Source organism: Arthrobacter sp. SlRoot2-15 (genome assembly GCF_059739345.1).
In genome coordinates, this window is record NZ_AP046058.1 from 111,153 (window position 1) to 225,710 (window position 114,558).

General features: G+C 69.2%; 100 protein-coding genes and 3 pseudogenes (2 of these 103 running past the window's edge). 51 read left to right on the forward strand and 52 right to left on the reverse strand.

Annotated elements, in window-relative coordinates; translation table 11 throughout:
- The 3 genes in view from sufD to AC6I9V_RS00550 are tightly spaced (each overlapping or abutting the next) and all read right to left on the reverse strand, a layout consistent with a single transcriptional unit that may run on beyond the window.
- Nucleotides 1-163: the 5' portion of a Fe-S cluster assembly protein SufD gene (gene sufD / locus AC6I9V_RS00540; RefSeq protein ID WP_497897949.1), read on the reverse strand. 1,124 nt of this gene lie to the left of the window's left edge; the window shows 163 of its 1,287 coding nt (coding positions 1-163); the start codon lies at nucleotides 161-163; the stop codon falls past the left edge of the window.
- Entirely contained in the window at nucleotides 163-1,626 is a 1,464-nt protein-coding gene (gene sufB / locus AC6I9V_RS00545) for a Fe-S cluster assembly protein SufB (RefSeq protein ID WP_146337630.1), read from the reverse strand. The genes sufD and sufB overlap by 1 nt, the downstream gene beginning before the upstream one ends.
- Nucleotides 1,626-2,465, reverse strand: coding sequence for a helix-turn-helix transcriptional regulator (locus tag AC6I9V_RS00550; protein WP_497897950.1), 840 nt, complete (start codon nucleotides 2,463-2,465; stop codon nucleotides 1,626-1,628). The genes sufB and AC6I9V_RS00550 overlap by 1 nt, the downstream gene beginning before the upstream one ends.
- A 105-nt stretch (nucleotides 2,466-2,570) precedes the next feature.
- On the opposite strand from AC6I9V_RS00550, the gene AC6I9V_RS00555 reads away from it, so the two are divergent.
- The 4 genes from AC6I9V_RS00555 to AC6I9V_RS00570 all read left to right on the forward strand — a co-directional run bounded on the left by AC6I9V_RS00555 (nucleotide 2,571) and on the right by AC6I9V_RS00570 (nucleotide 6,049).
- Entirely contained in the window at nucleotides 2,571-3,536 is a 966-nt protein-coding gene (locus AC6I9V_RS00555; protein ID WP_497897951.1) for an ABC transporter ATP-binding protein, read from the forward strand.
- Nucleotides 3,533-4,318: an ABC transporter permease gene (locus AC6I9V_RS00560; RefSeq protein WP_497897952.1), complete on the forward strand. Its 786-nt coding sequence runs from the start codon at nucleotides 3,533-3,535 to the stop codon at nucleotides 4,316-4,318. The genes AC6I9V_RS00555 and AC6I9V_RS00560 overlap by 4 nt, the downstream gene beginning before the upstream one ends.
- A gap of 7 nt (nucleotides 4,319-4,325) precedes the next feature.
- Nucleotides 4,326-5,270: a COX15/CtaA family protein gene (locus AC6I9V_RS00565; RefSeq protein ID WP_497897953.1), complete on the forward strand. Its 945-nt coding sequence runs from the start codon at nucleotides 4,326-4,328 to the stop codon at nucleotides 5,268-5,270.
- A gap of 119 nt (nucleotides 5,271-5,389) precedes the next feature.
- Entirely contained in the window at nucleotides 5,390-6,049 is a 660-nt protein-coding gene (locus AC6I9V_RS00570) for a DedA family protein (RefSeq protein ID WP_497897954.1), read from the forward strand.
- 14 nt (nucleotides 6,050-6,063) lie between these two features.
- Here the strand turns inward: AC6I9V_RS00570 and AC6I9V_RS00575 are convergent, their stop codons facing one another.
- A complete protein-coding gene (locus AC6I9V_RS00575; protein WP_497897955.1) occupies nucleotides 6,064-7,023 on the reverse strand; it encodes a heme o synthase in 960 nt (319 codons plus the stop codon).
- Nucleotides 7,024-7,543: 520 nt separating this feature from the next.
- On the opposite strand from AC6I9V_RS00575, the gene tkt reads away from it, so the two are divergent.
- The 6 genes from tkt (at nucleotide 7,544) to pgl (ending at nucleotide 15,826) form a co-directional block, all read left to right on the forward strand.
- Nucleotides 7,544-9,661 (forward strand): transketolase, encoded by a 2,118-nt coding sequence (gene tkt / locus AC6I9V_RS00580; RefSeq protein ID WP_497897956.1) that lies wholly within the window; start codon nucleotides 7,544-7,546, stop codon nucleotides 9,659-9,661.
- Between the two features lie 66 nt (nucleotides 9,662-9,727).
- Nucleotides 9,728-10,846: a transaldolase gene (gene tal, locus AC6I9V_RS00585; RefSeq protein WP_497897957.1), complete on the forward strand. Its 1,119-nt coding sequence runs from the start codon at nucleotides 9,728-9,730 to the stop codon at nucleotides 10,844-10,846.
- Between the two features lie 6 nt (nucleotides 10,847-10,852).
- A complete protein-coding gene (locus AC6I9V_RS00590; protein WP_497897958.1) occupies nucleotides 10,853-12,502 on the forward strand; it encodes a phosphoglucose isomerase-related protein in 1,650 nt (549 codons plus the stop codon).
- Between the two features lie 15 nt (nucleotides 12,503-12,517).
- Entirely contained in the window at nucleotides 12,518-14,080 is a 1,563-nt protein-coding gene (zwf, locus tag AC6I9V_RS00595) for a glucose-6-phosphate dehydrogenase (RefSeq protein ID WP_497897959.1), read from the forward strand.
- The gene (locus tag AC6I9V_RS00600; protein WP_349414203.1) at nucleotides 14,077-15,018 is read left to right on the forward strand and encodes a glucose-6-phosphate dehydrogenase assembly protein OpcA; all 942 of its coding nucleotides are present in this window, start codon (nucleotides 14,077-14,079) and stop codon (nucleotides 15,016-15,018) included. Before zwf ends, AC6I9V_RS00600 begins: the two co-directional genes overlap by 4 nt.
- Complete coding sequence (gene pgl, locus AC6I9V_RS00605; RefSeq protein ID WP_497897960.1) at nucleotides 15,008-15,826, forward strand: 6-phosphogluconolactonase; 819 nt, start codon at nucleotides 15,008-15,010, stop codon at nucleotides 15,824-15,826. Before AC6I9V_RS00600 ends, pgl begins: the two co-directional genes overlap by 11 nt.
- On the opposite strand, the gene AC6I9V_RS00610 is transcribed toward pgl, so the two are convergent.
- The 19 genes from AC6I9V_RS00610 to AC6I9V_RS00700 all read right to left on the reverse strand — a co-directional run bounded on the left by AC6I9V_RS00610 (nucleotide 15,779) and on the right by AC6I9V_RS00700 (nucleotide 36,780).
- On the reverse strand, nucleotides 15,779-16,174 hold the full coding sequence (locus tag AC6I9V_RS00610) for an RNA polymerase-binding protein RbpA (RefSeq protein WP_497897961.1): 396 nt from the start codon (nucleotides 16,172-16,174) through the stop codon (nucleotides 15,779-15,781). The genes pgl and AC6I9V_RS00610 overlap by 48 nt on opposite strands.
- Nucleotides 16,175-16,287: 113 nt before the next feature.
- Nucleotides 16,288-16,545, reverse strand: a complete 258-nt coding sequence (gene secG, locus AC6I9V_RS00615; RefSeq protein WP_349414207.1) for a preprotein translocase subunit SecG — start codon at nucleotides 16,543-16,545, stop codon at nucleotides 16,288-16,290.
- Between the two features lie 49 nt (nucleotides 16,546-16,594).
- Nucleotides 16,595-17,410, reverse strand: a complete 816-nt coding sequence (gene tpiA, locus AC6I9V_RS00620) for a triose-phosphate isomerase (protein WP_497897962.1) — start codon at nucleotides 17,408-17,410, stop codon at nucleotides 16,595-16,597.
- Between the two features lie 82 nt (nucleotides 17,411-17,492).
- Nucleotides 17,493-18,719, reverse strand: coding sequence for a phosphoglycerate kinase (locus AC6I9V_RS00625; protein ID WP_497897963.1), 1,227 nt, complete (start codon nucleotides 18,717-18,719; stop codon nucleotides 17,493-17,495).
- 10 nt (nucleotides 18,720-18,729) lie between these two features.
- Entirely contained in the window at nucleotides 18,730-19,740 is a 1,011-nt protein-coding gene (gene gap / locus AC6I9V_RS00630; RefSeq protein WP_497897964.1) for a type I glyceraldehyde-3-phosphate dehydrogenase, read from the reverse strand.
- A gap of 265 nt (nucleotides 19,741-20,005) precedes the next feature.
- On the reverse strand, nucleotides 20,006-20,629 hold the full coding sequence (locus AC6I9V_RS00635) for a superoxide dismutase (RefSeq protein WP_146337647.1): 624 nt from the start codon (nucleotides 20,627-20,629) through the stop codon (nucleotides 20,006-20,008).
- Between the two features lie 175 nt (nucleotides 20,630-20,804).
- Nucleotides 20,805-21,785 (reverse strand): DNA-binding protein WhiA, encoded by a 981-nt coding sequence (gene whiA / locus AC6I9V_RS00640; protein ID WP_066438143.1) that lies wholly within the window; start codon nucleotides 21,783-21,785, stop codon nucleotides 20,805-20,807.
- A gap of 11 nt (nucleotides 21,786-21,796) precedes the next feature.
- Nucleotides 21,797-22,816: a gluconeogenesis factor YvcK family protein gene (locus AC6I9V_RS00645; RefSeq protein WP_349414212.1), complete on the reverse strand. Its 1,020-nt coding sequence runs from the start codon at nucleotides 22,814-22,816 to the stop codon at nucleotides 21,797-21,799.
- Nucleotides 22,816-23,739: an RNase adapter RapZ gene (rapZ, locus tag AC6I9V_RS00650; protein ID WP_349414213.1), complete on the reverse strand. Its 924-nt coding sequence runs from the start codon at nucleotides 23,737-23,739 to the stop codon at nucleotides 22,816-22,818. The genes AC6I9V_RS00645 and rapZ overlap by 1 nt, the downstream gene beginning before the upstream one ends.
- Nucleotides 23,740-23,853: 114 nt before the next feature.
- On the reverse strand, nucleotides 23,854-25,863 hold the full coding sequence (uvrC, locus tag AC6I9V_RS00655; RefSeq protein WP_497897965.1) for an excinuclease ABC subunit UvrC: 2,010 nt from the start codon (nucleotides 25,861-25,863) through the stop codon (nucleotides 23,854-23,856).
- A gap of 74 nt (nucleotides 25,864-25,937) precedes the next feature.
- On the reverse strand, nucleotides 25,938-26,606 hold the full coding sequence (locus AC6I9V_RS00660) for a lysophospholipid acyltransferase family protein (RefSeq protein ID WP_146337651.1): 669 nt from the start codon (nucleotides 26,604-26,606) through the stop codon (nucleotides 25,938-25,940).
- Nucleotides 26,593-27,330, reverse strand: coding sequence for an HAD hydrolase-like protein (locus tag AC6I9V_RS00665; protein WP_497897966.1), 738 nt, complete (start codon nucleotides 27,328-27,330; stop codon nucleotides 26,593-26,595). The genes AC6I9V_RS00660 and AC6I9V_RS00665 overlap by 14 nt, the downstream gene beginning before the upstream one ends.
- A gap of 90 nt (nucleotides 27,331-27,420) precedes the next feature.
- Nucleotides 27,421-30,309: an excinuclease ABC subunit UvrA gene (uvrA, locus tag AC6I9V_RS00670; RefSeq protein ID WP_497900216.1), complete on the reverse strand. Its 2,889-nt coding sequence runs from the start codon at nucleotides 30,307-30,309 to the stop codon at nucleotides 27,421-27,423.
- 138 nt (nucleotides 30,310-30,447) lie between these two features.
- Nucleotides 30,448-30,840 (reverse strand): GntR family transcriptional regulator, encoded by a 393-nt coding sequence (locus AC6I9V_RS00675; RefSeq protein WP_349414216.1) that lies wholly within the window; start codon nucleotides 30,838-30,840, stop codon nucleotides 30,448-30,450.
- A complete protein-coding gene (locus AC6I9V_RS00680) occupies nucleotides 30,837-32,597 on the reverse strand; it encodes an ABC transporter ATP-binding protein (RefSeq protein WP_497900217.1) in 1,761 nt (586 codons plus the stop codon). The genes AC6I9V_RS00675 and AC6I9V_RS00680 overlap by 4 nt, the downstream gene beginning before the upstream one ends.
- 89 nt (nucleotides 32,598-32,686) lie before the next feature.
- A complete protein-coding gene (locus AC6I9V_RS00685; RefSeq protein WP_497897967.1) occupies nucleotides 32,687-34,450 on the reverse strand; it encodes an ABC transporter ATP-binding protein in 1,764 nt (587 codons plus the stop codon).
- A gap of 186 nt (nucleotides 34,451-34,636) precedes the next feature.
- On the reverse strand, nucleotides 34,637-35,416 hold the full coding sequence (locus AC6I9V_RS00690) for a trans-aconitate 2-methyltransferase (protein WP_497897968.1): 780 nt from the start codon (nucleotides 35,414-35,416) through the stop codon (nucleotides 34,637-34,639).
- Nucleotides 35,417-35,505: 89 nt separating this feature from the next.
- The gene (locus tag AC6I9V_RS00695) at nucleotides 35,506-36,138 is read right to left on the reverse strand and encodes an alpha/beta hydrolase (RefSeq protein ID WP_497897969.1); all 633 of its coding nucleotides are present in this window, start codon (nucleotides 36,136-36,138) and stop codon (nucleotides 35,506-35,508) included.
- On the reverse strand, nucleotides 36,139-36,780 hold the full coding sequence (locus AC6I9V_RS00700) for an NADPH-dependent F420 reductase (protein WP_497897970.1): 642 nt from the start codon (nucleotides 36,778-36,780) through the stop codon (nucleotides 36,139-36,141). It lies immediately after the preceding gene.
- Between the two features lie 182 nt (nucleotides 36,781-36,962).
- Here AC6I9V_RS00700 and AC6I9V_RS00705 point away from each other — a divergent pair, with 182 nt between their 5' ends.
- The 3 genes from AC6I9V_RS00705 to AC6I9V_RS00715 all read left to right on the forward strand — a co-directional run bounded on the left by AC6I9V_RS00705 (nucleotide 36,963) and on the right by AC6I9V_RS00715 (nucleotide 41,381).
- Nucleotides 36,963-39,509, forward strand: a complete 2,547-nt coding sequence (locus AC6I9V_RS00705; RefSeq protein ID WP_497897971.1) for a DEAD/DEAH box helicase — start codon at nucleotides 36,963-36,965, stop codon at nucleotides 39,507-39,509.
- Between the two features lie 20 nt (nucleotides 39,510-39,529).
- Nucleotides 39,530-40,030 (forward strand): GNAT family N-acetyltransferase, encoded by a 501-nt coding sequence (locus AC6I9V_RS00710; protein WP_497897972.1) that lies wholly within the window; start codon nucleotides 39,530-39,532, stop codon nucleotides 40,028-40,030.
- An 85-nt stretch (nucleotides 40,031-40,115) separates the two neighbouring features.
- Nucleotides 40,116-41,381 carry an alpha/beta fold hydrolase gene (locus tag AC6I9V_RS00715; protein WP_497900218.1) on the forward strand — a complete coding sequence of 422 codons (1,266 nt, stop codon included), beginning with the start codon at nucleotides 40,116-40,118 and terminating at the stop codon, nucleotides 41,379-41,381.
- Between the two features lie 51 nt (nucleotides 41,382-41,432).
- Here AC6I9V_RS00715 and AC6I9V_RS00720 read toward each other — a convergent pair whose 3' ends face one another.
- The 4 genes from AC6I9V_RS00720 to coaE form a co-directional block, all read right to left on the reverse strand.
- Nucleotides 41,433-42,791, reverse strand: coding sequence for an MFS transporter (locus tag AC6I9V_RS00720; protein ID WP_497897973.1), 1,359 nt, complete (start codon nucleotides 42,789-42,791; stop codon nucleotides 41,433-41,435).
- A gap of 73 nt (nucleotides 42,792-42,864) precedes the next feature.
- Nucleotides 42,865-43,893 (reverse strand): TerC family protein, encoded by a 1,029-nt coding sequence (locus AC6I9V_RS00725; RefSeq protein WP_349411616.1) that lies wholly within the window; start codon nucleotides 43,891-43,893, stop codon nucleotides 42,865-42,867.
- 180 nt (nucleotides 43,894-44,073) lie between these two features.
- Nucleotides 44,074-46,155 (reverse strand): excinuclease ABC subunit UvrB, encoded by a 2,082-nt coding sequence (uvrB, locus tag AC6I9V_RS00730; RefSeq protein WP_349411617.1) that lies wholly within the window; start codon nucleotides 46,153-46,155, stop codon nucleotides 44,074-44,076.
- A 40-nt stretch (nucleotides 46,156-46,195) separates the two neighbouring features.
- Nucleotides 46,196-47,434, reverse strand: a complete 1,239-nt coding sequence (gene coaE / locus AC6I9V_RS00735) for a dephospho-CoA kinase (protein WP_349411618.1) — start codon at nucleotides 47,432-47,434, stop codon at nucleotides 46,196-46,198.
- 22 nt (nucleotides 47,435-47,456) lie between these two features.
- Here coaE and AC6I9V_RS00740 point away from each other — a divergent pair, with 22 nt between their 5' ends.
- The 3 genes and pseudogenes from AC6I9V_RS00740 to AC6I9V_RS00750 all read left to right on the forward strand — a co-directional run bounded on the left by AC6I9V_RS00740 (nucleotide 47,457) and on the right by AC6I9V_RS00750 (nucleotide 49,597).
- Nucleotides 47,457-48,158 (forward strand): IMPACT family protein, encoded by a 702-nt coding sequence (locus tag AC6I9V_RS00740; RefSeq protein WP_349411619.1) that lies wholly within the window; start codon nucleotides 47,457-47,459, stop codon nucleotides 48,156-48,158.
- Entirely contained in the window at nucleotides 48,142-48,678 is a 537-nt protein-coding gene (locus AC6I9V_RS00745; protein WP_349411620.1) for a GNAT family N-acetyltransferase, read from the forward strand. Before AC6I9V_RS00740 ends, AC6I9V_RS00745 begins: the two co-directional genes overlap by 17 nt.
- Before the next feature lie 455 nt (nucleotides 48,679-49,133).
- Nucleotides 49,134-49,597, forward strand: a pseudogene (locus tag AC6I9V_RS00750) (DUF1810 domain-containing protein).
- 300 nt (nucleotides 49,598-49,897) lie between these two features.
- On the opposite strand, the gene rpsA reads toward AC6I9V_RS00750, so the two are convergent.
- From rpsA to polA, 3 genes are all read right to left on the reverse strand, one after another.
- On the reverse strand, nucleotides 49,898-51,376 hold the full coding sequence (rpsA, locus tag AC6I9V_RS00755) for a 30S ribosomal protein S1 (RefSeq protein ID WP_349411623.1): 1,479 nt from the start codon (nucleotides 51,374-51,376) through the stop codon (nucleotides 49,898-49,900).
- 235 nt (nucleotides 51,377-51,611) lie between these two features.
- Nucleotides 51,612-52,898 (reverse strand): GNAT family N-acetyltransferase, encoded by a 1,287-nt coding sequence (locus AC6I9V_RS00760; protein ID WP_497897974.1) that lies wholly within the window; start codon nucleotides 52,896-52,898, stop codon nucleotides 51,612-51,614.
- A 69-nt stretch (nucleotides 52,899-52,967) separates the two neighbouring features.
- Entirely contained in the window at nucleotides 52,968-55,607 is a 2,640-nt protein-coding gene (gene polA, locus AC6I9V_RS00765) for a DNA polymerase I (RefSeq protein ID WP_497900219.1), read from the reverse strand.
- A gap of 211 nt (nucleotides 55,608-55,818) precedes the next feature.
- On the opposite strand from polA, the gene AC6I9V_RS00770 reads away from it, so the two are divergent.
- Nucleotides 55,819-56,283, forward strand: a complete 465-nt coding sequence (locus tag AC6I9V_RS00770; protein ID WP_497897975.1) for a hotdog fold thioesterase — start codon at nucleotides 55,819-55,821, stop codon at nucleotides 56,281-56,283.
- Between the two features lie 92 nt (nucleotides 56,284-56,375).
- On the opposite strand, the gene AC6I9V_RS00775 is transcribed toward AC6I9V_RS00770, so the two are convergent.
- From AC6I9V_RS00775 to AC6I9V_RS00795, 5 genes and pseudogenes are all read right to left on the reverse strand, one after another.
- Complete coding sequence (locus AC6I9V_RS00775; RefSeq protein ID WP_497897976.1) at nucleotides 56,376-56,924, reverse strand: dihydrofolate reductase family protein; 549 nt, start codon at nucleotides 56,922-56,924, stop codon at nucleotides 56,376-56,378.
- A 69-nt stretch (nucleotides 56,925-56,993) separates the two neighbouring features.
- Complete coding sequence (locus AC6I9V_RS00780) at nucleotides 56,994-57,215, reverse strand: hypothetical protein (protein WP_349411627.1); 222 nt, start codon at nucleotides 57,213-57,215, stop codon at nucleotides 56,994-56,996.
- Nucleotides 57,212-58,423 carry an inorganic phosphate transporter gene (locus tag AC6I9V_RS00785; RefSeq protein WP_497897977.1) on the reverse strand — a complete coding sequence of 404 codons (1,212 nt, stop codon included), beginning with the start codon at nucleotides 58,421-58,423 and terminating at the stop codon, nucleotides 57,212-57,214. Before AC6I9V_RS00785 ends, AC6I9V_RS00780 begins: the two co-directional genes overlap by 4 nt.
- 198 nt (nucleotides 58,424-58,621) lie before the next feature.
- Nucleotides 58,622-59,304: pseudogene (locus AC6I9V_RS00790) on the reverse strand (hypothetical protein).
- A gap of 83 nt (nucleotides 59,305-59,387) precedes the next feature.
- Entirely contained in the window at nucleotides 59,388-60,257 is an 870-nt protein-coding gene (locus AC6I9V_RS00795; RefSeq protein WP_349411630.1) for a universal stress protein, read from the reverse strand.
- 304 nt (nucleotides 60,258-60,561) lie between these two features.
- Between AC6I9V_RS00795 and AC6I9V_RS00800 the strand changes: the two genes are divergently transcribed.
- On the forward strand, nucleotides 60,562-61,287 hold the full coding sequence (locus AC6I9V_RS00800) for a hypothetical protein (protein WP_497897978.1): 726 nt from the start codon (nucleotides 60,562-60,564) through the stop codon (nucleotides 61,285-61,287).
- Here AC6I9V_RS00800 and AC6I9V_RS00805 read toward each other — a convergent pair.
- On the reverse strand, nucleotides 61,284-62,600 hold the full coding sequence (locus AC6I9V_RS00805) for an erythromycin esterase family protein (RefSeq protein ID WP_497897979.1): 1,317 nt from the start codon (nucleotides 62,598-62,600) through the stop codon (nucleotides 61,284-61,286). The two genes, AC6I9V_RS00800 and AC6I9V_RS00805, sit on opposite strands and share 4 nt — an antisense overlap.
- Entirely contained in the window at nucleotides 62,597-63,979 is a 1,383-nt protein-coding gene (locus tag AC6I9V_RS00810; protein WP_497897980.1) for an MBL fold metallo-hydrolase RNA specificity domain-containing protein, read from the reverse strand. The genes AC6I9V_RS00805 and AC6I9V_RS00810 overlap by 4 nt, the downstream gene beginning before the upstream one ends.
- Nucleotides 63,980-64,190: 211 nt before the next feature.
- Between AC6I9V_RS00810 and AC6I9V_RS00815 the strand changes: the two genes are divergently transcribed.
- Together AC6I9V_RS00815 and AC6I9V_RS00820 are read left to right on the forward strand one after the other, a co-directional pair.
- Nucleotides 64,191-65,957: a long-chain-fatty-acid--CoA ligase gene (locus AC6I9V_RS00815; RefSeq protein WP_497897981.1), complete on the forward strand. Its 1,767-nt coding sequence runs from the start codon at nucleotides 64,191-64,193 to the stop codon at nucleotides 65,955-65,957.
- A gap of 344 nt (nucleotides 65,958-66,301) precedes the next feature.
- The gene (locus tag AC6I9V_RS00820) at nucleotides 66,302-68,659 is read left to right on the forward strand and encodes an FdhF/YdeP family oxidoreductase (RefSeq protein ID WP_497897982.1); all 2,358 of its coding nucleotides are present in this window, start codon (nucleotides 66,302-66,304) and stop codon (nucleotides 68,657-68,659) included.
- A gap of 523 nt (nucleotides 68,660-69,182) precedes the next feature.
- Here AC6I9V_RS00820 and AC6I9V_RS00825 read toward each other — a convergent pair.
- Together AC6I9V_RS00825 and AC6I9V_RS00830 are read right to left on the reverse strand one after the other, a co-directional pair.
- Nucleotides 69,183-69,500, reverse strand: coding sequence for a DUF6457 domain-containing protein (locus AC6I9V_RS00825; RefSeq protein WP_497897983.1), 318 nt, complete (start codon nucleotides 69,498-69,500; stop codon nucleotides 69,183-69,185).
- A gap of 114 nt (nucleotides 69,501-69,614) precedes the next feature.
- A complete protein-coding gene (locus AC6I9V_RS00830; RefSeq protein WP_497900220.1) occupies nucleotides 69,615-70,595 on the reverse strand; it encodes a LysR family transcriptional regulator in 981 nt (326 codons plus the stop codon).
- A 119-nt stretch (nucleotides 70,596-70,714) separates the two neighbouring features.
- Between AC6I9V_RS00830 and AC6I9V_RS00835 the strand changes: the two genes are divergently transcribed.
- The 11 genes from AC6I9V_RS00835 (at nucleotide 70,715) to AC6I9V_RS00885 (ending at nucleotide 81,558) form a co-directional block, all read left to right on the forward strand.
- On the forward strand, nucleotides 70,715-71,605 hold the full coding sequence (locus tag AC6I9V_RS00835; RefSeq protein WP_497897984.1) for an FAD binding domain-containing protein: 891 nt from the start codon (nucleotides 70,715-70,717) through the stop codon (nucleotides 71,603-71,605).
- A 5-nt stretch (nucleotides 71,606-71,610) separates the two neighbouring features.
- Nucleotides 71,611-72,171, forward strand: coding sequence for a (2Fe-2S)-binding protein (locus AC6I9V_RS00840; protein ID WP_497897985.1), 561 nt, complete (start codon nucleotides 71,611-71,613; stop codon nucleotides 72,169-72,171).
- A complete protein-coding gene (locus AC6I9V_RS00845) occupies nucleotides 72,168-74,561 on the forward strand; it encodes an aerobic carbon-monoxide dehydrogenase large subunit (protein ID WP_497897986.1) in 2,394 nt (797 codons plus the stop codon). The genes AC6I9V_RS00840 and AC6I9V_RS00845 overlap by 4 nt, the downstream gene beginning before the upstream one ends.
- A 1-nt stretch (nucleotide 74,562) precedes the next feature.
- The gene (locus AC6I9V_RS00850) at nucleotides 74,563-75,489 is read left to right on the forward strand and encodes an XdhC family protein (protein WP_497897987.1); all 927 of its coding nucleotides are present in this window, start codon (nucleotides 74,563-74,565) and stop codon (nucleotides 75,487-75,489) included.
- The gene (locus AC6I9V_RS00855; protein WP_497897988.1) at nucleotides 75,473-76,117 is read left to right on the forward strand and encodes a nucleotidyltransferase family protein; all 645 of its coding nucleotides are present in this window, start codon (nucleotides 75,473-75,475) and stop codon (nucleotides 76,115-76,117) included. Before AC6I9V_RS00850 ends, AC6I9V_RS00855 begins: the two co-directional genes overlap by 17 nt.
- Complete coding sequence (locus AC6I9V_RS00860; RefSeq protein WP_497897989.1) at nucleotides 76,114-77,037, forward strand: AAA family ATPase; 924 nt, start codon at nucleotides 76,114-76,116, stop codon at nucleotides 77,035-77,037. The genes AC6I9V_RS00855 and AC6I9V_RS00860 overlap by 4 nt, the downstream gene beginning before the upstream one ends.
- Complete coding sequence (locus AC6I9V_RS00865; protein WP_497897990.1) at nucleotides 77,030-78,355, forward strand: vWA domain-containing protein; 1,326 nt, start codon at nucleotides 77,030-77,032, stop codon at nucleotides 78,353-78,355. Before AC6I9V_RS00860 ends, AC6I9V_RS00865 begins: the two co-directional genes overlap by 8 nt.
- Entirely contained in the window at nucleotides 78,345-79,133 is a 789-nt protein-coding gene (locus AC6I9V_RS00870) for an SRPBCC family protein (protein ID WP_497897991.1), read from the forward strand. The genes AC6I9V_RS00865 and AC6I9V_RS00870 overlap by 11 nt, the downstream gene beginning before the upstream one ends.
- Nucleotides 79,134-79,141: 8 nt before the next feature.
- The gene (locus AC6I9V_RS00875; protein ID WP_497897992.1) at nucleotides 79,142-80,287 is read left to right on the forward strand and encodes an XdhC family protein; all 1,146 of its coding nucleotides are present in this window, start codon (nucleotides 79,142-79,144) and stop codon (nucleotides 80,285-80,287) included.
- 70 nt (nucleotides 80,288-80,357) lie between these two features.
- Complete coding sequence (locus AC6I9V_RS00880) at nucleotides 80,358-80,978, forward strand: L-threonylcarbamoyladenylate synthase (protein WP_146337688.1); 621 nt, start codon at nucleotides 80,358-80,360, stop codon at nucleotides 80,976-80,978.
- A gap of 46 nt (nucleotides 80,979-81,024) precedes the next feature.
- On the forward strand, nucleotides 81,025-81,558 hold the full coding sequence (locus AC6I9V_RS00885; RefSeq protein WP_497897993.1) for a GNAT family N-acetyltransferase: 534 nt from the start codon (nucleotides 81,025-81,027) through the stop codon (nucleotides 81,556-81,558).
- 201 nt (nucleotides 81,559-81,759) lie between these two features.
- On the opposite strand, the pseudogene AC6I9V_RS00890 reads toward AC6I9V_RS00885, so the two are convergent.
- Nucleotides 81,760-82,296: pseudogene (locus AC6I9V_RS00890) on the reverse strand (SDR family NAD(P)-dependent oxidoreductase); the annotation flags it as partial.
- 42 nt (nucleotides 82,297-82,338) lie between these two features.
- On the reverse strand, nucleotides 82,339-83,043 hold the full coding sequence (locus tag AC6I9V_RS00895; RefSeq protein WP_497897994.1) for a class I SAM-dependent methyltransferase: 705 nt from the start codon (nucleotides 83,041-83,043) through the stop codon (nucleotides 82,339-82,341).
- Nucleotides 83,044-83,197: 154 nt separating this feature from the next.
- On the opposite strand from AC6I9V_RS00895, the gene AC6I9V_RS00900 reads away from it, so the two are divergent.
- Both AC6I9V_RS00900 and AC6I9V_RS00905 read left to right on the forward strand, forming a co-directional pair.
- Nucleotides 83,198-83,629, forward strand: coding sequence for a LexA family protein (locus AC6I9V_RS00900; RefSeq protein WP_497897995.1), 432 nt, complete (start codon nucleotides 83,198-83,200; stop codon nucleotides 83,627-83,629).
- 17 nt (nucleotides 83,630-83,646) lie between these two features.
- Entirely contained in the window at nucleotides 83,647-84,939 is a 1,293-nt protein-coding gene (locus AC6I9V_RS00905; RefSeq protein WP_497897996.1) for a Y-family DNA polymerase, read from the forward strand.
- Between the two features lie 66 nt (nucleotides 84,940-85,005).
- Here AC6I9V_RS00905 and AC6I9V_RS00910 read toward each other — a convergent pair whose 3' ends face one another.
- Nucleotides 85,006-85,884, reverse strand: coding sequence for an AfsR/SARP family transcriptional regulator (locus AC6I9V_RS00910; protein ID WP_349411652.1), 879 nt, complete (start codon nucleotides 85,882-85,884; stop codon nucleotides 85,006-85,008).
- 426 nt (nucleotides 85,885-86,310) lie between these two features.
- Entirely contained in the window at nucleotides 86,311-86,985 is a 675-nt protein-coding gene (locus AC6I9V_RS00915; protein WP_497897997.1) for a DedA family protein, read from the reverse strand.
- Between the two features lie 240 nt (nucleotides 86,986-87,225).
- Here AC6I9V_RS00915 and AC6I9V_RS00920 point away from each other — a divergent pair, with 240 nt between their 5' ends.
- From AC6I9V_RS00920 to AC6I9V_RS00935, 4 genes are all read left to right on the forward strand, one after another.
- On the forward strand, nucleotides 87,226-87,615 hold the full coding sequence (locus AC6I9V_RS00920; RefSeq protein WP_497897998.1) for a cupredoxin domain-containing protein: 390 nt from the start codon (nucleotides 87,226-87,228) through the stop codon (nucleotides 87,613-87,615).
- On the forward strand, nucleotides 87,612-88,061 hold the full coding sequence (locus AC6I9V_RS00925; RefSeq protein WP_497897999.1) for a hypothetical protein: 450 nt from the start codon (nucleotides 87,612-87,614) through the stop codon (nucleotides 88,059-88,061). Before AC6I9V_RS00920 ends, AC6I9V_RS00925 begins: the two co-directional genes overlap by 4 nt.
- A gap of 66 nt (nucleotides 88,062-88,127) precedes the next feature.
- Nucleotides 88,128-88,877 (forward strand): CDP-alcohol phosphatidyltransferase family protein, encoded by a 750-nt coding sequence (locus AC6I9V_RS00930; RefSeq protein WP_497898000.1) that lies wholly within the window; start codon nucleotides 88,128-88,130, stop codon nucleotides 88,875-88,877.
- Between the two features lie 212 nt (nucleotides 88,878-89,089).
- Nucleotides 89,090-90,589: a sensor histidine kinase gene (locus tag AC6I9V_RS00935; RefSeq protein ID WP_497898001.1), complete on the forward strand. Its 1,500-nt coding sequence runs from the start codon at nucleotides 89,090-89,092 to the stop codon at nucleotides 90,587-90,589.
- On the opposite strand, the gene AC6I9V_RS00940 is transcribed toward AC6I9V_RS00935, so the two are convergent.
- The 4 genes from AC6I9V_RS00940 to AC6I9V_RS00955 are packed head-to-tail and all read right to left on the reverse strand — an operon-like array spanning nucleotide 90,537 to nucleotide 96,160.
- Entirely contained in the window at nucleotides 90,537-91,247 is a 711-nt protein-coding gene (locus tag AC6I9V_RS00940) for a response regulator transcription factor (RefSeq protein WP_497898002.1), read from the reverse strand. The two genes, AC6I9V_RS00935 and AC6I9V_RS00940, sit on opposite strands and share 53 nt — an antisense overlap.
- Nucleotides 91,244-92,278 carry a non-homologous end-joining DNA ligase gene (ligD, locus tag AC6I9V_RS00945; RefSeq protein WP_497898003.1) on the reverse strand — a complete coding sequence of 345 codons (1,035 nt, stop codon included), beginning with the start codon at nucleotides 92,276-92,278 and terminating at the stop codon, nucleotides 91,244-91,246. The genes AC6I9V_RS00940 and ligD overlap by 4 nt, the downstream gene beginning before the upstream one ends.
- A 49-nt stretch (nucleotides 92,279-92,327) precedes the next feature.
- The gene (locus tag AC6I9V_RS00950; protein WP_497898004.1) at nucleotides 92,328-94,877 is read right to left on the reverse strand and encodes a cation-translocating P-type ATPase; all 2,550 of its coding nucleotides are present in this window, start codon (nucleotides 94,875-94,877) and stop codon (nucleotides 92,328-92,330) included.
- Nucleotides 94,877-96,160: a class I SAM-dependent methyltransferase gene (locus tag AC6I9V_RS00955; RefSeq protein ID WP_497898005.1), complete on the reverse strand. Its 1,284-nt coding sequence runs from the start codon at nucleotides 96,158-96,160 to the stop codon at nucleotides 94,877-94,879. The genes AC6I9V_RS00950 and AC6I9V_RS00955 overlap by 1 nt, the downstream gene beginning before the upstream one ends.
- A gap of 164 nt (nucleotides 96,161-96,324) precedes the next feature.
- On the opposite strand from AC6I9V_RS00955, the gene AC6I9V_RS00960 reads away from it, so the two are divergent.
- The 4 genes from AC6I9V_RS00960 to AC6I9V_RS00975 are packed head-to-tail and all read left to right on the forward strand — an operon-like array spanning nucleotide 96,325 to nucleotide 98,030.
- Entirely contained in the window at nucleotides 96,325-96,660 is a 336-nt protein-coding gene (locus AC6I9V_RS00960) for a hypothetical protein (RefSeq protein ID WP_497898006.1), read from the forward strand.
- On the forward strand, nucleotides 96,647-97,315 hold the full coding sequence (locus AC6I9V_RS00965; protein WP_497898007.1) for an alpha/beta hydrolase family protein: 669 nt from the start codon (nucleotides 96,647-96,649) through the stop codon (nucleotides 97,313-97,315). Before AC6I9V_RS00960 ends, AC6I9V_RS00965 begins: the two co-directional genes overlap by 14 nt.
- A 50-nt stretch (nucleotides 97,316-97,365) precedes the next feature.
- The gene (locus tag AC6I9V_RS00970; RefSeq protein WP_497898008.1) at nucleotides 97,366-97,587 is read left to right on the forward strand and encodes a hypothetical protein; all 222 of its coding nucleotides are present in this window, start codon (nucleotides 97,366-97,368) and stop codon (nucleotides 97,585-97,587) included.
- A 47-nt stretch (nucleotides 97,588-97,634) separates the two neighbouring features.
- The gene (locus AC6I9V_RS00975) at nucleotides 97,635-98,030 is read left to right on the forward strand and encodes a VOC family protein (protein WP_497898009.1); all 396 of its coding nucleotides are present in this window, start codon (nucleotides 97,635-97,637) and stop codon (nucleotides 98,028-98,030) included.
- A 28-nt stretch (nucleotides 98,031-98,058) separates the two neighbouring features.
- Here the strand turns inward: AC6I9V_RS00975 and hrpB are convergent, their stop codons facing one another.
- Nucleotides 98,059-100,698, reverse strand: a complete 2,640-nt coding sequence (gene hrpB, locus AC6I9V_RS00980; protein WP_497898010.1) for an ATP-dependent helicase HrpB — start codon at nucleotides 100,696-100,698, stop codon at nucleotides 98,059-98,061.
- Between the two features lie 133 nt (nucleotides 100,699-100,831).
- Between hrpB and AC6I9V_RS00985 the strand changes: the two genes are divergently transcribed.
- From AC6I9V_RS00985 to AC6I9V_RS01000, 4 genes are all read left to right on the forward strand, one after another.
- A complete protein-coding gene (locus AC6I9V_RS00985; protein WP_497898011.1) occupies nucleotides 100,832-101,098 on the forward strand; it encodes a hypothetical protein in 267 nt (88 codons plus the stop codon).
- 215 nt (nucleotides 101,099-101,313) lie between these two features.
- Nucleotides 101,314-102,357, forward strand: coding sequence for an NAD(P)-dependent alcohol dehydrogenase (locus tag AC6I9V_RS00990; RefSeq protein WP_497898012.1), 1,044 nt, complete (start codon nucleotides 101,314-101,316; stop codon nucleotides 102,355-102,357).
- Between the two features lie 350 nt (nucleotides 102,358-102,707).
- On the forward strand, nucleotides 102,708-103,211 hold the full coding sequence (locus AC6I9V_RS00995; protein WP_497898013.1) for a GNAT family N-acetyltransferase: 504 nt from the start codon (nucleotides 102,708-102,710) through the stop codon (nucleotides 103,209-103,211).
- Nucleotides 103,212-103,312: 101 nt separating this feature from the next.
- Nucleotides 103,313-104,248, forward strand: a complete 936-nt coding sequence (locus AC6I9V_RS01000; protein ID WP_497898014.1) for a prenyltransferase/squalene oxidase repeat-containing protein — start codon at nucleotides 103,313-103,315, stop codon at nucleotides 104,246-104,248.
- 265 nt (nucleotides 104,249-104,513) lie between these two features.
- On the opposite strand, the gene AC6I9V_RS01005 is transcribed toward AC6I9V_RS01000, so the two are convergent.
- Nucleotides 104,514-104,885 (reverse strand): winged helix-turn-helix transcriptional regulator, encoded by a 372-nt coding sequence (locus AC6I9V_RS01005; protein ID WP_497898015.1) that lies wholly within the window; start codon nucleotides 104,883-104,885, stop codon nucleotides 104,514-104,516.
- A 102-nt stretch (nucleotides 104,886-104,987) separates the two neighbouring features.
- Between AC6I9V_RS01005 and AC6I9V_RS01010 the strand changes: the two genes are divergently transcribed.
- The 3 genes from AC6I9V_RS01010 (at nucleotide 104,988) to ggt (ending at nucleotide 108,408) form a co-directional block, all read left to right on the forward strand.
- On the forward strand, nucleotides 104,988-105,851 hold the full coding sequence (locus AC6I9V_RS01010; RefSeq protein WP_497898016.1) for an SDR family oxidoreductase: 864 nt from the start codon (nucleotides 104,988-104,990) through the stop codon (nucleotides 105,849-105,851).
- Between the two features lie 139 nt (nucleotides 105,852-105,990).
- Complete coding sequence (locus tag AC6I9V_RS01015; RefSeq protein ID WP_497898017.1) at nucleotides 105,991-106,464, forward strand: NUDIX hydrolase; 474 nt, start codon at nucleotides 105,991-105,993, stop codon at nucleotides 106,462-106,464.
- Between the two features lie 117 nt (nucleotides 106,465-106,581).
- Entirely contained in the window at nucleotides 106,582-108,408 is a 1,827-nt protein-coding gene (gene ggt / locus AC6I9V_RS01020) for a gamma-glutamyltransferase (RefSeq protein WP_497898018.1), read from the forward strand.
- A gap of 37 nt (nucleotides 108,409-108,445) precedes the next feature.
- Here ggt and AC6I9V_RS01025 read toward each other — a convergent pair whose 3' ends face one another.
- From AC6I9V_RS01025 to AC6I9V_RS01035, 3 genes are all read right to left on the reverse strand, one after another.
- The gene (locus AC6I9V_RS01025) at nucleotides 108,446-108,952 is read right to left on the reverse strand and encodes a mycothiol transferase (RefSeq protein ID WP_497898019.1); all 507 of its coding nucleotides are present in this window, start codon (nucleotides 108,950-108,952) and stop codon (nucleotides 108,446-108,448) included.
- 118 nt (nucleotides 108,953-109,070) lie between these two features.
- Nucleotides 109,071-110,363: an FAD-dependent oxidoreductase gene (locus tag AC6I9V_RS01030; protein WP_497898020.1), complete on the reverse strand. Its 1,293-nt coding sequence runs from the start codon at nucleotides 110,361-110,363 to the stop codon at nucleotides 109,071-109,073.
- On the reverse strand, nucleotides 110,356-111,714 hold the full coding sequence (locus AC6I9V_RS01035; RefSeq protein WP_349411679.1) for an MFS transporter: 1,359 nt from the start codon (nucleotides 111,712-111,714) through the stop codon (nucleotides 110,356-110,358). Before AC6I9V_RS01035 ends, AC6I9V_RS01030 begins: the two co-directional genes overlap by 8 nt.
- Before the next feature lie 49 nt (nucleotides 111,715-111,763).
- On the opposite strand from AC6I9V_RS01035, the gene AC6I9V_RS01040 reads away from it, so the two are divergent.
- From AC6I9V_RS01040 to AC6I9V_RS01050, 3 genes are all read left to right on the forward strand, one after another.
- Entirely contained in the window at nucleotides 111,764-112,585 is an 822-nt protein-coding gene (locus AC6I9V_RS01040) for an IclR family transcriptional regulator (protein WP_349411680.1), read from the forward strand.
- A 174-nt stretch (nucleotides 112,586-112,759) separates the two neighbouring features.
- A complete protein-coding gene (locus AC6I9V_RS01045; RefSeq protein WP_349411681.1) occupies nucleotides 112,760-113,905 on the forward strand; it encodes a cupin domain-containing protein in 1,146 nt (381 codons plus the stop codon).
- Nucleotides 113,902-114,558, forward strand: partial view of a fumarylacetoacetate hydrolase family protein gene (locus tag AC6I9V_RS01050; protein WP_349411682.1) — the 5' portion only. 168 nt of this gene lie beyond the right edge of the window; 657 of the gene's 825 nt are visible here — the first part of the coding sequence; its start codon is at nucleotides 113,902-113,904; its stop codon lies off the right edge, out of view. Before AC6I9V_RS01045 ends, AC6I9V_RS01050 begins: the two co-directional genes overlap by 4 nt.

Below are 114,558 nucleotides of genomic sequence, written 5' to 3' on the forward strand. Positions count from 1 at the left end.
CGCCGCCGTGCGAGTGGCGCTTGACGGCCTCGCCGGCCAGCGGTGACTTGGACTCAGCGGCGTTCAGCGGTGAGAGGCTTTCGCCTTCCTCGGTGAAACCGTTGATGAACGGCTGGGCTGAGGGCGCGCCGATGCGAGCCTTTTCGGTAGTGATGTCAGTCATTAACCGACCGATCCTTCCATCTGCAGTTCAATCAGGCGGTTGAGCTCGAGCGCGTATTCCATCGGCAGTTCGCGGGCGATGGGCTCGATGAAGCCGCGCACGATCATCGCCATGGCCTCGTCTTCGCGCATGCCGCGGGACATCAGGTAGAACAACTGCTCTTCGCTAACGCGCGAGACCGTGGCCTCGTGGCCCATGGTGACGTCGTCCTCGCGGATGTCGATGTACGGGTAGGTGTCCGAGCGGCTGATGGTGTCCACCAGCAGCGCGTCACAGCGGACCGTGTTGGCCGAGTGCTTGGCGCCTTCGCGGACCTGGACCAGGCCGCGGTAGGCGGCGCGGCCGCCACCGCGGGCCACGGACTTGGAGATGATCGAACTCTTGGTGTTGGGCGCGATGTGGACCATCTTGGAGCCGGTGTCCTGATGCTGGCCTTCGCCGGCGAACGCGATCGAGAGGGTCTCGCCCTTGGCGCCCTCACCGACGAGGTAGACCGCCGGGTACTTCATTGTGACCTTGGAACCGATGTTGCCGTCGATCCATTCCATCGTGGCGCCCTCTTCGCAGATGGCGCGCTTGGTGACCAGGTTGTACACGTTGGTGGACCAGTTCTGGATGGTCGTGTAGCGGACGCGGGCGCCCTTCTTCACGACGATCTCCACGACGGCGGAGTGCAGCGAGTCCGAGGTGTAGATCGGCGCGGTGCAGCCCTCGATGTAGTGGACGTAGGAGTCCTCGTCCGCGATGATCAGGGTGCGCTCAAACTGGCCCATGTTTTCCGTGTTGATGCGGAAGTAGGCCTGCAGCGGGATGTCCACGTGGACGCCCTTGGGCACGTACACGAAGGACCCGCCGGACCACACGGCCGTGTTCAGCGACGCGAACTTGTTGTCACCCACCGGGATGATGGTGCCGAAGTATTCCTGGAAGATCTCCGGGTGCTCCCGTAGGGCGGTGTCCGTGTCCAGGAAGATGACGCCCTGGGCTTCCAGGTCCTCGCGGATCTGGTGGTACACAACCTCGGACTCATACTGGGCGGCGACGCCGGACACGAGGCGGCTGCGCTCGGCTTCCGGGATGCCCAGCTTCTCGTAGGTGTTCCGGATGTCCTCGGGCAGGTCCTCCCAGGTGGCGGCCTGCTTCTCCGTGGAGCGCACAAAGTACTTGATGTTGTCGAAGTCGATGCCGGAGAGGTCCGCGCCCCAGGTGGGCATGGGCTTGCGGTCGAAGTACTTCAGGCCCTTCAGGCGCAGGTCCAGCATCCATTCCGGCTCGTTCTTCTTGGCCGAGATGTCACGCACGACGTCCTCATCGATACCACGGCGGGCGTTCGCGCCGACGTCGTTCTTGTCGGCCCAGCCGTACTCGTAGGTGCCGATTCCGTGGAGCTCGGGATTCTTCTCCAGAATCTCCGAGATCACAGTGGATTCAGCAACCTTCTTCTCTGATAGTTGGTCCGTCATCACGGCCTTTCTTGCAGATGGTTGGATTCTTCGTCCGGGTTGCCCGCGCCGGCGGGGCTGGAGGCCCCGCCGGCGGCCGGACGGCCCGTAGGTATGTGGGTCGTGCAGACGTGCCCGCCGCGCGCCAGGGTGGAGAGCCGCCGCACGTCGACGCCGACCAGCCGGGAGAACAGTTCGGTCTCCACGTCGCAGAACACGGGGAACTGCGCGGCGAGCTGCTGGATGGGGCAGTGTCCCTGGCACAGCTGGACGCTGGAAAGCGCTGCCGGAAGCGGTGCCTTGGCCTCGATCGACTGCGCGGAGGCTACGAAGCCGTCACGGCTCAGGGCCGCGGAAAGGGCCCGGGCGCGCGCCGTGATGTCGCTGCCCGCCCGTTCGATTTCCGGTGCGTAGCGGCGCTCCATTTCGGCGAACCGTTCGACGGCGAACGCGCGCACGGCCTCAGAGCCCGCCATTTCGCCGAGCCGCCGCAGGGCGGAGCTGGCGATGTCGAGGTAGTCGTTGCCCAGCGTGGACTGGCCCTGCGAGCTGAGCACGTAGCGGCGGGCAGGCCGGCCCGCGCCGGCGCCCGCGCGGGCCACCCGCTTGACCTCGATCACGCCGTGGCGCGAGAGGTGGTCCAGGTGGCGGCGCACTGCCGCGGGGGTGAAGCCCAGCAGCTCGCCCAGTTCGGCGGCGCTGATGGGCCCGTGCTCCAGCACGGCGGCCAGCACGCGGTCCCGGGTGCGGTCCTCGGCCTCGGCGGCGTGCGCCGCGGGTACGGCAGCACCCTCTGCGGGCTCGCGCGACTGCGCGCGCACAGCAGGCACGGCAGACGTACTTGGGCTCATGGAATACACAACACAATCATGTCGTAATTTACTCCCCCGATCCAGTAAGGCATGGCTTTCCTGCGCCAGGCTCCGGATCGGGCCGGGCCCTACTACATCGCGTAGAATGCTTTGGTGCGATCTCCCGAATCCCCCGCCCTGACAATCAGCGGGCTCATCAAGGATGTTGGTCCGCTGCCCAGCCTTGACGGCAAGATGCTGCGGGTGGTCAGCGGCCTGTCCCTCGTCGCCGAACGCGGGCAGGTCACCGCCCTGCTGGGCGCCAACGGGGCCGGCAAAACCACCACCATCGAATGCGCCCAGGGGCTCCAGAAGCGCACCGGCGGCAGCATCAGCCTGCTGGGCCAGGACCCGGACACCGCCGGCGCGGATCTCCGCGCCCGCGTGGGCGTCATGCTCCAGGACGGGGGCCTGCCGCCGTCGGCCCGCCCCATCCCCCTGCTGCGACACATCGCGGGCCTGTACCAGGACCCGTGGCCGGTGGACGAGCTCGTCGCGCGCCTGGGCATTAACACCTTCAGCCGCACCACGGTGCGGCGCCTTTCCGGCGGCCAGAAGCAGCGGCTGGCCCTCGCCGCCGCGCTCGTGGGCCGCCCCGAGGTGCTGTTCCTCGACGAACCGAGCGCCGGCCTGGACCCGCAGTCCCGGCAGCTCGTCTTTGAACTCATTGCCGAACTGCGGGACCGCGGGATGGGCATCATCCTCACGACCCACCTGATGGACGACGCGCAGCGCCTGGCCGACTACGTCTACATCATCGACGCCGGCCGGAACGTCGCGGAGGGCACCGTCGCCCAGCTCCTGCGGCATGAGCTGACGTCCGGGGCGGACCAGCACATCCGCACGCTGCTCTTCGAAGCCGAACCCGGCCTGGACCTGGCCGGTGTGCTGCCGGCCGCCGTCGAGGTCCGCGAAACGCGCGCCGGCAGTTACAGCGCCACCGGGGCGCTGACCCCGGCCGACCTAGCCGCCGTGACGGCCTGGTGGGCCGAGCGCGGCATTATGCCCGCCTCGATGAGCCTCGCAGCCCGCAGCCTCGAGGACGTCTTCCTCGACATCTCCGGAAGGGAAACCCGATGAGCTCCGCCCCTGCAGGCACTGCGGCCGGTATGCCGCTGGGCAGTGCCCCCGCTCCCCTGCTGCGGCGGATCCTGCAGCAGGGACGGTATGAGACCGTCACCATGCTCCGCAACGGCGAGCAGCTGATCCTGGCGGTCATCCTGCCGCTGCTGGCCCTGGTGGGCCTGGCCGTCACGCCCCTGCTGGACGGCCTCGGCTCCAGCCGGGTCAACATCGCCGTGCCCGGCATCCTCGCGTTGTGCGCGATGTCCACCGCCTTCACCGGCCAGGGCATCGCCACCGGCTTCGACCGCCGCTACGGAGTGCTGCGCTTCCTGTCCACCACCCCGCTGGGCCGTACCGGGCTGATCCTCGGCAAGGTGATCGCGGTGCTCGTGGTGCTGCTGCTGCAGGTGCTGGTGGTCACCGCCGTCGCGCTCCCGCTGGGCTGGCAGCCGGCGCCCGCGGGGCTGCTGCCCGGGTTCGCTCTGCTGGTTCTCGGCGCGGCGGCGTTCACCGCCCTCGGCCTGCTCGTGGCCGGCACGGTCCGGCCGGAGGCGACCCTGGCGATCAACAATCTGCTCTGGATCCTGCTCGGCGCCTTGGGCGGCATCGTTATTCCGGCCGAGCGACTTCCCGCCCTCGCCCAGGCGGTGGTGCACTTCCTTCCCTCCGGCGCGCTGGGCCAGGCGCTGCGGGATGCCTTCCTGCACGGCAGCGCCAATGCTGCGTCCGTGATTGTCCTGCTGCTCTGGACGGCGACCGCCGGCTTCGCAGCAACCCGTTGGTTCAAGTGGAATTGAGAAAACTGTGAGTACGGCGTCCCGCCCTTCCCGGATCGTGTCCCGGATTTCCTCCCGGCTGCCCGTCACCGTCGACAAGACGGTCCGGCGGCTGGCCGTGCTGTCCCTGATCGGCCAGACCGTACTGGTGGTGACCGGCGGCGCCGTCCGTCTCACCGCCTCCGGCCTGGGCTGCCCCACCTGGCCGCGCTGCACCGACAACTCGCTCGTGAACACCCCGGAAATGGGCATCCACGGCTTCATCGAGTTCGGCAACCGGCTCCTGACCTTCGCGCTGGCCGCCGTCGCCGTCGCGATGCTGGTGTACCTGTGGAACCTGCGTAAGGAACGCCGGGACCTCTTCCTGCTGGCCCTCGGCCTGCTGGCCAGCATCCCGGCCCAGGCCGTCATCGGCGGGATCACCGTGCTCACCCAGCTGAACCCGTGGGTGGTCGGCCTGCACTTCCTCGTCTCGATGGCCCTCGTGGTAGTCGCCACGCTGCTGGTCAACCGCGCCTACGACCGGACCGGCAAAGCCCGCACCCGGGAATTGCCCGCCCTGCCGGGGGCCGCCCGTCCGGTGCTGGCCGCCGTCGCACTGTTCTCCGCCGTCGCCGTGTGCCTCGGTGTGGTGGTGACCGGTGCGGGCCCGCACGCTGGTGACGCGGACGCGCCGCGCAACAACCTGGACTGGGACCTGTTCTCGCACATCCACGCCGTCCCGGCCTACCTCGTGACCGCCGGCGCCTTGTTCGGTGTGTTCCTTGTGCTCCGCGACCGGATCACGGGCCCGTTCCGCACCGCTGTTTTCATGCTGCTGGGCGTCACCGTGCTGCAGGCCGTCATCGGCTTCACGCAGTACTACAACGGCATCCCCGCGCTGCTCGTGGGAGCGCACATGCTCGGCGCGGCCCTGCTGATGAGCGCATCCACCAACGCCGCCGACCTCGCCCGCAACAGCCCGGTCAAGTAAGCCACACACAACATCGCGGGGTCAGATACGGTCCATTCCGGGCGTCCGGATGGACCGTAGCTGACCCCGCGTTTCTTTGTCGGCGGGTAGCCTGACTTTGTCGAGAGAAAGGCAGCGCCGTGAACGCGATCGTCGACAGCCTTCTGAATATGAGCCCCGCGCTGGCCTTCACCCTCGTGGCGTGCCTGGTGTTCGCCGAAGACGCGGTCTTCATCGGCTTCGTGATTCCGGGTGAGACGGCCGCAGTCCTGGGCGGCGTGATTGCGAGCCGCGGCGAAGTCCCGCTGTGGGGCATGGCCGCCGTCGTGGTCACCGCGGCCATCGCCGGCGACACCGTGGGCTACGAAATCGGCAAGCACGTGGGTCCCCGGCTGCTGGACTTCAGGCTGATGAAACGGCGTCGGCGCGGCCTGGCCAAGGCCCAGGCCTTTCTGCGCCAACGAGGCGGCTCGGCCGTTTTCCTGGGCCGCTTCGTGGCGTTCTTCCGGGCCGTCATGCCGGCCCTGGCCGGCGCCTCCCGAATGCACTACCCGAAGTTCCTGGCCTTCAATGCCGCCGGCGGATTGGTCTGGGGCACCGGCTTCGTGCTGCTGGGCTTCTTCGCCGGGAACTCCTACGACGCCGTAGCCAAGGTGGCCGGCCGGGACATCACGGCGGTGATAGCTGTGCTCGGTGTCCTGGGACTCCTCATCTGGCACCTGCGGCGCGGGCGCCGGGCCCGGCGGGATCTCCCGGAAGCGGCTGACCGCCGCAACCCGCCCGGCCCCGAAAAGTCCTGACTCCCCGTGCCGGACTAGCCGACGATCGCGGAGCCGATGAACGGGTCCACGGCAAGGGCGATGAAGAGCAGGGTGAGATAGCTAATGGAGCCGTGGAAGACCTTCATGGCGCCCTTGTTGGAGACCTCCCCGCCCTGAGCCCGGTTGTAGAGGGCGTGCGACTCGTACAGGAACCAGGCTCCCGCGGCGACGGCGGTGACGGTGTAGACCCAGCCGGCACCGCCGACCGGGATCAGCAGCAGCGAGCAGGCGACCATCGCCCATGCGTACAGGACCACCTGCACGGACACGACCTTGGCGCCGGCGATCGCGCCGAGCATCGGCACATTGGCGTTGCGGTAGTCCTCGCCGTAGCGCATGGACAGCGGCCAGTAATGCGGCGGGGTCCAGAGGAAGATCACCATAAAGAGGACGACGGCGGGCCACTCCACGGTGTTGGTCACGGCGGCCCAGGCGATCAGCACCGGGAAGCAGCCGGCGGCCCCGCCCCAAACGATGTTCTGCGCGGTGCGGCGCTTGAGGATCATCGTGTAGATGACGACGTAGAACACGATCGCGCCGAGCCCCAGCCAGGCCGAGAGCGGGTTGGCGCCGAACCAGAGGATCGCGATCGCGGCCGCGCCGAGCAGCCATGAGAAGACCAGGGCTTCACGCGGGGTGACCTCTCCGGTGACCAGCGGGCGGTTTTCCGTCCGGTGCATCAGCTTGTCGATATCCCGGTCGATGTAGCAGTTGAAGGAGCCCGCGCTGCCGGCGGCAAACGCGCCGCCAACGAGAGTCGCCAGGATCAAGCCGAGGGAGGGGAAGCCGCGCTCGGCGTAGATCATGGTTGGCAGGGTGCTGACCAGCAGGAGTTCGATCACTCGCGGTTTGGTGAGCGCCAGGTAGGCCTTGGCCTTACGGGCGAAGCCGATCCGGCCCGGGGCCTGGGAGGCGTTAAGCGGCGTATCTGTTGTGCTCACGGTGGCAGTCACTCTGTTCTGTCTGGCTGGTCAGTCCGGCTGGTCGTCGCAGCGCGCTGAGTCCGGCGCGTTGCATTCGGAGGGGTTCACGCGCAGCGCACAGGCGTGTCCTCGCCCCCGTTGGTAGCCAGGCTCCATCATACCGTGGCGGCACCGCCGCCCGGGCCCGAAGCCCCCGCAGAAGTCCGGGTGGTTAACGCGGCCTCACCGCCGCCGCGGGACGCGGTGATTCATATAAGCCCCAAAACCGGTCCAATTCCTGAGATGCACCCTGACCGGCAGGTGGAATGGGGCTAAGCTGTCTGACAGATCAGCACGCACGGACGGGCGCCGAACGGCGCTCCCGGCCCTGTGCATGCGGCGCAATGATAGATCAACGTTTCGATGGTGAACGGCTGGTACGAACCGCGGCGGGCACCGAACTGTGCCCCGGCGGTAAGCCCCCCAAAGGAAATCCCCCAGCGGGAAAACTCGGAGGGAAAACGTACCGCCGGCCGTCAGCACAGAGAGGGGCCCGGTTTTCGTGCCACATTTGGAAGAGCAAGAACTGTCATGGACTCAGCTTGATGCCCGTGCCGTGGACACCGTCCGGGTACTGGCGGCGGATGCGGTGGAGAAGGTCGGTAACGGCCACCCGGGTACCGCGATGAGCCTGGCTCCGGCCGCCTACCTGCTCTTCCAGAAGCTGATGCGCCACGATCCGGCGAACCCGGAGTGGCTGGGCCGGGACCGGTTCGTCCTGTCTCCCGGCCATACGTCGCTGACACTGTACATCCAGCTCTTCCTCTCGGGCTACGGCCTGGAGCTGAAGGACCTCGAGGCGCTGCGGACCTGGGGTTCGCTGACCCCGGGGCACCCGGAATACAAGCACACCGCCGGGGTGGAAATCACCACCGGGCCGCTGGGCCAGGGCCTGGCCTCGGCGGTCGGGTTCGCGTACTCCCAGCGCCGGATGCGCGGTTTGTTCGACGCCGACGCTCCCGCCGGCACCAGCCCGTTTGACCACACCGTCTGGGTGATCGCCTCCGACGGGGACCTGCAGGAGGGCGTCACCTCCGAGGCGTCCTCGCTCGCCGGGCACCAGGAACTGGGCAACCTCGTGGTGATCTACGACGAGAACCACATCAGCATCGAAGACGACACGGACGTCGCGTTCACCGAGGACGTCCTGGCCCGCTACAAGGCCTACGGCTGGCACACCCAGCGGGTCGACTGGACCCGCACCGGCGACTACCAGGAGGACGTGGCCGAACTGCACGCCGCCCTGCTCGCGGCGAAGGCCGAGACGTCCAGGCCGTCCATCATCTCGCTGCGGACCATCATCGGCTGGCCCGCGCCGAAGAAGCAGAACACCGGCAAGATCCACGGCTCCGCGCTCGGCGCCGAGGAAGTCGCCGGCCTGAAGGACGTCCTCGGCTTCGACCCCGGGCTCTCCTTCCAGGTCGAGGACGAGGTCCTGGCCCACACCCGCGAGGCGCAGGACCGCGGCGCCGCGGCCCGCGCCGAGTGGCAGGAGCGCTTCGAGGCCTGGCAGTCCGCCAACCCCGAGGCCGCGGCCCTGCTCGAACGCGTCGAGGCCCGCAAGCTCCCGGCCGAGTTCGACGCCGCGCTGCCGGTCTTCGAAGCCGGCAAGGACGTCTCCACCCGCGCCGCGTCCGGGAAGGTCCTGAACGCGATCGGCCCGGTCATGCCCGAACTCTGGGGCGGCTCCGCCGACCTCGCCGAGTCGAACAACACCACCATCGAGGGCTCGCCCTCGTTCATCCCCGCTTCCCGGCAGACCGAGGCGTGGAAGGGCAACCCGTACGGCCGGGTGCTGCACTTCGGCATCCGCGAACACGCCGCCGCGTCGATCGTGAACGGCATCAGCCTGGCCGGGGCGACCCGCGCGTTCTCCGGGACCTTCCTGATCTTCTCCGACTACCAGCGCCCGGCCATCCGGCTCGGCGCCCTGATGGGCGTCCCCTCGCTCTACGTCTGGACGCACGACTCGATCGGCCTCGGCGAAGACGGACCCACCCACCAGCCGGTCGAGCAGCTCGCCTCCCTGCGCGCCATTCCGGGCCTGGACGTCGTCCGCCCGGGAGATGCGAACGAGGTCGCCGCGGCCTGGCAGGCCATGCTGGAAAACCACGCCAACCCCGCCGGGATCGTGCTGACCCGGCAGAACATCCCCACCTGGGAGCGCGGCACCGGCGACGCCGACGGGGACACGTTCGCCTCCACCGCCGGGGTCGCCAAGGGCGGCTACGTCCTCGCCGAGGCCTCCGCCGCCGGCAAGACCGTGGAGGCGAAGGTCATCCTGATCGGCACCGGCTCCGAGGTCCAGCTCGCCGTCGCCGCCCGCGAAGCCCTGCAGGCCGAGGGCATCCCCACCCGGGTCGTGTCCATGCCCTGCGTGGAATGGTTCAACAAACAGGACCCCGCCTACCGCGAGGCCGTGCTCCCCGCCAACGTCAAGGCACGCGTCTCGGTCGAAGCCGGCCTCGCCCTGGGCTGGCGCGAATTCGTCGGCGACGCCGGCCGCTCCATCTCCCTCGAGCACTTCGGCGCCTCCGCCGACTACAAACGGCTCTTCCAGGAATTCGGCATCACCACCGAAGCCGTCACCGCCGCCGCCAAGGAATCCCTCGCCGGCCTCCCGGCCTGACCCCAACTTCACGTATTCCGGGCCGCCGCCCCTGCCGGCGGCGGCCCCAGACTTCAGGAGTGAACCATGAACACCACCCCCACCCAGCAGCTGTCCGACGCCGGCGTTTCCATCTGGCTCGATGACCTCTCCCGCGGCCGCCTCGAAACCGGGACGCTGCGCAAGCTGATCGAAGAGAAGAACGTCGTCGGCGTCACCACGAACCCGAGCATCTTCCACGCCGCGATCACCACCGGCACCGACTACGATGCCAAGATCCGGGAAATGGCGGCCGCCGGCGCCAGCGTCGACGAAACGGTCTTCGCGATCACCACCGCCGACGTCGCCGATGCCTGCGACCTGTTCGCCCCGGTGTACGCCGCCTCGAACGGCGTCGACGGCCGCGTTTCCATCGAGGTGGACCCCCGCCTCGCCTGGGACACTGCCGGTACCATCACCGAGGCCAAGGAACTCCACGGCCAGGTCAACAAGGACAACGTCCTGATCAAGATCCCCGCCACGCTTGAGGGCCTCGAGGCCATCACCGCCACCCTGGCGGCCGGCATCAGCGTCAACGTGACCCTGATTTTCTCGCTCGAACGCTACCGCGCCGTGATCAACGCTTTCCAGAGCGGTCTGGAGCAGGCAAAGGAAAACGGCCACGATCTCTCCAAGATCCACTCGGTCGCCTCGTTCTTCGTCTCCCGCGTGGACACCGAAATCGACAAGCGCCTCGACGCGATCGGCACCGACGAGGCCAAGGCCCTCAAGGGCAAGGCCGGCGTCGCCAACGCACGCCTCGCCTACCAGGTCTACGAGGAGCTCTTCGCCACCGAGCGCTGGGCCCTGCTGGCCGACGCCGGCGCGCGCCCGCAGCGCCCGCTCTGGGCGTCCACCGGCGTCAAGGATCCGGCCTACCCGGATACCCTCTACGTCACCGAGCTCGTAGCCCCCGGCGTTGTGAACACCATGCCGGAGAAGACCCTGGACGCCACCTTCGACCACGGCGCCATCACCGGCAACACCATCACCCGCGGCTACGACGACGCCAACGCGACCCTCAACGCCCTCGATGCGCTCGGCATCTCGTACAACGAGGTCGTCGCCGTGCTCGAGTCCGAAGGCCTCGACAAGTTTGTGGCAAGCTGGAAGGAACTGCTGGCCGACGTCGAGGGCGCCCTCGCCGCTGCACGGAAGGACGCATAGTCCCCCATGACCACTCTCAGCTACGACGCCACGGGCGCCGCCCGCCAGGCCCACGAACAGCACCTGCCCGCCCTCCTGGAAGACCGGGTCGCCACCCGGATCTTCGCCAAGGACGCCACCCTGTGGGGTCCCGACGCCGAGGCCGAGTCCGCGGTCCGCCTCGGCTGGGTCGAGGCCGCCACCGTCTCCCAGCCGCTCGTGCCGCAGATTCTGGCGCTCCGCGATGCGCTCCGCACCGAGGGCGTGACCCGGATTGTCTTGTGCGGCATGGGCGGTTCCTCCCTGGCCCCCGAGGTCATCGCCGGAACCGCGGGCGTCGAGCTGACCGTGCTGGACAGCACCGACCCCGAACAGGTGGCCGCCGCCCTGGCGGACCGTCTCGCGGAGACCGCCATCGTGGTGTCCTCGAAGTCGGGTTCAACCCTGGAAACCGACTCGCAGCGCCGGGTCTTCGAGCACGCCTTCACCGAGGCCGGGCTCGATGCCAAGAGCCGGATCATCATTGTGACCGACCCGGGTTCCCCGCTGGACAAGGCTTCCCGCGAAGCCGGCTACCGCGCCGTCTTCAACGCCGACCCCAACGTCGGCGGCCGCTATTCGGCGCTCACCGCGTTCGGCCTGGTGCCGTGCGGCCTGGCCGGCGTGGACATCCAGGCTTTCCTTGACGAGGCCGAAGAGACCGCTGAGATCCTCAACGACGACAGCGAGGAGAACATCGGGCTCGCCCTCGGCGCCGCGCTGGGCGGCACCAACCCGCTCCGGGACAAGATCGTCATCGCCGAGGACGGCTCCGGGATCGTGGGCTTCGCCGACTGGGCGGAACAGCTCATCGCCGAATCCACCGGCAAGCTCGGCACCGGTGTACTTCCGGTCGTCGCCGGACCAAACGCCCCAGAGGTCACAAGCGGCGCCGCGGACGTGCTGGTGGTCCGGCTGGTCGGCGCCGACGCCGACGTCAACCTTGGCGCCAACGAGGCGGCGATCGCCGGCGGCCTCGCCGCGCAGATGATGACCTGGGAGTTCGCCACCGCCGTCGCGGGCCGGCTGCTGGGCATCAACCCCTTCGACCAGCCCGACGTCGAGGCCGCCAAGGTGGCCGCGCGGGGGCTGCTGGACGCGCAGCCGGAGGCCACGGCGGCTGACTTCACCGACGGTGCCATCGAGGTGCGCGGCGGCGACTGGCTGGGCGGGGCCACCACCGCGGCCAAGGCGGTCAGCGCGCTGCTCGGCCAGCTCGGCACCGACGGCTACCTCAGCGTCCAGGCCTACTTCGACCGGCTCAGCTACGCGCCACTGGAAGGCATCCGCGACGAGCTGGCGGCGCTCAGTGGCCGCCCCGTCACCTTCGGCTGGGGTCCAAGGTTCCTGCACTCGACCGGCCAGTTCCACAAGGGCGGCCCGGCGATCGGTGTTTTCCTGCAGGTCACGGCGGCGTCCGCGGCGGACCTCGCCATCCCGGACCGGCCGTTTACGTTCGGCGAGCTGATTTCTGCCCAGGCGGCGGGCGACGCGCAGGTCCTCACTGAACACGGCCGGCCTGTGCTCCGGCTTCACCTCACGGACCGTGCCGCCGGCGTCCGCCAGCTGCAGCAGCTCGTCTCCGCGCTGGCCGGCACCTCAACCGCGGGCAGCTCCGCCTCCACCAACGAAAGCTAAGGCACTACAGCAACCATGCCACTCTCGCAAAACGGCGGCCGCACGTCCGCGGGCCGGGGGCGTAATCCGCTCCGGGACCCGCGGGACCGGCGGCTGAACCGCATCGCCGGCCCGTCCTCCCTGGTGCTCTTCGGCGTCACCGGTGACCTCGCCCGCAAGAAACTCATGCCGGCCGTCTACGACCTGGCCAACCGCGGGCTGCTGCCCCCCAGCTTCGCCCTGGTCGGGTTCGCCCGGCGGCAGTGGGAGAACGAGGACTTCGCCGCGGAGGTGAAGGAAGCGGTCAAAAGCTACGCCCGGACCCCGTTCGATGAGACGGTCTGGAAGCAGCTCTCGGAGGGCATCCGTTTTGTGCAGGGCGAGTTCGACGACGACGACGCCTTCGAGCGGCTCAGCGAGACGATCGACGAACTCGACGAGCAGCGCGGCACCCGCGGCAACCACGCCTTCTACCTGTCGATCCCGCCGAAGGCGTTCGAACTGGTCTGCCGGCAGCTCTCCAAGCACGGGCTCGCCCAGGCCGAGGGCGACAAGTGGCGCCGCGTGGTGATCGAGAAGCCGTTCGGGCATGACCTCGAGTCGGCCCGCCAGCTCAACGACATTGTGGAGTCGGTGTTCCCGCCGGACGCGGTCTTCCGGATCGACCACTACCTCGGCAAGGAGACGGTCCAGAACATCCTGGCCCTGCGCTTCGCCAACCAGCTGTTCGAACCGCTGTGGAACGCGAACTACGTCGACCACGTCCAGATCACCATGGCGGAGGACATCGGCACGGGCGGCCGCGCCGGATACTACGACGGCGTGGGCGCGGCCCGCGACGTCATCCAGAACCACCTGCTGCAGCTGCTCGCCCTGACCGCCATGGAGGAGCCGATCTCCTTCAACGCGGACGACCTCCGCGCCGAGAAGGAAAAAGTGCTGGCGGCCGTTCGGCTGCCGGAGGACCTCTCCACGCACTCGGCGCGCGGGCAGTTCGCCGGCGGCTGGCAGGGCGGCGAGCAGGTCCTGGGCTACCTGGAGGAGGAGGGCATTCCCGCCGACTCCACCACCGAGACGTTCGCCGCGATCCGGGTGGACATCAACACCCGGCGCTGGAGCGGCGTGCCGTTCTACCTGCGGGCCGGCAAGCGGCTGGGCCGCCGGGTGACGGAAATCGCCGTCGTCTTCAAGCGCGCGCCCAACCTGCTCTTCCGTGACCACGGCGAGGACGACTTCGGCCAGAACGCCGTCGTGATCCGGGTCCAGCCCGATGAGGGCGCCACGATCCGCTTCGGCTCCAAGGTCCCCGGCACGCAGATGGAAGTCCGCGACGTGACCATGGACTTCGGCTACGGCCACTCGTTCACCGAGTCCAGCCCCGAGGCTTATGAGCGGCTCATCCTGGACGTGCTCCTCGGCGAGCCGCCGCTGTTCCCCCGCCATGCCGAAGTTGAGCTGTCCTGGAAGATCCTGGACCCGTTCGAGGACTACTGGGCGTCCCTGGCCGAACAGCCGGAACCGTACGCCCCCGGAAGCTGGGGCCCGGCCTCCGCCGACGAATTGCTCGCCCGCGACGGACGCACCTGGAGAAGGCCATGATCGTAGATCTTCCCGACACAACAACCTCCAAGATCTCCAAGAAGATCATGGCGCTGCGCGAACAGGGCGGCGTAATCGCCCTGGGCCGGGTGCTGACCCTGGTGGTGGTGACCAAGTCAGGGCTCGAAGAGGAGGCGATCGAGGCCGCCAACGAGGCGAGCCGCGAGCACCCCTGCCGGATCATCGTGCTTGCCGACGCCGGCGCCTCCAAGCCCACCCGGTTGGACGCCCAGATCCGCGTGGGCGGCGACGCCGGCGCGTCCGAGGTCATCCTGCTGCGCGGCTACGGCGAACTCGCCGAGGAAAGTGAATCCCTCGTGGCGGCGCTGCTGCTTCCGGACGCCCCGATCGTGGCCTGGTGGCCGCACGGCGCGCCCAGGAACGCCTGCGAAACGTCGATCGGGCGGATCGCCCACCGCCGCATCACGGACTCCGCGAACGAGGCGGACCCGCAGGCGGCGCTGGACAACATTCGGAGCACCTACAAAGCCGGCGACACCGACCTGGCCTGGACCCGCCTGACCAACTGGCGGATCCAGCTGGCCGCCGTCCTGGACCAGGTGGACGCGTCGCCGGTCACCGCCGTCGCCGTCGAGGGCGCCTCCGACTCCCCCAGCACCCTGCTGCTCGCGGCCTGGCTGACGCTGGCGCTGGACGCGCCCGTGACCATCGTGGCCGATCCGGCCGGCACCGGGATCCGGCGGGTGCGGCTGTCCCGCACCGGCGGCGACGTGCAGCTGTTCCGGCCCGGGCTGACCGTGGCCGAGCTGACCCAGCCCGGGCAGCCCGCCCAGCGCATCTCGCTGCCGCGGCGCAGCCTCAAGGACTGCCTGGCGGAGGAGCTCCGGCGCCTGGACCCGGACGAAGTTTTCGGCGAAGTGATTACTATTGGACTGCCGCGTACCAACCTAAGGAGTGTCCGTCCCAGTGAGCGCTGACCCCAGAGTAAGCATCCACCCTGACTCGACGGTCCTGATGGCCGCGATCGCGGCGCGCCTGATCACCAAGCTCGTGGACATCCAGGACAAGCACGGCGAAGCGACCGTGGTGCTGACCGGCGGCACCATGGGCATCGGCTCCCTCAAGGCGGTCGCCGAGTCGCCGGCCGCCCCCGCAGTCGACTGGTCCAAGGTGAACTTCTGGTGGGGCGACGAACGATTTGTGGGCCACGACGACGCCGACCGGAACGCCCGCCAGGCCTACCAGGCGCTCCTCGACCACATCAACGTGGACCCGGCGCGGGTCCATGTTCCCGGCTCCACCGAGGACTTCGAAACCCCCGAGGACGCCGCGGCCGACTACGCCCGGCGGCTCGCCGAGGCGGCCGCCGCCGAACACGCTGCCGACATGTCCGATGACCGGCCGGAGGAGCCCGGCCGCCTGCCGCGGCTGGACATTGTGCTGCTGGGCGTCGGCCCCGACGCGCACGTAGCGTCGCTCTTCCCGGAGCAGGCCGGCATCCGGGAGAAGGCCCTGACCGTCGTCGGCGTCCGCAACTCCCCCAAGCCGCCGCCGGCCCGCGTTTCACTGACCCTGCCGACGATCAACACGGCCAACGAGGTGTGGATGGTGGTGGCCGGCGACGACAAGGCCGGTGCCGTAGGCCTCGCCCTGGCCGGGGCTAACCCGGTGCAGGTGCCGGCGGCGGGACCGCGCGGGCGCTTCCAGACCCTGTGGCTGATCGACGAGGACGCGGCCTCACGCGTCCCCGAGCAGCTCGTCCGGAAGGGCGCGTCGGGCGCGTAGCTTCTCCAGCGCTCCGGCCAGCACGTCTTCGGCGTCCTGGCTGGAGCGCCGCTCTTTAACGTATTCGAGGTGGCTCTTGTAGCCCTCCGCGGGCTCGTCCTCCAGGGCGAACCGGGATTCGTCCCGGGTGGCGGTCCCCCCGCAGCGCCGACAGTCCCAGACGCCCGGGATCTGCTCTTCCGGGAGTTTGGCGAACACGAGGGACATTTCGTGGCCCTTGGCGCACCGGTATGTGACGGCGATCCGCGGTTGCCCGGCGCCGCCGCCGTCGAGGGGCTCGTGGCGGGCCGGGGCGCCGGCGACGGCACCAACGCGGATGCCCCTGAATCCGGAAGCAGAATGCAGCATCGGGAACTCCTGGCTACTGGGCTGGTGATGTTTTGCCAGCGACAGTGTAATCCGGGAGTCCCCGATGCGGGGAGGGCCGCAAGGCCCTTATGAAGTTGTGGGGCGGGGCGCTGTCAGGAGTCGCCGCCTCCGCTGAAGCGCATCAGCAGGCCTAGTCCGATGATAACGACGCCCCAGGTGACGCCGAGGATGATCGTGAAGCGGTTCAGGTTCCGCTCGGCAACGCCCGAGGAGCTCAGCCCGGAGCTCATGCCGCCGCCGAACATGTCGGACAGACCGCCGCCGCGTCCCTTATGGAGCAGGATGAGCAAGGTCAACAGGAGGCTGGTGATGCCCAGCAGCACCTGCAGGATGACATGAAGAACGTCCACGACGGCCTTTCAGAAGAGGGGATTGCGGGGGCCACGAGCTGCGTCCGGACTAGTCCGTCACAAGGTGACTCTCGAACCTGACAATATTAGCAAACTCGGCAGCGTCCAGGCTGGCACCGCCGACCAGCAATCCGTCCACGTCGCGTTCCTTGAGGATCGACGCCGCGTTGTTGGCCTTCACCGAGCCGCCGTAGAGCAGGCGCGTTTTGGCGGCCACCGAGGCGTCGAAGAGGCTCGCCAGCTCGGCCCGGATGGCGGCACACATTTCCTGCGCGTCCTCCGGCCCGGCGACCTCGCCGGTGCCGATGGCCCAGACGGGTTCGTAGGCGACGACCAGCTCGGCGGCCTGCTCCGCGGTGAGGCCGTCGACGCCGGCACGCAGCTGGGCGAGAGTGTGCTCGACGTGGGTGCCCGCCTGGCGGACCTCGAGACCTTCGCCGACGCAGAGCACCGGGGTGATGCCGTGCCGGAAGGCCGCCTTGGTCTTGGCGTTGAGGACCTCGTCGGACTCGTGGTGGATGGTGCGGCGTTCGCTGTGGCCCACCAGGACGTAGCGGCAGCCAAGCTTGGCGAGGAACGCACCGGAGATGTCCCCGGTGTAGGCGCCGGAATCGAACTGCGAGAGGTCCTGGCCGCCGTAGGCGACGTCCAGCTCGTCGCCCTGGACGAGGGTCTGCACACCGCGCAGGTCGGTGAACGGCGGGAACACGGCGACCTCCACCCGGCTGTAATCGTGCTTGGCGTCGGACAGGGTCCAGGCCAGCTTCTGCAGCAGGGTGATGCCCTGGACGTGGTCCATGTTCATCTTCCAGTTGCCCGCGATGAAGGGCTTGCGGTCGAACTTGCCGTTGGTTGACGTTGTCACGTGATCTCCAAAAGGTTCGTAGCAGTGAAAGAGCCGGCAGGGCGCCCGCCGAGCGGGACGGACACCCTGCCGGCTGGAGGTCCTAGCGGTCCAGCACGCTCAGGCCGGGGAGTTCCTTGCCTTCAAGGTATTCCAGACTGGCGCCGCCACCGGTGGAGATGTGCCCGAACGCCTCGTCTGCGAAGCCGAGGGTACGGACAGCGGCAGCGGAGTCGCCGCCGCCCACGACGGTGAAGGCGGAGGTCTCGGTCAGGGCCTGGGCGACGGCCCGGGTGCCGCCGGCGAAGGCGGGGAACTCGAAGACGCCCATCGGGCCGTTCCAGAACACCGTCTTGGCGCCCTTGATCCGTTCCGCGAAGGCTGCCGCCGAGTCAAGACCGATGTCCAGGCCGATGCCGGTGGCGCCGAAGCTGCTGGACTCGATCGATTCGGCCGCGACCGTCTCGTGCTCGGCGTCGGCGGCGAACTTGGCGGCCACCACCACGTCGGTGGGGATGACGAACCCGGTGCCGGCGTCCGCGGCCCGCTTCAGGTAGTCCTGCACAACGGGGATCTGGTCCTCTTCGAGCAGGCTGCCGGCGACCTTGTGGCCGGCGGCGGCGAGGAACGTGAACAGCATGCCGCCGCCCACCAGGATCGTGTCCGCCTTACCGATGAGGTTGTCGATCACGGCGAGTTTGTCGGAGACCTTCGAGCCGCCGAGCACCACGACGTAGGGTCGCTGGGTGTCGGTGGTGAGCTTGCGCAGCACCTCGACCTCGGTGCGGACCAGGTCGCCCTGGTAGGACGGCAGCCGGGTGGCGACGTCGTACACGGAGGCGTGCTTGCGGTGCACTGCGCCGAAGGCGTCGTCCACGAAGGCGCCGTTGTCACCGGTGAGGGCCACCAGCTCGTCCGCGAAGGCGCCGCGTTCGGCGTCGTCCTTGGACGTTTCGCGGGCGTCGAAGCGCACGTTTTCAAGGACCAGGGCTTCTCCGTCCTGCAACGCCGCGGCGAGCTCCTTGGCGGAGCCGCCGACAGTGTCGCCGGCCAGGGTGACCTTGAACGGGGCGAGCCCGGCCAGGCGGTCGGCGGCCGGCTTGAGCGAGTATTTCGCGTCCGGGGCGCCCTTGGGGCGGCCCAGGTGTGCCGTGACCAGCACACGGGCACCGGCGTCCGTGAGCTTCGCCAGCACCGGCAGGGAGGCCTTGATCCGGCCGTCGTCAGTCACTGTAGAGCCGTCGAGCGGCACGTTCAGGTCACTTCTGACCAGAACATACCGCCCGCGGACACCTTCAGCGATCAATTCGTCGAGGGTGTGGAATGTCATGAGTCTTACCCTAGCTCAGCTTCGACGCGACGAGCTCCGTGAGGTCGACGAGGCGGTTGGAGTAGCCCCATTCGTTGTCATACCAGGAAACAACCTTGACCTGGTTGCCGATCACCTTGGTCAGGCCGGAGTCGAAGATCGACGACGCCGGGTCACCCACGATGTCCGAGGAGACGATCGGCTCGTCGGTGTAGGTCAGCAGTCCCTTGAGCTCTTCGGACTCGGAAGCCGCCTTGAGCGCGGCGTTGACCTCTTCGACAGTGGTCTCGCGGGAGACGGTGACGGTGAGGTCGGTGGCGGAGCCGGTGGGGACGGGGACGCGGATGGCGTAGCCGTCCAGCTTGCCCTTGAGTTCGGGGAGGACCAGGCCGATGGCCTTGGCTGCGCCCGTGGAGGTGGGGACCATGTTGATGGCGGCGGCGCGGGCGCGGCGGAGGTCCTTGTGCGGGCCGTCCTGCAGGTTCTGGTCCGCGGTGTAGGCGTGGATCGTGGTCATCAGGCCCCGCTCGATGCCGAACGCGTCGTTGACAACCTTGGCGAGCGGGCCGAGGCAGTTGGTGGTGCAGGAGGCGTTGGAGATGATGTTGTGCGCGGCCGCGTCGTACAGGCCGTCGTTGACGCCCATCACGATGGTGATGTCCTCGTCCGAGGCGGGGGCGGAGATCAGGACCTTCTTGGCGCCGGCATCTATGTGCTTCTGCGCGTCGGCGGCCTTGGTGAAGAAGCCGGTGGACTCGATCACGATGTCGACACCCAGCTCGCCCCACGGCAGCTTGGCCGGGTCGCGCTCTGCGAGGACCTTGACGGTCTTCCCGTCGACGACGATGTTGCCGTCCTTGACCTCGATGGATTCGGCCAGGCGGCCTCCGACGGAGTCGTACTTGAAGAGGTGGGCGAGGGCCTCCGGGCTGGTGAGGTCGTTGACGGCAACGATCTCGAGGTCTGCTCCCTGGGCGAGTGCGGCGCGGAAGTAGTTGCGACCGATGCGGCCGAAGCCGTTGATACCAATACGTGTCGTCACGTTTTCAGTCTCCTTGGTGCTCTCTCAAGCACGACTAGTTGAGTAGGCGTTCAAGCCAACTAACAGATCCCGCACGCCATTGGGCAGAGATGATTACCAGATCGGAGGGCGACCAGCCACGTTGCTGAAGGCTAACCGCCTTCCGTGATCCATCTTACGTTTAACAGGACCCGCCCCCGCAAGTGCGGGGGCGGGTCTTCCACGTTCCGGGCCGAACGGCACGAATTGTGAGCTTTGTTACAGCGATATTTCGGCTTGCCGTCCCTTAGAGGGTGATCAGGCCGGTGGCGTTCTTGCGCGCGGCGTCGAAACGCTTGGCGACGTCGGCCCAGTTCACGATGTTCCAGAACGCCTTGACGTAGTCGGCCTTGACGTTGACGTAGTCCAGATAGAAGGCGTGCTCCCACATGTCGAGCATCAGCAGCGGGGTGGTGCCGAGTGCCACGTTGCCCTGCTGGTCGTAGAGCTGCTCGATGACGAGGTTGCCACCGATCGGCTCGTAGGCCAGGAAGCCCCACCCGGAGCCCTGCAGGCCCAGGGCTGCCGCGCTGAACTGGGCGCGGAACGCGTCGAAGGAGCCGAACGCGTCGTCAATGGCGGCAGCGAGCTCGCCTTCGGGCTTGTCGCCGCCGTCCGGGGAGAGGTTCTTCCAGAACACGGAGTGGTTGATGTGGCCGCCGGTGTGGAACGCGAGGTCCTTGGAGAGGCGGTTGATGTTGGCGAAGTCGCCCTGCTCGCGGGCTTCGGCCAGCTGCTTCAGGGCGTTGTTGGCGCCGGCGACGTAGGCCGCGTGGTGCTTGCTGTGGTGCAGCTCCATGATCTTCGCGGAGATGTGCGGCTCCAGCGCGGCGTAGTCGTAGTCGAGTTCTGGCAGTACGTATTCGGTCACAAAATCCTCCAATGTCGTGGACGGCTCGTCCGGTTTTGCTAACTCTCGGATTGTGCATCCGGATGGTTCAACACCCGGAAGTTTCGTGGATGGGGATCCAGTGGTCATAGCCTCCGTCCGCGCCGCGGTATTCCCGGGCGCTGGATCCGATTCTGTCCCTGATCCCCGGCGGTGGCTACTCGTCCAGCATTTCCGGCGTCACGTTGGCTTCGGTCCCCGGGATGCCGAGGTCCTGCGCCCGCTTGTCCGCCATGGCGAGCAGCCGGCGGATCCGGCCGGCGATGGCGTCCTTGGTCATGACCGGGTCGGCGAGCCGGCCGAGCTCGTCCAGGCTGGCTTGCTTATGCGCGACCCGCAGTTCGCCGGCGTATTTGAGGTGGTCCGGAACGTCGTCGCCGAGGATCTCCAGGGCCCGGTCCACGCGGGCCCCGGCGGCGACGGCGGCCTGGGCCGAGCGGCGCAGGTTGGCGTCGTCGAAGTTGGCGAGCCGGTTCGCGGTGGCGCGGACTTCCTTGCGCATCCGCCGCTCTTCCCAGACCATCAGCGCGTCGTGCGCGCCCATCCGGGTCAGCAGCGCGGCGATCGTGTCGCCGTCGCGGATTACCACGCGGTCCACCCCCCTGACTTCGCGGGCCTTGGCCTGGATGCCGAGGCGGCGGGCGGCGCCGACGAGGGCCAGGGCGGACTCCGGGCCGGGGCAGGTAACCTCCATCGCGGAGGACCGGCCGGGCTCGGTGAGCGAGCCGTGGGCCAGGAACGCGCCGCGCCAGACCGCTTCGGCGTCGGCGGCGGAGCCGTTCACGACGACCGAGGGGAGCCCGCGGACGGGCCGGCCGCGGGCGTCCAGCAGGCCGGTCTGGCGGGCGAGGGCCTCGCCGTCGCGGACCACCCGGACAACGTAGCGGCTGCCGCGGCGCAGGCCGCCGCCGGAGACGACGATGATCTCGCTCTGGTGCCCGTAGACTTCCGCGATGGCGGCGCGGAGCCGGCGCGCGGTCGAGGCGAGGTCAACCTCGGCCTCGATCACGATCCGGCCGGAGATGATGTGCAGTCCCCCCGCGAACCGGAGCATCGCGGACACCTCGGCCTTGCGGACCGAGGACTTCTTGATATCCAGCCGGGAAAGTTCTTCCTTGACTGATGCTGTCAGTGCCATGGCACCTTTCCCTACCTGTTCCCGAAAATGTCGTGGTACGCCGTTGCCAGACGCAGCGGGTCGTGGATCGGCCGGCGGCTCGACGCCCCTACTTTACCCAAGACCACCTCCGCGCCGAGCATTCCGGCGGCCCGTTCGAAGTCCGGGAGGTCCGGCACCGAGGCGGGGTCGGCCAGCACGACGTCGACGGTGAACTCCGGCGCGTACTCCCGCAGCACCCGCAGGTGGTCGGCGGCGGACATCCCGCGGGTCTCCCGGGTGTCGGTGGCAAGGTTCATCGTGAGGCAGCGCCGCGCCTCGGTGCTGCACAGCGCGTCGCGCATCTCCGGCAGCAGCAGGTGCGGCAGGACGGAGGTGTACCAGGAGCCGGGGCCCAGGACCACCCAGTCCGCGAGCTCGATCGCGGTCAGCGCCTCGATGCAGGCGGGGGCCGCCTCGGGCAGCAGCCGGACGGACTCGAGCCTGCCGGCGACGGCGCACCGGGCCTGCCCGGTCAGCGTTTCCAGCACGGAGCTGCCGTCGGGCAGCTCGACCCGTGCTTCGCCCTCGATGGTGAGCGGAGTGGTGGACATCGGCAGGACCTGGCCACGGGCGCCGAGGAGCGCCCCGGCCCACTGCAGGCCGGCAACGGTGTCCCCCAGCAGTTCCCACAGCGTGACGATCAGCAGGTTGCCCATGGCGTGCTCGTCGAGGGAACCGCCCCGGCCCTTTCCGGGTTCGAAGCGGTGCTGCATAACGTCGCGCCAGGTCCGGCCCCAGTCGGTGTCGTCGCACAGCGCGGACAGCGCCATCCGCAGATCCCCCGGCGGCAGGACGCCGTATTCCTCACGCAGCCGGCCGGAGGATCCGCCGTCGTCCGCGACCGTGACGATGGCCGTCAGTTCCGAACTGAGCAGGCGCAGTGCCGACAGGGAGGCGGAGAGGCCGTGGCCGCCGCCCAGGGCGACCACGGAGGGGCCTTTGTCCTGCTGGCCGGCGAAGGCCGCGCTGGCGGCCGGTACCAGGGGCAGCGGCCCGGTCAGAAGTGCCATTACTCGCGGCCCAGATCCCGGTGGGTGGTGGTGACGGTGACCCTGGGGTACTGCGCCAGCCGGCGCGAGAGTTCAACGGCCACGGCAACCGAACGGTGCTTCCCGCCGGTGCAGCCGACGGCGATGGTCGCGTAGTGCTTGTTTTCGCGCCGGTAGCCGTCCAGGACCGGTTCGAGTGCCAGCACATAGCGTTCCACGAAGTTACTGACGCCCTCCGCTTCGAGCACGTAGTCGCTGACGTCCTTGTCCAGCCCCGTGTGCGGGCGCAGCTGCGGCACCCAGTGCGGGTTCGGGATGAAGCGGGCGTCGGCCACGAAGTTGGCGTCCACCGGCAGCCCGTACTTGAAGCCGAAGCTCATGACGTTCAGGCGCAGCGCGACCGGGCCGGTTTCGCTGAACAGTTCGGTGATGGCGGTCGCGAGGCCGTGGACGTTGAGCGGAGAGGTGTCCAGGACGATGTCCGCGGATTCGCGCAGCTCGTGCAGCAGCTCGCGTTCCGCGGCAATGCCGTCCAGGATCCGGCCGCCGCCCTGCAGCGGGTGCGGCCGCCGGCCCTGTTCGAAGCGGCGCACCAGCACGTCGTCGCTGGCATCCAGGAACAGCACCCGGAAGGTGACGCCGCTGGCCTCGAGGTTGCGCAGGGCGGTGCGGATGTCGGCGAACAGGTCCTTGCTGCGGACGTCGACCACGACGGCGAGCTTGGAGATGGAGCGCGGGGCGTGCGAGACGAGCTCAGCGAGCGTTCCCAGCATCTGCGGCGGCAGGTTTTCCACGACGTACCAGCCATGGTCCTCGAGGGCGTCCGAGGCGGTGCTGCGGCCCGCACCCGACATCCCGGTCACCACGAGCAGCTCCGCCTCTGCCGGCTTGACGGGGGTCAATCCGTCCGCCTCCACGCCGGATCCTGCCGTTGACTCTGCCATCAGTGCTGCCCCATCTCTGCTGTTTGCTCTGCCATGAGGCCGCCGCGCGGGGCAGCTGGCTGCCGGCCGCGTCGTACCTCAGCTCCTTACCCTAGCCAAGATTGCCGGCGCTAGCTAAGTTTCGAGGATTTCGCCGGTCGTCATGTTGATGGCGGGCGCAACCGGCCCGTCCGCGCCGGAATCCTCGCTAAAGTGCCGCACGATCGCGCCGGCCAGGGCAGGGCCGATCCCCTTGGCGGCGGTCAGCTCCTCGATGCTGGCGGCCCGGATGCTCTTGACCGAGCCGAACTGGTTCAGCAGCGCCTTGCGCTTGGAGTCGCCCAGGCCGGGGACGCCGTCGAGCGCGGAGACGGTCATGGCCTTGCCGCGCTTCTGCCGGTGGAAGGTGATGGCGAAGCGGTGCGCCTCGTCGCGGATGCGCTGCAGCAGGTACAGGCCGGCCGAGGCGCGCGGCAGGATGACCGGGAAGTCGCTGTCCGGCAGCCAGACCTCCTCGAGCCGTTTGGCGAGTCCGACGACGTAGACGTCCTCGATGCCGAGCTCGGCCAGGGCACGGGCCGCGGCGTTGACCTGGGGCTTGCCGCCGTCGACGACGACGAGGTTGGGCGGGTAGGCGAACTTCGTCCGGGGGGCCGGCGTTGTGGTGTCCTCGACCGGTGTGTCGGCCACCGCGGCGGCCTGGGCGGCAGCCAGGGGCGCGGCGCCGGGGCCTGCTTTGTCGGATTGTTCCTGCAGGTAGTTCCGGAACCGGCGGGTCAGGACGTCGTGCATCGCGGCGGTGTCGTCGTTTGCGGCCTCCCCGGTGACCGAGAACTTCCGGTAGTCGGACTTCTTGGGCAGGCCGTCCTCGACCACCACCATCGATCCGACGACGTTGGTGCCCTGCACGTGCGAGATGTCGAAGCATTCGATCCGCAGCAGCGCCACCGGCAGATCCAGCGCCTCCTGGAGTTCCTGAAGCGCCTGGGAACGCATGGTCAGGTCGCCGGCGCGGCGGGACTTGTGCAGCTTGAGCGCGTGTTCGGCGTTGTCCCGCACGGTGGAGAGCAGGGCGGCCTTGTCCCCGCGCTGCGGCACGCGGATGTCCACCCGGGCGCCGCGCAGCCCGCCCAGCCACTGGGCGAGCTCGGCGGCATTGCTCGGCTCGGCCGGGACCAGCACCTCGCGGGGCAGCCGGCCCTGGCTGGCGGCTTCGTCGCCGTAGACCTGCTGCAGCAGGTGTTCCACGAGGTCCGGGGTGGTGGAATCCTCGACCTTCTCCACCACCCAGCCGCGCTGGCCGCGGATCCGCCCGCCCCGCACGTGGAAGACCTGGACCGCCGCCTCGAGTTCGTCCTCGTACAGCGCGAACACGTCCGCGTCGGTGTCCTCGGCGAGGACCACGGCATTGCGTTCAAAGACCTTCTTCAGCGCGACGATGTCGTCCCGGACCCGGGCTGCGCGTTCATAGTCCAGTTCGGCGACGGCGGCGGCCATGTCCTTCTCCAGCCGGGACACGAACCGTTTGGCTTCGCCGCCCATAAAGGCGCAGAAATCCTCCGCCAGGGCACGGTGGTCCTCCGCCGAGATGCGGCCCACGCAGGGTGCCGCGCATTTGTCGATGTAGCCGAGCAGGCAGGGCCGTCCGCTCGCTTCGGCTCGTTTGAGCACCCCGGGGCTGCAGCTGCGGACCGGGAAGACGCGCAGCAGGGTGTCCATGGTGTCGCGGATGGCACCGGCCGTGTACGGGCCGAAATACCGGGTCCCCTTGCGCCGTTCGCCGCGCAGCACCTGCACCCGGGGGTACTTCTCCCCCATCGTGACGGCCAGGTAGGGGTAGGACTTGTCGTCGCGGAACATCACGTTGAACCGCGGCTTGAATTCCTTGATCCAGGTGTACTCGAGCTGCAGCGATTCCAGCTCGCTGCCCACCACGGTCCACTCCACGCTGCTGGCGGTGTGGACCATCGCGTGGGTCTTGGGCAGCAGGCCGGCGGGGTTGGCGAAGTAGGAGTTCAGCCGGGAGCGGAGGTTCTTGGCCTTGCCCACGTAAATGACCCGGCCGTGCGGGTCGCGGAAGCGGTACACACCCGGGTTGGTCGGGATCTCCCCGGTCTGGGGCCGGTAACTAGCTGGATTTGCCACTGGTCTATTCTACTGAGCCGGCCGGACCGGGGCGGAGGCACGGCCCGGGCGTGGCCCGGCTCCGGATGCGCTGATCAGTCGACGCTCTTGCTCTGGTTGTAGGTGGTGGCCCGCTGCTGCCCGCTCAGTTCCGCGATCGCATCCATAATGCGGTCCGTAACCTGGCGCCGCGCCGGGAGGGAGTGGTCCGGCCCGGTCTTGTCGAAGTAGAGCGGCTCGCCCACCTTCATGGTGAAGTGCTGCGGCTTGACCTTGTTGCTGTCCGCAGGCTGCAGGTTCTCGGTGCCGATCAGGCCGACCGGGATCACCGGCGCGCCGGTGGTGAGGGCGAGCCAGCCGACGCCGGTGCGGCCGCGGTAGAGGATGCCGTCGCGGGAGCGGGTGCCCTCCGGGTAGATGCCGACGCCCTTGCCGGCGTCGAGGATGTCCAGGAGGGTCTTCAGGGCCTGGACGCTGGCTGCCTGTTCGCCGCGTTCCACCGGGATGGAGCCCACGGCCTCGAAGAAGGACTTCATCATCCGGCCCTTGGCGCCGCCCGTGGTGAAGTATTCCGCTTTGGCGAAGAACGCCACCGGCCGCGGCATCAGGGCCTGCACGATCACGCTGTCCAGGAAGGAGAGATGGTTCGGCGCCACGATGAAGGGGCCCTCCTTGGGCACATTCTCGAGGCCGATCACAGTGGGACGGCAGGTCGAGGAAATGAGCCCGCGGGTGGTCCAGCGGATCGCGTCAAACATTGCCAATGGTGTGCACCTCATTCAGGGCTTCGGTCCCCGGGCATTCGGAGAGTCTGGTGATCGTGGCGTGGAGCGCCAGCGTGGTGTGGACGACCTCGACGGCGCCGGCCGCGTGCAGTTCGCCGTCGGGCGCAAAACCCCAGCCTACGCCGATGCAGGCGAGTCCGTTGGCAGCCGCCCCGGCGACGTCCTGGTACCGGTCCCCCACCATCACGGCGCGCCGGGCGTCGTCGCCGTACCGGGCGGTGAGGTCAGCCAGCGCCGCGGCCACAATGGACGCCTTCCCGGACTGGGTGCCGGGCGCAGCCGTCTCGTCGGCGGCAGAGCCGCGGATGGTGTGGAACAGTCCGGCGATCCCGTGCTGCTCGAGGACGGTGCGGGCGATGCCTTCGGGCTTCTGGGTGGCGACGGCGACGGGCCGGCCGGCCCCCACCAGGGCCTCAAGCAGCGCCCGGATTCCCGGGTAGAGCCTGCTCCGGGCGATGCCTGTGGCCAGGTAGTGCCGGCGGTAGATGCGGATGGCGTCGTCGAGTTGTTCGGGCGGGACCCCGGCGATCTCCCGCAGGGAATGGCCCAGTTTCGGCCCGATCATGGCGTCCAGCCGGTCCTTGGCCGGAACCGGCAGGCCGAGTTCGGTCAGGGCTGCCGCGATCCCGTCCGTGATCCCCCCGGCCGGATCGACAAGAGTGCCGTCGAGGTCAAAGATCACAGGCACGGTTGTAGGCGTCACCGGAGTAGTTTCTCACGCCGGCGCGGATGGCAGAAACTTTCATGCCCCGTCAGGAATAGATCAGGGAATGCGTCCGCCATCCGCTCCGCGTCAGCCCAGGATGTCGGCGAGGAACGCTGCGGTGTGGCTGTCCTTGGACTTCGCCACCTGCTCCGGCGTGCCCGAGGCGACGATCCGGCCGCCGCCGGAACCGCCGTCGGGCCCGAGGTCCACGATCCAGTCGGCGCTCTTGATGACGTCGAGGTTGTGCTCGATCGTGATCACGGTGTTGCCCTTTTCGACCAGGCCCTGCAGGACCATGAGCAGCTTGCGGATGTCCTCGAAGTGCAGGCCGGTGGTCGGCTCGTCGAGGACGTAGACGCTGCGGCCGTTGGAGCGCTTCTGCAGCTCCGCGGCCAGTTTCACGCGCTGGGCCTCGCCGCCGGAGAGCGTGGTGGCGGGCTGGCCCAGCCGCACGTAGCCGAGGCCGACGTCGACGAGCGTCTTGAGGTGCCGGGCGATCGGCGAGAAGGCGGCGAAGAACTCGGCGCCCTCCTCGATCGGCATGTTCAGCACGTCGGCGATGGTCTTGCCCTTGTAGTGCACCTCGAGCGTTTCGCGGTTGTACCGGGCGCCGTGGCAGACCTCGCAGGGCACGTACACGTCCGGCAGGAAGTTCATCTCGATCTTCAGCGTGCCGTCGCCGGAGCAGGCCTCGCAGCGGCCGCCCTTGACGTTGAAGGAGAAGCGGCCGGGCATGTAGCCGCGAACCTTCGCCTCGGTGGTCTCGGCGAAGAGTTTGCGGATGTGGTCGAACACGCCCGTGTAGGTGGCGGGGTTGGAGCGCGGGGTGCGGCCGATGGGGCTCTGGTCCACGTGCACCACCTTGTCCAGGTGTTCGAGGCCCTGCACGGCCTTGTGCCGCCCGGCGACCTGCTTGGCGCCGTTGAGCTTGGTGGCGAGCACCTTGTAGAGGATCTCGTTGACCAGGGTGGACTTGCCGGAGCCGCTCACGCCGGTCACGGCCGTGAACAGGCCCAGCGGGAAGGCGGCGTCGACGTTGAGCAGGTTGTTTTCCTTGGCGCCGACGACCTTCAGTTCGCGCTTCTTGTCGTATTTGCGCCGCTTCTTCGGCACCTCGATGGACTTCCGTCCGGAGAGGTAGTCCCCGGTCAGGGATTCGGTGTTCTTCAGCAGGTCCTGGTAGGACCCGGAGTGCACCACCTTGCCGCCGTGCTCGCCGGCGCCGGGTCCGATGTCCACCACCCAGTCCGCCTCGTGGATGGTGTCCTCGTCGTGCTCGACCACGATCAGGGTGTTGCCGAGGTCCCTGAGCCGGGTGAGGGTTTCAATCAGGCGCCGGTTGTCGCGCTGGTGCAGGCCGATCGAGGGCTCATCGAGGACGTAGAGCACACCGACGAGGCCGGAGCCGATCTGGGTGGCCAGGCGGATGCGCTGCGCCTCCCCGCCGGACAGGGTGCCGGAGGGCCGTTCCAGGTTCAGGTATTCCAGGCCGACGTCGAGCAGGAAGGTCAGCCGCGCCTGGATTTCCTTGAGCACCTGGTGGGCGATCTGCGCCTCGCGGCCGGTGAGGACCAGGCTGTCCAGGAAGTGCGCGCACTCGCGCATCGGCAGCGCGGCGACCTCGGCAATGGACTTGCCGTTGATCAGGACCGACAGCGACGCCGGGTTCAGCCGGGCGCCGTTGCAGGCCGGGCACGGGACCTGCCGCATGTACTCCTCGTAGCGGTCCCTCGCCGAGTCGGAGTCCGTTTCGGTGTGCTTGCGGTGCACGTACTGGACCACGCCTTCGAAGCCGGTGCTGTATTTGCGTTCCCGGCCGAAGCGGTTGCGGTACTGCACCACCACCTTGTGGTCCTTGCCGTGCAGCACGGTCTGCCGTGCCTCGGCGGAGAGCTTCTCCCACGGAGTGGTCATCTTGAAGCCGAGTTCCTTGGCCAGGCCGCCGAGGAGCCGGTTCCAGTATTCGGTGGTGGCGGTGCCGAGCGACCAGGGTGCGATGGCGCCTTCGGCGAGGGAGAGCTCGGGGTTGGGGATGAGGAGTTCCTCGTCGACCTCGAGTTTGGTGCCGATGCCGCTGCACGCGGAACAGGCGCCGAACGGGTTGTTGAAGGAGAACGAGCGGGGTTCGATCTCGTCGATCGCGAGGGGGTGCTCGTTGGGGCAGGCGAGGTGCTCGGAGAAGGCCCGGATCCGTTCCGGGTCGTCCGCCTCGAGGTCGACGAATTCGGCCAGGACACGGCCCTCGGCCAGGCCCAGGGCGGTCTCCACCGAGTCGGTGAGGCGCTGGCTGATGCCGTCCTTCACGACCAGGCGGTCCACCACCACCTCGATGGTGTGTTTGAACTGCTTGCCCAGCTTGGGCGGCTCGCTCAGTTGGACCAGTTTGTCGTCCACCCGGGCCCGCGAGTAGCCCTTGGCGGTGAGCTCCTTGAACAGTTCGACGAATTCGCCCTTGCGGCCGCGGACCACCGGGGCCAGCACCTGGAACCGGGTGCCCTCGGGCAGTTCGAGCAACTGGTCGACGATTTGCTGCGGCGTCTGCTTGGTGACGGGTTCGCCGCAGACCGGGCAGTGCGGGCGCCCTACCCGGGCCCAGAGCAGGCGCATGTAGTCGTAGATCTCGGTGATCGTGCCCACGGTGGAGCGCGGGTTCTTGCTGGTGGACTTCTGGTCGATCGACACGGCGGGCGAGAGGCCCTCGATGAAATCGACGTCGGGCTTGTCCACCTGGCCAAGGAACTGGCGGGCGTAGGCGGAGAGTGATTCCACGTAGCGCCGCTGCCCCTCGGCAAAGATCGTGTCGAAGGCCAGCGAGGACTTGCCGGAGCCGGAAAGTCCCGTGAAGACGATCATCGCATCGCGGGGCAGGTCGAGATCGACGTTGCGCAGGTTGTGTTCGCGCGCGCCCTTCACCACGAGCCGGGACAGGTCGGGACGGACAATCTCGGCGCCCGACGACGCCGAACGGGAGGACAGGGGGCCGGGCGCTTTTCCGGACTTCACCGGAGCGGCGGCAGGCTGGACTTCGACGGCTGGTTCTTCAGCTACGGCTTTAGGCACGCTTCCAATGCTAATCGAAAACTTCTTCGAATATCCATTCGGGCGGCTGGTGTGCTACTGGCGGTCGTAGGCCGCCGCCAGCAGCTGGACGGCCTCCGCGAAGCTGGCGCCCTGGGCTTTGGCGGCGGCCGCAAATTTCGCGGCGGCGGCGCTGAGTGAGCCCCACGCCTCGTCGCGGGCGCACACGACGGTGCCGTTCCGGCCACGGGTCGCGACGACGCCGGCAGCTTCGAGTTCCTTGTAGGCGCGCGCCACGGTGTGCGGCGCCACGCCGAGGTCGGCGGCCAGGCTGCGGACGGCGGGCAGCCGGGTGCCGGGCGCGAGCGTCCCGTCGTCGGCCCGCTCGATGATGTTCAGCCGGAGCTGTTCGAACAGCGGCACGGAACTGCCGGTGTTGGGTTTCCAGCTGCCGGGAAACCGGGCCAGGCCGGACTCCGCCGGGGTCACAGCTCGGGCTCCAGCACGCCGTCGAATTGTTCGCGGCCGGCGAACTGGGCGCGGTAGAGGCCGGTGTACAGGCCCTCCCCCGCCATCAGTTCCTGGTGGTTCCCTTGTTCTACAATCCGTCCCTGGTCCATGACCAGAATTAGATCAGCGTCGCGGACGGTGGACAAGCGGTGGGCGATCACGAAGCTGGTCCTGCCCTGCCGCAGCCTGGCCATCGCCTGCCGGATCTGCACTTCCGTGCGGCTGTCCACTGAGCTGGTGGCCTCGTCGAGGATCAGGATGCTGCGGCCGGCCAATTGCGCCCTGGCGATCGAGATGAGCTGGCGCTGGCCGCGGCTGAGCGAGTCGCCGTCGTTGCCGAGCATGGTGGCGTAGCCGGCCGGCAGGGCCCGGACAAACTGGTCTACGTGGCTCGCCTGTGCCGCCGCGGTGATGTCCGCGTCGGGGGCGCCCGGCCGCCCGTATTCGATGTTTTCCCGGATGCTCCCGGTGAACAGCCAGGCGTCCTGCATTACGGTGCCGATGGCCGCCCGCAGCCCGTCGCGCGGCAGTTCCGCGATGTCCACGCCGTCCACCGTGATCCGCCCGGCGTCCAGTTCGTAGAAGCGCAGCAGGAGGTTGGCCACGGTGGTTTTGCCGGCGCCGGTGTGGCCCACGATCGCCACTGTCTGGCCCGGTTCAGCGCTGAAGGTGAGGTCCTGCACCACGGGGACGCCCGGGGTGTAGCCGAAGGTGGCGCCCTCGAACGTGACCCGGCCCGCGGGTGCGGCGGCAGGCTCGCCCGCGGCGGCCCGCGCGGCGGCCGCCCGCGCGCCGCCGGCCGCGGCGGCGTCGGCGGGGATTTCCGGTGCATCCAGCAGCGCGAAGACCCGTTCGGCGGAGGCGGCGCAGGACTGCATCAGGGTGAGCATGCCGCCGATCTGGCCCATCGGCTGGCTGAAAAGCCGGCTGAACTGGATAAACGCCTGGACGCCGCCGATCGTCATGGTGCCGGTGGCGACCTGGAGGGCGCCGATCACCGCGACCGCGATGTAGTTGAGGTTGGAGACGAAGATCATCAGCGGCTGCACGACGCCGGACAGGTACTGGGCGCCGGAGGCCGCGCGGAAGAGCCGGTCGTTGCCCTCCCGGAAGGTGGCCGCGGCAGCCTCCTGCCGGCCGAACGCCTTGATTACCTCATGCCCGGTGAAGAACTCCTCCAGGTGTGAGTGCAGGTCGCCGGTGCTGGCCCACTGCTCGGTGAAATGCGCCTGCGACTTGCGGGCCACGAGCACGGTGATCACGGTGGAGACCGGGACCGAGGCGAGGGCGACGAGGGCCAGCAGCGGGGACAGCCAGAACATCATGGCCAGGGCGCCGGAGAGCATCAGGACCGACATGATGAGCTGGTTGAGCAGCTGGTTCAACGCCTGCGAGACGTTGTCGACGTCGTTGGTGGCACGACTGAGCACGTCGCCGCGGTGCTGGTCGTCGAAATGGCTCGAGGGGAGCAGGTGGAGCTTGTGTTCCACGGAGGCGCGGAGTCCGTAGCTGAGCCGCTGCACCGCCGTCGCGGTCAGTGCGCCCTGGATCCAGCTGAACAGCGAGGCGCCGAGGTACATGAGTGCCACAGCGAGCAGCAGCCGTCCGAGTTTCGACTCGTCAAAGGCGCCGCGCACCACACTTTCCACCACGACGTCGGTGGCGTCACCGAGGTATTTGGGCGCGGCCACGTTCAGCGCGGCGAAGCCGCAGGTCGCGGCGATGACGCCGGCCATCCGGAGGCGCACCGGGCGCAGCAGCCCCAGCAGCCTTCCGGCGGCCCGCCATTTGGCGGCGGCCCCGGCGGGAGCGGGGAACGCGGCGCTCACGCGGTTTCCTCCAGGACCAGCTGGGAGGCCGCGATTTCCTGGTAGGTCGGCGACGTCGCCATCAGCTCCTTGTGGGTGCCCTGCGCCACCAGCCGGCCGTCCTCCAACACCAGGATCAGCCCCGCGTCCACGATCGTGGAAACGCGTTCGGCCACGACCAGCACCGTGGCGCTCCGCAGCAGCAGTTCCAGGGCGGCCCGGAGCCTCTCGTCGGTGCCGTAGTCGAGGGCGGAGAAGCTGTCGTCGAAGACGTAGATGGGGGCGGGCCGGAGCAGGGCCCGGGCGATGCACAGGCGCTGGCGCTGGCCGCCGGAGAAGTTGGTGCCGCCCTGGCTGACCGGGGCGTCGAGTCCGCCCGCCAGGTCACGGACAAAGTCCGCGGCCTGGGCGGTTTCCAGTGCCCGCCACAGGTCCTCGTCGCCGGCCTCCGGCCGGCCCATCCGCAGGTTGTCCGCGAGAGTGCCGGAGAACAGGTAGGAGTGCTGGGGCACCATGGCAATCCGGCCGCGCAGCGACGCCAGCGGCAGCGCGCGGGTTTCGCGGCCGCCGATGCTGATGGTTCCTTCGGTCGGGTCGATGAAACGCGGCAGCAGGTTCAGCAGTGTGCTCTTGCCGCTCCCGGTGGCGCCGACGATCGCCGTGGTGGTGCCGGGGCGCGCGGTGAATGTGACCCCGGCCAGGACCGGCGCTTCGGCCCCGGGGTAGGCGAAGGCCACGTCGCGGAATTCCACGGTGCCTTGCGGCACGGGCCCGTCCGGCGCTGCTCCATCCGGGCCCCCGGACCCAGGCCCGGCGGTCGGGCCGTCGATGGACGGCTCGGTGTCCAGGACCGCCTGGATCCGCTCGGCGCAGGCCGCCGCCCGCGGAGCCGTGGTGAAAACGTACATCGCCATCATGATGGCGATCAGGATCTGCAGGATGTACGCGATGAACGCGGTCAGGGCCCCGAGCCGCATCTCGCCGGACTGGATCCGGTGGCCGCCGAACCAGACCACCGCGACCGAGGACAGGTTCACCACCACCATGATCAACGGATTCATCCGGGCCACCAGCAGCGCGGAGTCGAGATTGTTGCGGGTGAGGTCCTTGTTGGCGGCGTCGAAGCGGTGGATCTCGTGGTCCTGCCGGACGAATCCGCGGATGACGTTGGCGCCGATGATCTGTTCGCGGAGGACCCGGCTGATTCGGTCGATGAGTGTCTGGCCCTGCCGGTAGAGCGGAATCAGGCGGCGGACGATCAGGAACATGATCACGGCGAGGACCGGGATGACGGCCACAACAATCCCTGTCAGGGCAAGGTCCTGGTGCAGGGCGAGGGCGATGCCGCCGATGAAGCTGGCCGGCGCCGCGACGAGCATGGTGAAGGCGAGGACCGTGAGGTTCTGGATCTGGGTGACGTCGTTGGTGGCCCGGGTGACGAGGCTGGGGGCCCCGAACACCCCGACCTCCTGCGACGAGAGCGTCTGGACCTTGGCAAACAGCTCCTCGCGCAGTTCCCTGCCCACGCGCATGGCGACCACCGCGCCAATGTAGCCGGCTGCGATCGCTGCGCCCACCTGGAGCGCCGCGACGCCGGCCATCGCGCCGCCCAGCCGCAGGATCACGGGCGTGTTGCCGGCGACGATGCCATCGTCGATGATGGCCGCGTTCAGGGTGGGAAGCATCAGGTTCGCCGTGGTCTGCACAAGTTGCAGGCAGATGATGGCCAGGACGGTCATCCTGTGGGCGGCGAGCAGCCGCCCGATCAGGTTAAAGAGCACCGAACCTCCATCATCAGAACAGGGCTCGGATCCGGAAATGACGGCGGCCGCCCCCAGACCGCTGTGTCATTGTATGCCCACTACACACCAGTTGTTGTCACACGGCGTGTCACATCCGTCAAAACGGCAGGATCCCGGGGAACTTCCGGAGTCGCGGCGCCCCGAAGCGGTGCCGGCGGCGGGGGTTTAGCCACGCTTTTGGGCAACGGCGAAGATCCGCCGGAACGGGAACACCGTTCCATGCGGGCCGGGCGGATAGGCCGCGCGGAGCGCCCGCGCGTACTCCGATTCGAACCTCGCGGCCTCCGCGGGCGTGAGCGCGGCCAGCACCGGGCGCAGCCCGGTCCCCCGCACCCAGTCGAGCACCGGGTCGGTTCCCGGCAGGAGCTGCAGGTAGGTCGTCTCCCAGGCATCGGCGTCGCAGCCGGCGTCGAGCATCAGTTCAAGGTAGTCGGCGGGCCCGGCCACCACGTCCTCGTGGCGCAGCACGCCGGCAAGGCGGGGTGACCATTCGTCCGTGCCGGCCAGGGCGCGCATCAGGGTGTGCGACGGTGCATGGAAGTTGCCCGGCACCTGGAGGGCGAACCAGGCGCCGGGCCGCAGCGCTGCAAGCCAGCGGCGCAGCAGCTCACGGTGCCCGGGGACCCACTGAAGGGCGGCGTTTGTGACGACGACGTCCGTCTCCGGCGCCGGCATCCACCCGGCGATGTCCGCCAGGGCGAAGGTCAGGTTTGCGGTGCCGGCGGAAAAGGCGCCGGACTGCGCGAGCATCTCGGCGGAGGAATCCAGCCCCTCCACCGCCGCCCCGGGCCAGCGTGCGGCCAGGGTGGCGGTGAGGTTGCCCGGCCCGCAGCCGAGGTCGACGACGTGCCGCGGCGCCTCCGCGCGGATACGTGCAGTCAGGTCGAAGAACGGCCTGTCCCGGTAGTCGCCGAACTGTACGTACCTGGCCGGATCCCACTTCACGCATTTCCTCCGTTTCACCCTGGAGCTCCCAGGCGAAGCCTAACCCCGCGGCGCCGGCCGGACGGTGCCGCCGGTGCCGCGGGCGGGGGTCACGCCGCGGCCAGCCCGCGGATCCAGGCATCCAGCTCGGCCAGGGTCTGGCCGGTGATGCCGTGGCCGCCGGGGTCGCGGCGGGAGTGCGCGGCGGCGCCGGATTCGGTCACCAGATACTGCCAGGTGCGCGCCAGCAGCTCCGGCGGAATCACCCGGTCCTGCTCGCCGTGGGCGACGAAGACCGGGACGCCGGCCAGCTGCCCGGCGGTGACGGGTACGCCGGCGTCAAACGGCAGCGTGCCGTACAGGATGGCCGCACCGGCAAATCGTACCGGGTCCGCGAGCAGGAGGCCACCGGCAAAGGCCGCGCCGCCGCTGAAGCCGACCAGCACGACCGGCCGGCCGGCCGGCGCCACCGCGTCGAGCCAGGTCCGGAACCAGGACATGGTGCTGTCGAGCGATTCGGCGACGGGACGGCCGATGCCGCGGTTGGCGAACCAGGCATAGCCTCCGCCCTCGACAATCGGCGCCCGGACAGCGGCGTAGGCCGGGCCGGAAGGCAACCGCTCCGCCAGGCCAAGGATCTCCGTTTCGTTGGAGCCCCGGCCGTGCAGCAGCACCACCAGCGGCGCCGCGGGGTCGGCCGACCCGGCGGTGGCCACTACGGGGTCCGTGAAGGTGGTTTCCATTTAGTTGGTGACCTTCAGCCCGGTGTCCCAGTTGAAGTCGGAGAACTCGGGGTTGGCCTGGAGGGTCATCAGGACGAACTGGAAGCCCTCGAGCTCCCTCGCCCGTTTGAGCGGGCCGACGACGAGCGGGCGCAGCCCGGCGGCCTCGACGAAGCTGCTGACCGCCCCGGTGGCCGCGGCGTCGTCGCCGGCAATAAAGACATCCAGCGGCTGGCCGCCGGACTGGCCCGCAAGCAGGGTTCCGGCGAAGGTCGTGTTGAAGGCCTTGACCACGTGGGCGCCGGCGGGGGCCAGCCGGGCGATTTCCTCGGCGGCGGAGGTGTCCGGACCGACGACCAGGGAGTCGAAGGTCTCGAAGTTCACCGGGTTGGTGATGTCCACGAGGGTCTTTCCGGCCAGGGCCTCGCCGTAGTTGCTGACCACGGACGCGGCGGCGGCGAACGGGACGGCCAGGACGACGATGCCGCCACGCGGCGCGTCGGCGGTGCTGCCGAAGGTGACGCCGGCGCCGAGCTCGGCCGCCAGGGCCTGGGCCTTGGCCGCGTCCTGGCCAAGGATTTCGACGTTCCGGCCGGCGGCCAGGGCGGTGGTCGCGAGGCCGCGGGCCATGTTGCCGTTGCCGATGATGGTGATGTCAGTCATGGGGGTCTTCTTTCCAAAGATGCGGGCCAGGAGGTTTTTCATCAGAGTCTGTTCTGCCGGGTGGTGAATATTTAGTTGAAGCTACAACTAACATACGCCCGGAAAGTTGAAAGGTCAAGCAATGCGCCGGGTTCGCCGGTGACCGCTGCCGGCCGCCCGGCGGCCCACTAAGCTGGAAGGCAATGAAACTCGTAGATCAGCTCCCCGCCCCGGCCGCCCGCGTCCCCGGCAGGACCGGCCTCGACCCGGATGAGCTCTACACCCGGTTTGTCGAGTGGACGGAGGGCCGCGGACTGGCCCTGTACACCGCGCAGGACGAGGCCGTGATGGAGCTCGCGGCTGGCTCCAACGTCATTCTGGCGACGCCGACCGGGTCGGGTAAGTCGCTGGTGGCCATCGCGGCGCACTTCCAGGCCATGGCCCGCGGCGCCCGGAGCTACTACACCGCCCCGATCAAGGCCCTGGTCTCGGAGAAGTTCTTCGCCCTGTGCGAGATTTTCGGGGCCGAAAACGTCGGCATGATCACCGGCGATTCCGGCGTCAACCAGGACGCACCGATCATCTGCTGCACCGCCGAGATCCTGGCGAACGTTGCCCTGCGCGAGGGCCCGGCCGCGGACCTCGGCACGGTGATCATGGACGAGTTCCACTTCTACTCCGACCCGCAGCGCGGCTGGGCCTGGCAGGTGCCGCTGCTGGAGCTGCCGCAGGCCCAGTTCCTGCTGATGTCCGCCACCCTCGGCGACGTCAGCCGGTTCGAGGAGGGCATCAGCGAGCTCACCGGGCGCCCGACGACGACCGTCAGTTCGGCCGAGCGGCCCATCCCGCTGCACTTCTACTACCAGCAGACCCCCGTGCACGAGACGCTCGAGGAACTGCTGTCCACCAAGCAGGTGCCCGTCTACGTGGTCCACTTCAGCCAGCTTGAGGCGATCGACCGGGCCCAGAACCTGATGAGCATCAACGTCTGCACCCGGGAGGAAAAGGACAAGATCGCCGAGCTGATCGCCGGGTTCCGCTTCGCCGCCGGGTTTGGCAAGACCCTGAACCGGCTGGTCCGGCACGGCATCGGCGTGCACCACGCCGGGATGCTGCCCAAGTACCGCCGGCTCGTCGAGCAGCTGGCCCAGGCCGGCCTGCTCAAGGTCATCTGCGGCACCGACACGCTCGGCGTCGGCATCAACGTCCCCATCCGCACCGTGCTGCTGACGGCGCTCAGCAAGTACGACGGCGTCCGCACCCGCCCGCTGAACTCCCGCGAGTTCCACCAGATCGCGGGCCGGGCTGGCCGGGCGGGCTACGACACCGCCGGGACCGTGGTGGTCCAGGCCCCGGAGCACGTGATCGAGAACGTCAAGGCGATGGCCAAGGCGACGGCGAAGTTCGGCGACGACCAGAAGAAGCTGCGCCAGGTGGTCAAGAAGAAGCCGCCGGAGGGCTTTGTCTCCTGGGGCGAGCCGACCTATAAGCGGCTGGTGGAATCCGTCCCGGACCCGCTGGTCTCCAGCTTCACCGTGACGCACGCGATGCTGATGAACCTGATGGAGCGGCCCGGTGACCCGTTCAAGGCCGCGCGCCGGCTGCTGACCGAGAACCACGAGCCCCGCGCCGCGCAGCTGCGGCTGATGAAAAGGGCCCTGGGCATCTACCGCGAACTGCTCGCCGCCGGCGTCGTCGAACGCATCCCGCCCGCGGAGCAGGGCCCGGACGGCCGCAGCGTCCGGCTCACCGTCCACCTGCAGGCGAACTTCGCCCTGAACCAGCCGCTCTCCCCCTTCGCCCTGGCTGCCCTGGAACTGCTGGATCCGGAGTCGCCGTCGTACGCCCTCGACGTCGTCTCGGTGATCGAGTCGACGCTGGAGAAGCCGCGGCAGATCCTCTCCGCCCAGCAGAAGAAGGCCCGCGGGGAAGCGATCGCCGCGATGAAGGCCGACGGCATCGAGTACGACCAGCGGATGGCCATGCTTGAGGAAGTCAGCTACCCGCAGCCGCTCGCGGAGATCCTCGGCGAGGCATTCGAGGTGTACCGCAGGGCTGCCCCGTGGATCGGCGACTTCGAACTCGCCCCCAAGTCCGTGATCCGGGACATGTACGAACGCGCGATGAACTTCGGCGAATTCGTCCAGTTCTACGGCCTGGCCCGGTCCGAGGGGATTGTGCTGCGCTACCTGGCCGACGGCTTCAAGGCACTCCGCCAGACCGTGCCGCAGGATGCGCTGCGTGAGGACCTTGAGGACCTCATCGCGTGGCTCGGCGAGTTGGTCCGCCAGGTCGACTCGAGCCTGCTGGACGAGTGGGAGGAACTTAGCTCCGGTGCCGCCCCGACCCCGCATGATGCCCCGCCGCCCCCGCCGCCGTCGCTGACCTCCAATATCCGCGCCTTCCGGGTCATGGTCCGCAACGAGATGTTCCGGCGGGTGGAGCTGTTCGCCGACGAGGCCGCCGCCGCCCTGGGCGAACTCGACGGCGGCTCCGGCTGGGACGCGGAGCGCTGGGAGGGCGCGCTGGACGACTACTTCGAAGAGCACCAGGACATCGGCACCGGCCCGGATGCCCGCGGGCCCGGGCTCCTGATCATCACCGAGGAGCCGGGCACCTGGAAGGTCCGGCAGATCTTCGACGACCCGGCCGGCAACCACGACTGGGGCATCTCCGCCGAGGTGGACCTGGCCGCCTCCGACGAAACCGGCACCGCCGTCGTGCGCGTGACCGACGTGAACCGCCTGTAGCCGCTAGTAAACTGGCGACCATGAGTGTAATCCGCCCGGCCACGCCCCACGACGTCCCCGCCATCCTGCAGATGATCCACGACCTGGCCATCTACGAGAAGGAACCGGACGCCGTCCGCAACACCCCGGAGATGCTCACGGAGGTGCTGTTCGGCGAGAACCCCCGGGTGTACGCGACCATGGCCGGGAACGAGGCCGGGGACGTGCAGGGCTTCGCGCTGTGGTTCCTGAACTACTCCACCTGGGAGGGCGTGCACGGGATCTACCTCGAGGACCTGTACGTGATGCCGGAGGCCCGCGGGGCCGGGCACGGCAAGGCGCTGCTGCAGCACCTGGCCGCGACCGCCGTCGACCGCGGCTACGCCCGGGTGGAATGGAGCGTGCTCGACTGGAACGAACCCTCGATCGCCTTCTACCGGAACCTTGGCGCCGCACCGATGCACGAATGGTCCACATTCCGGCTCACCGGCGAGGCCCTGGCGGCGTTCGGCGGCGACCGGACGACGGCAGCCCGTGGCTGACACCGCGGCTGACACCGTGGCGACCGAGACGGCCGAGACGGCCCGGGTGCCGCACATCGTCAAAGCCAGGCACGACTACCGCGGCATGCGCACCGCGGAGCACTACTTCGAGGTGCCCCTGGACCACTTCGGCGGAGGCGGGGAATCCATCACGGTCTTCGCCCGGGAGTACGTTTCCGCGGACCACAGCGAGGAGGCCGCCGCGGAACTGCCGTGGCTGCTCTACCTGCAGGGCGGCCCGGGCGGCCGCGGGAACCGTTTCCCGGCCCTGGGCGGCTGGAGCAAGGCCGCGGCAAAGGACTTCCGGATCCTGATGCTGGACCAGCGCGGCACCGGCCTCTCCTCCCCCATCGACCGCCGCACCCTGCCCCTGCGCGGCAGCGAACTGGACCAGGCGCAGTACCTGGAGCACTTCCGGGCCGACTCGATCGTGGCCGACGCCGAAGCGATCCGACAGGCCCTCGGGGCCGGGCCCTGGACCATCTACGGGCAGAGCTACGGCGGCTTTTGCGCCCTGAGCTACCTGTCCTTCGCCCCCGAGGGCCTGCGCGAGGCCCTGATCACCGGGGGCCTGCCGCCCCTGGCCGGCCCCGCCGACCGGGTCTACCAGGCCACGTTCGCGCGGGTGGCGGCCCGCAACGCCGAATACTTCGGCTGGTATCCGCAGGACCGGGAGCAGGTCAACCGGATCGCCCGGCATCTGCGCGAGGCGGAGGAACTCCTGCCCGACGGCAGCCGGCTCACCGTCGAACGGTTCCAGATGGTGGGCTCGTACCTCGGCGGCAACACCCGCGTGGACGGGCTGCACCACCTGCTTGAGGACGCGTTTGTCAGCACGCCCGATGGCGAACGCCTCTCCGACGCGTTCCTGGAGCAGGTCCGCGGCCTCGTCTCGCGCGCCGCAAATCCGCTGTACGCGCTGATGCACGAATCGATTTACGGCCAGGGCGAGGCCACGGACTGGGCGGCGCTCCGGGTGCTCCAGGACTTCCCGGAGTTCCGCCCGGACAACGCCGCTCCCCTGCTGACCGGCGAGATGGTGTACCCGTGGTACTTCGAACAGGACCCGGCGCTGCGCCCCCTCCGCGCCGTGGCCCAGCTGCTGGCAGAGAAGGACGACTGGAAGCCGCTCTACGACCCCGAACGGCTCGCACTGAACACCGTTCCGGTGGCGGCGGCCGTGTACAGCGACGATATTTACGTGGACCGGGACCTCTCGCTGGAAACTGCCGCTGCCGTGCGCGGCCTGCAGGTGTGGGAAACGGATGAGTTCCACCACGACGGCATCGCGGACGACGGCGATGCCATCTTCGGCCGGCTGCTCGGCATGGCGCGCGCCGCCCGGGGCTGACCGGCCCGGGGTTCCCGACTTCGGGCCCGTAGCCGGCGGCCGGGTGCGCCCTTAGCCGGCGGCCGGCTCCGGGCTGCGGCGTGACCGGACGGCCGCCGGCAGCGCGACGCCGAATACGGCGGCCGCCACGGCGGCCGCAAGCAGGTTCAGCCCCTGGTAGCCGATCCCGCTCATCACCAGGCCGGCGAAGCCGGATCCCACGGCCCCGGCCACGCCCATCAGGGTGTCGGACACGCCCTGGACCAGGACCCGGTCCCCGGCAGCGACGCTCTCCGCGAGCAGCGTCGAGCCGGCGATGGTGGCCGCGGACCAGCCAAGTCCCAGCAGCACCAGCCCGGTCGTGACCAGCGCCGGCTGCCCCTGGCCGAAGCCGGCGACGCAGACGGCCAGCAGGATCAGCCCGTGGCCCAGCAGGATCACCGGCAGTCGGCCGACCCGGTCGGTGAGCCAGCCCATCACGGGTGAGAGGGCGTACATCCCGGCGATGTGCAGCGAAATCGTGAAGCCGATCAGCACAAACACGTCAGTGCTGGCGGCGTGCGCGTGCCCGGCGGAGTGCCCGGCCAGCGGGCCCTCGGTGAGCAGCTGCAGGTGCAGCGGCGTCATGGACATCACGGCGGCCATGCAGCCGTGCGCGGCGACGACGGCGAGCAGCGCCAGCCGGGCCCGGGGTGCTGCCCGGACCGCGCGCAGGCCGTTCCGCAGCGCGTGCCTTCCCCGGGTTCCCGTGGTCCCTTTCGCGGGTTCCTCGGCTGCGCCGCGGAGCCGTGCGGCCAGCAGCAGCGGATCGGGGCGGAGCCCGATCAGCAGCAGCAGCGCGGCGAGGGCCAGTCCCGCCGTGGAGAACACGAAGGGCCCGGAGATCGGCGGGAGGCCCAGTGCCTGCCCCACGAGTGCACCGGGCTGGATCAGGTTGGGCCCGGCGACGGCCCCGACCGTCACGGCCCAGACCACGATCGCGAGCGAGCGTCCGCGGTGCTCCGGGTCGGCGAGGTCGACGGCGGCGAAGCGTGCCTGCAGGTTGGCCGCCGTGCCGAGGCCCAGCAGGGCGGCGCCCAGCAGCAGGACCGGGAAGGCGCCGGTCACGGTGGCCAGGATGACCAGCAGGGCGCCGGTCATTGCGGCGAGCAGCCCGGTGACCAGGGCAGCCCGGCGCCCGCGCCGGCCGGCCAGCCCGGCCAGCGGCAGTGCCGTCAGCGCTGCCGCCAGCGTCATGGTGGTGGTGACCGAACCGGCCCAGGCGTTGGAGCCGGCGAGCTGGACGGCCAGCAGCGAGCCGACGGACAGGCTGGCCCCGTTGCCCACCCCGCTGAGGAGCTGGGCGGCGCTGAGCACAACAACGGTACGGCGCTGCACCCGTTGCGGGTGCAGCGCCGTACCGGCCGCTGTTGCGGCATCAAAGATTTTCACGCTCCGAGCTTAGCCGGTGGCCGGGCCGCGGGGTGGCCGGTGCGGGGCTGCCGCTGCCGGACCGGGCCGCCGGCTACTCGGCGTCGGTGAGGCTCTTGCGGGAGTCCTCTTCGAGCCGGGCGTCCAGCTTCGCCTTGGAGGCCTTGGAGCTGACCAGGCTCGCGACGACCGCGATGATGATGGTGCCGATGATCACGCCGAGTGAGACGTAGGTGGGGATCTCCGGGGCCCATTCGATGTGCTTGCCGCCGTTGATGAAGGGCAGTTCGTTGACGTGCATGGCGTGCAGCACCAGCTTGACGCCGATGAACGCGAGGATGACGGAGAGCGCGTGCTTGAGGTAGATCAGCCGGTTCATCAGGCCGCCGAGCAGGAAGTACAGCTGGCGCAGGCCCATCAGCGCGAAAATGTTCGCTGTGAAGACGATGAACGCGCTCTGCGTCAGGCCGAAGATCGCGGGAATGGAGTCTACCGCGAAGAGCAGGTCGGTCATGCCGATGGTCACGAAGACGATCAGCATGGGGGTGAAGACCTTCTTGCCGTCGACCTCGGTGCGGAGCTTGCCGCCGTCGAACTTCTCCGACATCGGCAGGATCTTACGGATCCGGGCGATCAGCGGGTTTTCCTTGTCTTCCTCGTCCTCGCCCTCGTCCTGGGCCTGCTTCCAGGCGGTCCAGAGCAGGAACGCGCCGAAGATGTAGAAGACCCAGCTGAACTGTTCGATCACGATCGCGCCGAGCAGGATGAAGATGCCGCGCAGCACCAGGGCGATGATGATGCCCACCATCAGCACTTCCTGCTGGTACTTACGGGGTACCGAGAAGCGGGCCATGATGATGATGAAAACGAACAGGTTGTCGATGCTGAGGCTGTACTCCGTCACCCAGCCGGCGAGGAACTGGCCGCCGTATTCCGGGCCGGTGAACATGAACATGGCACCGGCGAAGACGAGCGCCAGCGCGATGTAGAAGGAGACCCAGAGGCCGGCTTCCTTCATCGAGGGCTCATGCGGCCGCTTCAGCACCAGCAGCAGGTCGATGGCGAGGATGATGCCGAGAACGACGAAGGAGCCGATCTCGAACCAGAGGGGAAGTTCGGGCACGTAGATACCTTTCGCAGGGTACAACTAAGCGGTGTAAGTCTCTCCGGCCAAGCCGCCGCTCCCCGGGCCATAAACCTCGGGTGCTGCTTCGGTGCCCGCTACGCCCGGCATGGCATCTGTGCCCTGCGTGTTGACGATCGTAGCGCTTGGGATACTCCCCTACGTTGGATCTACTTTACCTTAGGCGTGCCCGGCCGACTGCATCTGCCGCAGTTCCTTCTTGAGCTCGCCGACCTCGTCGCGGAGCCGGGCCGCCAGCTCGAACTGCAGTTCGCCGGCGGCGGCGTGCATCTGCTCGGTTAGTTGCTCGATCAGGCCAACGAGGTCCTCGGCCGGTGCCGCGGCGAGGCCGTCGGCCCGGACCTTGGAGCCGCCCTTGCCCTTCCCGCGGGTCTTGCCGGCGCTGGCCAGCAGCTCGCGGGTGTCGGCGTCTTCCTTGGCGAGCTGGTCGGTGATGTCCGCGATTTTCTTTCGCAGCGGCTGGGGGTCGATCCCCTTCTCCGTGTTGTAGGCCACCTGGATGGCGCGGCGCCGGTTCGTTTCGTCGATGGCATGGGCCATCGAGTCGGTGATTTTGTCCGCGTACATGTGCACCTGGCCGGACACGTTTCGGGCGGCACGGCCGATCGTCTGGATCAGCGAGGTCGAGGAGCGCAGGAAGCCTTCCTTGTCCGCGTCCAGGATGCTCACGAGGGACACCTCCGGCAGGTCGAGGCCTTCGCGGAGCAGGTTGATGCCGACCAGCACGTCGAAGACGCCCATCCGCAGTTCGCGGAGCAGTTCCACACGGCGCAGGGTGTCGACGTCGGAGTGCAGGTATTCGACCTTCACGCCGTGCCCCAGCAGGTAGTCGGTGAGGTCTTCGGCCATCCGCTTGGTCAGCGTGGTGACGAGGACACGCTCGTTCTTCGCGGTGCGCGTGCGGATTTCGCCCAGCAGGTCATCGATCTGGCCCTTGGTGGGCTTGACGATCACCTCGGGGTCGATCAGGCCGGTGGGCCGGATGATCTGCTGCACAAAGCCGTCGGCCTTGCCGAGCTCGAACTTGCCGGGGGTCGCGGACAGGTAGACGGTCTGGCCCACGCGCTCCTGGAATTCGTCCCACTTGAGCGGGCGGTTGTCCATCGCCGAGGGCAGCCGGAAGCCGTGGTCCACGAGGTTCCGCTTGCGGGACATGTCGCCCTCATACATGGCGCCAATCTGCGGCACGGTGACGTGGGATTCGTCGATCACCAGCAGGAAGTCGTCCGGGAAGTAGTCGATCAGGCAGTGCGGGGCGGTCCCCCGGGCGCGGCCGTCGATGTGCGAGGAGTAGTTCTCGATGCCGTTGCAGAATCCCATCTGCTGCATCATTTCCAGGTCGTAGGTGGTGCGCATCCGCAGCCGCTGCGCCTCCACGAGTTTATTCTGGCTCTCCAGGACCTTGAGGCGGTCGGCCAGCTCGTCCTCGATCCGCTTGATCGCGCGGGCCATCCGCTCCGGGCCCGCCACGTAGTGCGAGGCCGGGAAGACGTACATTTCGTTCTCTTCCCGGAGCACCTCGCCGGTCAACGGGTGCAGGGTGTAGATGTTCTCAATCTCGTCGCCGAAGAACTCGATCCGGATGGCGAGTTCCTCGTACATCGGAATGATTTCCACGGTGTCGCCGCGGACCCGGAACGTGCCGCGGTGGAAGTCCATGTCGTTGCGGGCGTACTGCATGGAGACGAACTTCCGGAGCAGGTCGTCGCGGTTCATTTCGGCGCCCTTGCGCAGCGTCACCATGCCGGCGATGTATTCCTCCGGCGTGCCGAGGCCGTAGATGCAGGAGACGGTGGCCACCACAATCACGTCGCGCCTGGTCAGCAGCGCGTTGGTGGCGGAATGCCGGAGCCGTTCGACCTCCTCGTTGACCGAGGAGTCCTTCTCGATGAAGGTGTCCGTCTGGGCAACGTAGGCCTCCGGCTGGTAGTAGTCGTAGTAGGAGACGAAGTATTCCACCGCGTTGTTGGGCAGCAGCTCACGGAATTCGTTGGCGAGCTGGGCGGCGAGCGTCTTGTTCTGCACCATCACCAGGGTGGGCCGCTGGACCTGCTCGATCAGCCACGCCGTCGTCGCGCTCTTACCGGTGCCGGTGGCACCGAGCAGCACCACGTCCTTCTCGCCGTTCTTGATGCGCTCGGTCAGTTCCGCGATCGCGGCCGGCTGGTCTCCCGCGGGCTGGAACTCGCTGATGACCTCGAAGGGCGCCACAACACGGTTGATTTCCTGGGCAAGGCTCATGTACCTAATCTACCGCCGCCCTCCGACAGCGTGCCCGGATTCAGCTTTGGGCGGTACCCGGGTCCCCGGCGGCGTACGACGGCGGCAGCCAGCCGGTGCGGCGGGCCCAGTCCTCCATCCGCGGAGCGGCGTAGTGCGTGAACCAGTCCTCCTTGTCCGCGGCGTAGCCGGCGGTGGACTTGTCCACGCCGTGCCGCCGGGCCGCACGCCGCTTTTCCGCGACGTAGTCCGCGCGGGCGGCCGCGTCGTCGCGCAGCCAGTCCCGGAAGCACAGCGCATAACGCCAGCCCGGCGAGCCGGCGGCCCGGACGTGGAGGTTGACGGGCCGGCCGGGGTCCGCGTTGCCGTGCACCCGTTTGTCCCAGGCTGACGGGTCGGGGTGTGCCGGCTTGGGGTTGTCAGCCCCGATGCCCGGCCAGCGCGGGAACCCCGCCGCGGCCAGCAGGGGCTCAAGACGGTCCGCCGTCGCCAGGTCCGGGACGGTGAGCTGGAGGTCCAGCACGTCCTTCGCATCCAGCCCCGGGACGGCCGTGGACCCGATGTGGTCCACGGCCAGGATGTCCTCCGGCGCCACCGCCCGCAGCCGGCCGATCAGCCGGGAGGCCTGCGCCGGCCAGTCCGGGTTGGCGGGGCTGAGCACGGGACCGCCGGTGCGCGCGGCCATCCGGCCGCGGGCCAGGTTCTCCGCGAAAGGCTCCAGCCGGTGCCGCCACAGCCGGTCCACCGCGTCGCGCAGTTCGTCCTTGGTCCCGGAATTGTCCAGCACGACGTCGGCGGCCGCCAGCCGGTCCTCCCGCGTGGCTTGGGCCGCCATCCGGGAGCGGGCGTCCTCGACGGTCATTTTCCGGTGCTCCACCATCCGCCGCACCCGGACATCATCCGGGGCGTCCACCACCAGCACAAGGTGGAAGTTGGCGCCCTGTCCTGTCTCGACCAGGAGGGGGATGTCCTGGACCAGGACGGCGCCTTTCGGGGCGGCGGCCGCGAGGGCGGCGGCACGCTCCCGGACGAGGGGGTGGATGATGCCGTTCAGCACGGCGAGGCGCTCTGGGTCGCCGAAGACGAGGGCACCCAGGCGCGGGCGGTCGAGGGCCCCATCCGGACCCAGGACGGAGGCGCTGAAGGCGTCCACCACCCGGGCCAGTCCGGGCGTGCCCGGCTCCACCACTTCGCGGGCCAGCGCGTCGGCGTCGACCAGTACCGCGCCGAGCTCGCGCAGCCGCGAGGCGACCACTGACTTCCCTGAGGCGATGCCGCCCGTCAAACCGATCTTCAGCACCCCACCAGACTAAACTGAAGCGGTGCCAGATGACGCGGTTTCTCCCAGGGGCGGGGCCACGGCGTACACCACTCTGGCGGCCGGCGACGGGTTCCGGCACGAGCTGGAGATCAAACGCTCCCGGTTCATCACCGTGCTCCGGCGCACCGCCGACGAGGAGGGCGCCCGTGCACTGCTCGGGTCGTTGCGCCGGGAGTTCCACGACGCCCGCCACCACTGCTCGGCCTTTGTGCTCGGCCCGGACCGCTCGGTGCAGCGTTCCAGCGACGACGGCGAACCTTCCGGCACGGCCGGGCTCCCGATGCTGGAGGCGCTGCTGAAGCGCGAAACCGCGCCCGGTGTGGCGGACCTCAGCGACGTGACCGCCGTCGTGGTCCGGTATTTCGGCGGGATCCTGCTGGGTGCGGGAGGCCTGGTCCGGGCCTACTCCGAGTCCGTGTCCTCAGCGCTGGCGCTGGCGCCGCTGGTGCACCGGCAGCGGCTGCGGATCTGCGGCGTGCCGGTGCCGCATGCCGCCGCGGGCAGGCTCGAGAACGACCTGCGCGCGGCGGGCTATGTGATGGCCGGCGCCCGCTATGATGCGCAGACGACGGTTCTTCGGCTGGCGCTCCCGGACGAACCGGCGTCTCTGTCGCAGGCCGCCGACCGCCTCGCGGCGCTCTCGGCCGGAAGCGCCGCCCTGGTGCCCGGAGAAACGGAGTGGATCGATGTCGCCATCAGCTGAGCAGGTGCCCGTGGTGGCGCTGGTGGACGTGACGGATCCGGTGCTGGAGCGCCTGCTGGCGGTCGCCCTGCACGACGCGGACGCGGACGAGGTCACCCCGCCGCTGGGGACCGCCGCGGGCTGGAATACGGAGCGGATCAGCTGGTTCCGGGCCTATCACCACGCCGCGGCGGCCGGCATCGACGGCCCGGCACGGCAGAAGTCCTGGGCCATAACCGCCGACGGCGAACTGGCCGGTTCCATCCGGCTGGCCCGGGTCCCCGCCACCGGCGCGGGACCGTTCACGCGCGACGGCGGGGCGCTGGAGACCGGCATCTGGCTTGGCCGGAGCTTCCGGGGCCGCGGCATCGGCACGGAGGCGTTGCGCCTGGTCAAGGCGGCGGCCGCGGCAGCCGGGGCGGACCTGCTGGAGGCGGAAACGACGGCCGGCAACACCGCCGCGCAGGCCCTGCTCCGATCGTTGGGCGCGGAACTCGCCGCCGACGGCCAACGGGTCAAAGCACGTTTCACCCTGGGCTAGACCGGGGCACGGTTAGGGCGGGGTGCCAGCAGCCCTCCCCCGGCCGATGGACATGCCCATCTCCCGGCTCAGGGAATGAGCATGATGGCACTATGTCCACCGTCCGGGCCCAGGAATGGACATGCCCGTCCGTGGTCCTTGCACCCCGTCGGGCATGCCCTCTGCCTACCCCAAGCAACGTTCATGCCCATCTCCCGGCTCAGGGAATGAGCATAATGGCACTATGTCCAAGGTCCGGGCCCAGGAATGGACATGCCCGTTCGTGGTCCTTGCACCCCGTCGGGCATGCCCTTTGCCTGTCCCAAGCAATGGACATGCCCGTCCGTGGACGTTGCACCCCGCCGAGCCTTGGCGAGTACGCTAGGGCCGGCACGGTGCGGAAGTGTCGCCGGGGTGCTCTGCGTGCTTGGATGAGGGGAGGCCGCACTCCCGATCCGCGGAACGGCGGGACAGATATGATCGGCCGGACGAGGAGAGGTGACGTGGACGACCCCTTCAAGCTCGTGCGTTTCGAGGAAGCCCAGGACGCCGCGGGCACCTATCAGCGGGCACTCTCGGAGCTGCGCGCCGGCGACAAGCGAAGCCACTGGATGTGGTTCATCTTCCCGCAGGTTGCTGGCCTCGGCCTGAGTCCGACCTCGCGGAAGTATGCCCTTTCTTCCTGGACGAAGCGCGGGCCCACCTCAGCCACCCGCTGTTGGGCGCCCGCCTCCGTGAGTGTTGCCTGGCCGTCCTCGCCGTCGAGGATCGGAGCGCGGAGCAGATCCTCGGCGGCATCGACGCACGCAAGCTGCATTCGTCGTCGACCCTGTTCCTTCGGGCGGCACCGGAGGATCCGGTGTTCCGGCAGATCCTCGACAAGTATTTCGGCGGGATCCCCGATGGGGCCACGGACCGGCTCCTGGGTGTGGCCACCTAAAAGCGCCGCAAGCCGCCCGTGGCGACTCCCCCGCCGCGATTCCCAGCCCCGTACCGGACACAGGTCGCTTATGGACATGTCCAACGCACGCCGCGTGCAGTGGACATATACGGGTTATGTCCACTGCACGGGCCCGGGAAGGGGCATGTCCGTCGCGGAACGTCGGCAAGTCACGCACAGGCGCGCACAGTCGCCCGCACAGCCACCCGCACCGCGGCCACCCCGTTAAACCCAAAGCGGGCCCCTGCACGTGGCAGGGACCCGCTGTGGTTGGCCCGGAGCGACCCGGGCCGGCGGCAACTAGTTGCCGGTCAGCTTTTCGCGCAGAGCGGCGAGAGCCTCGTCCGAAGCAAGGGTACCGGCCCCTGCGTTCGACTCGGCAGCCGGCTCGGAGGAGTAGCTGGTGGTGCCGGAGTCGCTCTCGCCGGACGTTGCAGCTGCAGCGTCGTCGGCAGCGTGCTGGGCAACCTGCTTCTTGTGGGCTTCCCAGCGGGTCTGGGCGTCAGCGTACTGCTGCTCCCAGGCGGCGCGCTGCGTCTCGTAGCCTTCAAGCCACTCGTTGGACTCCGGGTCGAAGCCCTCCGGGTACTTGTAGTTGCCCTCTTCGTCGTACTCTGCGGCCATGCCGTAGAGAGCCGGATCGAATTCGGTGGACTCGGCGTCGACGCCCTCGTTGGCCTGCTTGAGGGACAGCGAGATGCGGCGGCGTTCGAGGTCGATGTCGATGACCTTGACGAACAGCTCGTCACCGACGGAGACAACCTGCTCGGCCAGTTCAACGTGGCGCACGGCGAGCTCGGAGATGTGGACCAGGCCTTCGATGCCGTCTTCAACGCGAACGAACGCGCCGAACGGAACCAGCTTGGTGACCTTACCCGGAACAACCTGCCCGAGGGCGTGGGTGCGGGCGAAGGTCTGCCACGGATCTTCCTGCGTAGCCTTGAGCGACAGGGAGACGCGCTCGCGGTCCAGGTCGACCTCGAGAACCTCGACGGTGACTTCCTGGCCAACTTCGACAACCTCGGACGGGTGGTCGATGTGCTTCCAGGACAGCTCGGAAACGTGAACCAGGCCGTCTACGCCGCCCAGGTCCACGAAGGCACCGAAGTTGACGATGGAGGAAACGACGCCGGGACGGACCTGGCCCTTTTCCAGCTTGTTGAGGAACGTGGAGCGGACCTCGGACTGGGTCTGCTCGAGCCAGGCACGGCGGGACAGCACAACGTTGTTGCGGTTCTTGTCCAGCTCGATGATCTTGGCTTCGATCTGCTGACCGATGTACGGAGCAAGGTCGCGCACACGGCGCATCTCGACGAGGGATGCGGGCAGGAAGCCGCGCAGGCCGATGTCGAGGATAAGACCACCCTTGACAACCTCGATGACGGTGCCGGTGACGACGCCGTCTTCTTCCTTGACCTTCTCGATGTCGCCCCAGGCACGCTCGTACTGAGCACGCTTCTTGGAGAGGATCAGACGGCCTTCTTTGTCTTCCTTGGTGAGCACCAGGGCCTCGACGAGATCGCCGACGGAGACGACGTCTCCGGGATCAACGTCGTGCTTGATGGACAGCTCGCGGGAGGGGATGACACCTTCGGTCTTGTAACCGATGTCGAGCAGAACTTCGTCGCGGTCGACCTTGACGACGGTACCTTCGACGAGGTCCCCGTCGTTGAAGTACTTGATGGTGGCGTCGACTGCTGCGAGGAAGTCCTCAGCGGTACCGATGTCGTTAATCGCGACTACGGGGGTACCGGGCTTCTCGGTGGAGGTGATGGTCATGTAGTAGGGGCTCCGTTGTGGATAGTTAGTCGGTCAGGCAAACCGTCCCGTCCGCGTCGGCGACACGGGTGGGGAGCACGGCAGATCAAAGGCGATCCGCCGGGTCATCCTGATTTTGTGGATTGAATGCGCGCACGTAGTACACGCCCGTTTAGTCTAGTCGGTTCCGCCAACGCCGGTCAAAGCGCGACGGCGCCCGCCGGCAGCACCCGACGGGCCGTGCGGGACCGGTTGCCTAGAAGTGCGTCAGGCAGTGCGGCGCGCGTTCGACGGCGAACATCAGCCGGGCGGTCAGCGCGGCTCCGGGGGTGTGCTCGGTGATCCGCCCGGCGGCTTTCAGGGTCACCGGGCAGACCGCGCCCAGGTAGATGGAGCCGAGGTCCGCGACGTCCAGCGAAAGCTCCGGGTCCGCGTCGGCGGCCTCGGTGACCGTCGCCTCTCCCCCGGTGACCTCCACGGCGTACGTACCGGCGGCGAAGCCGAGGCTGTCGGTAACGCGCAGTACGAGGGTGCCGTCGGTGGAGTAACGCCGGGCGCCCAAAACCCTGACCGGGTCCAGAACGCGCAGCCAGAGCATGTCCGCGTGGTCGGACGACTCGATACAGCGGGGATCCTCGAGGGCCCAGGCCAGAGGATTGTCCACCGGCGCTTCCTTCCAGGTGACCCGCCGGATCAGATCCATGTTGCCGAGGAATTGCCACAGTTCCAGGTAGGCCGCGTCGGTGGCGGCCACAAGGTCCACGATCTCCACGGTGGCGGGTTCGGTCTCCCAGCCGGCGAACTTGTAGGAGACGTAACCGTCGACGGTTCCGGACGCGTCGTAGTGCAGGGCGCACCTGATCGCGTTGTCCTCGCCGCCGTCGCGGGCCAGCGTTCCGGAGACCCGCAGCCGGTAGGCTTCCTGCCGCATGATTGAGCCGGGTGTGGCGCCGTGGGTGCGTTCGAACACCGCCGGCGCCAGTTCCAGCAGTTCCTTCCGGTCCGCGAGTTCCACCGAACCACTGGCCTCGTGGCGCAGCCGGAACCGCGGGCCGGTCTCCAGCTTGATGTCGCGCTCGAAAGTGGCCACACCGAAGCCGAACCGTCCGTAAATCGACGCCTCCGAGGCCGTGAGGGCAGCGAAGGGGACGCCGTCGGCCTTGGCCGCGGCGAGGTCCTCGGTCATCATCCGCCGCAGTAGTCCCTGCCGGCGGTGCGTTCCGCGCACGGTGACAGCGGTGACCAGCTGGGCCTCAAGCTGCCGCCCGTAACCGATGTTCAAATTCTTGCGCAGGGTGGCGAACGTGGCCACCGGAACGTCGGCGGACACGGCGTGCGGTGCCACGGCATCGGTTTGGTAGACGCCCGTCATTTCACGGTTGTCCACCCGGTACATCGCCATGACCTTGTCGATGAACTCGTCTTTGTGCTGCTCGTCGTAGAACCCGATGCCGACGCCGCGGAGCCAGGACACTCCCCGGGCGTACTCCGACGATTCCTTCCCGGCCGCACGGAACCGCCGGATTTCGTAGTGCTTCGCCACGTGCTTCTCCCCCTGGAATTTACTGCGCCCTAGAAACGAATAATGCTGGGCGGCGGCTGCCCGCCGGTGTTAGTGCCCGGCCTCGTACCAGCTGGTGCCGACGCCGATCTGTACTTCGAGCGGAACTGACAGTTGCGCCGCGGCGCCCATCTGTTCCGTGACCAGCTCCTCGACGGCCTCGCGTTCGCCTTCGGCGACTTCGAGGACCAGTTCATCATGGACCTGCAGCAGCATCCGGGACTTCAGGCCCTGCTCGGCCAGCGCGCCGGAGACACCGAGCATGGCCCGTTTGATGATGTCCGCCGCCGAGCCCTGGATCGGCGAGTTTAACGCTATCCGCTCGGCGTTCTCGCGCAGCTGGCGGTCGGTGCTGGTCAGGTCCGGCAGGTAACGGCGCCGGCCCTCGATGGTGGCGGTGTAGCCGTCGATCCGGGCCTGGTCCACAACGCCGCGGAGGTAGTCGCGGACGGCGCCGAAGCGGTCGAAGTAGTCCTTCATCAGGGTCCGCGCCTCGTCCACGGAAATTTCCAGCTGCTTGGACAGCCCGAACGAGGTCAGGCCGTAAGCGAGGCCGTAGGACATCGCCTTGACCTTGGAGCGCATGGCACTGGTCACCTGGTCGGTGGGCACGTGGAAGATGTTGGAGCCCACGAAGCGGTGCAGGTCCTCGCCGTCCTTGTAGGCCTGGATCAGGCCGGCGTCGCCGGAGAGGTGAGCCATGATGCGCATTTCGATCTGTGAGTAGTCCGCGGAGAGCAGGCATTCGTAGCCCTCGCTGACCACAAAGATGCCCCGGACGCGGCGGCCCTCCTCGCTGCGGATGGGGATGTTCTGCAGGTTCGGGTTGTTGGAGGAGATCCGGCCCGTGGCCGCGACGTTCTGCGCGTAGGTGGTGTGGATGCGCCCGTCCTCTGTGACGGATTTCTTCAGCGACTCCAGCATCTGGCGCAGCTTCGAGGACTCGCGGTGCGCCATCAGCTGGACCAGGAACTCGTGCCCGGTCTTCTCCAGCAGGTTCTTGAGCGAGGCCGCGTCGGTGGTGTAGCCGGACTTGATCTTCTTCGTCTTGGGCAGGCCGAGCTCGTCGAACAGGACGGTCTGGAGCTGTTTCGGCGAGCCAAGGTTGACCTCGTGCCCGATGGCCGCGAACGCCAGCTCCTGGGCGTTGTCGATCACCTTCGCGAGGTCCGAGAGCTGCTCGTCCATGCGGGTCATGTCGATGGCGATGCCCGCGAGTTCCATGTTGGCCAGGACCCGGCTGACCGGCAGCTCCAGGGTGGTCAGCAGGTCCTGGGCCTTCCGCTCCGTGAGTTCCGACTCGAAGTAGTGGCTCAGGGCCCGGACGACGGCGGCCTCGTGGACCAGCGCTCCCGCGGCGGCGGCGTCGTCGCCGTCGAACGCCAGCTCCAGCTGGCCGGCCTTGGCGGCCTCGGTGGATACGGAGATGTTGAGGTGGTGCTGGGCCAGCTCTGCGAGCTCGTAGCTGCGGCGGTCGGGCTGGATCAGGTAGCCGGAGATGGAGGTGTCGTCCGCCACGCCTTCCAGCTCCAGGCCGCGGGCGGTCAGCGCCTTCAGGGCGGCCTTGAACCCGTGCATCACCTTGGCTGCTCCGGCGTCGGCCAGCCAGGCGGCGAGTATGTTTTCGGCTGCGGCGTCCTGGCCGGCCAGGTCAATGTAGGCTGCGGCGTCGTCGCGGACGATCGCCAGGGCGGCGGCATCCTCGCCGATCCGGCCGGGCACCAGGTCGACGGCGAGGGCGGACCGCTTGCCGGCGCCGGCCGCGAGGAAGGCTGCCAGCTCGTCGGCGTCCGCGGGGGTGACGAAGTCCGGGGTGTCGAGGCTTTCACGCTCGGCTTCGGTGACTTCACTGCCGTACAGGGCAAAGAGCCGGGTCCGGATGGTCTTGAACTCGAGGGTGTCGAACAGGTCCTCGAGGGCGGCCTGGTCTGGCCGGGGGTCCGCGAGGTCCTCCAGCGTGACGGGCAGTTCGAGGTCGGTGTGCAGCCGGTTGAGCCGCCGGTTGCGCTTGACCTCCTCGACGTTCTCGCGGAGGGCGTCGCCCACCTTGCCGCCGATCGCGTCGAGGTTCTCGAGGACGCCTTCCAGGCCGCCGTAGAGGTTGATCCATTTGGCCGCGGTTTTGGGGCCGACGCCGGGGACGCCGGGGAGGTTGTCCGCCGTTTCGCCCACCAGGGCGGCGAGGTCCGAGTACTGGGTGGGGCTGACGAAGTACTTCTCCTGGATGGCGTCCGCGTCCATCCGGGGAATGTCGCTGACGCCCTTGCGCGGGTAGAGCACGAACACGTTGTCGGTGATGAGTTGGAAGGCATCGCGGTCGCCCGAGACCAGCAGCACCTCGTAGCCGGCTTGTTCACCCATGGCGGCGAGGGTGGCCAGGATGTCGTCGGCTTCCCAGCCGGGCATCTTGATGGTCTTGATGCCCCACGCGCCCATGACCTTGTCGATCAGGTCGATCTGGCCGCTCATTTCCCGAGGGGTCTCGTTGCGGCCGCCCTTGTAGCCGTCGTACTCGGCCTTGCGGTGCGTGGTGTCGTCGGAAACGTCGAACGCCACGGCCACGTGGGTGGGCTTCTGTTCCTTGATCAGGTTGATCAGCATGGAGGTGAAGCCGTGCACGGCGTTGGTGTGCTGGCCGGTGGCCGTGGAGAACTTGTCCGCGGGCAGGGCGAAGAACGCGCGGAAGGCCATGGAGTGGCCGTCCAGCACTAGCAGGCGGGGCTGGTCCGTGAGCGGAATCACCGGCGCCTCGGTGGCGGAAACAGACGCCGCGGCCCGGCCGGTCTTTCCGGCGGGCTTCGCCGCGTCTGCTGATGCGGGCTCAGCTGCCGGGAGGAGGTCAGTCGCGGAAGGGGAAAGGGCCGGTTTGGTAGTTTCGCTCACAGGTGCCAGCCTAGTTCCCATGATCGACAATTTCACGCCAGCCCCGTTCGCCGCCGAACTGGAAGCCGCCGGGGTTCCCGCGGAACTGCACGACTGGCTGGGCCGGATGGGCGTCGGTGCCCTCGTCGTGAAGATGGGCATCCACTTTGTGGAGCTGAGCCCGGAGCGCACGGTGGCCACTATGCCGGTGGAGGGCAACACGCAGGTGGCCGGGATCCTGCACGGCGGCGCGCACGTGGTGCTCGCCGAAACGCTGGGGTCCTTTGCCGCCGGCATGCACGCCGGCCCGGGCCGGCAGGCGCTGGGGATTGACGTCAGCGCCACGCACCACCGCGCCGTTTCCGCCGGGACCGTGACGGGCACCTGCACCGCCATCCATCTGGGCGGCACCCTGGCCACGCACGAAATTGTCATGACCGACGAACAGGGCCGCCGGCTTTCCACCGCGCGGATCACAAACCTGCTCCGCGATATCGACGGGTAGCCCGCGGGCAAGCCGGCCCGGAGCGCCTGCCCGGAGCGCCGGGGCGCCGGGCGGCGTCGTCAGGGCCGGGGCCCCGGGGCCGGCCCCGTGGTTCAGGTGGTGCCGGGGACGCGGTAGCGGAGTTCGACGATGCCGCGGCCCATGGTCCGCGAGGCAAGCAGCTCCAGCGGCGCCGTCGGCCGGGCCAGCGGCAGCAGCGGCTTCCCGTTGCCCAGCACCACCGGAATGATCGAGACGATCAGCTCCTCCAGCAGGCCGGCGTCGGCGAACTGGGCGGCAAGGACTCCCCCGCCCACCACCCAGACGTTCCGGCCCCTGGCCGCCGCCTTCAGGTCCTCCGCGAATTCGGTCACCGGTCCACGGACAAAGGTGACATCGGCGCCCTGCGGGGCCGCCAGTTCGTGGTGCGTGAACACCCAGCACGGGGTTCCGGGGTAGGGCCAGGTGCCGGCTTCGTGCTTCCGGAGCCACGCGTAGGTCTCGCCGCCCATCGCGATCGCGCCGACGTCGGCCATAAACGCCTCGTAGCTCTCCATGCCGCCGGCGTACCCGTCGAACTGGAGGAGCCAGTCGAGGTTGTCGTCCGCGGTGGCGATGAAGCCGTCCAGCGAGGCCGCTACAAAGTACTGGAAAGTCGGCATGGACCCAGCGTAGCCACTCGCGCAGCCCTTTCCCAGAGCGCCCGCGGCCGCCCCGCTGCCGAGGAGGACCTACTTGCTGAAGTACGGGATGATCAGGTACAGCCCGAAGAGCACCGCGACGCCGCAGAGGCCGAAGCAGACGTAGGAGAGCGGCCGGACCCAGCCGGGCTGGTTGGTCCGCACGTCACCGGCAATGGCGGTGAGCCGGACGCCCAGGGCGTAGAGGACGACGACGGTCACCGCGGCGACGAGGGTTGCCCCCGCGACGAGGACGAGTTCGAGCCATTTCATTTGCGGCCATCCTTGGAGTTGTTGGTGCGGCTGACCGCCGCGGCCTTCTTCTTGGCGAACCGGATGGCCTGGCCGGCCTCTTCAACCTCGACGGCGTTGTGGTGGCCGACGTGGGATTTCCGGGAGGCCACAAACATGTACACCACTGCGGCGGTCCCGGCGACGGCGGCGATGACAAAGCCGACGGTGACGGTGTGCACCAGCATCGCAGTCAGGGCGCCGACGATGCCCGCGGCCGGGAGGGTAAAGAGCCAGCCGACGACGATCTTCCGGGCCGTCGTCCAGCGCACGGAGGTGCCGCGCCGGCCCATGCCCGAGCCGATGACCGACCCCGAGGCGACGTGGGTGGTGGACAGGGCGAAGCCCAGGTGGGAGGAGGCCAGGATGGCGGCGGCGGTGCTGGTCTCGGCGGCGAAGCCCTGGGCCGGTTTCACGTCGGTCAGCCCGGTGCCCATGGTCCGGATGATGCGCCAGCCGCCGGAGTAGGTGCCCACGGCGATGGCGAGGGCACAGGCAGCGATGACCCAGAACTGCGGGCCGGTGCCGGGGGCCTGGCTGCCGGCAGAAATCAGGACCAGGGTGATGATGCCCATGGTCTTCTGCGCGTCGTTGGTGCCGTGCGCGAGGGCCACGAGGCTTGAGGTGAAGATCTGCCCGGTGCGGAAACCGCCGCGCTTCTGCGTGAGCTTGCTGCCTGTTTCGGGGTCGTGCCGGGAGGTCAGCGCATAGGCGAGCCGGGTGCAGACGTAGGCCACGGCAGCGGCGATCACGGGCGCGAAGACGGCCGGCAGCAGGACCTTCTGGACCACCGAGGTGAAGTTCACTGAGTGCAGGCCGATACCGGCGATGGCCGCGCCGATCAGGCCGCCGAAGAGTGCGTGCGAGGAGCTGGAGGGCAGGCCCTTCAGCCAGGTGATCATGTTCCAGAGGATCGCGCCCATCAGGCCCGCGAAGATGACGTCCGGGGTGATCTGGACACCGTCGGAACCTTCCCGGATGATGCCGCCGGACACCGTCTTCGCCACTTCGGTGGAGAGGAACGCGCCCACGAGGTTCAGCATGGCCGCCAGGGCGACGGCGGTCCTCGGCTTGATCGCACCGGTCGCGATGGGCGTGGCCATCGCGTTGGCGGTGTCGTGAAACCCGTTTGTGAAGTCAAAGAACAGCGGCAGCGTTATCACTAGCGCCACCATTACGGTGATTTCCACCTGTTGCCCAATCTGCAGAGTCGACGGTCAGCAGTTTCATTAACCGTGGCGGCCCTGTTGGTCACTGTTCATCTGCTCTTAAGCTGGAATCCCTTGCGCAGTTCACCAAAGCTGTCCTGAAACCCAGTAGATCGTACGTGTCTATGCGTGCTGGGCAAAACAACGCGCCCGTGTGCCGCCGCCGTGGCCTGCCGCGGCTCAGACGGGCGGACGGCTGTGGGTCTGTCCCGCGTCGAGCATGCCGGCGATCTTCCCCTCCAGGGAGGCCAGCGTTGCTTCCGGCAGCACGATCAGGCCGTCCAGCTCCCGTCTGGCCCGCTTGTAGGCTGTCTGCCGTTCAGCCGGGGTGGCGGCCGCATCGGAGGCGATCCGCAGCAGCTTCCGGGCAGTGGCGAGCCGCTCGCGTTCCGGGCCGGTGAAATTGCTGTCCCGAATCCGCCGGGCCTCGCGCTCGGCGACGTCGAAGGCCAGCTCGAAGCTGCGCACCGCTGCCCGGTACTCCGCCAGCCGGGCCGCCGTCGACATGTCGGCGGCGGTGGCGGGCCGGAGTCCGTCGGCTTCGCGTTTGGCCCTCAGGAACGCCACAGTGAGGGGTTCTCGCACGTCGGTCATGACGGGGAAATCAATTAATTTACCGACGTCCAGTTCGTAGTCCAGCCAGCGCCGGTTGACCGCATCGTGGGCGTCCACAAGTGCCTGCACCTGGCTCCTGCCGGCCTGCTCGACTTCGGTCTGGTGGTTCCTGAGCCGGTACAGTTCCACCTTCCGGCGGTGCCGACGTTCGGCGGCCTTGCTCCAGGAACGGGCCCAGCCCCCAGGAGGCCGCTGATCGGAAACACAAGCCACCAGTAGTGGCCGACGAAATTGAAAAGGGAATCCACGGCAACATCCTCCCACCCGGCAAAGACAGCGGAAAGCCCCCTCCGTGAAGGGGGCTCCGCGGGTAACCGCAGGCGTTGGCGCCTCAGTCCCCGTGCTTGACCTTGTGCACCCGCGTCACCACGGTGGGGCTCGTCACGTTCAGCAGCACGGCGTGGGCCGTGGAGCCAAGCACCAGCCGGGAAAAGCCACCGCGGCCGCGGCTGCCGACCACCAGCAGGCGCGCGTCCCGCGCCAGGTCGGTGAGCGCTTTCGCCGGTTCGGTGTCGGTTTCGAGGCGCTGGTGGATGACCAGGTCCGGGTACTTGTCGCCGAGCCCGGCCACCGATTCGGCGAGGACGATCCGGTCCTCTTCGACGATCGTCTCGGCGAGACCGCTCTCGGGCAGCTGGTGTTCAACCCAGCGGGCCGGGCTGCGGAAGGCCAGGACCACGGTCAGTTCGTCGCCGCCGCGGTCAGCCTCGGCGGCAGCGAACGCGACCGCCTGTAGCGACTCCTCAGATCCGTCCACCCCCACCACTACGCCGTGGCTGCCGGTTCCGGGTGTACTCGGGATGACGGCCACCGGGCTGTCCGAGGCGGTCACGATCTGGAGGGCGCGGTCCGTCATGGGTCCGCCGTCCATCCAGTGTTTATCGTGGGCGCCGACGACAACCATGGAGGCTTCTTTCGAGGCCTCGCGCAGGCCCGAGCCGGGACTTCCGTGCCGCAACTGGACGTCAACGTCGACGTCGGGGGCCTGGCTCTTTGCACTGGTCTTGGCCTTCTCCAGCAGTTCCATCCCGGATTCGCGGATGAGCTCGTGGTACTGGAAGTCCGGGGACATCCAGCGGTCGTCCACGGCGTGGACACACAGAACCGGGAGCTTCTGCGCGGCAGCGCGCTTCAGCGCCCACGTCAACGCGGCCTCACTGCCCGCCGAGCCATTGATGCCGACGACGATTGGTTTACTCATCCTGAATCCTGCTCTTTTCCATGGCGCGAACGTGTGCGTGACCCCGATCAGGGGTCCCGGCAGCGCACCGTTCTGTGACCACTGCTGAGACCGAGGCGGGGCCGTTGAAGGCCGCTGCTGTTTGGCATGACTCGCCGGCAGCACCGAGGCTCTGCCGACACTTCAGTGTGCCCCGGGCCCCGGCGGCCGGTTAGGGCCTTAAGCCCCTCACCGGGACGCTCCGGCCGCCGGTAGCGTCCCGGCCAGGATCAGCCGCAACCCCGACCGCAGTGCAGCGGACCAGGACGCCAGGACGGGACACGCCATGGACACGCACGGCCACCGGCAGACGCCGCCCAAGGACTGTTCCTACCCCGGCAGCGGAGCCGGGGCACTGAGCGGCCTGCTCTCCGTTGCTCTGGGCATCGTGGGCGGTGCGTTGGAAGGCGCGCTCAGCGGGCCATGGCCGGCGGCCGGGGACCCCGGCTACGCCGGCTACCTGCTCGCCAACCGCACGACGATCCTGGCCCAGAGTATGCTCTTCGTCTTCAGCTCGGCCGCCCTGCTGTGGTTCCTGGCCTACGTCCGCGGATACCTGTTGCGCACCGAAAAGGCTCCCGGCACACTCTCCGCCCTCACTTTGGGTGCCGGGGTCCTCGCCTGCGGCATGAACGTCCTCGGCCAGGCCGCCCAGCTCACCCTCACGCTTCCGGCGGAGTCGCACACTACGCCGGACGTGGCGGGGGCGGTGGCCGACCTTTGCCTGGTGACGCTGAACCTGGCGAATCTGCCCGCCGGAATCATGTTCAGCGCCGTCGCGCTGCTGTCTCTCCGGCTGCGGGCGTATCCGCGGTGGCTCGGGCTCATCGCCGCCGCGGCGGCCGCCGCGGCGTTCACCTCGGTCTTTTCGCTCGTCCCGACGGAAGGCGCACTGGCACCCACGGGCTGGCTGACCACGGTGCTGCGGCTGGTGCCGCTGCTCTGGTACGTCCCGGCCGCCGTCGTGATGTACCGCAGCCGCGGAATGCCGGAGCGGCTACGGCCGCCCTAGAAACCGGTCGGTTCGGTCTCGAATTCCGGCTCCACGGCCGGCCCTTCGTGGTGCACCGGGCGCAGCGCCGCGGTCTGTTCCAGCCAGATCAGCGCATCGTAGCGCTCGCCGATCCGGGTCGGGACGTAGTTCCCATGTTCCCGCTCCGGGTGGTAGACGACGCCGATGGCCCGGTGTCCCAGCCAGCTCGACTGCCACGGGCCGGTCCGGTCGTCGCCGAACTCCAGCACGGCGGGCACGCCGAGGGCCTCGTGCAGGAAGTCCTCATGGCTGCCGGGCCGGGCGGCGGGGACGGGCAGGATCCGCTCCGGCGTCCCCCAGGCGTCCGCGGCGATCACCGTGCCGCGGTGGGAGGCGAAGCCCACCAGCAGGACCCCTTCGGGGGCATGCCGTTCCCGCAGAAGCTGGCCGACGTTGACCAGCCCGTCCTGCGCCATGTCGGTGCCGCGCGCGTCCCCGATGTGGGTGTTGTGCTCCCAGATGATGCCCTTGGACCCAGCGCCCAGGTGGCGGCCCAGCCGGTCGATGGTGTCGGCCATGTGGTGGTCCCGGACATTCCAGGACTGCCGGTCGCCGCGGACCATGATCCGGTAGTAGTGCTCGGCATTGGCGGCCACTTCGGCGTTCTGGACGGCGTCGAAGGCCTCCTCGTCATGATCGCCCGGGCTGAACACCCGGCTCCGGACCTCGCTGAGCAGGGCCACGACGTCGGCTTCGCAGGAGTTTGGCACCAGGCGGGTACTCCAGGCGTACTGGTGCGGGTCCTCGTGGTGCGGCAGGAAGCACTGCCAGGCGCGCATGGCGGCGGGGACGGCGTCGGGCAGGTGCTCCTGCAGCCAGCCGATAATCTCGCGCAGCGAGTCCCAGAGCGAGTAGACGTCGAGGCCGTAGAAGCCGACCCGTTCCGCCGCGGGCCGGCGGGAATTCCAGCTGCGCAGCCAGTCCAGGAACCCGGCCACTTCCTCGTTGGCCCACATCCAGGTGGGCCAGCGCTGAAATCCGGCGAGGAGCGCATGGACGCCCTGGTCCTGGCCGCTGAGCCCGCGGACCCACTGGTTAATCCGCCAGCAGTCGGGCCAGTCCCCTTCCACACCGATCCAGGTGTAGCCCTGCTCCTCGATCAGCCGGCGGCTGAGCGTGGCCCGCCAGGTGTAGAACTCGTGGGTGCCGTGCGAGGCTTCCCCGATCGCGGTGAAGCGGCACTCCGCGGCGCGCCGGACCAGGCCGTCCAGGTCGCGGTCGCTGCGGAGCTGGCGCGCGAGCGAGTGGATCTCGCCGAGGAGGGACGCCCTGGTGACGGTGCCCGGGTTCACCGCGGATCCCCGATGTCGATGCGTTCCAGGTGCTCCGGAACCCGGGCCCGCCAGCCCAGCTCGCGCTTGATCCGGACCCGCAGCGCGTCGGCGGCCTCCGGTTCTCCGTGCGTGATGTAGGTCATCCGCGGTTCCCGCGGTGCCGCTTTCATCCAGCTGATCAGGCCGTCCGTGTCGGCGTGCGCGGACAGGTTCTCCATCTGGATGACTTCGGCCCGGATCCGCACGTCCTCCCCGTAGATCCGCAGCTCCCGTTCCCCGGCGGCCAGCGTGGCACCGCGGGTGCCGCCGGCCTGGTAGCCGCTGAGGATGATGGCGTTCTTGGGGTCGGGGCCGTAGGCGGCGAGGTGGTGCAGGATCCGGCCGCCGGTCAGCATGCCGCTGGCGGAAATGATGATCATCGGCCCGCCGCGCAGGTTCAGCAGTTTGGAGTCGTCCACGCTGCGGGTGAGCTTGGCGATGCTGTACATGTGCTCGTATTCGTCCCTTTTGAGCCGGTGCTCCTCGGGGTGCCGCTGGTACATCCCGGAGGCGTCGATCGCCATCGGGCTGTTCAGGTAGACCGGGATGTCCGGGATCGCGTCCTTGCGGCGGAGCCGGGAGAGGTACAGCATGAGCGTCTCGGCCCGTCCGACGGCGAACGCGGCGAACATCACCACGCCGCCGCGCTTGGCGACCCGCGTGATGATCTCCGCGAGCTGTTGTTCGGGATCCAGCGTGGAGTGCAACCGGTTTCCGTAGGTGGACTCGGTCACGAGGACGTCGACGGCGCCCAGCGGCCGGGGCGGGAACATAAACGGATCATCCGCGCGGCCCAGGTCGCCGGTGAAGTGCACCGACTGGGAGCCGATCCGGACGTGGACCTGCGCCGCGCCGAGGATGTGCCCGGCCGGCACGAACGTCAGTTCCATCCCGCCGCCAAGGTCCAGCGGGTCGTCGAAGTCGCGGACCTGGAAGCTGTTGAGCGATTTCACGGCGTCCGCGGCCGTGTACAGCGGCAGCGCCGGGCTGTGCCGGGAGGATCCGCGGTGGGCCGCGTAGCGGGCCTCCTCCTCCTGCAGGTAGCCGCTGTCCGGCAGGATCAGCTTGCACAGGTCCGTGGTGCCGTCGGTGGCGATCACGGGTCCGGTGAAGCCGTCCCGCACCAGTGCCGGGACGTAGCCGGTGTGGTCCAGGTGCGCATGGGTGAGGACGACGGCGTCGATCGAACGCGGCGGAACGGGAAAGGGCATGCGGTTGCGCTCACGGCTGCGTTTGTAGCCCTGGAACAGCCCGCAGTCGACCAGCACCCGGCGTCCGGCGGCTTCAAGCATGTAGCGGGAACCGGTCACAGTGTCGGTGGCACCGAAGAACCGGAGGGTCGGCTGCTCGTGTTTCATGGTGCTTCCGTTCCCGAGTCCGTCAAACCCACCTTCCGCGCAATCCGGCCCCTCCCCTAGGGCCGAAAGTCACGGTCACAGCAGGCACCGGGCACCCGGGCATGCACGCCGGCGGCGCCCGCACCGGTAGGCTTTTTGGGCAGGCTCTTTTGGCCGGCGTGAGGGCGGGGCGAGAGCCGGACACCGCCATTCCCAAGGGCAAGGACTGAGCATGAAGAAGAAACCCACCCGCGGCGCCCCGGTCCCGGGCGTCCCCTGGGCGGACCGGCCGTGGACGAAGCACTACAGCCCGGGAGTCCCCGCCAACCTCAAGTTGCCCAAGGGTTCCCTCGTGGACCTGATTGACTCCTCCGTCCGGCGCTTCGGCGCTAAGACCGCGCTGGAGTTCTTCGGCGCCACCACCAGCTACCGGGAGCTGGGCGCGCAGATCAACCGGGCGGCGGCCGGGCTGAAGAAGCTCGGCGTAAAGGCCGGCGACCGGGTAGCCCTGGTCCTGCCGAACTGCCCGCAGCACGTCGTCGCCTTCCACGCCGCGCTGCGCCTCGGCGCTGTGGTGGTCGAGCACAACCCGCTCTACACGGACCGTGAACTGCGGCACCAGTTCGAGGACCACGGCGCCGCCGTCGCGATCGTCTGGGACAAGGCGGTGGAACGGGTGCTGCAGCTCCCGGCCGACGTCGGGCTCCAGAGCGTCGTCTCGGTCGAACTGATCCCGGCGATGCCGCTGGTCAAGCGGCTCGCGCTGCGGCTGCCGCTGCCGGCAGCGCGCCGCGCGCGGGCCGCCCTGTCCGCCGGCAAACCGTCCGCCGGCCAGCAGTCCGCCCGCCAGGCCGGCGGCGCCCGGCGTCAGGTCCTGCCGTGGCGCGAGCTGCTCGACGCCGGTGAACTGAAGAAGCGGTACCCGCGCCCCGCGCCGGAGGACCTGGCCGTGCTGCAGTACACCTCCGGCACCACCGGGACGCCCAAGGGCGCCATGCTCACGCACGCCAACCTGCAGGCCAACGCCGCGCAGGGCAGGGCCTGGGTGCCGGGCCTCAAGGACGGGCGCGAAACCGTGTACGCGGTGCTGCCCATGTTCCACGCGTACGGGCTGACCCTGTGCATGACCTTCGCCCTGAGTACCGGCGCAAGGCTGGTGCTGTTCCCCAAGTTCGACGTCGACCTGGTGCTGAAGGCGCACCGGAAATCCCCGGCCACCTTCCTGCCCGCGGTGCCTCCGATCTACGACCGGCTCGCGGCCGCGGCGGCCCGGCAGGGCGTCAGCCTCAAGGGCATCCGCTACTCCATTTCCGGGGCGATGAACCTGCCGGCCGCGACGGTGGAAACCTGGGAGAAGGCGACCGGCGGCTACCTGATCGAGGGCTACGGGCTGACCGAGACCTCCCCCATCTCGGTGGGCAACCCGTTCGGGCCGAGCCGTAAGCCCGGCACAGTGGGTGTGCCGTTCCCGCTGACCGACATGCGCGTGGTGGACCCGCAGAACGTCCTGATCGACCGGGGACCGGGCGAACCCGGCGAACTGCTCATCCGCGGGCCGCAGGTGTTCGCCGGGTACTGGAACCGGCCGCAGGAGACCGAGGAGGCGCTGCTGGAGGGCGGCTGGTTCCGCACCGGCGACATCGTCTCGGTGGACAATGACTTCTTCGTCACGATCCGGGACCGGATCAAGGAACTCATCATCTCCGGCGGCTTCAACATCTCCCCCACGGAGGTGGAGGACGTGCTCGCCGAATTCCCCGGCATCGCCGAGGTCTCCGTCGTCGGACTGCCCCGGGCCGGTGGCGGCGAGGACGTGGTGGCCGCCGTCGTACCGGCCCCCGGAGCCACCGTCGACGCCGTTGCCCTCCAGGAATTCGCACGCCGGCAGCTGGCGGCCTACAAGGTGCCGCGGCGCGTGGTGGTCCTGGAGGAGCTGCCGCGCTCGCTGATCGGCAAGGTCCTGCGCCGGGAGATCCAGAAAATGCTGGTGGCCGGCTGACGGGTCGCTGGGAACCCGCCAGCCGGCGGTACCACCATGCTGCCCCTGGACGCGGCGCCCGCTCCTGTACCGCGTCAGGACGCCGGGTGCCGGAGGATGTGAACCCACATCCAGAAGCTGATGGTGTTAACAGAATGCAGGCCGGTCCTTGCGAAAACTTGGACCGGCCTCCCTCTGCCGACGGCGCACAGCGTTCGGAGGGCCCAGCAAGCCGCAGGATCTGCCCAATTGCTTGCGGCGCTCCGGGCGAGCTGATAGGCCTGTAAGGAGCGTGAAGGTAGGGTGCGTAGTGTTGTTATGCCCGCCGTCGGATGCCCGGCGGCGTCTGCAGAAGGGAAGTTGTCGTGACTCGTAAGACTCCGCGCATTGAGGAAACCAGCGAAAAAGACCTGGAGGTCGGCAAGGGACCGAAGCATTGGGCTGCCGGTGTCCCGGGCGTTTATCATTCGATGGTCCCGGCCGTGGAGCAGATGGGCCTCAACCGGACCCGCAAGACGGTCATGAAGATGAACCAGAAGGACGGTTTCGACTGCCCCAGCTGCGCCTGGCCGGACCCGCACCACCGGAAGGCCTTCGAGTTTTGCGAGAACGGCGCCAAGGCCGTCACCTGGGAGGCGACGCCGGTGGTGATCCCGACGTCATTCTGGGCGGAAAACTCGGTGAGCGAGCTGCGGAACCGCTCGGATTACTGGCTGGGCATGCAGGGCCGGCTCACCGAACCGGTCTACAAGGCCGCCGGCGAGGACCACTACAAGCCGATCGGCTGGGACGAAGCAATCCGCATCATCACCGGGAAACTCAAGGGGCTGGCCTCCCCCGACGAGGCCGCCTTCTACACGAGCGGCCGGACCTCCAACGAGGCTGCGTTCCTCTACCAGCTCCTGGTCCGCGGCTACGGCACCAACAACCTGCCGGACTGCTCCAACATGTGCCATGAGTCCTCGGGCTGGGCCATGGGGCAGACCATCGGCATCGGCAAGGCCACGGTCAACTTCGACGACTACGCCGACGCCGACCTGATCATCATCATGGGCCAGAACCCTGGCACCAACCACCCGCGCATGCTCACCGAGCTCGAGAATTGCAAGCACAACGGCGGCGAAATTGTCGCCGTCAACCCGCTGCCCGAGTCCGGCCTGCACCGTTACAAGAACCCGCAGAAGGTCAAGGGCATCATCGGCCGCGGCACCTCCATCGCGGACCAGTTCCTGCACATCCGCATCGGCGGAGACATGGCCCTGCTCCAGGCGGTCTCCAAGCGCGTCCTCGACGCCGAGGCGAAGAACCCCGGAACCGTCCTGGACCACGCCTTCCTCGCCGAGCACTGCGAGGGCCTCGAGGAACTCAAGGAGCATCTGGCCCTGCTGGACGAACAGGCCGTCCTGGAAGCGACCGGGCTGCGCACCGAGGAAATCGACGAGTTGGCCGCCCGCTACCTGAAGGCCGACAAGGTCATCATCACCTGGGCCATGGGGATCACGCAGCAGAAGAAGGGCGTGGCAACTATCAAGGAGATCATCAATCTGCTCCTGCTGCGAGGCAACATGGGCAAGCCCGGTGCCGGCGCCTCGCCGATCCGCGGGCACAGCAACGTGCAGGGTGACCGGACCATGGGCATCTGGGAACAAATGCCGCAGTCCTTTATGGAAGCCCTGGGCGAGGAGTTCGGCTTCGAACCGCCCCGCGAGCACGGCGTGGACGCGGTGGAAACCATCAACAAGATGCAAGAGGGCGAAATCAAGGTCTTCATGGCCATGGGCGGCAACTTCGTCGGCGCCATCTCGGACACCAACGCCGCCGAGGCCGCGGTGGCCGGGACGGAAATGTCCATCCAGGTCTCCACCAAGCTCAACCGTTCCCATGTGGTGACCGGAGCCGAAGCCTTGATCCTGCCCACCATGGGCCGGAGCGAGATCGACATCCAGGAGTCCGGCGAGCAGTTCGTCTCGGTGGAGGACACCGTCTGCGCGGTGCACCCGTCCTGGGGCAGCGTGGAACCGGTTTCGCACCACCTGCTCTCCGAACCGGCCATCCTGAGCCGCCTCGGCAAGGCCCTGGTCGGCGACAAGATCAGGGCCGACTGGGACGGTTACGAGAAGAACTACGACCTGATCCGGGACCACATCTCGCGGGTGGTGGGCGGCTGCGAGGACTACAACGAGCGGATCCGCCAGGAAGGCGGCTTCATCCTCGCCAACGGCCCCCGCGACTCGCGCACATTCCCGACGCCGACCGGCAAGGCCGTCCTCACCGTGAACGAACTCGAACACGTGGAGCGGCCCGCGGGCACGCTGATCCTGCAGACCATGCGCTCGCACGACCAGTTCAACACCACCATCTACGGCCACAACGACCGCTACCGGGGCATCAAAAAGGGCCGCCACGTGGTGTTCGTCAACCCGGACGACATCAGCGAACTGGGCCTCTCGGACGGGCTCTACGTCGACATCCACGGCGAATACCAGGACGGCGTCGAGCGTGTGCTGCGCAAGTTCCGGGTGGTCTCCTACCCGACGGCTCCGGGCTGCGCCGCAGCGTACTACCCCGAAGCCAACGTGCTGGTGCCGCTCAACCACACGGCCGAAGGCAGCAACACGCCGGTCTCGAAGGCGGTCATCGTCCGGCTCGAACCGAGCCTGGACCAGACGCCGGACAGCCCAGCCCGGCTGCACGCGGCCCCCGGAGCGGCGACGCCGGCGTAGGCCGCCGCCGCGGGGCATGTCCCGTAGGCCCGGCGCCTCTGGACATGCCCAACCCCGGTTACGGCCACTGGACATATTGCCAATAGGTCCATTCTTGGCGTCACGCGAAGGGCAAGTCCCTTAGGCCCGGCGCCAGGGACCACGGCAAATGTGCTGCCGCGCGCCAGCACCAGCGGACATGCCCAGTCCGTGCCGCAGCCACTGGACATGCCCAGTCCCGGCTGCGGCCACTGGACATAATGCCTGAATGTCCATCCTTCGCCGCCAAGGGAGGGCATGTCCATCGGGAGGGCTCACGCTTCGGAGGACATGCCCAATCCCGGCCGCGGCCACTGGACATAATGCCTATATGTCCATCGTTGGCCGCCAAGGATGGGCATGCCCCATCGGGAGCGCTTACGCTTCGGAGGACATGCCCAGTCCGTGCCGCGGCCACTGGACATAATGCCTATATGTCCATCGTTGGCCGCCAAGGAAGGGCCTGTCCCCCGGAGGTGGGTTGGCGGCACAGGGTGCCAGGATGCTATTGGGCGCGCTTGGCCCAGCCCTTCTCGTCCGGGCCGCCGGATTCGCCGTGTTCGCACAGTTCGATGACCTTGTTGGAGGCGGCGTGCACGGCTTCCTGGGTGCTCTTGCGTCCGTTGGTGGAGGCCGTCCCCGCGGCATAGCCCACGATGAACGCGCTGATGGCATCCGCGTGCGGCCCCACGGCCTTTAGTGACTCGTCCGCGACCTGGACGATCTTCTCGTGGTCGACTTCCAGATCCAGGATCTGCAGGGCCTGGATCAGGCGGGCGCTCCAGTGCCGCAGCGAGCTGTCTTCATCTCGGGGCAAAGTCATGTGCTACTCCTCTTCGTCGGTACAAACGTCGATCGGCTGTCCCTCAAGGGGTAGCACCGAATCCGGCCAATGTGCAACGCGACACAGGCAACGCCGGCCCCGGTGTGCCGGCCGTTAGCTCCACAACGCGACGTGGAACTTCGAACCGCGCCGCTCCAAGCCGCGGGAACCGCCGCGGGCGACCATGGCCGCCGTCGCGTCCGCGGTGCGGACAAAGCGCTGCAGGGTTTTCGCCATGGTGGTGGTGCGGTGCTGATCCAGCGTGCTGGCCCACCACAGTCCCGGAACGGGGGTGCCGGCGATGGGCAGGCGGAGCAGGGCGCCGCTGCGGACCTCGGCCTGGACGATGTGCCCGACGGCGAGCATGGTTCCCTCCCCTGCCCGCACGGCGGCCAGGGCGTCGGTCTCGCTGCTGAGCCTGATGATCTCCGGCACGACGCCGAGGCCCGCGAGCCAGCGCCCCTCCTCCGAGCTGTCCAGGATGCCCGCGGGGCCGGCGAACCACGGCCGCCCGAGCAGCCGCTCCACGCCGAGCGGGCCGCGCACCCGGCCCAGCGGGTCGGAGCCGGCCGCGACGAAGACCCGCTGGTAGCGCAGGAACGGGACGGACTCAATGCCCGGGTCGGCGGCCGGGGTGCCGGCGGGGGCCAGCGGCCTGGCACCAAGGGCGATGTCATAGGCGCGCTCCAGCAGCAGACCGGCGAGGTCCTCCGCAGCCACGGCGACCACGTCCACGGAAGCGCCGGGGACGCGTTTGGTGAACAGATCCAGCAGCCGGCCCGCCGCATGTTCGGCGAACGGGGCGGTGGCTGCAATTTTCAGCCGCCCGGCGTCGTTCTTGGCGTTGGCGACCTCCCAGCGGGCCTGGTCCGCGAGCCCGACGATGTCCTGCGCGTAGTCCGCCAGCGCCCGCCCGCCCGGGGTCAGCGAGATCCCGCCCGCGGCCCGCACAAACAAGGGATCGCCGAGATCCTGCCGGAGCGCCGCCAGGGCCGCGGAAACCGCGGGTTCGCTGACGCCCAGGGCCGTGGCCGCGGCGTGCAGGGAGCCCAGCCGCGCCACCAGCGCGAACGTCCGCAGCTGGCTCAACGTCATCGACACGGCTTCATAACCTTTCGCTTATGTCGATATTGACACCCCTCTCGGGGCGGGGCAACACTTGCCTTAAACCGGCGCCGTGCGACGTTGCCTGCGCCCCGGAGTGAGGTGGGACTATGCAGATTCCGGCTCCATTCGACTATGTTCGCGCCACCACCGTGGAGAACGCGCTCGAGCTCCTGGCACGCCACGGCCCGGAGTCGCGGATCATCGCCGGCGGCCACAGCCTGCTTCCTATGATGAAGCTCCGCCTCGCCCGGCCCGAGTGGCTGATCGACATCAACGACCTCTTTGAACTGGACTTCATCCTGCAGGGCGGCGGGGAGCTGCGCGTCGGCGCCCTCACCCGGCACAGCACACTGCTGGAGTCGGAGGAAATCGCCCGGCTGTTCCCGATTGTCCGGGACGCCGAACGCGTCATCGCCGACCCGGTGGTGCGCAACCGCGGCACGATCGGCGGCTCGCTCTGCCAGGCTGACCCGGCCGAGGACCTCTCCACGGTCTGCGACGTCCTCGGCGCCGTGGCGGTGGTCCGCGGCCCCGGCGGCGAGCGCATCCTGTCGATGCGGGACTTCCACCGCGGCCCGTACCAGACCGCCGTCGGGGCGGACGAGCTGCTGTCCGAAGTCCGGTTCCCGGTTCGGCCCCGTTCCTCCAGCGCCTACGAGAAGGTGGAGCGGCGCGTGGGCGACTGGGCGGTCGGAGCTGCCGGCGCGGCCGTGACCCTCGCGGCGGACGGCAGCATCGCCGAGGCCGCCGTCGGGCTGACGGCGCTGGGCCTGGACCACACCGTCGCGGAGGCCGCCGAACTGCTGCGGGGCAAGCAACCCTCCGAGGAGCTGTACGCCGAGGCCGGCGCTCTGGCGGCCGAGGCCTGCGACCCGGTGGCGGACCAGCGCGGGCCGGTCGACTACAAGCGGCACCTGGCCGACGAACTCACCCGGCGGGTCCTGCGGCGGGCCTGCGCCCGCGCCGCCGGGACGGCCGAACAGACCCAGGAAGGCTGAAGCACATGCAGATCAGCATGACCGTGAACGGCAACGAAGTGACGTCCGAGATTGAACCGCGGGTGCTCCTGGTGCATTACATCCGCGAGGTGCTGGGCCTGACCGGCACCCACTGGGGCTGCGACACCAGCAACTGCGGCACCTGCGTGGTCCTAATGGACGGCCAGCCGGTGAAGTCCTGCACCGTCCTCGCGGCCATGGCCGCCGGGCACGACATCCGCACCGTGGAGGGGCTCGCCAGCGGGGCCACACTGGATCCGGTCCAGCAGGGCTTTATGGAGGAACACGGGCTGCAGTGCGGCTTCTGCACCCCGGGCATGATGCTCACCGCCCGCGCCCTGCTGGATAAGAACCCGCACCCGGACGAGGGTGAGATCCGGCAGGCCATCTCCGGCCAGATCTGCCGGTGCACCGGCTACGCGACGATCGTCCGCTCGGTGCAGTGGGCCGCCGCCCACCCCGCCGCCGCTACCGGCGGCGAAGGCGCCGACGAGGTCCTCGACGGCACCGACACCGTGGTGGAGGACGTCGCGGCGGAAACCGACAATGCAGAGGTGAAGGCATGACTGTCATCCACGAGCGGGGCAGCAACCCCGCAGCCGGCGACGCGGACCGCCCGATCGGCTACGGCCGCATCCAGCGCAAGGAAGACCCCCGCTTCGTCCGCGGCAAGGGCCACTACATCGACGACCTCGTGCTGCCCGGCATGCTGCACGGCGCGATCCTGCGGGCCCCGGTGGCGCACGCCCGGCTCGTGTCGATCGACACCACCAACGCCCTGGCCCACCCCAAGGTCCTGGCCGTCATCACCGGCAAGGACCTCGAGGGCCTCAAACTCGCCTGGGCGCCGACGCTCTCCGCCGACGTGCAGGCCGTGCTGGTCACGGACAAGGTCCGGTTCCAGGGCCAGGAGGTCGCGTTCGTCGTCGCCGAGGACCGGTACGCCGCCCGCGACGCGCTGGAACTGATCGACGTCGAATACGACGTACTGCCGCCGCTGGTCGACGCGCGCCGGGCCCTCGACGCCGACGCCCCCGTCATCCGGGACGAAATCGCCGGCCGGACAGACAACAAAATCTTCGACTGGGAGATCGGCAGCGCGGCGGAGACCGAGGCCGTATTCTCAAGTGCCGACGTCGTCGTCAGCCAGGAGATGGTCTACCCGCGGGTGCACCCGGCGCCGATGGAAACCTGCGGCGCCGTCGCCGACTTCGATGCCGTGAACGGCAAGCTGACCCTCTACGAGACCACCCAGGCCCCGCACGCCCACCGCACGCTGTTCGCGATCGTCGCGGGCATCCCGGAGCACAAGATCCGGATCGTGTCCCCGGACATCGGCGGCGGCTTCGGCAACAAGGTGGGCATCTACCCCGGCTACATCCTCGCCGTCGTCGGCTCCATCGTCACCGGCCGACCGGTCAAGTGGGTGGAGGACCGTTCCGAGAACCTGATGTCCACCTCGTTCGCCCGCGACTACATCATGCAGGGCGAGATCGCGGCGACCCGGGACGGCAAGATCCTGGCCCTGCGCACCAACGTGCTGGCCGACCACGGCGCCTTCAACGCCACCGCCCAGCCCACCAAAACCCCGGCCGGCTTCTTCTCCATCTTCACCGGCAGCTACGACCTGCAGGCCGCCTACTGCAAGGTCACCGGCGTCTACACCAACAAGGCCCCCGGCGGCGTGGCCTACGCCTGCTCGTTCCGCGTCACCGAGGCTGTGTACCTCGTGGAGCGGATGGTGGACATCCTCGCCCGGAAACTGGAGATGGACCCCGCGGAGCTGCGGCTGAAGAACTTCATCAAGCCGGAGCAGTTCCCCTACGCCAACAAGACCGGCTGGGTCTACGACTCCGGTAACTACGAGGCGGCCATGCGGCAGTCCATGGAGCTGGCCGGCTACGAGGACCTCCGCCGCGAACAGCAGGAGAAGCGGGCCAAGGGCGAGCTGATGGGCATCGGTATCTCCTTCTTCACGGAGGTCGTCGGCGCCGGGCCGCGCAAGCACTTCGACATCGTGGGCCTGGGCATGGCCGACGGCGCCGAACTCCGGGTCCACCCCACCGGCAAGGCCGTGGTCCGGATCTCGGTGCAGAGCCAGGGCCAGGGCCACGAAACCACGTTCGCGCAGATCGTCGCGGAGGAACTCGGCATCCCGCCGGAGAACATCGACGTCGTCCACGGCGACACGGACCAGACGCCGTTCGGCCTGGGCACCTACGGCAGCCGTTCGACGCCGGTCAGCGGCGGCGCCGTGGCGCTCGTGGCGCGCAAGGTCCGGGAGAAGGCCAAGCTGATCGCCGCAGCGATGCTGGAGACCCGCCCGGAGGACCTGGAATGGGAGAAAGGCCGCTGGTTCGTCAAGGGCGACCCCACCGCGGGCAAGACCATCGAAGACATCGCGATGGCCGCCCACGGGACGCTGACGCTGCCCGAGGGCGTGGACGGCAACCTCGACGCGGAAGTCACCTACGACCCGCCCAACCTCACCTTTCCGTTCGGCGCGTACATCTGCGTCGTCGACATCGACCCGGGCACCGGGCACGTCAAAGTGCGGCGCTTCGTGGCGGTGGATGACTGCGGGACCCGGATCAACCCGATGATCATCGAGGGCCAGGTCCACGGCGGCCTGACCGACGGCGTCGGGATGGCGCTGATGGAGATCATCGAGTTCGACGCGGACGGCAACAACCTGGGCGGGTCCTTTATGGACTACCTGATCCCCACCGCCATGGAAGTGCCGGACTGGGAGACCGGTTTTACGGTCACTCCCTCCCCGCACCACCCCATCGGCGCCAAGGGCATCGGCGAGTCAGCCACGGTCGGCTCCCCGCCGGCGATCGTCAACGCCGTCGTGGACGCGCTGGCGCCGTTCGGGGTCACGCACATGGACATGCCTTGCACACCGGCCCGGGTCTGGGCCGCCATGCAGGGCCGGGCAAGGCCGCCGATCTGAGATGGCCGCCACCGCTGAATCCATCGCCGCCCGGGCCGGCGAGCTCGCCGCCCGCCGCGAGCCGTTTGTGCACGCCACGGTGGTCCGCGCCCAGCATCCGACCAGCGCCCGCGCCGGCGACACCGCCCTGCTGCTGCCCGGCGGCGAGCTCCAGGGCTTCGTCGGCGGGAACTGCGTTGAGTCCTCGGTCCGGGAGTACGGGCTGCAGGTGCTGGCCTCCGGGGAACCCCTGCTCTTGCGCGTCCTGCCCGGCGAACCGTCGCACCGCACCGAGGAGGGCGCCGTCGAGGTGTCCAACCCGTGCCTGAGCGGCGGCGCGATCGAGATTTTCCTGCAGCCCCGGAACCCGGCGCCCCGGGTGGTGGTGGTCGGGGGCGCACCGGTGGCGCAGGCGCTCGCCGCGCTGGGGCCAGGCGTCGGGTTCGACGTCGAACTGGCCGACGGCGACGCGGCCCAGCCCCGTGCGGGGGACGCAGCCCTGATTGTCGCCTCGCACGGCAAGGCCGAGGAGGGCGCCCTCGAAGCGGCGTTGCGCGCCGGCGTGCCCTACGTGGCCCTCGTCGCGAGCGAGGTGCGCGGCGCCGCCGTGCTGGACTCCCTCGACGTCGACGATGTGTTGCGCTCTCGGGTTTACACGCCGGCGGGGCTGCAGCTGGGCGCGCGCACCCCCGGGGAAATCGCCCTGTCCATCCTCGCCCAGCTGGTCCAGGAGCGGGCCACGGCGCGGGCCCACGCGCACACCGGCGGGGTTCCGGCCCCCTCGACCCCGCAGCCGAAGACCGCGGTGGATCCGGTGTGCGGCATGTCCGTGCCGGCGGTGGAATCGTCCCTGCACCTCGAGCACAACGGCGTCACCGTCTACTTCTGCTCCCCTGGCTGCCGCGCGGCCTTCCGCAAGGACCCGGAGCGCTATGCCCTCAGCACCTGACTCCCCCATCCCTGAGTCCCCGGTCCCGGCCGGCACGGCCGCCGTCATCCTGGCGGCCGGGGGCTCGCGGCGCCTGGGCAGGCCCAAGCAGTTGCTCCCCTACGGCAGCGGAGTGCTGCTGGACGCCGTCCTCGCGACGGCCCGGCGCTGCGGTTTCGCCCAGACTGTGCTGGCCCTGGGCGGCTCCGCCGAGGAGGTCCTGGGCGCCGTGGACACCTCGGGCTGCGAGGTGGCGCTCAACCCCGACTACGACGAGGGCTGCTCATCCTCGATTGCCGCCGCGATGGCCCTGCTGCGGCCGGATACCAGTGCGGTAGTGCTGCTGCTCGGTGACCAGCCGGGCGTCCGCGCCGGGAACGTGGCACCGCTGCTCCGCGCCCTGGCACGGCCGGACGGCCCCGGGGCCGCCGTATGCCGTTACGACGACGGCGTCGGCCATCCCCTGGCGTTCAGCCGGCGGCTGCTGCCGGACTTGGCCTCGCTGCACGGGGACAAGGCTGTGTGGAAGCTGCTGGAGCAGCGGGCGGACGACGTCGTCGAGGTCCGGACGCCGGGGCCCGTCCCGCTGGACGTCGACAACGAGGAGGACTACCAGCGAGTGCTGGCCGAGCTGCAGGGGGCCGGGTGACCACGGCGGCCCGGACGGGGGCAGAGGACGAGATACAGCGGCGGGTCCCGGACGTGGCGTCGCTGATGGCGGCCCTGGACCGGCACGACTACCTGGCCGACACTGGGCTGGCGACCGCCCTGTTCCTCGCGGTGCGGCTGCCGCAGCCGATCCTGCTCGAGGGCGAGGCGGGGGTGGGCAAAACGGAGGCCGCCAAGACCCTCGCGGAACTGCTGGACACACCCCTGTTCCGGCTGCAGTGCTACGAGGGCATCGACGCAGGCGAGGCCCTCTATGAGTGGAACCACCAGCGCCAGCTGCTGGGCATCCGGCTGGCCGAGGCCCGCGACGCCGAAGTCAGCGAAGCCGAGCTGTTCGGCCCCCAATACCTGCTGCGCCGGCCGCTGCTCCAGGCAATCGAGCACCCCGGGCCGCGGCCGGCCGTGCTGCTGCTGGACGAGATCGACCGAGCCGACGCCGAGTTCGAGGCGTTCACCTTCGAGCTCCTCGCGGAAGCCTCGGTCACCATCCCCGAGCTCGGCACCATCCGCGCCACCCATCCGCCCATCGTGGTCCTGACCTCCAACCGCACCCGGGACCTGCACGATGCGCTGACCCGCCGCTGCCTCTACCACTGGATCGACTACCCCGGGCCGGGGCGGATCGCCGAGATCGTCCGCCGCCGCGTGCCGGCCAGCAGCGGGCCGCTGGCGCTGCAGGCCGCCGCGGTGATCACCCGGCTGCGGACCCTTGACCTGGCGAAGCCGCCGGGGATCTCGGAGGCGATCGACTGGGTCTCGGCACTCGCGGTGCTGGGCATCGAGCGGATCGACGCCGCCACGGCCGAACAGACCTGGGGCTCGATCGTCAAGAACCGTGACGACCTGGAGCTGGTGGACTCCCGCGGGGCAGCCTGGCTGGTGGGAGGCACGGGTGACTGAGACGAGGCCGGAGCCGGTTGCCCCGCCGTCGTTTGTGGAGGCTGCCGCCCTGGCCGCCGCCGTCATCACGGCCCTGCGCCGCGCCGGCGTTTCCTGCTCCCCGGACCGGGCCGCCCGGCTGGCGGAGGCCCTCCGCCTGGTCCCCCCGACATCCCTGGAACGGCTCTACTGGACCCTGCGCGTGGTCCTGGTAGCCAGCCTCGAACAGCTTCCGGTGTTCGACGCCGTGTTCAACACCGTCTTCCGGGGCGGCTTCGATCCGGCCGCAGCGCTGGACCGCAGCGCCGGCACCCCCGTCCCGGCGCCGCCTGCCCCGCCGCCGGACGAGGGATCGAGCCCCCGGCCCGCTGCGGACAGCGGCCGCCCCACCGAGTCCGGCCCCACCGCCGGCCCCCGGCACCCTGCCGTGGCGACGGGCCGCGACGACGACGGCGCCCCCTCCGGACCCGATCGCGACGCCATCCTCGCGATGGCATCCACGGAGGAGCACCTGCACGGGACAAACTTTGCCGAGCTCTCCGCGGCCGAGGCCGCCGACGTACGGCGGCTCGCAGCCCGGATCCAGCTGGCCACACCCGTGCGCCGGAGCCGGCGGACCCACAAATCGCCGCACAGCAGCGCGCGCCTGGACGTCCGGGCCACCGTGCGGGCCGCCCGCCGCTCCGGCCACGACTCCCCCCGGCTGTACTACGCCCGGCGCCGGGAGCAACGGCGCAAGCTGGTGCTGCTGTGCGACGTGTCCGCTTCGATGGAGTCCTACTCCCGGGTCTTCCTGTCCCTGCTGCAGGGTGCCGTCGCGAACGCCGGAGCTGAGGCCTTTGTGTTCTCCACCCGGCTCACGCGACTGACCCGTCAGCTGGCTCACCGTGATCCTGATCTGGCCCTCGCAGAGGCCGCCGCCACGGCGCCCGACTGGGCCGGCGGCACCAGGATCGCCGGGAGCCTGCGGCGCTTCCTGGACGACTACGGCCGCCGCGGGCTGGCCCGGGGCGCCGTCGTGGTGGTGTTCTCCGACGGCTGGGCGCAGGAGGATACGGAACAGGTCGCTGCGCAGATGGCCCGGCTGCGGCGTCTCGCGCACCGGGTGGTCTGGGTGAACCCGCGCAAGGCCGCGCCGGGCTACCGGCCGCTGGCCGGCGGCATCGCCGCGGCGCTGCCCTACTGCGACGCCTTCGTCAGCGGACACAGCTATGCGGCGCTGGCGGAGCTCGCGGCCGCCATCCGGGGCGACGTCGTGACGGCACCGGACGGGCGAACTCCGGGACCACCAAGGACCGGCACACAACGGGAAGACAAGGGAGCAGCTCATGCAGATTGACAGCAATTTTTCGGTGGTGGCACCGATCGACAAGGTCTGGGACACCCTGATGGACTTCGAACGGGTGGCAGGCTGCCTTCCGGGCGCCCAGATCCTGAACAAGCTCTCCGACGACGCCTACCAGGTCGGCATGACGGTCAAGCTGGGCCCGGTGAACATGCAGTACAAGGGGCTGCTCAACGTTCTGGAGCGCAACGCCGCCGAGCACCGGGCAGTGCTCGGCGGCAAGGCCCAGGAAACCCGCGGCCAGGGCACTGCGGAAGCCCAGGTCACGCTGGCCCTCACGGAGGAAGGGAGCACCACGCGCGGAACCGTCAGCGCCGATCTGGCGCTCTCGGGCAAGGCGGCGGCGATGGGGAAAAGCGTGATCGGCAGTGTCACCGAACAAATGATGGGGCTGTTCGCCGGCAACCTGCAGGCCATGCTCGCCGAACCGGGTGCGGCGTCGACCGCCGCCGTCGAAGGGGCGACTGCCACTGTCGAGGGGGCGACGGCGGCCGCGGGACCTGCACCTACGGCGGCCGCCAGCCCGGTGGCGGCGCCCTCACCCGTGCCCGCAACCTCGGGCGCCGGCGCGCCGTCCCCACAGCCGCTGCCCGCGCCGTCGCCGTCGCCGTCGAGCAGCCTCGATGCCTTCAGCCTCGCCAAGGGCATCGCCGCCGACCAGCTCTCCAGCCCCGGCAAGGTCCTCGGCCTGGTCGCTGCCGTGGCCTGCGTCGCCTACTGGGCGGGCCGGCGCTCCGCGTTCCGGATGCTCCGGCTCTGCGGAAGGCTCTAGGGGGCACCATGCGGGATGTCCTGGCGGCCATCATGCCGGACTGGCAGCACGGCACCACCGCCGGCCTCGCCACCGTGGTGAGCACGTTCAAGTCCGCTCCCCGGCTGCCCGGCGCTTCCATGGCCGTTACGGCCGGCGGGGAGGCCGTCGGATCGGTGTCCGGAGGCTGCGTGGAAGGCGCCGTGTACGAACTCGCCACCCAGGTCAAGGACGACGGCGTCCCGGTGCTGGTGCGGTACGGGATCAGCGACGACGACGCGTTCGCCGTCGGCCTGACCTGCGGCGGGATCATCGACATCTTCGTTGAGCCGGTGTCGCGGGAGCGTTTCGCCGAGCTCGACGGCGTCCGGCAGGACATCGCCGCCGGGAAGCGGGTGGGGGTGGCCACGGTTATCGAGCACCCCGACAGCGCGTGGCTGGGACGGCATCTGGTGGTCCGTCCGGACGGCTTCGAGGGCAACCTGGGCTCGGAGCGCGCCAACCTGGCCGTCGGCGACGACGCCCAGGGCTATCTGGCGGCGGGCCGGACCGGCATTCTGAGCTACGGCCCGGACGGGGAGCGGCTGGACAGCGGGATGCGGATCTTCTTCACCAGCTACGCCCCGGCGCCGCGGATGCTCGTCTTCGGCGCGATCGACTTCGCCTCGGCGCTGGCGCGGCTCGGCACCTTCCTGGGCTACCGGGTGACCGTCTGCGACGCCCGCGCCGTTTTCGCCACGCCGGCGAGGTTTCCCGACGCCGCCGAGGTGGTCAACGAGTGGCCGCACCGCTACCTCGCCGCTCAGCAGAAGGCGGGGCTGGTGGATGAACGGACGGTCATCTGCGTCCTCACGCACGACCCGAAGTTCGATATTCCGCTGCTGGAGGTAGCCCTGCGCGGCGGCCCGGTGGCGTTTGTCGGGGCGATGGGGTCCCGCCGCACCCACGAGGACCGGCTGAGGCGGCTGCGCGAGGCCGGACTCGGCGATGCCGAGCTGGCCCGGCTGCACAGCCCCGTCGGCCTGGACCTCGGCGCCCGGACCCCGGAGGAGACGGCGGTGTCCATCGCCGCGGAGATCATCGCCAAGCAGTGGAGCGGTAGCGGCGAGCCACTGCGGCAGCTGGACGAACGGATCCACCACGACGAACTGCACCGCGAACAGCCGCCGGCCTAGCCGCAGTTCGACGTCGGCCCCCACCCCCGAAGGTACAGCAGCCCCGCGGCGCCGGGCGTAAGCTCATGCCATGGCGAGATTCTTCGATGTGCACCCCGATAACCCCCAGCCGCGCTCCATCACGCAGGTAGTGGAGCTGCTGAAGTCCGGCGGCCTGATCGCCTACCCGACCGACTCCTGCTACGCCCTGGGCGCCCAGCTGGGGAACCGGGACGCCCTGGAGCGGATCCGCGCAATTCGGCATCTGGACGACAAGCACCACTTCACGCTGGTCTGCAAGGACTTCGCCCAGCTCGGCCAGTTCGTGCAGATCGACAACGACGTGTTCCGCAGCATCAAAGCCGTGACGCCGGGCAGCTACACCTTCATCCTGCCCGCCACCAAGGAGGTGCCGAAGCGGCTGCTGCACCCGAAGAAGAAGACCGTGGGCGTCCGGATCCCGGACCACACAGTGGTCCAGGCGCTGCTGGCCGAACTTGGCGAGCCGCTGCTTTCCAGCACCCTGCTGCTGCCGGACGAGGAGGAGCCGCTGACCCAGGGCTGGGAAATCAAGGAGCGGCTGGACCACGTGGTGGACGCCGTGATCGATTCCGGTGACTGCGGGGCGGAGCCGACGACGGTCATCGACTTCTCCAGCGGCGTTGCCGAGGTTGTCCGCCACGGCATGGGCGACCCGTCCAGGTTCGAATAGGGACCAATAGCCCCGGAACCGAAGCCCGTTCGACTAGGCTCTTGGGATGCCTCGCCTCATCGCTCCGGACGTCCGCTTCCACTCCACCTGGCTGGAGGGATCCGCTGAATTCAACGGAGCCCACCGGGACGGCGGAGGCGCTGAGGACTGGTCCTTGGATGAGCTTAGGGATGCCGGGTCGTTCCGCCGCTTTGTGGACGCCCTCATCAACGGTGCTTTGCCGGAGACCCCGCGGAAACCGGGCTATGTGCCCTGCACGTACCTGTGGATCGTCGAGGGCGAGAAGTTCCTTGGCTCCCTGGCCGTCAGGCATGAGCTGAACGATTTCCTCTTCAATGAGGGCGGCCACATCGGTTACAGCGTGCGGCCCTCCGCCCGGCGCCGCGGCCACGCGGCGGCAGCGCTGGCTGAGGCCCTGCCGGTTGCCCGGGACCTCGGAATCCCCCGCGCTCTCGTGACCTGCGACGAGGACAATGCCGGTTCGCGGGCAACTATCGAAAAGAACGGCGGCGTCTACGAGGACAGCCGCAACGGCAAACGCCGCTATTGGATCGATACCGCCCCCAACGGCGGCGCCTGACCTCCTACGCCGGGCTGCTCTTTGAGGTCCGGGTTGGTTCGCCTGCTCTACCAGGAAAGATCCTCTTCTCCGAGGGAACAGAATCGGGGGGACGTCCGCACACCCGAATCGACCAGGTCGCGCAGTTGCCCGGGCGGCGGTGCGCGGATCTTTGGACGCATCGGGCTGCCCCATCCCAGTCGCCAGTTTGCCCGGGTGTACCGCCCAGCAGCGAACCCGTCCCTGGAGGTCTTGCGCCAGCGCTACGGTCAGCATGTTCTGCGCGGCTTTGGAGATTTTGTAGGCATAACTCGTCGACAGGTCTGAGAAGTCACCGTTGGCCTGGGCCGCCAGGGACCCCAGCCGGGACGTCACGTTGATAATGATCGAATCAGGGGCCGCCAAGAGGTTCGGCAACAGGAACTGCACCAGGCGCAGCGCACCGGCAACGTTCACGTCAACGGCGTTCAAGATTCCTTCCGGCGGAATCGCCCCGAGGTTGCCATGGGGTGCTCCCTGCGCCGCGTTATGGATCAGCACGTCGACGGGGCGGCCGTCTAGGGCCTCAAGAAGTTCTGTCGCAACGGCTGATCGAACATCATGGTGGACGGTTACCACGTCGCGTGCGTGCGTGCGGGCGCTCTCGGGCTGAGGCGTCCGCGCGATCGCTATGACGCTCCAGCCGGACGCCGAAAACTCGTTGACCAGGGACAGCCCAAGACCGCGGCTGGCACCTGTCACCACAGCCAGTTTCTTCATCTGCTCAGGCTAGCCGTAGTGCGGGGCGATTCTTGTGCTGGCCTAGTTGGCCTCGAGGACGAAGAAGATGAAGGACAGGAACGCCGACTTCTCCCCGCTGAGGATGCGCGGCGGAAGCAGTTCGCGCGGCGTGTCCGGAGCCGGTTCAGGTTCGCTCACGGTGGCCACGCGGTAGCCCGCCGATATGAAGGCGTTGATCATCGCGTGCAGCGGCCGGTGCCAGAAGGTCAGGACCGCCGGTTCGCCGTCGAACTCATAGTCCTCCGAGTACTGCCGGAGGGCGAAATAGTCCTCGGCCGGCTGGGTGACCACACTGACCGTGGGGTGGTTGACGGACAGGATCAGGCGGCCGCCCGGCTTCAGCACGCGCCGCACTTCGGCAAGCGGCGCCGACCAGTCCTCCAGATAGTGCAGCACCAGGGACGCGACGACGTCGTCGAAGGAGCCATCGGCGAAAGGAAGCGGCTTGCTGAGGTCGGCCACGTGCAGGTCCGCGGACGCGCCCAACCGCTGTCTTGCCAGCTCCAGCATCGCCGGACTGGAATCGAAGCCGGTCATGACCGCGCCCTTCGCGCCCAATGCCGCGGACAGCGGCCCGGCGCCGCACCCCGCGTCCAGGATCCGGCGCCCGTCGACGTCGCCCGCGAGCGCAATCATCGCCGGCCGCTCGTAGTACGCGTTGAGGAGGCTGGACTCGTTCTCCGCCGAATAGCTCTGGGCGAAACTGTCATAGTGGTCGACCTTCATTGCTCTTCCCTTCAGGCGAAATCCCACGGGCGGGACAATAAGGGTTGACCCTAGCAAGCCGGCACCGCCCTTCACCAGCCACGGCGCCGAGGGTCCATTGTCACCCCTCGGGGCTACACTTGGATTCGAAGATATGTTCGAATAAAGGTGTGTTGTGGGCGTAATCATCGGGCCGCGCGTGATAGATGCGGGCTCCTCTCTCTTGTCGGTGCTGATCTCGCCGGTACCGGTCGCCGCCGGCTATCCGTCGCCGGCCCAGGACTACTTTGACGGCCGGATCGACCTCAACGAACACCTCATCAAGGACATCACCAGCACCTACGTAGTGCGGGTGTCCGGGGACTCGATGGAGGGCGCCGGCATCAGCGACGGCGACGAACTCATCGTGAACCGGGCACTGGAGCCCCGCGACGGCTGCGTCGTCGTCGCCGTCCTCGACGGCGAACTCACCGTCAAGCGCCTCCGCCTGTCAGCGTCCGGGGTGGTCCTGCAGGCGGACAACCCGCGCTACCCCGACATCCGGGTGCCCGCCCTCGCCGACCTCGTCATCTGGGGTGTCGCCACCCGGTGCCTGCACCATGTCTGAGACCATGCCTGAGACCAATGATTGAGTCCCGCGTCCGCCGAGGCAGCATCGCGCTCGTGGACGTGAACTGCTTCTACGCCAGCGCCGAACGCGCCTTCGACCCCTCACTAGAGGGCAGGCCCGTGGTGGTGCTCTCGAACAACGACGGCTGCGCGGTCACCCGCTCGGTCGAAGCGAAGGCCCTCGGCATCCCCCTCGGGGAACCCTGGTTCAAGATCGCCCCGCGGGCCAAAGAGTGGGGGCTGGTGGCAAAGTCAAGCAACTACGAGCTTTACGGGGACATCAGCGCCCGCGTGATGGAACTCCTGGGCCGCTATTCGGCCTGGTTGGAGGTGTACAGCATCGACGAGGCCTTCCTGGGCGTCCGGGGCACCCCGGAGGAGTTGCTGCGGTTGGGCCAGACCATGAAGACGGCGGTGCGCCGGAATGTGGGCGTCCCGGTCTGCGTCGGCATCGCCGGCACCAAAACCCTTGCGAAGCTGGCCAACAAGTGGGCCAAGCACAACCCGGACTTCGACGGCGTCTGCCATTGGGATTCTGTTCCCGCGGACAGGCGGGAGCACCTGATGGCCCGGCTGCCCGTGATCGAACTCTGGGGTGTCGCCACGCGGCTGACAAAACGACTCAACGGGATGGGGATCCATACCGTGCTGGATCTCGCCCGCACGGACCCGATCAGAATCAGGGACCGCTTCTCGGTGGTGCTGATGCGGACCGTCCTGGAACTTCAGGGCACCCCCTGCATCCCGCTCGAGGAGGAACGCGTCGGCCGCGACCAGCTGATCTTCAGCCGGTCCTTCGCCACGCCCATCAGCACCGCGGCCGGCATGCGCCAGGTCCTCGGCATCTACGCCCAGCAGGCCAGCGCCCGGCTCGCCAGGCACGAGCTGCAGGCCGCGGTCCTCACCGCGTTCGCCGCGACGTCCCACTACAACCCCCGCGACAGCTCACACCCCTCGGCCTGTGTCCGGCTGCCGATGCCCACCGCGGATCCGGTGCTGCTGGCCCGGGCGTCCTACGCCCTGCTCCCCCGGATCGACGACGGCGTGAAGTACGCGCGGGCGGGCATTATGGTCACGGACCTGCGCCCGACCGCCCGCCAGGCTCCACTGGCTGCCTTTGAGAACCCGCATGAGGAACGCGGCATCGGCCCGCTGCTCGAGGAGGTGAGCCGCAAATACGGCCGGGGCTCCATCGGCCTGGGGCACGCCGGAATCCGCGGCGGACCGGACTGGACGATGAAGCGCGACATGCTGTCCCCGCGTTACACCACCCACTGGGACGAACTGCCCGTGGTCAGAGCGGGCTGACACCGCCGACCCGCCTGATAGCCGGACCCCGGTCCGACGAAGGGGCAGTGGCGGGACAGGTGCGGCTCAGACGGCCGCGCGGACGCGCTGGAGGAAGGAATCCAGGATCCGTCCGGCGTTCTCATGCAGCCGGTCGTCGGCCGCCAGGCGCTGCGGTCCGGCGCCGTGCAGCCTCTCGCCCAGGAAGAGCAGGGCCGCCAGTACTTCGGAGAGTTCCGTGTTCGCCTCCGCGCGCTGGCGCAGGAGCCGCAGATGCGCCGCCTGGAGAGCCGGGCCGGGAGAGCAGGCCAGGTCCCGGTCAAAGAGCCGGCGGCAACGGTCATAGGCGGAGAGGCCCTCCACCGGCAGTCCGGCAAGTTCGTACGCAGTCACCAGGACCGTCCAGGCCCGCTCGTTCAGCGGCTCCGTCCGAATCGCTGCCTGCGCCCAGCGGATCGCCTCGTCATGGCGCTCCAGAAAGGTCGCCGTCTCGGCGGCGAAGATCATCGCGGCGACCCGCTCAGCGGAGTGGCGGGTGCGGGCCTCTTCTGCCCAGTCGGCCACGAGTTCGAAGCCGAGGAGCGGTTCGGCGGAGAGTTCCAGGGCCTCAAGCAGGAGCGGATACGCATCGGCCGGGGCCGCGAGGCTGGCCGCGCGGAGCAGACCGCGGAATCGCGAGAGGTCCAGATCCACCAGCTGGGGATCCAGCACGTAGCCGCTGTTCGCGGTCCGGAGCGGGCCCGTCTTGGTCTGGCCCGGCTGAATCGCTCGGCGGATACCGCTGACATAGCTCTCCAGGGTTGCCACGGCGCCGTCACTGGCACTTGGACCCCAGAGGATCTCGATCAGGCGGGTTTTGGAGACCGGCGTGCCCAGATTCAGCAGGAGAATCTCAAAAATGTGCCGCGGTTTACACCCGCCCAGATCCGCGGCAGTGAGTGCCACGCCGTCGCGGCGGATTTCCAAGGATCCAAAAAGTTGAACGGATATCGATGGTGTTGCTCCCGGCAAATTGTTCACGATGTTCTCCGATTTCCCCAGGTAAAACGATTTAAATCGCGTCATTCAAAGGCCGAAGTAGAGACGGAACAGTGCGGACTGAAACCCCTGTTCCAGCCGACCCCTCACAGCCACCGTGACACGATGAACATTGGGCAACAAGCAGGGAAACTACCCGATTTCCGGGGGAATGAAAGACGGGTACGGCTGCCAGTACTGCTGAGTAAGCGCGCGAGAACAGATGCAGGTAATCACGGTCCGGGCCAAGTAGGCAGCACCGGGAAAGAGTGCCGCTTCAAGTATCCGCGGAACCTCACCTGCCACATTCGCGGACTCGTCAACCACGTAGCCGGACGGCGCCCGCGGGCCCGGATTTGGCACACAAACGACGCACTATTTGCCGGCAGGGGTGCCGCGGCCTGATTTCCGCCGTCGGATTGCCCTGACAATAAACCACGCCACGAGGGCGGCGACGGCCACGTAAACGGCGTAATTGAGGTACCGGGAATATTGCTCGATCAGCTCGTACTGGGCTCCGAGGAAGGCGCCCAGACCGATCAGGAGCCCGTTCCAGAGTCCGCTCCCGGCGATAGTGAAAAGGCTGAAGGTGAGCATGTTCATTTTCTGGGCGCCGGCGGGAAGGCTGATCAGGCTCCGCACGCCGGGGATCAGCCGGCCGAAGAAGATGGCCGGCCGGCCGTGGCGGTCGAACCAGTGTGCGGCCTTCTCAAAATCCTCCCGGTCCACCAGCGGCAGCCGGGATAGCCAGCGGATGGACCGCTCCAGCCCCAGGCGGGCGCCGAGCCAGTAGAGCAGCAGCGCACCCACATACGCGCCCAGGGTGCTGGTGAGGAAGACGAGCGCCAGGCTCATGGATCCCTGGCGGGTGAGGAAACCGGCCAGCGGCAGGATGACCTCGCTGGGGATTGGCGGAAAGACCGTCTCCGCCAGCGTGAACAGCCCAACACCCCATTCCCCGAACGCGTCGATGGCTTGGGCAGCGAAGCCGACGATTCCGGTCAGCTCGTGCGCTTGGGACGCTACAGGCACCACGGCGGGCACGGACATCGTTCGGACTCCTCGGGCGCGGCGGAACTCGGGTCATCCCCTACCCTGCCACACCCTCCCCCGCCGGACCGCCATCCACCCGACCGCGACGCCGTCGCCCCGAGCGCTTTCCGGCCGGTTCCCCGGCCACGGACCTGCGCTCCCGGGTCGGCGCTATTTCCCTGCAACGGGAGGAAGATTGGATCAGGCAGCAACACGTCCAAAGCCACGAATCCGGGTCACCGGGATAGGGGTTGCACCATGAACACCGGAAATGCGCGCGTCACGCTCCTGCTGGCGGCGGTCCTGCTGGGAGCTGCCGGCTGCGCCCCGGGAGGCGGACCCGCGGCGCCCCCGGCCAACACGGCCGGCCCGGCAACTGCACCTGCAAGTGCAGCTGCCACTATGGCCATCACCATCCGCGACTTCGGCTACGGCGAGCCGCTGCTGGTGCCCGCCGGGGCCGCGCTGACCATAACGAACATGGACAGCGCCGCACACACCGTCACCGCCGACGACGGCTCGGCGTTCGACGCCGACGTCAAGGGCAGCGGCGGCACGGCCACCTTCACCGCACCGTCCAAACCCGGAACGTACACCTACCACTGCAGGTACCACCCCAGCATGCACGGGACGCTGACGGTCCGGTGAGCGTACCAGCCAGCCGCGCCGCGCCGACCCGGGGACGGGGACGAGACGTTGGCCTGCGTGCCCTCACGGCCGTTGCCCTGCTGGTCGATGCCGCGGTCCACCTCCATCTCGCTCCCGGCTACCAGGCCGGCTCTCCGCAGGGCATCGGCCAAGGCACCCTGTTCCTGCTCGAATCCGCGGCGGCCGCGCTCGCCGCGCTGGCGGTGCTGCTGCGCGGCAGCCGGGCCGCGTACGCCTTCGCCCTGCTGGTGGCGCTGAGCGCGTTCGCTGCCGTCGTGCTCTACCGCTACGTGGACCTGCCCGCTTTCGGCCCGTTTCCGGCCATGTACGAGCCGGTCTGGTACTTCGAGAAGGCGGCCAGCGCGGTCGCAGAGGGCGCCGGCGCCGTGCTCGCCGGCGTCGGCCTGGCACGGACGCGTACCCGGTACCGCGCGCCGGCACGCTGACGTCGGCCGGCGCCCTTGCCGGGCCCGTCCTGAACGGTGCGTTGTTAGCAAGGGGGCGAGGTGCCCATGGCAATCAGAACACCCGGCCGCGGATCGGCCGACGTCGCGGCCGCCGCGGCCGCCTACTTCGCTGCGGGCGGTTGGCTCGTGTCCGTTCACTCCCCGGACCCACTCGCCGGACTGGTGGCTACGGGCGCCGGCGCCGCGGTAATGGTCCGCACCGCCGGGTCAATCCTGCAGCGCAGGCCCAGAGTGTGCACGCCGGCGGACCGCGTCACCCTGGTCCGGGCGGTGCTGGTGGCGTGCTGTGCGGCGTTGGCCGCCGCCAGCTTCCTCGGCCGTCAGCCCCCGGGGACGCTACTGCTCCTCCTGGGTGCCACGGCGTGGGCGCTGGACGCGCTGGACGGCCCGGTGGCGCGGCGAACCCGTTCGGCGTCCGAGGCCGGCGCACGCCTGGACACCGAGACGGACGCGGCCTTGACGCTGGTGCTTTCCTGCGCCGCGGCGGCCGCCCTCGGACCGTGGACACCCCTGATCGGTTCGCTGTACTACGCCTTTACCGCCGCCGGCCGGTTCCGCCCCGCCCTGCGGAAGACCCTTCCGCCCTCGCGCGCCCGCAAGGCCATCGGCGCTGTCCAGCCGGGTGCCCTGCTGCTGGCCCTGGCGCCCGGGGTCCCGGCGGCTGTGGGGGCGGCGGGACTCCTCGCGGCCCTTGCCCTGCTGCTGTTCTCCTTCGGCCGCGACGTCGCTGCCCTGGAACGGAGGGCGGCTGAGCAACCCGAGGCGGCCGGTACCGCAGTCATCCCCGGCAGCTGACGCGCAGCTGATGGACAGGCGGGTCTGAGGAGGCCGCCGGACAAGTGTCCGGCCGCGCACTGGTTGAGGAGAGTGCGCGGCCGGGATCTTTGGCGTTGGACTACAACGTGGGGCCTGCCTCTACTGTGGCCCTTTGCACCTGAGAGGAGCCTGAGGACACCAGGGCGGGGTGAATGGTTGTCGCGGTCCCCGAGTTGCACCATTCTTGGAGCATGGAACACGACGCGCCCGTGGATGGGACGGCGGGTACCGGCCGCGGCCGGACCGGCCCGCCGCGGGGCAGTGCGACCTGGGGCCTGCGGAAGCGGTCGACGGCGGTCGCCGTCGCCGTCGTGGCCCTCGCGCTCCTGCTCGGCAGTGTGGTCCTGCTGGGACTGCTGCAGGCCTCCCTGAGCGCCTCCACGGAATCCGCCGCACGCCGCAAGGCCCATGACGTCATCAGCCAAGTCGAGGACCAGGACATCGCCGATGCCGGGGACTATCTGTTCGCCACCGCCCATGCCGGGCAGGTGGTGCAGATCCTTGATCCCGCGGGCGCCGTTGTCACAGCCTCCGACTCGGCCGTGGAGAAGGTGCCCCTGACCGCCCTGCGGCCCGCGCCCGGCCGCACCCTGACCGAGGAGGTCAGCAGCCTGCCCGGCGTCGACGGCGGGGACGACTTCCTGGTCGTGGCCACCGGCGCCCAGGTGGGACCCACGGCGTACACGGTGGTCGTTGCCTCGACCATCCAGATCCAGGCGGACACGCTGGCCACGGTCGCGTGGTTCATGTTCGGGGCCACCCCGCTGCTGCTCGCGGTGGTGGGGGTCTCGGTCTGGCTGCTCGTCGGGCGTTCACTGCGCCAGGTCGAACGGATCCGCGGCCAGGTCGCGCGGATCAATGCCCAGCGCCTCGACGGCCGGGTGGACGTGCCGCCAACCCACGACGAAATCCAGGCCCTGGCCGTCACCATGAACATGATGCTGGACCGCCTGCAGGCCTCGGACCGGGAGCAGCGGCGCTTCGTGTCCGACGCGAGCCACGAACTGCGCAGCCCGCTCGCCACCCTGAGCGCCGGAGTGGAGATCGCCTCGGCCGATCCGACCGGCGTGACCTGGAACCAGATGAAGTCCGTCCTGGCCGGGGAAACCGCCCGGATGCGTTACCTCGTGGAGGACCTGCTGACGCTCGCAAAAGCCAACGACGGCGGCCTGCGGCTGGAGAGCGCCGACGTGGACCTCGACGACGTTGTGGACCAGGAAGTCCGCCGGCTGCGGTCCACCAGCAGCCACAAGGTGACGGCGCAGCTCACCCCGGCGCGGATCACCGGGGACGCCCGGCGGATCGGCCAGGTGCTCCGCAACGTGCTGGATAATGCGGACCGGCACGCCCTCTCCCGGATTACGGTCGCCCTCCGCATCAGGAAGGAGGGCGCCGTACTGACGGTGGACAACGACGGCGATCCGATCCCCGCCGCCGACCGGGACCGCGTTTTCCAGCGGTTCGTCCGGCTCGACCAGAGCCGGTCCCGGGAGGGCGGCGGCAGCGGGCTGGGCCTGGCCATCGCGGCGGGCATCATGGCAGCCCACCATGGGACCATCCGGGCCACGAGAAGCCCCTCCGGCGGGTGCCGCTTCGAAATGACCTTCCCCGCCCAGCGGGACGCCGGGTTGACCGCCGTCACGCCCCGCGCTGCTGAGAAGCCCCGGCCGCAGCGCTCCGGTCGGCGCTGAGCAGGTAGCCCATGCCGCGGACCGTCACGAGGGTCTGCACGCCGAACGGGGCATCAATCTTGCGCCGCAGGTAGCCGATGTAGACCTCCACCACGTTGTCGCCGCCGTCGAAGGCCGGATCCCACACGTTGTCGAGGATCTCGGACTTGGAGACCACCTGGTCGTGGCGGCGCATCAGGTACTGCAGCAGCCCGTACTCGCGCGCCGTGAGGCCGATCGCGGAGTCCCCGCGGCGCACGGTCCGGGTGACCGGGTCCAGGGTGAGGGTCCCCAGCGTCAGCACCACCGGCCGCTCGGGGGCGCCCCGGCGCACCAGCGCCCGGACGCGTGCCACCAGCACCAGAAAGCTGAACGGCTTGGTGAGGTAGTCGTCCGCGCCCAGATCGAAGGCGTCGGTCTCGTCGTACTCCCCGTCTTTCGCGGTGAGCATCAGCACCGGGGTCCAGATACTGCGGGCCCGCAGTTCCCGCAGCACGTCGTAGCCGTTCTTGAGCGGCAGCATCAGATCCAGCAGGATCACGTCGTAGCTGTTTTCGGTCGCCGCGGATAGCCCGCTCACGCCGTCGTGCATGACGTCGACGACGAACCCCTCGTTGCTCAGACCGCGGCGGACCGTTTCGGCGAGCGCCGCCTCGTCCTCCACCATCAGGATCCTCACGGCTGCCCCGGCTCCTTGGTCCGGGCACGGCTGGGCTGCACCCGCGGCGGTTCGCCCGGCATCTTCGGGAAGTCCGGCGGGAAGGGAAGCTCGCCGTGGCCCGCGGCCAGGTCCCGTTCCCACCACCCGAGCAGGGCGTCGAGCGAGCCCGGGCTGGTATGCATGCCGGCCCAGGGATCCCCGGTGGCCTGGAGCCGGCCGGGGACGGTCGCGACGGTGAACTGCAGGGGGTCCGCGCCGTCCAGCTCGTCCCAGTCCAGCGGGCAGGACACGGTGGCGGCAGGCAGCGCCCGCGGGCTGTAGGCTCCGGCGATGGTGCGGTCGCGGTTGGCCTGGTTGTAGTCCACAAAGACTTTGGCACCGCGTTCTTCCTTCCACCAGGCGGTGGTGACCTGTTCCGGCATCCGGCGTTCAAGTTCGCGCGCGGCGGCGATGACGGCGTGCCGAACCTCGAGGAATTCGTGGGCCGGCTCGATCGGGGCGAAGACGTGCAGCCCGCGGTTGCCGGAGGTCTTGATGAAGGCTGTCAGTCCTGCCTCGGCCAGCACCCGGCGCAGTTCCCGGGCGGCGGGCACGGCGTCCTTGAACCCGGTGCCCGGCTGCGGATCCAGGTCAATCCGCAGCTGGTCCGGGTTGTCCGGGTTTGAGGCCCGGGACGCCCAGGGGTGGAAGACCACGGTGTTCATCTGGACCGCCCACACGGCAGCGGCAATCTCGTCGATCACCAGCTGGGGGTGGGAGCGGCCGCTCGGGTAGACCACGTCCACCGCCCGCACGAAGTCAGGGGCGCCCTTGGGCGGGTTCTTCGAAAAGAACTGCTCGCCGTCGACGTTGCCGGAGAACCGTTGCAGCGTAATGGGCCGGTCACCGTTGGCTTCCAGGAAGGCATCCCCGACGGCGATCATGTAATGGGCCAGGTCCAGCTTGCTCAGGCCCGCCCCGGGCCAGAGCAGCCTGCTTGGACTGGAGATCCTGAGTTCCCTGCTGCCGTCCGGTCCCTCAACGGAAACCGTGGTTTCTTCCCGCGCCATGAGGACAAGCTACCCCGGGCCGCTGCCCAGTGAAAGGGAGGCTGCAGCGTCAGGGGCGGCGGACAGTCTTGTAGATTTCGAACCAGGCCACGCCGGCGGCACCCGCCGCCACCGCCAGCAGCCAGTCCCCCGGTGCCAGCGGCCCCAGATCGAAGGCGCCGCGGAGCGCGGGGACGCTGAGCAGCACCACCAGCAGCAGCGCCGCGCCGCCGACCACCCACTTCAGGGTGCGGTTGCGGCGCTCGCGGAAAGTGCGCCACACCGGCAGCCGCCAGGACCGGTTCACGAGGATCAGCGCGAGGTTGCCGATGACGAGGGTGGCGAAGGAGACGGAGCGGATCACGTCGTCGGGCTGCCCGGCGCCGAGGTTCCAGAGGTAGACGCCGACGACGGCGGCCAGCACGGAGAGCCCCTGGCAGGCGGCAATGGCCAGCACCCGGCGGCCGAAGATCCCCTGGCCGGCCTCACGCGGCGGCTGGTCCATGATCGCCGGGTCGATCTCCTCGGCTTCGAAGACCACGGAGCAGGCGGGGTCGATGATGAGTTCGAGGAAGGCGATCTGGACCGGCAGCAGCACCAGCGGCCACTCGCTGACGAAGACGGGCAGCAGGGACATGCCGACAATCGGGACGTGCACGGCGATGGTGTAGGCGAGGGCCTTGCGCAGGTTGTCGAAAATGCCCCGGCCTTGCCGGATGCCGCCGGCGATCGAGCTGAAGTCGTCGTCGGTGATGACCAGGTCGGCGGACTCGCGGGCCACGTCGGTGCCGCGCGCGCCCATTGCAATGCCGATGTCCGCCGCGCGCAGGGCCGGGGCGTCGTTGACGCCGTCGCCGGTCATGCCGACAACGTCGCCGTTGGCCTTGAGGGCGCGGATGAGCCGCAGTTTCTGCTCCGGCACCATCCGGGCGAAGACGCTGACACTGCGGATGCGCCGGGCGAGTTCCGCGTCCGTCATGGCCTCCAGTTCGGGGCCGGTGATGACGCCGGCCCCGTGGTCCAGGCCGATTTCGCGGGCGATCGCCTGGGCGGTGCCGGGGTAGTCTCCCGTGATCATCACGGTGCGCACCCCGGCGCGGGCGCAGGCCGCGACGGCGTCGGCCGCGCCGGGCCGCAGCGGATCGTGCAGGCCCACCAGGCCCAGGTACTCGAAGTCGAAATCGAGCTGGCGTGAGGGCAGTTGCCCGGCCCGGTCAAAGGCGGCGCGCGCCACGGCGAGGACGCGCTGGCCGCTGGCGGTGGCCCTTTCCACGTCCGCCATCAGGGCCGCGCGCCGGTCCGGGTCAAGGCGGCACAGTGTGGCGATCGCTTCCGGGGCGCCCTTGGCGGCCACGACGTAGTGGCTTCCGTCGGGGGCGCGCCAGACGTGCGAGAGGGCCAGGAGGGCCTCGGAGAGCGGGTATTCCCGGATTAGTTCCCAGTCGGCGTGCAGGTGCCCGGAGCCGTTGAGGTACCGGGCGCCCACGGCCTTGAAGGCCTTGTCCATCGGGTCGAAGGGGTCCACCGGGGAGGCCAGCACACCGAATTCGGCGATGGTGTGGAACGCCTCGGGCAGCGGCCCGTCATCGAGGGTGTGGCTCCGGGCCCCGACCAGCAACTGGCGCACGGTCATGCTGTTCAGCGTCAGGGTGCCGGTTTTGTCCACGCAGATGACGGTCGCCGAACCGAGGGCTTCAATAACCGGCGAGCGCCGGGTCAGGACGTGTTTTTGCGACATCCGCCAGGCCCCGAGGGCCAGGAACACGGTCAGCACCACCGGGAACTCCTCGGGGAGCATCGCCATAGCGGTCGCGATCCCGGCCAGCAGGCCCTCCAGCCAGTTTCCGCGGGTCAGCCCGTACACCGTGACGACGACGGCGGCGGCCGCGAGTCCGAACACGGCCAGGTAGCGGACCAGCCGGTCGATTTCGCGCTGCAGCGGCGTGGGCTCCTCCTCGATCGAGCGCAGCGCGGTGCCGATCCGGCCGAGTTCTGTTCCCGCTCCGACCGCCTTGACGCGGGCGAGGCCTTGGCCCTTGACCACCAGGGTGCCGGAGAAGATCCAGGGCGTCGCGTCCCCGCCGGGGCGGCCCATCGCCTCGTCCGCTGTGCCGGCCGCACCCGGCGCCTTGCGCACCGGCACGGACTCCCCCGTCAGGGCGGACTCGTCCGCCGAGAAGTTCCGGGCCTCCAGCAGCACCGCGTCGGCCGGGACCCGGTCCCCCTCGGCCAGCAGGGCGATGTCCCCCCGCACCACGTCACGTCCGGCGATGCGCACCTGTTCCCCGTCGCGGAGCACGAGGGCGCGCGGCGAGGACAGGTCCCGGAGCGCCGCGAGGGCGTTCTCCGTCTTGCGCTCCTGGTAGATGGAGATGCCGATCACCACAACGACGAAGGACATCAGGAGCACGCCGTCGAGCGGTTCAGCGAGGAGGAAGTTCACCGTGCCGGCGCCGAGCAGGAGCAGCAGCATGGGCTGGCGGATCACAGCCCAGGCCTGCTGCAGGAGGTTCCGCGGTTTGGCGGTCGGGAGCTCGTTCGGCCCCTCGGCCGCCAGCCGCCGGGCCGCCTCCGCCGCGGAGAGCCCCTCCGCGACGGCGGCGCCGGGTTCGGGTGCCATCAGAGCCAGGCGCTCCGGCGCAGCGGTGGCTCGGTTCCGCCGGCACGTTGCACCAGGACCTGGTTGACGCCGGTGGTGCCGGCCTCGAATCCCAGCGCGCTGGCCGCCATGTAGAGCCGCCAGACCCGGGCCCGGCCCAGGCTGCTGGCCTGCACGGCCTCGTCCCAGTGGGTCTCCAGATTGTGCACCCAGGCGCGCAGGGTCAGCGCATAGTGCGGGCGCAGGGCCTCGACGTCGAGCACCTCCAGGCCGCCGCCCTCCAGGGCGCCGATCATCTCGGCCAGGCTCAGCATCTCGCCGTCCGGGAAAACGTAGCGCGGGATGAAGGAATTGGGATCCGGCGCGGTCGGGCCGGCGTTCCAGGAAATGGCGTGGTTCAACAGCCGGCCGCCGGGGCGCAGCAGCCCGTGCAGCAGGGAGGCGTAGTGGCCGATCTGTTCGCGGCCCACATGCTCGGACATGCCGATGGAACTGATCGCATCAAACGGGCCGTCGTCCACGTCGCGGTAGTCCTGGATCCGGATCTCCACGCGGTCCGTCAGACCTGCTTCCGCGACCCGCTTGCGTGCCAGTTCCGCTTGTTCGGCGGAGAGCGTGATGCCGACGACGTCGGCGCCGTAGTTCCGGGCGGCGTGCAGGGCGAAGCTGCCCCAGCCGCAGCCGACGTCCAGGACCCGCATTCCGGGCCGGAGTCCGAGCTTGCGGCAGACCAGGTCCAGTTTGGCCGCCTGCGCCGCATCGAGCCCGGTTTCCGGGCTGTCCCAGACGGCGCAGGAGTAGACCAGGGACGGGCCGAGCACGAGGGAGTAGAAACGGTTGCCGACGTCGTAGTGGTGCGAGATGGCGGCGGCGTCGCGCTTCCGGGAGTGGCGGCGGCCCTTGCGCGCGACGCGGACCTCTTCCGGCGGCGGCGCCGGGTTGGGGCCGAGCGCGCCGAGGCGCACCGCGGTGCCGGCCAGGCGTCCGAGGTCCCGGAGCGCGGGGCGCCGGAACGGCCCCGGTTCGGCGAACTTCCCCGCCGAGCTGAGCGCGGCGAAACTGGCGAAGATGTCGCCGGGGGCCTCGATGTCGCCGGCCACGTAGGCCCGCGCCAGGCCCAGCTGCCCGGGCGAGAAGAGGATCCGCCGCAGCGCCCGGCGTGAGTGGAACACCAGCAGCGGCGCTCCCTCCGGCCCGGCTTCCGAGCCGTCCCAGGCGCGGAGACGGAGCGGGATGTCCCTGGTACCGAGCACAATGGCCAGCGCCCCGGCGATCCGCGGCGCGGCCCCAGCAGTAGTCGACATGCTTCTTTCCTTTCAGCCGGCAGCTTGCCCCAGCCCCAATCTATGGCCATCCGGCGCGCCCGGACAGGGGCCGGACGTCCCGGAAGCGCCGGCCGCGAACCGCCGGCGGGCTGCACGGAGGCCCGCTCTGGTGCTGGCCGCGGCCGGTGGTTAGGCTGGCTCACATGGCTGAGGCTTTTTCGTCCCTCGTGGACGCATTCAGGAATGTCGGGGTGTCCCGCGCGTACGGCGAGCCCGTGCAGCTCGGCGGCGAGGAACTCATCCCCGTTGCGCTGGTGTCCTTCGGCTTTGGCGGCGGCAGCGCGCCCGCCTCGGACGACGCCCCGGCGGGGGCAGGCGGCGGGGGCGGCGGCTTCGTCCTGCCGCTGGGGGTGTACGTCCCCGGCAGGGGCGGCGGCACCGTGTTCCGGCCGAACCCCATCGCCGTGCTGATGGGCCTGGTGCCGGTGGTCTGCGCCGTGGGGTTGTCCCTGCGCGGGATCCTGCATGGCCGCCGCTGAACTTCCGATCAACATCGTCGTCGGCGACACGGTTGTCTCGGCGGTCTATGCCCGCCCCGCGGATACCCGCGCGACCCTGGTGGTGGCCCACGGCGCCGGCGCCGGGATGGAGCACCCGTTCCTGCGTGGATTCACCGGAGCCCTGAACGACGTCGGCGTCGCCACGCTGCGGTTCAACTTCCCGTACCGCGAGGCGGCCCGGAAGTTCCCGGACCGGCCGCCGGCCGCGATCGCCGCCTGGCGCGCCGCCATGGACGCGGCCGCCGCCCGTGCCGAGGGCGAGCCGCTCTGGGCCGCAGGCAAGTCCTTCGGCGGCCGGATGGCGTCGATGGCCGTGGCGGAGGGTATGCCGGCAGCGGGGCTGGTCTACCTGGGCTATCCGCTGCATCCGCCGGGCAAACCGGAGAAGCTTCGCGACGAGCATCTCTACGGGCTCACCGTGCCAATGCTGTTCCTTCAGGGCAGCAGGGACACCTTCGCCACCCCCGAGCTGCTGGAATCCGTGGTCGCACGCATCGGACCCACCGCAACGCTTCAGTGGCGTGAAGGCGGAGACCATTCCTTTGCCGTGGCGGGGACGAAGCGGGCGCCGGAGGAGATCGGGGCGGACCTGGCGGCCGCCGCGGCGGATTTTATCCGGCAGCACAGCCCCTGATTCCCGGGCGGTGGTTCCCATCCCGGCTGCCACGCTGAATGATGGTGCCCATGAGCAAACCATATGAAGCCTCCCGCCGCGTCGAATCCGATAACCCCGAGGCCGTCGTGTCAGCGGTGCGCGCGGCGACCCAGGAGCTCCGCGACGACCTGCAGCGCGACGGGATTGACGTCAGCTTCCAGGATCTGGCCCTGTTGGGCCATTCGGAATCCTGGGACGGGGAGGGCCAGCGCTGGGTCCATGTGGCCTGGGACGGCGCCGAGGCCGGGTAGGGCCGCGGGCTGTTCCGTGTGACACGCACCGGGCATATCATCCCGTCATGAGCGCCAAACTATTCGCGTACCTCAGCTACCCGGATGCCCCGGCCGCCCTGGAGTGGATGGAGCGGGTGGGGTTCGACGTCGTCCGCCGCCAGGACGGGGAGGCCGGCCGGGTCATCCATGCGGAAGTCCGCCTTGGTGATGCCGTCCTGATGGTGGCCAGCAACGACGCCGACTACCAGCGGCCCGGGCTGCTCGGCCAGTCGACCGGACAGGGCCTGTACCTGCTGCTGGACGACGTCGACGGCTTCTACCGCAATGCCCTCGCCGCCGGGGCAACGAGTGTGATTGAACCCGAAAGCACCGAATGGGGTGCCCGGCGGGCGCGGGTCCTGGACCCGCAGGGACAGGAGTGGAGTGCCGGGACGTATGAACCCGGCGTTGCCTGGGATTGACCCGAAGGGACCCTCCGGGCAGTGACGCTTACATCCTGCTCTTGACCTTGGCGGTCGCTGGCGCGGTCCAGGGATCCTCCGGCCACGGGTGCTTCGGGTAGCGGCCGCGCATCTCCGCCCGGACCTGCGCATAGGGCCCGGACCAGAAGGACGCCAGGTCATCGGTCACCGCGAGCGGCCGTCTGGCCGGCGAGAGCAGGTGGAACAGCACCGGGACCCGGCCGTCCACCAGCCGCGGCGTCTGGTCCCAGCCGAAGACCTCCTGCAGCTTGACCGCGACAACAGGCCGGCCGCCGTCGTCCGCCGCCGGATAATCGATCCGGATCCGCGAGCCGCTCGGCACCGCGAGCGTCTCCGGCGCCAGCTCCCCCAGCCGGGCAGCTTCCGGCCAGGGCAGCAGCCGGCGCAGCGGCTCGGCCAGGCCGATGCTGCCGGTGGCGGCTCCGCCGGCCAGGGCCTCGAGTTCCGGGGCGAGCCACTCGTCCAGCCGGGCCAGCAGGGCCGGCTCCGACACATCGGGCCAGGGGTCCCCCAGCTCGCGGCGCAGCAGGGCCAGGCGACGGCGCAGGGCGTCCGCCGCCGTCGACCAGCCGATTGTTTGGAGTCCCGTCTGCCCGAGGGCGCGCGCCACGGCCGCGCGTCCCTCGGCCGCCGACGGCCGGACCGGCGTGGAGGAGAGCACGATGGCGCCCAGGCGGCGCTCGCGGCGGGCGGTGACCCGGCCCTGGCCGAACCGGGCCTCCACCGTGTCGCTGATCAGGTGCGGGGCGGCGGCCTCCGCCGCCCCGGCGGTCAGCGGGGCGGCGGAGCGGATGACCGCGCCGGTGCCGTCCGCGTCCTGCCCTTCGGCCCGCGAGACCTCGGCGACGGCCAGCCACTCATGCCCGGCGAGGCGGCTCCCGGCGGGAAGACCGGCCCGGGTGCCGGAGGAGAGCAGGTACCGCTCCCCAGCTCCCGGAACCCGGCGGGCCACCCGGTCCGGGAAGGCGAGGGCGACGACGAACCCGGTAGCTTCCGGTCCGCCGGCGGCCACCCCCTTCACCGGCGTGGCCGCAGTGCGGGATTCCGGAGAGCGCGCGATCGCATCCATCCGCCGCACATCCTCGGCCCAGCGCCGGGATCCGGTATCCCGGCCGGACCGCAGAGCGTGCAGGAGTCCGGGCAGATCAGCGCCCGCGGCGCGCTGCCCGCCGGCGACGACGGCGACGGCCTCCGCGGCGGTGCGGTGTCCGACGGAGGCCGCACCGTCCAGCAGGGCGCGGGCGAGCCGGGGGTCTGCGGGGACCCTGGCCAGCGTTTTGCCCAGGTCTGTGGCGAGGCCGGCGGGGCCCACCGCGCCGAGTTCCCGCAGCACGTCGACGGCCTCGTCCATGGCGGCGCGGGGCGGCGCGTCCGGGAGGGCCAGTCCGGCGCCGCCGGGGGAACCCCAGCAGGCCAGGACCAGGGCAGCGGCCGTGAGGTCGGCGACGGCGATCTCTGGGGTCTGGTGCGCCGGGGCGGCGCCGTAGCTCCTCTGGTCGTAGCAGCGCACCACCCGTCCGGGACCCTGCCGGGCGGCGCGTCCGGCGCGCTGGTCCGCGGAGGCCCGGGAGCAGGAGACCGTCACGAGGCCGGTCATCCCGCGCCCGGCGTCGCGCCGCGGTTCGCGGGACAGTCCGGAGTCGACCACCAGGCGGACGCCCGGAACAGTCAGCGAGGATTCGGCGAGCGCCGTGGAGACGATGATCCGCGCGGGGTCGCCGGCGCCGCGCCCGGATACGGCCCGGTCCTGCGCGCGCGAATCCGCCTGTCCGTGCAGCTCCAGCACTTCTGCGCCCACCCGCCCGCGCAGCCGGGCCGCTACCTGGGAGACCTCCCGGGCCCCGGGAACGAACACCAGCGCGTCGATGTCTTCCCCGGCGGCGAGCGCTGCGGCGTGGGCCGCAGCGGCCGTATCCGCCACATGGTCCAGGAACGACTGAGTCACGCCGCGGGCGTCCAGCCGCTGAACGGGAGCCGGCACCCACTGCACTTCCAGCGGGTACAGCGCGGACGGGCAGCCGACGACGGGGGCCGCGCTGCCGGCGTCGGGCGGGGTGTCCCCCAGCAGGGCGGCAAAGCGGGGGGCGTCCAGGGTGGCCGACATCGCGACGAGGGTGAGGTCCCCCCGCAGCTGCCGGACCTCGGCCAGCATGCCGAGCAGCAGGTCGGTCTCCAGGCCGCGTTCGTGGACCTCATCGAGGACCACCGCGCCGGTGCCTTCCAGGCCCGGATCGGCCAGCAGCCGGCGCAGCAGGATGCCGGGCGTCACGAATTCGACCCAGGTTCCGGGACCGGCCTGGCTGTCGCCGCGCACCGTGTAGCCGACGCGCCCGCCCAGCCTGCTGCCGTCCAGCTCGGCGAGGCGCCGGGCGGCCGAACGTGCGGCGACGCGGCGTGGCTGGGTCACCACGATGCGCTGCGGACGGCTGCCACCCCCGTGCCGGGCGAGGTTGGCCAGCAGCGGGGGCACAAGCGTGGTCTTGCCGGTGCCGGGCGGGGCCTCCACCACGGCAGCGCCGGACGGGGCTCCGGCGCGCAGCACGTCCGCCAGGGTCCCCAGCGAGCCGGCGAACACCAGGCCGGCACCGATGGCCTCGAGATCGAACGGCCGGTGCGCTGGTTCGTGGGCGGCGGGCGTTGAAGTCACCCCTTTATTGTCCCCGCAAAGTGGTCGCGGCCCGATTACGCTCCGGGACTCCCCCGGACTGACGCTCCACCGTGCCGTGGCAGCCCCGGAAATGCGGGAGACTGGAACCCTCACAACCACGAAGGCGGAACCATTGATCAAGCTCCAGCAGGACGCCGAAGGCTTTATCCGCATGAAGCGGCATTTTCCCGCCGGCACCCCCGTCACCATCACGTTTGCTGACGGATCCAGCGAAGAGTTCACCGGACGGCAGCTGAACGCAGCCTACGACGCCGCCCTTGCCGAGTACCGCGCGCAGAACCACCTCGACGCGAAGGGATTCTCCCGGGCGCCCAAAAAGAAGGCCGACTCCGGCAACATGATCGAGTTCGTAAGCGTCCAACCCGGCATGGGCGGCTAGCCGGCGGAGCTATTTGCCGCCGTACTCTTCATCGGTGACGAGATCGCCGGAACATTTCGGCCCGGCATGGTGTTGGCCCCTATTGTGCCCGTGGGCGACATCCCTGCCGGCCCACCCGCCGGTGCAGAACCGTGGCCACCGAGCCACAAGTCCATGGACCTGAAACCACTCTCCCCTACGACCGCAACTACTCAACCGACTCTTACTGGAGAAAAATGCTTACCGTAAACGCTTACGCTGCCCCGTCCGCCACCGGTGACCTCGTCCCCACCACCATCGAGCGCCGGGATGTCGGACCGCACGATGTGCTGATCGACATCAAGTTCGCCGGCATCTGCCACTCGGACATCCACACCGTCCGCGGCGACTGGGGACCGCAGTCCTACCCGCTAGCCCCCGGCCACGAGATCGCCGGCATCGTCACCGAGGTCGGCTCCGCCGTCACCAAGCACGCCGTCGGCGACCGCGTCGGCGTCGGCTGCATGGTGAACTCCTGCGGCGAGTGCGCCAACTGCCAGGCGGGCGAGGAGCAGTACTGCCTCAAGGGCAACACCGGCACCTACGGGGCCGTGGACCGCGACGGCACCATCACCCAGGGCGGTTACTCCACCCACGTCGTCGTGACCGAAGACTTCGTCGTGCGGATCCCCGAGGGCATCGAACTCGACGTTGCAGCACCCCTGCTGTGCGCTGGCATCACCACCTACTCGCCGCTGCGCCACTGGAACGCCGGACCGGGCAAGAAGGTCGCCGTCGTCGGCCTCGGCGGCCTGGGACACATGGCCGTCAAGATTGCCCACGCCATGGGGGCCGAGGTCACGGTCCTCTCGCAGTCACTCAAGAAGCAGGAAGACGGCCTGCGCCTGGGCGCGGACCACTACTACGCGACGAGCGACGAGAACACCTTCAGCGACCTCGCCGGCAGCTTCGACCTGATCATCAACACCGTCAGCGCCTCGATCGACATCAGCTCCTACCTGCAGCTGCTGCGCCTCGACGGCACCATGGTGAATGTCGGTGCCCCGGCCGAGCCGCTGCCGGTGAACGCGTTCGCCCTGATTGGCGGCCGGCGCGCCTTCGCCGGTTCCATGATCGGCGGCATCCGCGAGACCCAGGAAATGCTCGACTTCTGCGCCGAGCACCACCTCGGGGCCGAAATCGAGGTCATCCCGGCCGAGAAGATCAACGAGGCCTACGAACGTGTGCTGGCCTCCGACGTCCGCTACCGGTTTGTAATCGACACCGCGACACTGGCCTAGGCTGCGCCGCGGTTCCGCGCAGCGGTGACAAACTGACGCCGCGCAAACGGTCCGGCGCTACGGGGATCCCGTAGCGCCGGACCGTTTCCGTGTCGCGGGCCCTCCGGCCCCGCCCTGCCCTGCAGGGTGGCGACGAGCCCGTTGTCCGTTCCTCAGGGCGCGGCCGGGTTCGTCGTCGCCGTCGCCCGCCGGGGAGCGGAACCCCCGTCGTCAATCCGGCGTTAACCTTTTGAAGGCCTTACCGTCGCCTGGATATCACCCTCCGGAAATGCCGCTGCAATAATGCGGGTGCAAGCTGGAAGGGGCTCCCGCAGGGTGTCCCGCTGGTTGCAAGAGAGAGCAGGGCTGCCGTGAATCCCTTGATTATCCTGACCGCAGCGACCGGTCCACGCGAGGGCGGCCGACCGGCCGCGGCGATCCGACCCATCCGGGCCGACGACCTTCCCGAGCTCGACGCGATGTACCGGGACGCCTATGCCCACGCACTGCCCCAGCCTCCGCAACGCGCCGTCGGCTGGATCGACGCGCTCCTCGACGGCGCCGAGGGGCGGCACGTGCCGGAAGCGTCCGCGGTCCTGGCCGGCCCCGATGGCCAGCTCGCCGCCGCCATCATCGTCACGGAGCCCGCATCCGGCACCGCCGGGGACTGGGATTCCGTCATCGCCGAACTCTTCACCCACCCGAACCACCGCCGGCAGGGACTGGCGGAAGAGTTGCTGGGCCACTGCCTGCACGTACTGCATACGCTCGGCCGGGGCAGGGTGGCGGTCACGGTGGACAGCGGCAATGCGGCCGCGCTGGCGCTGTACCTGTCCAGGGACTTCCGCCGGCTGGCCGACGACGACGGCGACTGAACTGCCGACGTCGCCCCTGAACGCCGGAGCGCTTCCACGGCTGCCACCTTCCAAGTCGGCCCCCTTCCACGGACGTGGGAGCCGGTGCTAGCTTGTTGCGGATGAACGTCCTCGACTGGTTGCTCGACTCCGACCCCGCCGTCCGCTGGCAGGTGCTGCGGGACCTCACCGACTCCCCGGTGCAGGAGGCGGCCGCCGAGCGTGCCCGCGTTGCGGTCGAAGGCTGGGGTGCCCGCCTGCTGGCGCTGCAGGGCGACGACGGCCAGTGGGACGGCGGCACGCATTTTCCCGTCCCTTTTGACGGCGCCGAGCCGGGCCAACCGTGGACCGCGACAACGTTCAGCCTCCTGCTCCTCCGGGAGTTCGGCCTGGACCCCAGCAGCGACCGGGCACGGCACGCCGTCGGCCGGGTCCGGGCCAACAGCCGCTGGGAAGAAGGCGGCCAGCCCTACTTCGACGGCGAAGTGGAACCCTGCATCAACGGAATGGCCGTCGCCCTGGGCGCCTACTTCGGCGAGGACGTCGATGGCATCGTTGCCCGGCTGCTCGACGAACAGCTCGACGACGGCGGCTGGAACTGCGAAGCGGAAAGAGGGTCCACACGCTCCTCGGTTGACACTACGATCAACGTCCTCGAGGGACTGCTCGAATACGGCCGCGCCACCGGAGGCACACCCGAAGCCGCGGCGGCTCGGCGGCGAGGCGAGGAGTACCTGCTGGAGCGTGGCCTGCTCCGCCGCAAAAGCACCGGGGAACTGGTCAATCCGGCATGGCTGCAGTTCTCCTACCCCACCCGCTGGCACTACGACGTGCTCCGCGGCCTGGATTATTTCCGTGGGTCCGGGGGTCCCCCGGACCCACGGATGGCCGAGGCCCTGGACCTGGTGCGTTCCAAGCGGCAGGCCGACGGGACGTGGCCGCTGGAGAACAGCCATCCCGGCCGGATCCACTTCCCGCTGGAGGAAGGCGACGGCCGCCCCAGCCGCTGGAACACCCTCCGGGCACTGAGGGTCCTTGCGTGGGCGGAACACACCTAAAACATATTTGTCACTTCGATGGAAATATGGCTACATTTGCCTGTAGGCATCGAGGTTTCTGGGGGGGAATATGAACAAGGCGCAGCGCCGCGCTCACACCGAGCCGCCCTGTCCGACGTGCGGATCGCGGGTCGTCCCGACGTGGAAGGACGAGCGCTCGCAGGCCGAACGCCAGCCGGACTGGCGTGTCAGCGCACGTCAGTGCAGCAGCCAGAACTGCAACATGAACGATCCGCAGAACTGGTAGCCGCGCGCCGGCGCAACACTACTTGCCGATGATTTCCTCGGCGTTTTCCTGCACCCAGCCAAAGAGCGGCAGCAGGTGGCCGGCGAGCTCACGGCCCCGCGGCGTCAGGCTGTAGTCCACCCGCGGCGGAATGGTCGGGCGGGCCTCCCGGTGCACCAGGCCGTCGCGTTCGAGGGTCTTCAGTGTCTGCGCCAGCATCTTTTCGCTGATGCCTTCTGCCCGGCGGCGCAGTTCGCTCCACCGCTGCTGACCGTCCGCCAGCGCGATCAGAATCAGCACGCCCCACTTGCTGGTCACATGGTCCAGCAGGGTACGGCTGGAGCAGCCGGCAGGAAATACGGGGCCATCTGTAGAACGCGGAGCCCGGGATGATTCAAAAGTAACCGTCACGTTTGTACCTTACCTTAAAGTGCGTACTCACTTCCGGGAAGTATCCCGGGAGTTGGCCGGTTGTCGCCTCCGGAAGAACAAATCCCATGAAAGGACATTCCCATGAGCATCGTCGTCACCGGCGCCACCGGACAACTTGGCCGCCTTGTCATCGAGTCCCTCCTGCGCCGCGGCGTCCCCGCGGGGCAGATCGCCGCCACCGGGCGCGCTGTCGAACGGCTGGCCGACTTCGCCGGCCGGGGCGTCCAGGTTAGGGCCATGGACTACGACGACGCCGCCACGGTCACCGACGCCCTTAGGGGCGCCACGAAGGTGCTGCTGATTTCCGGGAGCGAAGTCGGCCGGCGGGTGCAACAGCACCGCGCTGTGATCGACGCCGCCGTCGCCGAGGGCGTCGGACTGATCGCCTACACCAGCATCGCCAATGCGGACAGCACGGGCATGAAGCTGGCCGCCGAGCACCAGGCCACGGAGGTCCTGCTGGAACAATCAGGACTCCCCTACGTGCTCCTGCGCAACGGCTGGTACCTGGAGAACTACACCGAGCAGCTGCAGGGCACCCTCGCGCAAGGCGCATTTGCCGGCAGCGCAGGCGAAGGCAGGGTCAGCGCCGCGGCCCGCGCCGACTACGCCGAGGCAGCTGCTGCCGCGCTGCTGGCCGGGGACCAGGCCGGGAAAGTTTACGAACTTGGCGGCGACGAGGCTTTCTCCATGGCCGAACTCGCCGGCGAGATCACAGCCGCCAGCCGGCAGCCGATCGCCTATCAGGACCTGCCCGCCAGCGACTACGCCGCCATGCTGGCGGGCTTCGGCGTGCCGTCGGACTTCGCCGGAATCCTGGCGGACTCGGACCTGGGGATCGCCCGAGGCGACCTGCACGTCACCACCAAGCACCTGCGCACGCTGATCGGCCGGCCCACCACTCCCATGTCCGAGGCAGTCAGCTCGGCAGTATCCGCCCTCTAACCGGTCCGGACAGCCCGCCCGCTGCTGTAAGCCGCGGGCGGCTCCAGGCCCAGCCGCGGTTCCGGGCCTAGCCATGCTTGTCTTCTCCCGGCTCGCGTCCGAAGATGGCCCGAAGCCAGCCCGCGGATTGGAGGTTCCCTTGACGGTTCGGAGCGCAGGACTGCTGCTGTATCGGCGGGGCGCGGAATCCCCGCTGGAGGTCTGGATCGCGCACATGGGCGGACCGTTCTGGGCCCGCAAGGACGCCGCCGCCTGGTCCATCCCCAAAGGCGAATACTCCGCGGACGAGGACGCCCTGGCGGCCGCCGTGCGGGAGTTCACCGAGGAAATGGGAACGCCGCCGCCGCCAGCGGCCTACTTTCCCCTGGGCAGCTTCAAGCAGTCCTCCGGCAAGCTCATCACGGTCTTCGCGGCTGAAGCCGACTTTCGGCCGGAACATATTGCCAGCAACACCTTTTCGCTGGAATGGCCGAAAGGGTCCGGCGTCATCCGGGCCTTCCCGGAGATCGACGACGCCGCGTGGTTCAGCGAGCCCGCTGCGCGCCTCAAGCTGGTGCGCGGGCAGCTGCCGATCCTGGACGCGCTGCTGGAGCAGCTGCGCCGGACCTCCTAGGTGCGCCCCGCCCCGCCCTCGCCGCGTCCGCGAATGTGACAGCGCTGTATTGAAATGTCACAACGGGCCCAACTAGTGTGACAAGTATTGTCAGTTCACACGAACCCGGGAGCGACCATGCACCAAGTAGGACGTCGACTGTCCGCCGTTACGGCGACGCTGGCCCTGAGCGTGGCAGGCGGCGCCGTCGCCAGCCCCGCGTCCGCCGACCCGCGTGAGACTGAGAAGACCGCGACGGCCACCGGCTACGGCGGCGCCGTCAGCACGGTGGACCCGGAGGCCTCGGCCGCGGCGATTGAGGTGCTCCGCAAGGGCGGCAACGCGGCGGACGCCGCCGTCGCCGCGGCCGCAACCCTTGGGGTGACCGAACCCTACAGCGCCGGAATCGGCGGCGGCGGCTACTTTGTCTACTACGACGCGAAAACCGGCACGGTCGGAACGGTCGACGGGCGCGAAACGGCGCCCGCCGCGATGCCGCACGACGCCTTCATCAACCGGGAAACCGGCCAGCCCTACCGCTTCACCCCGGAGTTGGTCACCAGCGGCGTCGCCGTCGGCGTCCCGGGCACGCCGGCCACCTGGGACCGTGTCCTCCGCCGCTGGGGAAGCCTGTCCCTCGGCGACGCCCTTGATCCGGCCATCAAGGTGGCAACCCGCGGTTTCGTCGTCGATGGGACGTTCCGCCAGCAGACTCTGGACAACAAAAGCCGTTTTGCGGCCTTCCCCGCGACCAGCGCCCTCTTCCTGCCCGGCGGGGACGCCCCCGCCGTCGGCAGCGTCTTCCAGAACCACGACCTTGCGGCCACCTACCGGCTCCTCGCGAGGCAGGGCACGGACGGCTTCTACCGCGGCCCGCTCGCGGCGGACATCGCGGCCGCCGTGCAGGCTCCGCCGAAGTCGGCAGACACCAAACTGCCCGTTCCGGCCGGGTACCTGACCACGGCGGACCTTGCCGCCTACGGCACCCGGGACCAGAACCCGACCCACGTCAACTACCGCGGCCTGGACGTCTTCGGCATGGCTCCCTCCAGCAGCGGCGGCACCACCGTCGGCGAGGCGCTGAACATCCTGGATCCCGCCAACCTGTCCGCCATGTCCAAGGGAGGCGCCCTCCACCACTACCTCGAGGCCAGCGCATTGGCCTTCGCCGACCGCGGCAAGTACGTCGGCGACCCTGCCCACGTGGACGTGCCCACCGCCGCCCTCACCGATCCGCTCTTCGGCAAGGAGCGCGCGTGCCTAATCGACCCGCTGCGCGCCGCGGCCAAGCCGGTGACACCGGGGCATGTGGCCGCGTACGACGGCGCGTGCCCGGCGTCGTCTGCGGCACCCGCCGAGGACAAGGACACCGAGAACATCTCAACCACTAACCTGACGGTCGCGGACAAGTGGGGCAACGTGGCCGAGTACACCCTCACGATCGAGCAGACCGGCGGCTCCGGAATAGTGGTGCCCGGCCGTGGTTTCCTGCTCAACAACGAACTGACCGACTTCTCCACCGTGTATGACCCGAAGGACCCCAACCGGCTCGAACCCGGCAAGCGTCCCCGGTCCTCCATGTCGCCGACCATCATCCTCAAGGACGGGGCGCCGTTCCTGGCCCTTGGTTCGCCGGGCGGCTCGACCATCATCACCACGGTCCTGCAGACCATCCTGAACCGGGTGGACCTGGGCATGGACATTTCGGAGGCCATTGCGGCTCCGCGCGCCTCGCAGCGGAACACGGCCAAGGTCACCGCCGAGCCGGAGTTCATTGCCGCGTACGGCGGCACGCTGGCACCGTTCGGGCACCAGTTCACCCCGTCCGGAGACGCGTTCACGTCGGCGGCGGAGATCGGCGCGGCCACGGCGATCGAGTTCGGTCCGGGCGGGCGACTGATCGTGGCCGCCGAGCCGGTCCGGCGCGGCGGCGGGTCCGCGATGGTGCTGAAGCAGGCGCCATAGCCCGGGCCGCTCAGCGTAATCCGGGCGTCCGGGTTCGTCAGTGCGCGGGGTTCAGGCCCTTCACATAGGCGGCCTGCCCGGCGTGCTGGAGGCAGTCAGCGAGGGTGCTGACCAGCCGCACCCCGAGGGTGACGGGCGGGTGCCAGCGGGTGTCGATGACGCGGTCGAGGTCCTCGGCGGCAAGGCCTGCAAGGAACCCGGCGGTCTGCCGGTGGACGGCGTCGTAGTAGGCGAGCAGCAGGTCCGGGGTCGCCTGCACCGCGTCGACCTGGCCGGAGCTGTGGCCGTAGCCGGTGTCCTTCGGGGACAGCGGAAGGCCGAACCGGTCGGCGAATCCCTGCGACGTCCAGACCTGGTCCAGTCCGGCCGCTGCGGCCAGCTGTGCGTCCTCCACCCGGGCCAGATGCCAGAGCAGCCACGCGATTGAGTTCCCGTTCCCCGCCGGGCGCCGGGAGAGTGCGTCAGCGTCGACGCCGTCGAGGACGGCCGCAACCGTCTCGCGGATCCGGCCAAAGGCGTCCAGCAACAGTTGCGTCGCTTCCATGTCAGTCCCTTCATGTGCATTGTGGCGGCGCCCCATGCTTGCACGGACGAAACCCGTTGCGCTATCACTTTTGGCTGTTCCCAGGGGTGGGAGGGACCATCCGTGATAGCGCAACGGGTCAGGCGGGACAGGTTAAGGCGGAAACCCGCTCCGCCTGGGCCGTGCGGACTGCCGGCACACCGTCGCCGTCCTGGCCGTAGAGCCAGTCGTTGTAGCGGAAGTCGTTGTCCTTCCGGCTCTTGAACAGCAGGTTCCGCAGCGTGCGGGCCAGCCCGGAGACGTGCCAGGATTCGCCCCAGACGCGGGCGGTGCGCTGGACCCGGGCGGTGCGGGCGGCGCGGATGCTGTTGAACTCCTTGATTGCGCCGTCCCAGGCGTCCGGGTTCACGCCGTCGTCGGTGAAGACCGACCCGACGGTGGCGTCCTGCAGCACGGCGGCGTCCTCGAGCGCCTGGCAGGCGCCCTGGGCCAGGTACTGGAGCATCGGGTGGGCGGCGTCGCCCATCAGCACCATCCGCCCGGCGACCCAGTTTTCGATCGGGTCGCGGTCGTACATGGGCCAGCGGATGCCGGTGGCCAGGTTCTTCAGCGCTTCCTGGACGGCCGGGACGCAGTCCTTGTACGCAGCCTCGAGCTCGTCCACTCCCCCGTACTGCTCTTCGCCGCGCTCGAACGAGGGGGACTTGAAGACGGCCACGGTGTTCAACAGCTCGCCCTTGCGCAGCGGGTACTGCACCAGGTGGCAGTCCGGTCCGAGGTAGACAATGACGTCCTCGAGGTCGGCCTTGGGCGTGTTTTCGGTGATCGGGACGGTGCCGCGGTAGGCGACGTAGGCCGAGGAGACGGGCTCGTCGTTGGTCACGAGCGGGCGCAGGGTGGACCGGAGTCCGTCGGCGCCGATCACGACGTCGGCCTCGTAGTCCACTCCCGCTGCGGTGTGGGCCACGCCGCGGCCGTTGACGGTTTCAACGCTTTCGACCATAACGTCGTTGACCAGCGTGACGCCGGCGGCTTCGCAGCCTTCGAGCAGGACCCGGTGCAGGTCGCTGCGGTGGATCACGACGTACGGCGCGCCGTAGCGCTCGGCAAATTCGCCGCCGAGGCTCTGGCGGGTGAGTTCCTCGCCGGTGACGGCGTCGCGGAAGACCAGGTGCTTGGGCTGGACACCGATTTCCAGCGCCTTCTCCAGCAGGCCCCAGCGCTGCAGGACGCGGGAGGCGTTGGGGGCCATCTGCAGCCCGGCGCCGACCTCGCCGAATTCGGGCGCCCGCTCGACGAGGGTGACGTTGGCGCCGTTCTCACGCAGTGCGAGGGCTCCGGCCAGTCCGGCCATTCCCCCTCCGATAACGAGGACATCCGTGGACTTGCCGTCGGCAGACGCGGAACTGGTGGACGGGACGTGCTCAGACATTGCTTGCTCCTGATGGTGAAGAGTGGATCGAGAGGTTGGATTTGAGTTTCAGGCCGACGGCCACCAGCAGGGCCGCCGCGATGGCGGCCGCGCCGGCAAAGGCGAAGAAGTTGGAGTTGACGCCCAGTCCGGCCGCCAGCAGGAGGCCGCCCACCTGGGGAGCGGCGACGGCGCCGATCCGGCCCGTTCCCAGCGCCCACCCAAGTGCGGTCCCGCGCAGGTGTCCGGGATAGTGGCTCGCGACGGCGGCGATGATCAGGCACTGGGTGCCGTGGGTCCCGACGCCGGCGAGGACAAGCATGAGGTAGACAACCGTGACCGGCGGGCCGGTTACGAGGACCACGAGGGCGACGGCGGCGACGGCGGCCGCGGCAATCGCCGTCGGGATCGGACCGAACCGGGTGCCGGCCCAGGCCGTGATGACCGAGCCGGCCACCGCGCCAAGGTTCAGGGCCAGGGCAAAGGTCAGGGCGGAGCCCAGGTTGTAGCCGGCCAGCTGCATGAGGTTGGGCAGCCAGGTGCCCAGCCCGTACCAGGCGAACAGGGTGGCAATCGTGGCGACGGCGAACAGCATGCTGATCCCCAGGTAGGGGGCCCGGAGCAGGGAGGAGAATCCGGCCGGTTCCTTGAGTCCGTGGCCGGCCGGGGCGGTCTGGCCGGCTGCTCGGACGGTTTCCCTGCCTGTGGCACGCGCCGGGGCGAGGGTTTCCGGGAGATACTTCAGCCCCAGGGGCACCACGATCAGCAGGGCCAGCACGGCCACCAGGAACATGGACTGCCAGCCGAACGCGGGAATGAGCTGGATCCCCACGAGGGCGGCGATGGAGCCGCCGATCGGGACGCCGGACATCATCAGGGTGGCGATGGTGGACCGCCATTTGGTGGGCACCAGTTCCGCTACCAGGGCGTTGGCCGAAGGCACCAGCCCGCCGAGCCCGATGCCCGCCAGCAGGCGCAGTGCGCCGAAGACGGGGGCGTTGGGAGCGAAGGCGCAGAGAATGGTGAAGACCGAGAAGACGACGGCACAGCCGAGGATGGTGCGGCGGCGGCCCCAGGAGTCGGCCATCCGGCCGGCGAAAATGGCGCCGATCATCATGCCGACGAAGGCCATCGAACCGATGGTCCCGGCGGTGGCCTTGCTCAGGCCCCAGCCCGTTTCGGAGATGAGCGAGGACTGGACGGTGCCGTACACGATGAGGTCGTAGCCGTCGAAGACCACAAGGAGCCAGCAGACGAGAACCGCGGCCGCCGAGCCTTTGGAAAAGCGGGAAGCGGGCCCGTCCGCGACGGCGGAGGCGGCAGTCCCCGGCACGGACCGTTGCGGCACTGCAACAGATGGTGTGTGATTCATGCCACTCACTGTCCTAGCCGCCGCAGGTGAACCACAATACAATTCTGATGTGCAGAATGAACCAGCGCCCAAGTCAGCCCGGAAGCCCGTTCAGAAGCGGCCCACGTATTCGATCGAGGCGGTCGACAACGCCCTGCAGCTCCTTCAGCTGCTCCGCGACGGCGGAGCCCTGCGGCTCAAGGACGCCGCCGAGGAACTGGGGGTGGCCCCGTCCACGGCCCACCGCCTGCTGGCCATGCTGGTTTACCGCGGTTTCGCTGTGCAGGACGAGACCCGCCGCTACGTCCCCGGCCCGGCCATGGGCGTCGGCCCGGCCGGCCTCGCGTGGACGCGACTGCTGCGCACCCTGGCCCAGCCGCACATGGAACTGCTCTCCGCCCGGCTCAACGAGACCGTGAATCTGATGGTGCGGGTGGGCACAAAAGTGCGGTTCCTGGCCACGGTGGAGGGAAACAACGTATTGCGCGTGGGCGACCGGCAGGGAACGGTCATGCCGGCCAACAGGACGTCCGGCGGCAAGGCCATGCTGGCCGAACTCGACGCGCCGATGATCGAGCAGCTCTTCCGCAGCAACAACGCCGAGATCGGCGGGGACACCATCCCGGACGCCGAGTACCCGGCCTTCCGGCGCGAGCTGGAGTCGATCCGCAGCAACGGCTTCGCCGCCAATTTCGAAGGCACCGAGGAAGGGGTGAGCGCGCTCGGCATGGCCCTGCACAACCGGCACGGCCACGTGGTGGGTGCGCTCAGCGTCGCCACTCCGGCCACCCGGTTCCGCCGGGTGTTCGACGCCGGGCTCGTCCCCGCGCTGCGGGAGACCTGCCGGCAGCTCGAGATCGATATCGCCGCCAATCCGGCCGAGCCGGACTGAGCGCGGCCGCCCGACTGGCTCGCAGATAAGGCCGTTTTGAGTGCTAATAACGGCCTTAACTGCCACTTAGTTGGGAAGTAATTCTGACTGGCAGAATATGTTGGAGGTCACACCCGCGGATCCGTAAGGTCGAACTACGCCGAAAACCTGTTCTGACCTACCGAGGAGGCCCACGTGTCCATCAGCGCCGAGAACACGACCCATGAATCAGTGGCTGCGGGGCACACCGCCCCCGAGCCCACGCCCGAAGAGGCCGCGCAGCTCCAGGAGCTGTACCGTGATTTTGACCGCGAGAACCTGATCCCGCTCTGGACCGAGATCGCGGACCTGATGCCGATGGTCCCGAGCCCGAAGGCGGTCCCCCATGTCTGGCGGTGGAGCGACCTGTACCCGCTGGCGGCCCGCGCCGGCGACCTCGTCCCGGTGGGCCGCGGCGGCGAACGCCGCGCCATCGCCCTCGCCAACCCGGGACTGGGCAACACCCCGTACGCCACCCCCACCCTGTGGGCAGCCATCCAGTACCTCGGGGCCCGCGAGACCGCCCCGGAACACCGCCACTCGCAGAATGCCTTCCGCTTCGTCGTCGAAGGCGAAGGGGTCTGGACCGTTGTCAACGGCGACCCGGTCCGGATGTCGCGCGGCGACTTCCTGCTGACCCCGGGCTGGAACTTCCACGGCCACCACAACGACACCGACGAGCCGATGGCCTGGATCGACGGCCTGGACATCCCGTTTGTGCACTATGCCGACGCCGGCTTCTTCGAGTTCGGCACCGAGCGCGTCACCGACGAGGCCACCCCGGACATCTCCCGCTCCGAGCGGCTCTGGGCCCACCCGGGACTCCGTCCGCTCTCGGGCCTGGACGACACCACCAGCTCGCCGATCGCGGCCTACCGCTGGGAATACACGGACCGCGCCCTGCGCGAGCAGCTGCTGCTGGAGGACGAGGGCCACCCGGCCACCGTGTCCCAGGGCCACGCCGCCGTCCGGTTCACCAACCCCACCACGGGCGGGGACGTCATGCCGACCATCCGGGCCGAATTCCACCGACTCCGCGCCGGCGCCTCCACCGAGGCGGTGCGCGAGGTCGGCTCCAGCGTCTGGCAGGTCTTCGAAGGCCGCGGCTCCGTGGTCCTGAACGGCGAAACCCGGACCCTGGAAAAGGGCGACCTGTTCGTTGTCCCGTCCTGGGCCTCTTTTTCCCTTCAGGCGGAGCTCCAGGCCGAGAGCGAGTTCGATCTCTTCCGCTTCAGCGACGCCCCAATTTTCGAACGGCTGAACTTCAACCGCACCTACATCGAAGGACGCAAGAACGCATGAAACTCCTGACCCTCCGCACCGGAAACGGCTCGACCAAGGCCGTCCGCCAGGACGGCGACACCCTGACCGAGATCGACGGCTTCGCCGACGTCGGAGCGCTGCTCCGCTCGGAAGGCTGGGAAGCGACCGCGCAGAACGCCAGCGGCGTCACCCACCCGCTCGAAGGCGCGGACCTCGACGCCGTGGTCCCCTCCCCCGGCAAGATCATCTGCGTGGGCCACAACTACCGCAACCACATCAAGGAAATGGGCCGGGAAGTTCCCGAGTTCCCCACCCTGTTCGCCAAGTACGCCGAATCCCTGATCGGCCCGAACGATGACCTGGCCCTGCCGCAGGAATCCGACACGGTCGACTGGGAGTCCGAACTCGCCGTCGTCATCGGCAAGAAGGGCCGCCGGATTTCCGAGGCCGACGCGGCCGAGCACATCGCCGGGTACGCCGTGCTCAACGACGTGTCCATGCGCGACTACCAGTTCCGCACCATCCAGTGGCTGCAGGGCAAGACCTGGGAAAAGTCCACCCCGTTCGGCCCGGCCCTGGTCACCAAGGACGAGTTCAGCGGCGGCCTGATGACCACCGCCGTGGACGGCGAGATCCAGCAGAGCACTCCCACCAACGACGTCGTCTTCACGCCGGAGTTCCTGGTCTCCTAC

Coding starts and splice junctions, on each gene's coding strand:
- AC6I9V_RS00855 (WP_497897988.1), top strand. CDS start 75,473: ATGCCCTCAGCACCTGACTCCCCCATCCCTGAGTCCCCGGTCCCGGCC.
- AC6I9V_RS00625 (WP_497897963.1), bottom strand. CDS start 18,719: ATGACATTCCACACCCTCGACGAATTGATCGCTGAAGGTGTCCGCGGG.
- AC6I9V_RS00950 (WP_497898004.1), bottom strand. CDS start 94,877: ATGGCACCCGAACCCGGCGCCGCCGTCGCGGAGGGGCTCTCCGCGGCG.
- AC6I9V_RS01025 (WP_497898019.1), bottom strand. CDS start 108,952: ATGGAAGCGACGCAACTGTTGCTGGACGCCTTTGGCCGGATCCGCGAG.
- ggt (WP_497898018.1), top strand. CDS start 106,582: ATGCACCAAGTAGGACGTCGACTGTCCGCCGTTACGGCGACGCTGGCC.
- AC6I9V_RS00930 (WP_497898000.1), top strand. CDS start 88,128: ATGGCAATCAGAACACCCGGCCGCGGATCGGCCGACGTCGCGGCCGCC.
- polA (WP_497900219.1), bottom strand. CDS start 55,607: ATGGCCTTCCGCGCGTTCTTCGCCCTGCCCGCGGACAAGTTCTCCACG.
- sufB (WP_146337630.1), bottom strand. CDS start 1,626: ATGACGGACCAACTATCAGAGAAGAAGGTTGCTGAATCCACTGTGATC.
- AC6I9V_RS00920 (WP_497897998.1), top strand. CDS start 87,226: ATGAACACCGGAAATGCGCGCGTCACGCTCCTGCTGGCGGCGGTCCTG.
- AC6I9V_RS00905 (WP_497897996.1), top strand. CDS start 83,647: ATGATTGAGTCCCGCGTCCGCCGAGGCAGCATCGCGCTCGTGGACGTG.
- AC6I9V_RS00960 (WP_497898006.1), top strand. CDS start 96,325: ATGGCTGAGGCTTTTTCGTCCCTCGTGGACGCATTCAGGAATGTCGGG.
- AC6I9V_RS00780 (WP_349411627.1), bottom strand. CDS start 57,215: ATGAAATGGCTCGAACTCGTCCTCGTCGCGGGGGCAACCCTCGTCGCC.
- AC6I9V_RS00970 (WP_497898008.1), top strand. CDS start 97,366: ATGAGCAAACCATATGAAGCCTCCCGCCGCGTCGAATCCGATAACCCC.
- AC6I9V_RS00875 (WP_497897992.1), top strand. CDS start 79,142: ATGCGGGATGTCCTGGCGGCCATCATGCCGGACTGGCAGCACGGCACC.
- AC6I9V_RS01000 (WP_497898014.1), top strand. CDS start 103,313: ATGAACGTCCTCGACTGGTTGCTCGACTCCGACCCCGCCGTCCGCTGG.
- AC6I9V_RS00845 (WP_497897986.1), top strand. CDS start 72,168: ATGACTGTCATCCACGAGCGGGGCAGCAACCCCGCAGCCGGCGACGCG.
- AC6I9V_RS00770 (WP_497897975.1), top strand. CDS start 55,819: ATGATCGACAATTTCACGCCAGCCCCGTTCGCCGCCGAACTGGAAGCC.
- AC6I9V_RS00825 (WP_497897983.1), bottom strand. CDS start 69,500: ATGACTTTGCCCCGAGATGAAGACAGCTCGCTGCGGCACTGGAGCGCC.
- AC6I9V_RS00870 (WP_497897991.1), top strand. CDS start 78,345: ATGCAGATTGACAGCAATTTTTCGGTGGTGGCACCGATCGACAAGGTC.
- AC6I9V_RS00835 (WP_497897984.1), top strand. CDS start 70,715: ATGCAGATTCCGGCTCCATTCGACTATGTTCGCGCCACCACCGTGGAG.
- AC6I9V_RS00705 (WP_497897971.1), top strand. CDS start 36,963: ATGAAACTCGTAGATCAGCTCCCCGCCCCGGCCGCCCGCGTCCCCGGC.
- AC6I9V_RS00830 (WP_497900220.1), bottom strand. CDS start 70,595: ATGACGTTGAGCCAGCTGCGGACGTTCGCGCTGGTGGCGCGGCTGGGC.
- AC6I9V_RS00810 (WP_497897980.1), bottom strand. CDS start 63,979: ATGAAACACGAGCAGCCGACCCTCCGGTTCTTCGGTGCCACCGACACT.
- AC6I9V_RS00590 (WP_497897958.1), top strand. CDS start 10,853: ATGACCACTCTCAGCTACGACGCCACGGGCGCCGCCCGCCAGGCCCAC.
- AC6I9V_RS01010 (WP_497898016.1), top strand. CDS start 104,988: ATGAGCATCGTCGTCACCGGCGCCACCGGACAACTTGGCCGCCTTGTC.
- AC6I9V_RS01035 (WP_349411679.1), bottom strand. CDS start 111,714: ATGAATCACACACCATCTGTTGCAGTGCCGCAACGGTCCGTGCCGGGG.
- uvrB (WP_349411617.1), bottom strand. CDS start 46,155: ATGAGCCTTGCCCAGGAAATCAACCGTGTTGTGGCGCCCTTCGAGGTC.
- tal (WP_497897957.1), top strand. CDS start 9,728: ATGAACACCACCCCCACCCAGCAGCTGTCCGACGCCGGCGTTTCCATC.
- AC6I9V_RS00710 (WP_497897972.1), top strand. CDS start 39,530: ATGAGTGTAATCCGCCCGGCCACGCCCCACGACGTCCCCGCCATCCTG.
- AC6I9V_RS00895 (WP_497897994.1), bottom strand. CDS start 83,043: ATGAAGGTCGACCACTATGACAGTTTCGCCCAGAGCTATTCGGCGGAG.
- AC6I9V_RS00600 (WP_349414203.1), top strand. CDS start 14,077: ATGATCGTAGATCTTCCCGACACAACAACCTCCAAGATCTCCAAGAAG.
- AC6I9V_RS00695 (WP_497897969.1), bottom strand. CDS start 36,138: ATGGAAACCACCTTCACGGACCCCGTAGTGGCCACCGCCGGGTCGGCC.
- AC6I9V_RS00850 (WP_497897987.1), top strand. CDS start 74,563: ATGGCCGCCACCGCTGAATCCATCGCCGCCCGGGCCGGCGAGCTCGCC.
- AC6I9V_RS01030 (WP_497898020.1), bottom strand. CDS start 110,363: ATGTCTGAGCACGTCCCGTCCACCAGTTCCGCGTCTGCCGACGGCAAG.
- AC6I9V_RS00745 (WP_349411620.1), top strand. CDS start 48,142: ATGTCGCCATCAGCTGAGCAGGTGCCCGTGGTGGCGCTGGTGGACGTG.
- AC6I9V_RS00840 (WP_497897985.1), top strand. CDS start 71,611: ATGCAGATCAGCATGACCGTGAACGGCAACGAAGTGACGTCCGAGATT.
- AC6I9V_RS00700 (WP_497897970.1), bottom strand. CDS start 36,780: ATGACTGACATCACCATCATCGGCAACGGCAACATGGCCCGCGGCCTC.
- AC6I9V_RS00880 (WP_146337688.1), top strand. CDS start 80,358: ATGGCGAGATTCTTCGATGTGCACCCCGATAACCCCCAGCCGCGCTCC.
- AC6I9V_RS00775 (WP_497897976.1), bottom strand. CDS start 56,924: ATGCCGACTTTCCAGTACTTTGTAGCGGCCTCGCTGGACGGCTTCATC.
- AC6I9V_RS00815 (WP_497897981.1), top strand. CDS start 64,191: ATGAAGAAGAAACCCACCCGCGGCGCCCCGGTCCCGGGCGTCCCCTGG.
- AC6I9V_RS00610 (WP_497897961.1), bottom strand. CDS start 16,174: ATGCTGCATTCTGCTTCCGGATTCAGGGGCATCCGCGTTGGTGCCGTC.
- rpsA (WP_349411623.1), bottom strand. CDS start 51,376: ATGACCATCACCTCCACCGAGAAGCCCGGTACCCCCGTAGTCGCGATT.
- AC6I9V_RS00915 (WP_497897997.1), bottom strand. CDS start 86,985: ATGTCCGTGCCCGCCGTGGTGCCTGTAGCGTCCCAAGCGCACGAGCTG.
- AC6I9V_RS00560 (WP_497897952.1), top strand. CDS start 3,533: ATGAGCTCCGCCCCTGCAGGCACTGCGGCCGGTATGCCGCTGGGCAGT.
- AC6I9V_RS00645 (WP_349414212.1), bottom strand. CDS start 22,816: ATGGCACTTCTGACCGGGCCGCTGCCCCTGGTACCGGCCGCCAGCGCG.
- AC6I9V_RS00955 (WP_497898005.1), bottom strand. CDS start 96,160: ATGTCGACTACTGCTGGGGCCGCGCCGCGGATCGCCGGGGCGCTGGCC.
- AC6I9V_RS00800 (WP_497897978.1), top strand. CDS start 60,562: ATGGACACGCACGGCCACCGGCAGACGCCGCCCAAGGACTGTTCCTAC.
- AC6I9V_RS00885 (WP_497897993.1), top strand. CDS start 81,025: ATGCCTCGCCTCATCGCTCCGGACGTCCGCTTCCACTCCACCTGGCTG.
- AC6I9V_RS00990 (WP_497898012.1), top strand. CDS start 101,314: ATGCTTACCGTAAACGCTTACGCTGCCCCGTCCGCCACCGGTGACCTC.
- whiA (WP_066438143.1), bottom strand. CDS start 21,785: ATGGCACTGACAGCATCAGTCAAGGAAGAACTTTCCCGGCTGGATATC.
- rapZ (WP_349414213.1), bottom strand. CDS start 23,739: ATGGCAGAGTCAACGGCAGGATCCGGCGTGGAGGCGGACGGATTGACC.
- AC6I9V_RS00795 (WP_349411630.1), bottom strand. CDS start 60,257: ATGAGTAAACCAATCGTCGTCGGCATCAATGGCTCGGCGGGCAGTGAG.
- ligD (WP_497898003.1), bottom strand. CDS start 92,278: ATGGCGCGGGAAGAAACCACGGTTTCCGTTGAGGGACCGGACGGCAGC.
- AC6I9V_RS00680 (WP_497900217.1), bottom strand. CDS start 32,597: ATGGCCGGCGTCATCGCCGCGACCTGCGGCTTCGCCGCGCTGAACGTG.
- AC6I9V_RS00965 (WP_497898007.1), top strand. CDS start 96,647: ATGGCCGCCGCTGAACTTCCGATCAACATCGTCGTCGGCGACACGGTT.
- zwf (WP_497897959.1), top strand. CDS start 12,518: ATGCCACTCTCGCAAAACGGCGGCCGCACGTCCGCGGGCCGGGGGCGT.
- AC6I9V_RS00715 (WP_497900218.1), top strand. CDS start 40,116: ATGCGCACCGCGGAGCACTACTTCGAGGTGCCCCTGGACCACTTCGGC.
- AC6I9V_RS00935 (WP_497898001.1), top strand. CDS start 89,090: ATGGAACACGACGCGCCCGTGGATGGGACGGCGGGTACCGGCCGCGGC.
- AC6I9V_RS00975 (WP_497898009.1), top strand. CDS start 97,635: ATGAGCGCCAAACTATTCGCGTACCTCAGCTACCCGGATGCCCCGGCC.